This is a genomic window from Hahella sp. CR1, assembly GCF_029813005.1.
Classification (GTDB): Bacteria; Pseudomonadota; Gammaproteobacteria; order Pseudomonadales; family Oleiphilaceae; genus Hahella.
Genome location: NZ_JAPELK010000004.1, coordinates 114,278 through 229,035 on the forward strand (window position 1 = coordinate 114,278; position 114,758 = coordinate 229,035).

Here is a 114,758-nt window from a genome sequence, read left to right on the forward strand (position 1 = left end):
GCAACGCCCGGGATACCTGAGTTTTCAGGTGTTCTTACTTATCGATTTCAGCTCATACAGCATATTTAATGCATCTCGCGGAGAAAGAGAATCCACGTCGAGTTTTTGCAGACGGGTCTCCACCTCGCTAGGCTCGGTTCGAGCGAACAAATCGTCCTGAAGCGATGGCGCAGGAGCCGTCAACGCGGGCTTGGCCCCGCCGCTTTCCAGCTGTTTCAATTGCTTTTGCGCCTGGTTGATAACCTGCGGCGGCACTCCCGCCAGTTGCGCCACCTGTATTCCGTAGCTCTTGCTCGCTGGGCCTTCGTGTACGGTATGCAGGAAGACAATGCTGTCATTGTGCTCCGTAGCGGTCAGGTGCACGTTGGCGACATTTGTGTGTGTCTTGGGTAGCGCAGTCAGTTCGAAGTAGTGTGTGGCGAACAGGGTAAAGGCCTGAATTTCCTGAGCTAAGTGCTCAGCGCAGGCCCAGGCCAGTGAGAGTCCGTCAAAGGTGCTGGTGCCGCGGCCGACTTCATCCATCAAGACCAGACTCTGGCGGGTCGCGTAATGCAGGATGTTGGCGGTTTCAGTCATCTCCACCATAAACGTGGAGCGTCCGCCGGCGATGTCGTCGGAGGAGCCCATACGGGTGAATACGCGATCTATCGGGCCGATGACAACTTGAGCGGCGGGCACAAAGCTGCCGCAGTAAGCCAGGATGACGATGCATGCAGTCTGGCGCATGTAGGTGGACTTACCACCCATGTTAGGGCCGGTAATGATCAGCATGCGATGTTTGTCCTGCAGATCCAGATCGTTGGGGACGAACGGCTCCTGACTGACTTGCTCAACAACTGGATGACGGCCGCCTTCGATATGCAGCATATGCTCGTCTGTCAGCTCCGGGCAGACCAGATTCAGCGTCAGCGCTCTTTCCGCAAAGTTGGACAGCACATCCAGTTCTGATAGGGCGCGAGCGCTGTCCTGAAGGGGAGCGAGCTGTTCTGCGATGGTTTCCAGAATCTGGTCATAAAGCATCTTTTCCCGGCTCAATGCACGGCTCTTGGCGCTAAGCGCTTTATCTTCAAAAGTTTTCAGCTCGGGAGTAATAAAGCGTTCAGCGTTTTTCAGTGTCTGGCGTCGAATGTAATCTGCGGGCGCCTGGTCGGATTGTGTGCGACTCAGCTCGATGAAGTAACCATGAACGCGGTTATAGCCCACTTTTAAAGAGGATAGCTGCGTGCGTTCTTTTTCGCGTTTTTCAATTTCCAGCAGATAGTCGCCTGCGTTTTCGCTGATTCCGCGCAATTCGTCCAGCTCTTCATCGAAACCCTGGCAAAGCACGCCGCCATCGCGAATAACGACAGGAGGGTTTTCTTCTATGGCGCGGGTGAGAAGGTCTGCGATGTCTGGAAACTCACTGATTTGTTTGGCCAGACGATGCAGGTGAGCGTCACTTAGCTCCTCCATCTGCTTTTGCAAATCAGGCAGGAGCGTCAGCGTATCCCGCAAGCGGGCGAGATCACGAGGGCGCGCTGAGCGTAACGCGACTCGAGACAGAATGCGTTCGCTATCGCCAATCTGTTTGAGCGTTTCGTGTAATGCTTCGAACTGATAGCCTTCCAACAGCTCTTTAATTGCGTTTTGACGCTGACGCACCTCTTCCTGGCTGCGCAATGGACGATTCAGCCAACGACGCAACATACGGCTGCCCATGGCGGTGGCGGACTTGTCCATGACCCATGCCAGCGTGTGCCGGGAATCTCCCGCCAGATTAACGTCAATTTCAAGGTTTCTGCGGCTGGCGGCGTCAAGAATGATGGAGTCTTCGCGCCGCTCCCGAATCATTGTGCGAATATGGGGAAGCTGAGAGCGCTGCGTCTCTTGGGCATACTGAAACAGGCAGCCGGCGGCTTCTATGGCGACGCTCATGCCTTCGCAATCGAATCCAGCCAGGTCTTTAGTGCGAAACTGCTGGCATAGCAGGCGCTGGGCCGTTTCCTGTTCAAAGTACCAGGGGGGCTGCTTTTGCACGCCTGTGTAGTTTTCCAATAGCGTCAGAAAAGGGAACTGTTCGCTGACCAGAATCTCAGCGGGTCGCAGGCGTTGCAGTTCACTGGCTAACGCTTCGGCTCCGCGCACTTCCTGGATCAAAAAGCGACCGCCGGCGATATCCAGCGTGGCCAGGCCGAATAAATCCTTATAAGCGCTTATCGCTAATAGTAAGTTGTCCGACTTCTCTTCTAGAAAGGCTTCATCGCTGAGCGTGCCCGGCGTGACGACTCTGACGACCTTGCGTTCTACAGGCCCTTTGCTGGTGGCCGGGTCGCCAACCTGCTCGCAGATGACGACGGATTCGCCAAGACGAACCAAGCGGCCGATATATCCCTCTGCGGCATGGAAGGGAACGCCCGCCATGGGAATGGGCTGTCCGCCGGACTGGCCTCTCTGAGTCAAGGTGATATCCAGCAGCTCCGCGGCGCGGCGGGCGTCTTCGTAGAACAGCTCATAGAAGTCGCCCATTCTATAGAATACGAGCTGATGAGGATGTTTCGCCTTGATGCCAAGATACTGTTGCATCATTGGCGTGTGTTGGGGTTTGATTGCGGATTCAATAGCGGACATGACAGAACAAAAGGATTGTGTAATTTTATGAATGAAGGCGGGATTGTAAGGGAAAGCCATGGCCTTAATAAAGGAGGCCGATCATTGTCCCGGAGCGTAATGCGCGCCCTTCCTGTATTTAAATTGGGGTTGATGGTGACGGAATGAACGATGAGATCAAGAGTCTGGCGGCGCGTTTAGGCGTAATCCTGAGTGAGAGGAGCCTGAAGGTGACGACAGCGGAATCTTGTACCGGCGGTGGAATCGCCTATGCGATTACCTCCGTTGCGGGTAGTTCGAATTGGTTTGAGGAAGGCGTGGTCACATACTCCAATGACGCCAAGCAGTCGCGCTTACAAGTGTCGTCGGAGGCCCTGATGCGATATGGCGCAGTTAGCGAAGAGGTTGTGAAAGAGATGACGCTTGGCGCCTTGCAGCTAGCGCAAGCGCAGCTTGCTATCGCTGTGAGCGGAATAGCGGGCCCTGGAGGCGGAACCGCAGAGAAGCCCGTTGGGCTGGTCTGGGTTGCATGGAGATTTCGGGACCTGGTTGTGGCGCGGAGCTTTCATTTTTCTGGAGACAGGGAGCAGGTGCGGCTGCAATCCGTTGCTGAGGGATTGCGGGGGGCGATAGCGATGCTGGAAAGCAATTTGTAGAAAATTTAAGCGTGACTTTGTCCGTCGGCTTGTGGAATAATGCTGTCAATTTATACAGTAATTCTGGGTTGGAATAACAACTCGTACCGGTTAAATGAAATAAAGGGTGTTTAAGAATGGATGACAATCGTAAGAAGGCGTTGACGGCCGCTTTATCACAAATTGAGCGTCAGTTTGGTAAAGGCGCAGTTATGCGGATGGGCGAGCAGCCGAGAGAAATTATTCCTTCCGTTTCTACTGGCTCGCTTGGACTGGATATCGCACTTGGCATAGGCGGCCTGCCATACGGACGTATTGTCGAGATCTATGGACCTGAGAGTTCCGGTAAAACCACTTTGACTTTGCAGGTGATCGCAGAAGCGCAGCGTCAGGGCAAGACCTGTGCGTTCGTTGATGCTGAGCATGCGCTGGACCCTATTTACGCAGAGAAGCTTGGCGTTAATATCGATCAATTGCTGGTTTCTCAGCCCGATACGGGCGAGCAGGCTCTGGAAATCGCCGATATGCTCGTACGCTCCGGCGCGGTTGACGTCATCATTATCGACTCCGTTGCTGCACTAACGCCGAAAGCGGAGATCGAAGGCGAAATGGGAGATTCCCATGTTGGTCTGCAAGCCCGTTTGATGTCTCAGGCGCTGAGAAAGTTGACCGGCAGCGTTAAGCAAGCGAATTGCTTGATGATCTTCATTAACCAGATTCGTATGAAAATCGGTGTAATGTTCGGATCGCCAGAGACCACTACTGGCGGTAACGCGCTTAAGTTCTATGCTTCCGTCCGTCTTGATATTCGCCGCGTCGGCTCTGTGAAAGAGGGGGAAGAAGTCGTTGGTAACGAGACTCGCGTGAAAGTGGTGAAAAACAAAGTGTCTCCTCCTTTTAGACAGGCGGATTTTCAGATCATGTACGGACGTGGTATTTACCGCACCGGAGAGATTATCGATCTGGGCGTGAAGGAAGGCTTTGTTGATAAGTCTGGCGCATGGTATAGCTACAAAGGCGACAAGATCGGTCAAGGTAAAGCGAACTCCTCAAGATATCTGGAAGAGCACCCTGAGATTGCGATAGAAATCGAAACTGCGATCAGAGATAAATTGATGCCGAAGATGCCAGCCAAAGAGAAAGAAGCGCCCGTCGCTCCAGTTGAGGCTGAATAAGGCCAGATCTTCCTAGAGCGTATTTGCTCAATACAAAATATAAGGGCGGCCTTTTAGCCGCCCTTATTGCGTTTCCTTGTCCATATTCCTTCTCTCTATTTTTCCGTATCGAGTATTGTCCTTGGTCGGATGGGTTGTTGATAGGCGTTAAAGGATCTTCTTGGTCATAATCTTGGAAGGTTCGCTTTCCATCCCGTTTATATCCAGAACCGTGACAGCGAAATAGTGAACGCCTTTTTCCAGGTTGGAAAACGCATACTCAAATTGCTGGTCCCCAACTTCGACGTATTTCCAGTCATTGTCTGATTCATGCTGGTGGTACACGCGGTAGCCTTCTAATTCATATAGCTCGATTTCGCTGCCGTCTTCACGAGTATAAGGTGGTTCCCAGATGATAAACGCACTACGGGCGTAGTTCGTTGATTGCTTCGCTGCGGCGATTTGGGGAGTATTCCCGTCGATACTGGAAGAGTCGCTCCCAGATCCTCCACCACCGCCACACCCGGTTAAGACAGCGCTTGCCAGAGTGAAGCTAAAAATAGCGGTGATGGATCTACAATTTGATTTGGCGCGGTGAAAAATACTTTTTAAGTATGAAAGGGCTTTGACCTCAAAGTTAACTTGATTCAAATCATTCCCCTATTAGTAGAGTTAGAGTTATAAGTTGACGTTATAAACAGATAACGCCCCGCGCTCTTAGTCAGGATTCGTGCCAATAATGACGGGATGTTGGTAATTTGTTTAAAAAACAAAGAGTTATGCTTTTTGTTTATCTCTTTCTGGATTTGGACTATTGTGAAAAGGGTTGCCTTTTTCTTACCAGAACGCCGGTATTTGAAATTATTGTTATAAATTTCAAATAGTTAGATTGTCTGCAATTGGCGACAGTGATTGTAGAATCGAAAATATAACTTGAGCTGTTGTGGAGAGGGAGAACGAATATGAAGTGGGTCGTATTGCTAGCTATCGTGGTCGCGGTCGTGATTTGGGTGGTTAATAGTCGGAAACGAAACCCTGTGAGCGATCCTGAAGTCAAAGAGCTTGACCAGAAGCGTTATTACGTGACGCCACCTAAGCCGGGTGACCTAGAACCCGAGGATAAAAGCGGCACGCAATACTAATTTGGCGGAAGGTTTTAAAACGGTAATGGCCAGCTGCTTTTAGTCAGTGCGGCCATGACGACATAGGCGAACGCCATATAAGCGCCAAGTCCGAACAGGATGCGAGTCCCTTTTGTCTTGCCTCTCTTGAGCGCGAACACGCCTAACGCAATATAAATGATTAACCCCACCACTTTTGCGGTGAGCCATCCATTATAGAAAGGGTATTGCTGGAGCTTGAGTGCGAGTCCTATGGCGCTCAGGAGTAGCACTGTGTCGATAATGTGTGGAAGAATTTTGCTTAACTTACGCTGCAAGAGCGAACTTTCCAGAATCATCCATATAAAGCGCAGGGTAAAGGACGCAAAGGTTAGCGCAACGCAGGTCATATGAATGTGTTTGAGCAGCATGTAGCTCATGACGGGCTCCTTTCACAGCTTCTTTTTATTTCGGTTTGTTTGAACGACGGCCGCCTATTAGAAATTCTTTCCTTAAAAACTTAAAGTGTTAGTCAGCATTTCTTTATCTATTGCGCGTTACGCGCAGCCTTCATTAGGTGGTTTCTGAACGATGAGTGACAACATAAACATCGATGTGACAACGGACGACTTTGATCTTGGAGAAGAAACGCGTCGATTGACGGATGGCGACACCAGTGTCGGCGCGGTTTGCAGTTTTGTCGGCCTAGTGCGTGACTTCAGTGATAAGCCTGATGTGAAAGGACTTTATCTGGAGCACTATCCGGCCATGACGGAAAAGTCACTGCTTAAAATTGCAGAAGAAGCTTCTCAGCGCTGGGATTTGAATGGGGTGAGAGTCATCCATCGAGTGGGCGAGCTTTGGGCGGGAGATCAGATTGTCTTGGTGGTGGCCGCCAGCGCTCATCGTGGTGATGCTTTCGCCGCCTGTGAGTTCATCATGGATTATTTAAAGGTGCAGGCGCCATTCTGGAAGAAGGAACTGACGGCAGAAGGGGAGCACTGGGTGGAGGCCAAGGAAAGCGATCAGGCCAGGGCGGGAGAATGGAGTTCTGAGTCTGAATAACTTCGATAGTTTGAGACGAAACGAGCAGTGGGCGTACTTCTGTTACTGTTCTTGGGACTTGTCCAGATTCGCCAGTTCTTCCAGTGTATTGATGTTATAGAACATCTCCGGGCAGTCGCTGAAGTCGATTTGTTGCAAGGGGCGTGAATCCAGCCAGCGTTTGACGCTACGTCCCTCGCTCTGTAGATAGCGAAGAATATCTTCAAAACTGCTGGCGGGAAGCAGGCAGTGCAGATACTGCAATCGCTCTCCATCCCAGGCGATGTTTATCAGGTTGTCGCGTCTGCCGGTAAACATGCGAAGTGCGTATTCAGGTCTGAGAAGTGGCGTATCGCAGGGGCTGATCAATAGCCACTCTTTACTCATATAGGGGGGGGCGGAGTAGATGCCCGCCAGAGGGCCGGCAAACTCTCCCCAGTCATCGGAAAAGACAAAAGGCGTCATGCGCTGATACTGCGCCTTGTTGCGATTACAACTGATTAAAACCCGTTCGCAGGTTTTGGCGAATGTGGAGTGTATGTGTTGGGCGAGAGGCTGGCCGCGCCAGGATAGCAGCCCTTTGTCATTGCCGCCCGCGCGCTGTCCCTTGCCGCCAGCGAGAATCAGTCCGTCGCAGTCCAGCATGGTCAACGGCTCAGTCATGAAGCCCTTGAGCGACAGGCTTCCTGTGCTTTGCTGAATAAGCCTTCAATACGGGACAAAGCATTATCAACTTCTCTGGAATAATCTCTGCTGGAGGCGCAGTAAGCGAATTGGATGCCGTATCTGAAGCCATGCTCATGTTCGCGGCAGTTAACAATCTGCGCCTGAATGCCATTTTCAGCAATGTAGCGGCCTCGGAAACAAAGTTCAATCTTCTCGCCCAGACGAAATTTCTGACTACTGTGAAACGCCATACCATAGCGGTTAAAGTCTATGCAGTTAACGACGATACGAGTTTTGGAGCGGCTGAACAGGCCTGATAAACAAACCATTGCTGTCATGGCTGTTGTGGTGTGCCGTACTTTGATGCGGCGTTCTGATTGGGAGGGAAAAGTCACTTCCTGCATGATCTTATGCTGAGTCTGTATCTTTTGGGTAATAGCGTTAAGCCCGATGGATTCCCTTTATCGGGCTGCTTATTTTATTAATTGGATTTGGATAATAAATGCTCAGCTTCGTGTTTTGTGAGCTGGCGCAACCCGTGTGGTTGATGGCGAGGGTCTAAACCGCAGTATTCACCAGTCTTCCTGTTCTATTCTCCAGCTCTTCCGGCTGCCCGTCTCGCGCCCCGAGCAGTTTGGGGGTGCGTCGCTCTCGCCTTTTGCGGCGTTCTTGGCCGTCGTAGTCGTTTTCATCGCTGCGCCGACGATCAGGGCGCATGCGGCGATCATGCAGCTCGCCTTCTGTCAGGGGCGCCTGCGCCGGCGTGGACTCGACTTGAGCGGCCTGCTTCAGGGAAGCCGAGCTGGGGGGGGGAGGCCTGTTTCTGGCGTCATTAATGTACATGTCTGGATTTCCTCTAACAGGTTGTCTTTCATTTTTTCAATCATTCCCTATTGTTGTATTAACTCGCCTTGAATTGTTGCGTTTGGCCCTGTTTCCGGCCGGCGTCGCCGTAACCGGAGTTACGCTAAACTTATAACGGCGGGTGTAGGAAAAACTTTAGCTCGCCTGATCAATCGTCAGCGCTTTTGTAGGTCTTCTAGCGTTGGCGGGCGTGGCGGAGAGCATCTTGGATAATTGTGTAAAAGCGGTTTTGTGCTAAAGCCGATTTGGTTAAACTTGACCCTTTTTTGGGAAGTCGCAGGTGAGCCGGCGTGGCGAGCAGCGATCTATACACGCATTTTGACGCCCCGATTTAGCTCGGGCGGAGTCTATGACTAAGAAAAAGCCCCTACCAATCCAATCGCTCTACAAACCCTGTCTGACAAAAGATTTTAAATTCAGCAGCACCCGCGCGCTGGAGCCGCTGGAAGGCATTCTTGGGCAGAATCGCGCCCAGGAGGCGGTGCAGTTCGCCATATCCATGGCGGATGCCGGCTACAACATATACGCCATTGGCCGCAACGGTCTGGGTAAGCGGACGATGATCATGCGCTTCCTGGAGAAAAAACGTTCCGATGCGGTCGCCAGCGACTGGTGCTACGTCAACAACTTTGACGATGTGCGCTCGCCCAAAGTGCTGCGTCTTCCCGCCGGGCTGGGAATGCCGTTAAAGAAAGATTTGGAACAACTGTTGGTGCGCCTGCAAAAGGGCATTCCGCAGGCGTTTGACAATGAGTCTTACTATGAGCGCGCAGAGCAGATTAAAAACGAGCTGAGTCAGAAGCAGGAAAAATCGCTTAGTCGCATCGCCAACGCGGCCAAAAAACAGCAAATCAGCCTGACTGTGACAACGCCTGGCGGTTATCGTCTGGTGGCGACGGACGGCGAGAAACCATACAGCGCGGACACGTTTGCGGAACTCCCGGAAGCTCGCCAACAGGAGTTTGAAGACGCGATCAACAAGCTGGAGAAAAAGCTCCGCACGGTGCTGCGTCGACTCAGCCAGTGGGAACAGGAATATGCGGATAAACAGCAGGCGCTGAATGAAGAGATTGCGCTGGCGGTTTCTCAGCACTTGATCGATAACCTGAAGAAAAAGTATCGCGAGCACACAGAAGTCGTTGAGCATCTGGAACAAATTCAGGCGGATTTGCTGAAAAACGTTGAGATTTTTCTGGACGACGGCGAAGAACAGGCGGCTCTGGCTGCGGCCACCATGGATAACAAACTGCCCAGACGCTACCAGGTGAACGTGATGGTGCATCACGACGCCAATGGCAATGCGCCGATCGTCGTGGAAGACAACCCAAACTACTTCAACCTGTTTGGGGCGGTGGAGAACGTCACTTATAAAGGCACGGTATTTACCGACTTTACCCTGATCCGTCCCGGCGCTCTTCATCGCGCTAATGGCGGCTATCTCCTCATGGACGCCGTCAAAGTACTTGAGCAGCCTTTTGTCTGGGATGCAATCAAGCGCACGCTGCGTTCAGGCAATGTGGTCATGAATGCGCTGGAGAAAGAGATCACGCTGTCCGGTACGATTTCTCTGGAACCGGAGCCAATGCCGCTGGAAGTGAAAATCGTGCTGTTCGGCGACAGAGATACATACCTGTTGCTGCAGCAGTATGATCCAGACTTCGGCGAACTGTTCAAGGTGACGGCGGACTTTGAAAGTGAGATTTCGCGCACCCCTGAAACTCAAATGCACTATGCCCGTTTTATTACCAGCCTGGTGCGCGAAAAGGGGCTGATGCCTTGTGATCGCTACGCGGTGATGAGAATCCTGGAGCATAGCGCTCGCGTCGCGGAAGATCAGAACCGGTTGTCTTTGCACGCGGCGGATATCGCTAATCTGTTGCGTGAGAGTAACTACTGGGCCAACGACGCCAAAGCGAAAATGATCCATTCAGAGCATGTGGACAAAGCGCTGCGCAGCGCGGAATATCGCTCCAGTCGAATTCGTGATCAAGTGTTCGACAGCATCCGCGATGGCACTACACTGATTTCCACAGTTGGAGAGAAAGTGGGCCAAATCAATGCGTTGTCGGTGTTGAGTACGGGCGATCATGAGTTTGGCGTGCCGAGCCGGGTGACTGCGACCACGCATTATGGCGATGGCGAAGTGATCGATATCGAGCGCGACGTTAAGCTGGCCGGCGCTATTCACTCTAAGGGCATGATGATCCTGTCTGCGTATCTGGCTTCTATTTTCGGTAAGAATGGTCCGATCAGAATTTCCGCCAGTATCGCCTTTGAGCAGTCTTACAGCGAAGTCGATGGCGACAGTGCTTCCATGGCGGAGTTTTGCGCGATCATCTCTTCGATTGCCGATGCGCCAATCAGGCAGAACATTGCAATTACCGGCTCGATGAACCAGTTCGGCGATTCTCAACCGGTTGGCGGGGTCAACGAGAAGATTGAAGGCTTCTTCGAAACCTGCTGCATCAAAGGGCTGAGTGGGGAGCAGGGCGTGATTATTCCCGCTTCCAACGAGCACAATCTGATGCTGAACAAGCGTGTGCTGGACGCCTGCAAGGAGAAGAAATTCTTCATTTATTCCGTCAGGAATGTAGGAGAGGCGCTGGAGATTTTGACTGGCCTGCGCGTTGGACAGCCAAACGAAAAAGGCGTCTATAGCCGCAATACGTTATTTGGCATGGTTCAGCAGAAGCTCAAGCAACTGAAAATTGCGGAGAGACGTCACTAGGGCGTCCCTCCGTACTATCCATAGTATCCGTACTACGTACTAAAAGGCGTGCGGCGTCTCTGGCCGCATGCCTCAACTCTGAGCTTTAACTGGCTTCACAACTGTCCCCAAAGGAAGTCGCGCGCCGCAATGGCTGCAAAAACGAGCTTCTGCTTCATGTAAATCTTTTTCACAGGAACGACAGGCCAGACTCAGGTAGTTGTTGCGCAATACGTTGGAAAGTTCTGCGGTAAAAATACCTGTTGGCACGGCGATGATAGCGTAACCCATCACCATGACCATCGCCGCCATGCCTTGGCCAAGGTCTGTCCTTGGAGCGATATCTCCATATCCCACGGTGGTGAGAGTAACGATAGCCCAATAGATACTACGCGGAATGCTGGTGTAACCATTAGCGGGGCCCTCTATCAGATACATCATGCAGCCGAACAATGTGACCAGCACCAGGATGGAAAACAGAAACACCGTAACTTTTTGCCGGCTTTGGCGAATCGCGTGCAACAGCAGGTTGGCCTGAGAAACGTACTTCGCCAGCCGCAGGATACGAAACACCCTCAGAACTCTAAGCACCCTGATGACCAGCAGATAGTGCGCGCCGCCCACGAACAAACTCAAATAGGTGGGGAGGATGGAGAGCAGGTCGACGATGCCATAAAAGCTGAAAATATACCGAATGGGTTTGTCTACACAGTAGATTCGCAGCAGGTACTCAGCTGTGAACAGGATTGTGAAAAGCCACTCAACGGCCACGAACCAGTCGCCGTATTTCATGCGCAGCTCACTGACGCTGTCCAGCATCACGGTCAGCACGCTGATAAGAATGCCGCCGATCAACGCTATGTCAAAGGCTTTGCCGGCCGGGGTGTCAGCGTGAAAAATAATGATATAAAGCTGCCTGCGCAGCTTGTCGTTAATAGACATGTTTTTCTCGAAACTGGTTTAACGGATAACCACGCCGCAGATTCTAATTCATCATTGAGGATGCGCAACCGTTTACTGGTGAGCTGCGACGGTCATCAGGGTTGGGGACTCCATCAGACGGCGAGAATATTTCGATAAGTCAGATTCAATCGCGGACCCACTGGCGTTTTGGTTTTGGGAAGTTGGTGGCGCCAGTGGCGCTGCATGTCTCCTGACATGATCAGCAGCGAATTGTGCATCAGCTCTATCGCCAGGGTTTGGCCGCCTCGTTTGGGCTTGATCTGAAATTTACGTGTTGCGCCAAAAGAAAAAGAAGCAATGATGGGAGTGGGCCCCAGCTCAGGCTCATCATCCGCATGCCAGGAAACGCTGTCCTGGCCATCCCGATACAGGTTACACAGCGCACAGTTGAACTCCGTGGAGGCGTGTTCAGAAGCGATATAACGCAACTGTTGCAGCAGTGGAGAGAATGGAGTGGGACTCAGGCGCAGACCAGAATAAGCATAATGGCAGTGCGCTTCTCCATACCAGGCCTGCAGGCGCGGGATGGGAATAGTGCGGCCTTGGATGCGCAGGCTGTCCTGGCGCCAGGCCAGGTGCTGGGTCAAGTCCTCCATAACAGAGGCTGCGTCAGCGTCCGTCAGTACTGGATGAATGAGGGTGAGCGCGCCATTAACTATCGCAATAGGCTCAATTTGGAGGTCTGGATGCTGGCGTAACTGCATGCGTTCTAGTTAATCCTTACGGGTTGGCGTCGGGGGCCCCAGTTGCCGGGATGTGATTCAAATACACCCGGTAAGACGGCTCCACAATGGGCGCATTCCCCGTGCTTATTTAAACCCCATTTACCGAGGCGATACCAGTCGCGTTCTATCAGTAACTCTCCACAGCTGGCGCACCACGTGCTGCCGCCTTGGCTATCATGAACATTGCCGGTATATGCATAGCGTACGCCGTTTTTCATGGCGATATCCCGGGCGCGAGTGAGCGTTTCCGGGGGTGTGTGGGGGGTGTCCCGCATTTTCCAATCTGGATGGAAGGCGGAGAAATGCATGGGAATGTCTGGGCCGAGGTGTTCCACCACCCATTGGGTCATGTTCTCCAATTCTTGAGAGGAGTCATTTTCATCTGGAATCAGTAACGTGGTGATTTCGAACCAAACTGATGTCTCCTGCTTCAGGTAGATCAGTGTGTCTAAAACCTCCGCCAGGTGCGCACCGCAAATTTTATGGTAGAAGCGTTCCGTGAAGGCTTTCAGGTCAACATTGGCGGCGTCCATGTAGCGATAAAATTCCTTGCGGGGCTCCGGGCACATAAAGCCGGCCGTCACGGCGACAGACTTGACGCCGACCTCATGACAGGCTTGGGCCACATCAATTGCGTATTCGTGAAAAATCACGGGGTCGTTATAAGTGAAGGCGATGCTGCGGCAGCCGTAATGCAGGGCTGACTCGGCTAGTTGTTGCGGCATGGCGGTGGCCGCGAGAGTATCCATTTCTCTGGATTTGCTCATGTCCCAGTTTTGACAGAATTTACAGGCGAGATTGCAACCGGCGGTGCCAAAAGACAGCACGGGCGTGCCCGGCAGAAAGTGATTCAACGGTTTTTTTTCTATAGGGTCGATGCAAAACCCGCTGGAGCGACCGTAGCTGGTGAGCACGATGGCGTCATTCTCTCGCGCTCTCACAAAGCATAAGCCTTGCTGTCCTTCATGTAGTTTGCAGGCGCGAGGGCAGATATCGCACTGAATGCGGCCATCATCCAGTTGATGCCAATAGCGAGTGGGGTGATTTGGGGGCGGTTGGAGTTGGGCCATCATTAAAATCAGGTTAGAAACGCCTGCCTCCGCTTACATTTGTCGGCTATCGGGCGGATAAACGGTTTTACCCGCTTCCACTAACGGCTATGATAATGAGAATACCACAAAGTGGTTCGCCATTTGTTTTGCGCGCGGTCTTATCGTTAAAAATGATGTTAATCAGACTACTGCGAAGCCTTCCGCATTGGATGCTTCTTCTTTCTCTTACTCTCTGCGCCCGTGTTTGGGCGGCGTCTCCTATTGAACTCAAGGGTGACTTAACCCAGGGTGGTCTGGTCGTTGGCCAAATCGCTGCTGATGCTCAGGTCTGGTATGACGACCATAAGCTTGAACTGACGAAAGATGGTCATTTCGTGTTTGGTTTTGAGCGCGATGACGAATTAAGCCATAGCCTGAAGGTCCGTTTGGTGGATGGACAGGAGTGGACGCAGCCCGTCACTATCTCCGCCAGAGATTACGACATACAGTATATCGAGGGCATTCCTAAGAAGATGATGGAGCCCGACCCGAACGATTTGAAGCGCATTCGGGAGGAAAACGCTCAAGTAGCCCGTGCGCGGGGACGTGATTCCCGACTAAACTATTTTTTACAGGGATTTATTTCTCCTGCGAAAGGGCCGATTACGGGAGTGTATGGCAGTCAGCGTTATTTCAACGGCGAGCCGCGTCGTCCGCACTACGGTTTGGATATCGCTGCGCCGCGAGGCGCTTCCGTGATTGCGCCAGCCTCGGGAGAAGTAACGCTCACGCACCCGGATATGTTTTTTTCAGGGGGAACCCTGGTGATCGATCACGGTTATGGCGTGTCTTCCACCTTTATTCATCTGGATAAGATTCTGGTGAAAGTGGGCGACAAAGTGGAACAGGGACAGGAAATCGCCAAAGTCGGTTCTACCGGGCGGGCCACAGGGCCGCATCTGGACTGGCGGATAAACTGGTTTCAGACCAGGCTCGATCCGGCGTTGTTGCTGGCGTCGGAACCTAAAATGATGAGCAACAAGAACCTGCAAGAAAAATAGGTAATTAGCCAAGATGAATGTAATGAACCAGATAGTCTATGTGGTCGAGGACGACGAAGCTGTTCGCGACTCTCTGCTGCTCCTGTTGCGGGCGGAAGGTTACAGTACCAAAGGGTATTCCAGCGCCCAAAGCTTCCTGGAAGAGGAAGTCGCCGATCTGAATGGCTGTCTGGTTCTGGACATCCGTATGCCTGGCATGACAGGCATGGAGCTGCACAAAAAGCTGCTTGAGCTCGGGTGCGCCCTGCCAGTGATATTCGTAACCGGGCATGGCGATGTGGCTATGGCTGTGGAGGCGATGAAGCTGGGAGCTGTGGACTTTGTGCAGAAGCCGTACCGAGAAGAAGATTTGTTGGAGAAGGTGAAAGGCGCTTTGGCGATGGACGCTGAACAGAAAGAAGCGCTGCGTCACAAAGAGAAGTTGCGTCAGAAGATAGAGTCTTTGACTCCGCGCGAGCTGGAAATCATGGAAATGATGATTGAAGGCAACGCTAATAAAGTAATCGCCATTGAACTGAACATCAGCCAGAGAACCGTGGAAATCCACCGCTCCCGTGTCATGCAGAAGATGGGAACGCATTCTCTGGCGCAGTTGGTGCAGATGGTGCTGGCCGCAAGAAGCTGATTTCTGCGGCATCCGCCGCAGCTTTCCCTGGGGTGAAAGTCGCCTCGAGTCTGTAAGGGTTATCGCGTATTAAACGGGATGATACGGCTGTCTATAGTCGCAAGTTCCGGCATTTTTCTCGGTGGAGCATGGCGACGGTAGATAACAAAGCAGTATCCAAGCTATCCAGACAGGACCAGATTCTGCTGGTGGATGATAATCCGGCTAACCTGAAAATCCTTTACGAAACGCTGGATGGCCGCGGCTATAAGCTGTTAGTGGCGGATAGCGGCGAAAAAGCGCTTAGCATCGTTCGTAAATCCCACCCTGACTTGATTCTTCTTGATGTCATGATGCCTGGCATGGATGGCTTCGAGGTGTGTCGCACCTTGAAGCAGGACCCGGCCACTGCATCCTCTTCGATTATTTTTCTTTCTGCGCTGGATGACACGGACTCCAAAGTGATGGGCTTCGATGCCGGCGGCGTGGACTACATTTCCAAACCGTTCCAGGTCAAAGAGGTGATCGCAAGGGTGGAGACCCACCTGAAGATCCATCGCCTGGAGCAGCAACTGGAAGCCCGTAATCGCGAGCTGCAGATTGACAAGGCGAGTATCCTGTCCGCCATGAGCGAGGGTATATATGGGCTGAGTCGTCGTGGTGAAATCATTTTCGCCAACTCGGCGGCGGGACGCATGAATGCGTGCGACGAAGACAGCCTTCTCGGGCGTTCGTTCGTGCAATTGCATTTCAGTCAGGCGGAAAACCCTGAGGGTGAAAATGCATTCGATTTGGATCGGATGACCGAGCGTCTACAGCGCGTATTAAGTAAAAATGAGGCGTTACGCATCGGAAACGCTTTGTTTACGCGTCCAGATGGCTCTGTCTATCCCGTCGCCTTTACGGTTACGCCGACGGCGCGGGACGATCATGCCACTCATGCCGTTGTGGTATTTCATGACACGACGGATGAGATTAAGCAGGCTGAAGAGCTGGAGGCTGCGCGGCAAAGCGCCGAAGCGCAACGTTCCCAGCTCGCGCATATCTCTCGCTTGAGTATGATGGGAGAGATGGCGGCGGGCATCGCTCATGAAGTGAATCAGCCTCTTACCGCCATCGTCAATTACATCCGTGTCGCCAACCGTATTGCTAAGGCGGAGCAGTTGGACAAGGCGCTGATGGACGAAACGCTGAAGAAGATAGAAAGTCAGTGCCTACGCGCCAGTCAGGTTATTCAGCATATTCGCGATTTCGTTAAGAAGCCTTTGCAGGGCAAAGAGATGTTGTCCGCCAACACGCTTGCGAGAGACATCCTCGAGTTGGCGGAAATAGAAGCCAAAGAGCACGGCATTGAGTTGCGCGCGAATATAGAGCCCTCATTACCGGAACTCTACATTGAGCCGGTGCAGGTGCAACAGGTGGCCTTGAATCTGTTACGTAACGGCATGGAGGCGATGGGGCACGCGAATATGCGCGGCGCTGTTAAGTTCAAAGTCGCTCAGGCCAATGGCAAGGGGATTTTGTTCGAAGTGACGGACGAAGGACCTGGCGTCGCAGAAGAGCATCAGAACAACTTGTTCAGCCCTTTCTTCACCACGAAAAAGTCAGGGATGGGGATCGGTCTGACGTTATGTCAGTCCATCATTCATTCTCATGGCGGCGAAATTGGCTTCAGGCCGGGAGAAAGCGGCGGCAGCACTTTTTATTTTACGCTGCCGGTGCGCAACAAGCCGGTGGGCAAGCGGGATCAACCCGCTGAATCAGCTCAGTAACATTGCAGGCAAAGGCCTGACTAACAGCCCTGCGCGTTGACCGGGCCCTACCTTGGAGTTAGGGAAGACAATACGCACAGGGCTGCCGGAAACAACGTACTCCGTCTCCTCATCCTTCCAAACTGAATAACCCACCTCCAGCTCAGTGAAGTTGGGGGTATCTTCCGCAATGTTTAGCTGGAAGTTCTTGCCTGTATTAATGATTTCGTCAACGACCTGATACTGCTCAGGCAGCTTTCCGCTATGGGATTTGATTGCGGCGTCGTCACCGGCGATTAACGCCAGAAGCTGGTCTTTAAGATTGGCGAGTCCCGCTAGGTCGTTTTCACCAAATGGATGCACTTTGCCCAGCTCCACTGTGAAACTCTCTGCGGCGTACTCTGCTGCGCTCCAACCTGAAAATGTCGCGGCCGGTTTGTTTTGCAGCAGGACGGCTTCCACTCCGCTAGCGGCTAGCAGCTTCAGTTGTAGAGTGGGGCACTGTCGGGCTGGCAGGAATGGATAAACGGCGAACTTTTCGATTTGCGAGCCCCGAATTGCTGTGTGCAGGTCGTAGTGCCAACAGGTCTCTCCAGCAGGGACAAAGTCTTGTACCTGTGCGATGAGTTCCGCCGCCCGATTGGGCTCATATCCGGGACCTGTGGTGGCGCTTTCCTTGAAAAGGCGATTGAGATTGATATCAATAAAGCGCTCCTGCGCTCTCATGGCGGGAGGATTTCCGAGGAGAAAAAGACACTCTCTGCGCACAGGATGAACTCCCTCCAATAGCTCGGAAACGATTTCGTTCACGATTTCTATTGGCGCAGTCTCGTTGCCGTGCACGCCTGCGGAAAAGACCAGCTTGGGTCCGACGGGAGAAGAGGGGGCGCAGGTTAGCGCGCCGTGGCCGGTGAGGCGGAACACCACACCGTTATTTTCTACGACTTCCCTTTCTTGCGCCGCTTCCCGCCCCTCAGGGATGTCAGCCAGCGTGGCGGATAAGAAGTCCTTGTGAGGGGCGAATAAAGCGCTCATAGACAAATCAGCTTCCTACAGGTCTCAAGTGGGCCATGAGCTTGTGTTCCAGACGCTTGAAGATATAAATGATGGTGAAGGTCAGGCACAGGTAAATCATGGCGACAAAGGTGAAGGCCTCGAAAGGCGCATAGTACTTGGAATAGATGTAACGGGCGGCGCCAGTGAGGTCGATAATCGTCACTACGCTGGCGATGGCGCTGGCGTGCAACATGAAGATGACTTCGTTGCTATACGCTGGCAGGGCCCGGCGGAAGGCGTTAGGCAGAATGATGCGACGCATGCTTAACCACCAGGACATGCCGTAAGCCTTGGCGGCTTCGATTTCCCCCTGGGGGGTTTGCTGAATGGCGCCGCGAATGATTTCTGTTGTGTACGCAGCGGTGTTCAGAATGAAGGCGAGCAAGGCCGGGTAAAACGCGTTGGCCAGCAAGGGCCAGATGAAAGAGTCTTTCACGCCGGGAAGCGCAGGCAAGCCGTAATAGATCAGGTAAAGCTGAATCAGCAGTGGCGTGCCTCTAAATATATAGGTATAGAGCCAGATAGGTTTGCTTACCCAGGGGTTCTTGCTGGTGCGCAATATGCCTAGTGGAATGGCGATAACCAGGCCAATCAGCAGTGACAGGAAGACCAGTTGCACGGTGACCGTCAAGCCATCCCCGTAGTACTCCAGAGTGCCGACGTTGAAAATTTTATTCTGGTTGAGCCAGGTGGTAAGGGTCTCGATCACTGGGAAGCTCTCCTGGAATCAACATGGTAGTGAGTTTCCAGCTTTTTGAAGAAAAACTCGGAAATGGAAGTCAGCGCCAGGAATATTAAAAGCACAGGAATAAAGAACATGAATGGCGCTTGCAGTGCGGCGGAAGCCTGATGGGCGGCTCGCACCATATCCTCCATGCCAATGACGGAAACCAGCGCAGTGGTTTTCAGCATAACCAGCCAGTTGTTGCCCAGACCGGGAAGGGCGTGACGCATCATCTGCGGAAACATAATACGTTTGAAAATCTGCCAGCGATTCATTCCGTAGGCCAGACCAGCTTCAACTTGGCCGCGTTCGACGGCGAGGAAAGCGCCGCGAAATGTTTCTGACATATAGGCGCCAAAAATAAAACCTATGGTCAACACGCCGGCGACGAAGGCGTTGATGTTGATGTAGGTGTCAATTTCAAACTGGTCGTAAAGCCAGTCTGAAAGGCTGTTCATCATTATCTGGCCGCCATAAAAGATCAGCAGCATCAGAACCAGATCGGGCACGCCCCTGATCACGGTGGTGTAAGCGGTGCCTACTGCTTTGGAAATCGGGTTTCTGGATAGTTTTGCGGTTGCGCCCAACAATCCCAACAGCAAGGCGAGCAATAGAGAGAGTATGGCTACTTCTATGGTAACCAGTGATCCTTTGAGGATAGTGGGGCCGTAACCTTTCAGATCTAACATAAAATCGCCTGATCGATTGATGGTAAGGGGAGGCCGGAGCCTCCCTTAAGATGCTTACTTGCCGTAAACGTCGATTTCGAAGTACTTGTCGTTGATTTTCTTGTACACGCCGTTGCCACGGATTTTCTTGATGGCGGCGTTGAATTTGTTAGCCAGGTCGGTATCGCGCTTACGCACAGCGACGCCAGCGCCTTCGCCGAAGATACGGACGGGTTCAGTGATCATGGGGCCGGCGAATTCGAATTCTTTGCCCGCTTCTTTCTTCAGGAAGCCGCCATCGGCAGCCAGTGCGTCAACGAACAGCAGGTCCAGACGGCCAGCTTTCATATCCAGGTAAGCTTCGTCCTGGCCAGCGTAACGCTTGATGTTGACGACGTCTTTCAGTTCTTCGCTGACATAGGTGTCCTGAATGGTGCCGCGCTGAACGCCAACGGATTTGCCTTTCAGCTGATTCATGTCGGAAGGATCAATGCCCGCGCCTTTCTTGGCTACCCAGCCGGAAGGCGTGTTGTAGTATTTGTCGGTGAACAGAACTTTTTCACGACGCTCTTCGGTGATGGACATGGATGACAGGATGGCGTCGTACTTACGAGCCAGCAGTGCAGGGATGATGCCGTCCCAATCTTGCACTACCCATTCACATTTCGCTTTCATTTCCGCGCACAGCGCATTGCCGATTTCGATATCGAAGCCTTCCAGTTCGCCAGCGGCGTTTTTGGAGGCGAAGGGAGGATAGGTTGCGTCAACGCCGATACGGATTTCTTTCCAGTCTTTAGCTTGGGCTGACGAAAAAGCCAGTACGGACACCAAGGTAATGAGTAACTTTTTCATGAAATTTCCTCAACATTTATTATCAGACTGATGGCTTGGCCACCGTTTTCTAAACCCCATTTTCTGCGAAAGTGCAGCGATGAACCGAAGGACGTCGCGCACGGTTTAATTGGCCCTGTATAGGATTAATACTTCGGAGCCAAAAACTGTCGAACCCGCTCGGAATCCGGGTTGTTGAATACTTTATCAGGAGAGCCTTGCTCCTCGATTTTGCCTTGGTGCAGAAACACCACTTGGCTGGAAACGTCGCGGGCGAAGGCCATCTCGTGGGTCACCACAATCATGGTGCGGCCTTCTTCCGCCAGTGAACGCATGACTTTCAACACCTCGCCGACCAACTCTGGGTCAAGTGCGGAGGTGGGCTCGTCAAACAGCATGACGTCTGGCTCCATCGCCAGCGCTCTGGCGATAGCGGCGCGCTGTTGCTGTCCGCCGGACATTTGTGCGGGATAGTAATTGCGGCGCTCCCAGATACCAACCTTCTGAAGATAGCGTTCTGCGCTTTCCAGGGCTTCTTTTTTGGGGACGCCGAGCACATGAATGGGCGCTTCAACGATGTTTTCCAGCACGGTCATGTGCGACCAGAGGTTGAAACTTTGAAATACCATGGACAGTCGGGACCGCATGCGTTCCACCTGCTTGATGTCCGCAGGCTTCCGTTCTCCATTTCGACTGGTGGTGAAGGTGATTTGTTCGCCGTGAACTTCTATTTCACCTGAGGTAGGGATTTCAAGCAGGTTGATGCATCTTAAAAAAGTACTTTTGCCTGAACCTGACGAACCAATCATTGAGATTACGTCACCTTTTACGGCTCTAAGCGAAACCCCTTTCAAGACTTCCAGGTCATTAAACTTCTTATGTACGTCTGTGACTACCAGGGGGGCTTTTTCAGCCATGTAAACCTCCGGTTGAGAGTGGGCGATGCCGACAAATCGACTTAATAATAGTAGTTAGCTCCGGCTACCACCTATTCTTTGCATGTTGTGAGAATAGAATGTGGCATTTGAGCCTTTCATGCCAGGGTAGTCTCTTAGAAGCTACTCATCTAGGACTTCGCTAAGGGATAGGCGAGTGGCGAGGAAATCATCGAGGTAGGACATACAGATCCCAATAAGTAGCGAGCTGCAGAAGCGTACGCAAATGTGTTGGGAATGTTCTGTAACCATCATATGAGCCAGACCGCTTTAACTTCTATTTGATCCATAGTGCTTGCTCGTGCACAGGATACTTTCTTGTTTTTAGAACTGAGTCTTGTTGTTCTGTCTGTTGTTATTATCACAAATCACGCTTTTTGAACTAGCGGTTCCTCCGTATTCCATCCGAAAAGAATTTTAATGTCAACCAAGCTCTGATTGCGGAAATTACCTATAGATTCGTCGTTAAATTTTTAAATCGCTCTTGTTTTGGAGTTTGTTGATTTCTGTATGTTTTTGTTTTTATGGCATATTTCAGAGCGCCGTCGAGCGCCCGAATATTTTCGTTAAATTGGCGTTTCGACGGTGTAATCGGACAAATGGGGGATTGTTGAAAAGTCAGGATGACTGGAAAAAGTGGTGAAAGAGGAGAATCTACTTCTTTTTTTTCTTTTCGGAGGGCTTGGCGGGGACATAAACGACTCTGCTCAAAGAGAAGCGATCATGCCAGCTCAGTTTCTCTTTGTCCCAAAGAACCCAGAGATATCCCAATCCAAGACAAACGGCGGAGGCGGCGGCGCCAAAGAAGCGCAGCAGGCACTGACTCCAGTTCACCTTGAATCCGTCCGGATTTTGAATACGAATTCGCCAGACCTGCATGCCGAGAGTCTGTCCTATGCGTCGCCAGAAGTAGGCGAAAAAGAAGAAAGTAGCCAGAAACAGGCTGCTGGAAAGCAGTGGGTCGCCGATGTTTTTACCTGCGTCAGCCTCCATCTGCATCGCTTCAGAACCGATAACCATTCCGCGTAGAAGCATATAAATCATGGTGGTCACCATCCATACTGCAATCAGTAAAATGGCGTCATAAAACATGGCTGCGAGGCGGCGCCACAAAGGGGCGGGTTGGAGTTGCGCGGGGTCTTCCGGAAAGCGATTCGATAGCATAAAAATGAGGACTCTCAAGGCGACTGAAAACTGCGGCGGGACTATACCACAGGTGACTTTTTCTGTCCCGGCGCGATCAAATGGAAAGTATGTGGCACAGTGCGGTGACGCCCGTCAGTCTTCCCGCCAGTTGCGGCAGATTGCGGCGAGACATGGCGCTTTGCATTTGCAGCAGTCGATACACGAGGAGCAGGGCGAAAACGAGCGAGCCTGTCATCCACAGTGGAGAGTTTAAGTGGCCCAATGAAATCAAAGCGATATACCCGGCGGCGGTTAATCCCAGGAGAGACAGAAACGCCAATTTGGCGCGGGGTAACCCTAATATAGATGAAAGCGTGCGATCGCCATGGCGCAGATCTTTTTCTATATCCCGAATTTCATTCGCCATTAACACCAGGGAGATTAGGGGGCCGAAGGCGATTGAGTCCAAAAGCAGCGTTTGCGACCAAGCTCCTGTAGCGCTGAATCCCGCGCCAGTAATCAGAAGCGGGCCCATCAATACGAATACCAATATTAACCCCAAGCCTCGGCGTTTCAGGTTAAAGGGCTCAATGGTGTACGCCAGGCAGCCCGTAAAGCCGGCTATGGCCAGTAAGGCGATTGCCGGCCCTCTCATAAACATAATGACGCTTCCTAAAATCGCAGCGAAGGCGAAACACGCCATTCCCAGGGCGAAATTGTGACGAATGGCGTGAATTTGGTCGGAGCTCAGGCGCAGTTCGGGCTGGCGTTGATCGCTCCAGTCATTGATGAGGTTTACTCCGCACTGCGCCAACAATGTAGCGGTGAAAGTCAGTGTAGAGAGTAGTGTTGAGAAGTTGGCGTCAGGGTAAGTGCGGGCGAAAGCGATACTACAGCAGGCGACGGCGATGATCAGGGAGAATGGCCGTAATGCTGAGGCGAATCTGTATTTGTTGGTCGTCGGGGAAGCTGCGGCTGTCATAGCTGTTGGATAATCAAATGGTTACCTGCAAGCATAACCAAAAATTCCTAGAAATTAACTTTTAATAATGCAAAGTCGCTAAAGAAAACGCGGGATCTGACGCTAACTATATTGCCCTCGTTGAAAATGGCTTTACGGGGAGGGCGTAAACAGGTTTGGGGGAGGGCGTTTAAATGCACTTTGCAATGCCGGCGATAAATAATCTGCTTTCTGGTTCTCATCATGGTTCTGGCTCTGAAGCGTCTGAGAAGATGCGTCATGGCAAGGGCGCGGGCGGCAATGTCGCTGCATATGATTTCAGTTACTCCAGCACAGAAGTTTCCTATAGCCAAAGCGGCGGCGGTCGGGATTTTTCCGTTCGAGTTTTTGAAGCCAGGATGTCTGGGCGTCTCGCCAGCTTTGGGGTAAAACCCGCCAATGATTCTTATCAACCACAAGTTCCCACTCCCCAAGATGTCGCTAACAAAGTTCTGGGCTTTGTAGAAAAGAGAATTGAAAACGCCGCCCGTAACGGCGCTTCGCCGGAAGATCTGGAAAGCCTGTTTGCTCAAGCCGCTGAAGGCGTTGATCGCGGATACGCAGAAGCGATGGAGGAATTGGACGCTCGCGGCTTGATCACGGATGAGCTGCAAGAAGATATCGATTCAGGTTATCAGCTGATTCAGGATGGCTTGGCGGGACTGCGTGAGCGTTATCTGTCTTCAGACAGCCCCACTGACCCTCAGCCTCAAACGCAAGAACCTGATGTGGTCTATGTGCCGCCGGGATACGGCGAGCCGGATGTTATCTATGTGCCTGATGGGTATGGCGAGCCAGATGTCATTTACGTTCCAGATGGGTATAACGGCTCTCAGGGCTCAAATTCAGATTCTGACGCCGGCCCTTCTCAGACTGGCGGCGATGCGCCATCGCGTCTTGGCGGTATTGCTGAAGCGTTGTCCGCCAGACGGTCATCTCTTTATGCCGCGAATGTAGGTATAAACGTGCAGACTCAGGATGGCGATAACGTGCGCATTCGCATGGTGGAAGCATCAGGCTCACAAACCTCGCTGAATTATCGTCGCGGCGAAAATGGCGAAGCCATGCAGTTCTCCAGTAACAGCTTCAGAATCGGCTCTTTTGAATTCTCCGTTGACGGCGAGCTGGACGAGGGCGAATTGAATGCGCTGGCGGATATGCTGCAGCAAGTTGAAGGGATTGCAGCCTCTTTCTTCGGCGGCGATATGGACGCAGCCTTTTCCGCAGCAATGGATATGAATGTAGATGGCAGTGAAATCGCCAATTACGCCATCAACATGCGCAGCCTGCAGTATGAGCGTGTGGATACCGCTTATCGCCGTACTGAAGGTGCTGGCGACGCCTTCCAGTCTTTGGCGAAACACCGTGATATGTTGGCGGATTCCCTGAATAAAGCGTCTATGTTCGCTGACCCGGCGCGTCTGGTGCATGAGTTCCTGAGTCAGATGCTGCAAACCCGTCAGGACGAAGCGCCCGCCTATCAGACACAGTACGTGGACTTCGCGAAAGAGTTGCTGGAGCGCATGTCCGCCTAAGCGAAATTCGCCTTTTACTACGGCGCAGTTTAACCAAGCTGCGCCGTTTGCGTTTTAAGCCCCCCACCGTTCATCTCTATATGTAAAATTGCGCATTCCATAATCTACAGGGCCGTTTTTTACCCCGCAGGTTCTATGGTAGAGTACGCAGCTCAGCCTTTTGCGCGCAATTCAGTCATCGCGCGGGTCTCACTATCGAAATCACCCAGAACGGAACAGGTATGAAGAGTTCAGAAATACGCAGCGCCTTTTTAAAGTATTTTCAGCGTAACGGGCACGAAGTTGTCGCCAGTAGTTCGCTGGTTCCGGCGGATGATCCTACATTGCTGTTCACTAACGCCGGTATGAATCAGTTCAAAGACGTGTTTCTGGGCAAGGATAAGCGTAATTATGACCGGGCGACCACTTCGCAAAAGTGCGTGCGCGCAGGCGGCAAGCACAACGACCTGGAGAATGTCGGGTATACCGCTCGTCACCACACATTCTTCGAGATGCTGGGCAACTTCAGCTTTGGCGACTACTTCAAGCGCGAAGCGATCAATTACGCATGGGAATTCTTGACGTCATCGGACTGGCTCAATATCGACAAGAGCAAGTTGACCGTGACGGTTTACGCCTCCGATGATGAATCCTACGATATCTGGGCGAATGAAATTGGCGTGCCGAAAGAGCGCATTATACGCATCGGCGATAACAAGGGCGCGCCCTATGCGTCGGACAACTTCTGGCAGATGGGCGACACCGGCCCCTGCGGCCCATGTACCGAAATTTTCTACGACCACGGACCGCACATCGCGGGAGGGCCTCCTGGCAGCCCGGATGAAGATGGCGACCGCTTCATTGAAATCTGGAACGTGGTTTTCATGCAGTTCAATCGCACCGCTGATGGCGAGATGGATCCGCTTCCCAAGCCGTCTGTGGACACAGGGATGGGCCTTGAGCGCATCTCTGCCTTGATGCAAGGCGTGCACTCCAACTACGAGATTGATCTTTTCCAGGAGTTGTTGGCCGAAGCTTCCAAGGTGCTCGGCGGCGCGTCTACTGAGGAGCCAGCGCTGCGGGTTATCGCTGACCATATTCGTTCCAGCTCGTTCCTGATCGCTGATGGCGTGTTGCCTGAGAATGTAGGTCGTGGTTCTGTGCTACGCCGTATTATTCGCAGGGCTGCTCGTTACGGTAATAAAGTCGGAGCAACCGAACCATTTCTATATAAATTAGTTGGCAAGCTGGTAGATCTGATGGGCGACGCTTATCCAGAGTTAACAGCTTCACAGAGTAAGATTGAAAGGGCCTTGCAAATGGAAGAAGAGCAGTTTGCAAGGACATTGGGCAGAGGCTTGCGCCTTTTGGAGCAAGAGCTCAAGCAGCTTAAAGGAACGACTATTCCCGGTACGACCATTTTTACTCTCTATGATACCTATGGATTTCCTGTAGAGCTGACCAACGACATTGCTCGTGAAAGAGGTTTGTCGATGGATATGGCTGCTTATGAAGAAAAAATGAGTGAGCAGCAAGATATGGGGAAAAGAGGGCATGGGTTTACAGTCGACTATAACGCAGGACTGCAAATTGAGCATTCCACTGAATTCACGGGCTATACCGAGCTTGCTGGCAGCTATAAGGTGCTGGCCTTGTTCGCCGGTGCAGATAAGTCTGACGCCCTGACTGCTGGTCAGCAAGGCGTAGTCGTGTTGGATAAGACGCCGTTTTATGCAGAGTCGGGCGGTCAGGTGGGCGATACCGGCGTGTTGAAAACCGATACCGGTGTTTTTATCGTTAAAGACACCAAAAAAGAAGGTTCGGCGATTGTGCATATTGGCGCGGTCTCTGAAGGTGAGATCAAAGCGGATCAAACCGCAACGGCGGAAGTGGATCGTCACAAGCGTAAAGCCACGGCTCTCAATCACTCTGCTACGCACTTATTACATGCCGCTTTACGTAAAGTATTGGGAGATCATGTCGCACAGAAAGGCTCCTTGGTGGACCCTGAGCGTTTGCGTTTTGACTTTGCGCACTTTGAGCCGATGACGCAGGAGCAGATTCGTCAGGTGGAATCCATCGTTAATGCGCAGATTCGCGCCAATACGCCGGTTTCAACGGAAGTTATGGGAATGGACGCTGCGCGTGAGCGTGGCGCTATGGCGCTGTTCGGTGAGAAGTATGGCGATACCGTGCGTGTTCTGGCGATGGGCGAAAGCGACTTCTCCATCGAACTGTGCGGCGGCACTCACGTCGAGCGCACTGGCGATATCGGTATGTTTGTCGTTACCAGCGAAGCGGGAACAGCCGCTGGCGTGCGTCGTATTGAGGCGTTGACGGGGCAACCGGCGGAGAACTGGGTGCAGTCCGGTGACGCATTGTTGCGTGATATCGCCGCGCTGGTTAAAGGCAATCGCGAAACAGCGGCGGATAAAGTGCGCGCTCTGATTGAACGGTCCCGTCAATTAGAGAAAGAAGTGGATCAGGTTAAAGCCAAACTGGCTAGTTCCGCGGGCAGCGATCTGGCTGCTTCTGCGGTAGAGGTAAAAGGCCTCAAAGTGCTTGCCGCCAAGTTAGATGGCGTTGATCGCAAGGCGTTGATGGATACCGTCGATCAATTGAAAAACAAGTTGGGGCAAGCGGTTGTGCTGCTGGCGTCTGTTGAAGACGGTAAGCCATCCATGATTGCAGGTGTAACTAAGGCAGAGTCAGCCAAAGTGAAGGCTGGAGACTTGGTGAAAATGATCGCTGATCAGATTGGTGGTAAAGGCGGTGGGCGTCCAGATATGGCGCAAGGTGGTGGAGGTGACGTGGATAAGCTTGATGCGGCGTTAGCCTCTGTTAATGCGTGGGTGGAAGAGCAACTGGGTTAATTCCGCGCATTCGAAAGACGAAGGCAGGGAGAAAATGCGGGCGCGCCTAGGCGACGCCCTGAGCAAAGGGAAGTGTGTGACGAAAAAATGTAATTACTAAGACGGAAAGATAGAAACATTATGGCCCTACTGGTTCAAAAGTTCGGAGGCACTTCTGTCGGTAGCGTGGAGCGTATCGAGAAGGTCGCGGACAAAGTAAAAAAGTTTAGAGAAGAAGGTCATGACTTGGTGGTGGTGGTGTCGGCGATGTCCGGCGAAACCAACCGGCTGATCGGGCTGGCTAAGGACATAATGGATGAGCCGACTCCAAGAGAGTTGGACGTTCTGGTCTCCACCGGCGAGCAAGTGACTATAGCGCTGCTTTGTATGGCGCTGCACAAGCGCGGCTGCGAAGCGCGTTCATATACTGGCGGACAGGTCCGCATTCTTACGGATAACGCCCACACTAAGGCCCGCATCCTTGAAATTGACGAAAACAATATTCGCGCTGATCTGGATGCAGGTCGTGTGGTTGTCGTCGCGGGCTTCCAGGGCGAAGACGAGAGCGGCAATATCACCACGCTTGGCCGCGGCGGCTCGGATACCACCGGCGTTGCTCTGGCGGCGGCGTTAAAGGCGGATGAGTGCCAGATTTATACCGACGTGGATGGCGTTTACACCACTGATCCGCGCGTCGTGGACAGCGCGCGCAGACTCGACAGCATTACCTTTGAGGAAATGCTGGAAATGGCAAGCCTGGGCTCCAAAGTTTTGCAAATACGCTCGGTGGAGTTCGCCGGCAAATATAACGTTCCCTTACGTGTCCTTTCATCGTTTGAAGACGGTCCGGGCACGCTGATAACAACAGAGGATGATGAGAATATGGAGCAACCCATAGTATCGGGCATAGCTTTCAACCGCGATGAAGCCAAACTGACTGTATCCGGCGTGCCGGATATCCCTGGCGTGGCGTCAAAGATCCTTAAGCCGATCAGCGACGCTAACATTGAGGTGGATATGATCGTGCAGAACGTGGGTGAGGATAATCACACCGACTTCACTTTCACTGTGCACCGCAATGACTTCAACAAGGCCAAAGCGATCCTTGAGAAGCTCTGTAAGGAGCTTGAGGCCAGAGAGGTGAAGGGGGATAGCAAGATCGCCAAAGTCTCCATCGTCGGCGTTGGCATGCGCTCTCATGCAGGCGTCGCCACCACGATGTTTGAGGCGCTTTCCAAAGAAGGCATCAACATCCAAATGATCTCCACGTCAGAGATCAAAGTTTCTGTCGTGATCGATGAAAAATATCTGGAATTGGCGGTTAGAAGCCTGCACGGCGCTTTCGAATTGAGCGAAAAACCGGCGTAATTTTGGATAAAACATTGGCTTTTGCCTGGAAATAACTAAAATAGGCGACCTGTGTGATGCAGGTCGCACGTAAATATAGAAAAAGATCAACCGGAATCCGCAATTTCTTAACGACGGTTATTAACCGTCCTTTTAAAAATCGGATTCTCGATAATAATAAAAAAGTGCAGTAGGTTGACGAAGGGCTTGTAGAGCGCAGTAAATCTACAAGTAATCGACAATTAGGTCATTTTTTGGAATAGGTCGTTCTTTAAGGAGAATAAGATGCTAATCTTAACCCGCCGTGTAGGCGAAACTCTGATGGTTGGTGATGATGTAACCGTTACCGTTCTGGGGGTGAAGGGTAATCAGGTGCGTATCGGCGTTAATGCGCCGAAAGAAGTAGCTGTACACCGCGAAGAAATTTATCAGCGTATCCAGCGTGAGAAGTCTGCTCAGGCTGGCGAGTCGGACCATCAGGACGATTAATTGACGGTACCACAAACTTTTTTTGAATAAGGACTATCATTCTTAAAATTTTGTGGTACTATACGCCCCGCTTTTGCGGAGAGATGGCCGAGAGGCTGAAGGCGCGCCCCTGCTAAGGGCGTATGGGGGAAACCTCATCGAGGGTTCGAATCCCTCTCTCTCCGCCACTTTAAGTTTTTGATGCGCGCTCGTAGCTCAGCTGGATAGAGTACCTGGCTACGAACCAGGCGGTCGGAGGTTCGAATCCTCCCGAGCGCGCCATTTAAAAACCTTAAGTTGTCAATTTGTTGCGCGCTCGTAGCTCAGCTGGATAGAGTACCTGGCTACGAACCAGGCGGTCGGAGGTTCGAATCCTCCCGAGCGCGCCATCTCTTAACTGTTTTTGCAGTATCTAAAACAGTAGATGTTAGAGAAGCTAATCGCGGCTTCAAAATAAGATGTCTACGAACCAAGTTTCTTAGTTTTCGATCCAGTTCAATTCCTTCTCGTCAATGCCGTTTTTCTTCACCGGCGCATCATTGTTTTTCAAGCTATGGTGTTGAGTTCTCAGTTTTTTTAGGATTTTTCGTCAATAGGGGAAAACCGAAGTTTTACGGTTGCGCACCCCTGGTTTTATCGGTATCTTACGCAAGATTTGCCGCCGAGAAGCGGCCCTGCGTTTGTTCTTTAAGCACATGGAATGCCTCTTCGTTGGCGTCTTCATGCTGGTATATCAAAGACAGGTATCGATCATATGAATGAGCTTTTTCAGCAGGCGGTCACCCTGATGGTAGCGGGAATGGGATTCGTATTCGTATTCCTGGCTATACTGGTCGGCGCAACCAATTTGATGTCGAAAGTCGTCAATCGCCTTGCGCCGGAAATTCAGGTAGTCCCCCCTCCCACCGCAGGCAATCCCACGCCGCCTCCGAATAACAATAACGACACGATGGCTGTTATCGCAGCCGCAATCGCTAAACACCGTTCACGCCACAAGAAGTGAACGCAAGGAAATTCGCGAGAGTAAACGAAAGGCTAATAACCCATGACAACAACGAAAAAACCACTAGGTATTACGGACGTAATATTGCGTGATGCGCATCAGTCGCTGCTGGCCACGCGCATGCGTTTAGACGACATGCTCCCCATTGCCGAGAAGCTTGATCAAGTCGGCTATTGGTCCATTGAGTCCTGGGGCGGGGCGACTTTCGACTCCTGTATCCGCTATCTGGGGGAAGATCCATGGGAACGCATTCGCGAATTGAAAAAAGTGATGCCAAACACGCCTCAGCAAATGTTGTTGCGTGGGCAAAACCTGCTGGGTTATAGACATTACGCTGACGATGTTGTCGAACGCTTTGTAGACCGCGCTGCGGCTAACGGCGTTGACGTATTCCGTGTCTTCGACGCGATGAACGATCCTCGAAACCTCGAGACCGCGATCAAAGCGGTGCTGAAAGTCGGCAAACACGCGCAGGGCACCTTGTCCTACACCGTCAGTCCCGTGCATACCATTGATATGTGGGTGGAGCTGGCCAAGAAAATTGAGAGCATGGGCGCGAACTCTATCGCCATCAAAGACATGGCGGGCCTGTTGAAGCCCTACGTGGCGTTTGAGTTGGTCAGCCGTCTGAAGAAAGAATGCTCCGTGCCTATTCATATGCATTGTCACGCCACTACTGGCATGTCCACGGCTACAGCGCTTAAAGCGGCGGAAGCGGGCATCGACAATGTAGACACCGCCATCTCTTCCATGAGCATGACCTACGGCCATTCTCCCACTGAGGCGCTGGTCGCAATTCTGGAGGAGACAGATCGCGATACAGGTTTGAATATCAATCTTCTGGAAGAAATCGCCGGCTACTTCAGAGAAGTGCGTAAGAAATACGTCAAGTTTGAAGGCAGCCTGAGAGGCGTGGACTCCCGCATCCTGGTGGCGCAGGTTCCTGGCGGTATGCTTACCAACATGGAAAACCAGCTGCGTGAACAGGGCGCTATCGACAAGCTGGACGCTGTGCTGGAAGAGATTCCACGCGTGCGCAAAGACCTCGGTTTTATTCCCCTGGTGACGCCCACGTCGCAAATCGTCGGCACTCAGGCGGTACTGAATGTACTGACGGGCGAGCGCTATAAATCCATCGCCAAAGAAACGGCTGGCGTGTTGAAAGGGGAGTATGGTTCAGCGCCGGCTCCGTTCAATGCTGAACTGCAGGCCAGGGTCTTGGAAGGCGCTCAGCCTATCACCTGTCGCCCCGCCGACCTGATAGAACCTGAAATGGATAAATTGACGGATGAGCTGAAGAAGCTGGCGTCCGAGAAAGGCGTGAAGTTGGCGGCGCAAGCAGTCGACGATGTGCTGACCTATGCGCTGTTCCCGCAAGTGGGCCTGAAATTCCTGGAGAATCGTGGCAACCCTGCGGCGTTTGAGCCGATTCCCAGCGCTGACGACCTCAAGCCTGCCGCCCCCGCAGCCAAAACTACGGCGCCTGCAGGCGGCCCAGAGGTGTACACCATCGTTGTTAACGGTCAGACCTATGTGGCGCAAGTATCAGAAGGCGGCGATATTACTCAGGTCGCGCCTGTCGGAGCGGCTCCGGCCCCTGTTTCCGCAGCGCCGGCACCTGCGCCGACTGGCGGAGGCGAGCCTATTCCTGCGCCATTGGGCGGAACTATCCTGCGTCTGGTCGTACAGGCGGGACAAACCGTTCAGGAAGGCGACGTGCTGCTATACCTGGAAGCGATGAAGATGGAGACGGAAATCCGTGCGCCGAAAGCCGGACATGTCGCCAGCATCGATGTCAAAGTGGGCGATGCGGTCTCGGTCGGCCAGTCTCTGTTGAAACTGGCTTAAGAGGTAGCGTTGTATGAACGGATTGTCCCAGCTGGTATACGGCAGCGGCCTGTATAACCTGGAATGGGGGCAGGCGGTCATGATGGCCATCTGCCTGGGTTTGCTGTTCCTAGCGATACGCAAAGGTTTTGAGCCTTTGCTTCTGCTGCCGATTGGTTTCGGCGGTTTGTTGGCGAATATTCCTGAAGCCGGTCTGGCGATGTCGGCGGTTGAGAACGCGATTCACCTGGGCTCTCCCGAACAGCTGGCCAACTTGGCGGCGGCGTTGAATATTCCTTTTGACGTCACGCAGGCGGTGACGCCGGAGATCCGGCACGAGTTCATCGTGGCCTACAAGGGCGCCCATGCAGCGATGTATCAGGCGGTCTCTTTTGCTGCGCAGGACATGGGCTTCACCAGCGGCATGCTGTATCAGTTCTTCAATGTCGCCATTATGAGCGGCGTGGCGCCTCTGCTTATCTTTATGGGCGTTGGCGCGATGACTGACTTTGGCCCGTTGCTGGCGAATCCGAAGACGCTGATGCTCGGCGCTGCGGCGCAGTTCGGTATTTTCGGTACGGTGCTTGGCGCTGCGGCGCTGGACGCTTCCGGCATGATTCCTTTCTCCATCAAAGAAGCAGCGGCGATTGGCATCATTGGCGGCGCCGACGGCCCGACCTCCATTTATGTAGCGACGCTGTTGGCCCCTCATTTATTGGGCGCTATTGCGGTCGCGGCGTACTCTTACATGGCTTTGGTGCCGTTGATTCAGCCGCCGATCATGAAAGCGCTGACCAACGACGCAGAGCGTAAGATCAAGATGGAGCAGCTGCGTCACGTAACCAAGGCGGAGAAAATCGTTTTCCCGATTATCCTGCTGGTTCTGGTCGCCATGTTCCTGCCAGACGCAGCGCCGCTGTTGGGCATGTTCTGCTTCGGCAACCTGATGCGTGAGTGTGGCGTGGTGGATCGCTTGAGCGATACTTCGCAAAATGCGCTCATCAACATCGTCACCATCATTCTGGGTCTTTCCGTGGGCAGTAAGTTGTCCGCTGACAAGTTCCTGGACGTGCAGACGCTGGGCATCCTGGTGTTGGGCATGCTGGCGTTCTGCGTGGGCACTGCGTCAGGGGTTTTGATGGCGAAGCTGATGAATAAGCTCCCCGGAACCCAGGTCAACCCGCTGATTGGGTCTGCTGGCGTGTCCGCCGTTCCGATGGCTGCGCGAGTGTCCAATAAGGTTGGTCTGGAGGCGAACCCGCAAAACTTCCTGCTGATGCACGCGATGGGGCCGAATGTGGCTGGCGTTATCGGATCAGCGGTAGCGGCGGGCGTTATGATCAAGTTTTTGAGCTGATTTGGCCTCACTGAGTTTCCGGCGCGCCGAATAAAAATAAGACCCGCGCCGGAAAATCTCATGTCGGAATGCTACACTAGCCCGAGATGGCGTATCTCAATCCAGCATAGGGCGAAGCCTAAATGTCGCAGTTGGAAAAGCTAGCGGAACAGATCGAGCAACTGGCCTCACAGTCTAAGTGGGACGAATTGATTGCGTTGGAACCCGCTTTACGTGACGTGGTGCAAGAAACCGTCGCGCAGACCAGCGAAGACGATAAACCTCGACTTATCGCCACACTGACTCGATTACGCAGCATATACGCCAACGCGGTTCAACACGCCGGCTCCAATCGTTCAGAGTCCGCCCAGGAACTCACCAGCGTCCGTCGTAGTTTGAAAGCGGCGCAGTCCTATCTCAACACGTCCAAGTTTTAACCTTCCTGTTCAGCGGCTGTCTATTTTCAATCGCGCTGGCGACAATTTTTTGAACGGTTTTTATTCAGATATCGAAATTCGACTATTTGCGTCATTTATTTGACCACTCCCGGAAAGCGTACTTTAATTCTTGGGAAAGAAAAGGTTACTCCTCGCAATATGGAACCGGGTGACCGAGATGGAGGCTCAGGACATTTCAACAAATGTAGTACTGAGGTTACATGACAAGCAAAGACAGCACTGTCCTCTTGGTCTGCGATGACGATGCGCGTAGACAGGCCATAGAAGTGATACTGGCGTTTCTGGGCGAGCCTGCTCTGGCCACGGATGCGGATAACTGGGTAAAAGCGTGTAAAGACGCCTCATTGAGCGCTATGGACATGGCTGTGGCGTTGATGGACGCCAGCGTGACGCAGGTGGAAGATTTTCTCGTCAAGCTGGAAGAATGGGACCCGGGCCTGCCTGTGCTGATGTTGGGGGAGCGTGACCTGTCTGAAGTTGACGAAGACCTGCGTCGCAAGATCATTGTCCAGCTCGAAGAGCTGCCTCACTACAACAAGTTCATGGATAGTCTGTATCGCGCGCAAGTCTATCGCGAACAGTACGCGGCCAAGAGCGGCCGCGGCAAACAACGGGAAATCCTGTTGTTTCGCAGTCTGGTCGGCACCAGCCGTAGCGTGCAGAAAGTGCGTGAATTAATGTCCCAGGTGGCGGACAAAGAAGTCAGCGTGCTGATCACTGGCGAATCCGGCACTGGTAAAGAAGTGGTCGCGCGTAACCTGCATTACAACTCCCATCGTCGCAACCAGCCTTTTGTTCCTGTTAACTGCGGCGCGATCCCTGCGGAACTTCTGGAAAGTGAACTTTTCGGTCATGAAAAGGGCGCGTTTACTGGCGCTATCACCTCTCGCGTCGGACGCTTTGAACTGGCGCAGGGCGGTACTTTGTTTCTGGATGAAATCGGCGATATGCCGTTGCACATGCAGGTCAAGATTTTAAGAGTACTGCAAGAGCGCACCTATGAACGGGTTGGCAGCAGCAAAACGCTGGAGGCGGATGTGCGTATCATCGCCGCTACCCACAAACATCTTGAGGATATGATCGAGCGGGGCGACTTCCGGGAAGACCTCTACTATCGCCTCAACGTTTTTCCCATCGAAATGCCGCCCTTGCGGGAGAGAGCGGAAGACGTGCCGCTGCTGATCAATGAATTGATCTCCCGCATGGAGAAAGAAAAACGCGGCTCCATCCGTTTTAACTCTGCGGCGATCTTGAGCCTGTGCCGCCATGAATGGCCTGGCAATGTCAGAGAGCTGGCGAATCTGGTGGAGCGGTTGGCGATCATGCACCCCTACGGCGTGATTGGCGTGCAGGAGCTGCCGCTGAAATTCCGTCATGTTGAGGATATCGAGCAGGGCATGGAAGACCTGGATGAGGGCTACTCAGGGGAGCCTGGTCTGGTGGGGCTTAATTCCCCGGCGGTGCTGCCGGTGAATGGACTGGACTTGAAAGAGTATCTCGCCAACTTGGAAAAGAGCCTGATCAAACAGGCCTTGGATGATTCCGGCGGCGTCGTCGCCCGTGCGGCGGAACGTTTGCATATTCGCCGTACCACGTTGGTGGAAAAAGTACGTAAGTACAATCTCAACGCTGACGAGTAGCGCGAACTTCCTTTCCTATAAATTCTGATTTCATTTCCTGTTGAGTCTGGCGTTGTCCGGGCTTTGTCGTTTTAACTTCTGGCGCTTCATGCTTATCAATAAACCAGCCTGGTTAGGAGCATGGACGCCTCACGCAAACCCTGGCGCGAAAGCCGTTGGCTCGTCAATTTTTCGGCGTGGCGCTTAGTCCTTTTGTCCTAACTGCATGAAACTGCGGCGTTAATCAGGGCTGGCACAGAAAATGATTGATTACGGTTAAGACAGGTTTTTCGTCAATGTTCCAGCGATACGGACAAGTGATCGGAGAGGCAATATGAGTGTACCGAAAATTTTGTCGCCGGCGGATCAAGAGCAGCCGGTAGCGGTGATCCACCATTTGGCCCCCAAACATACCGGGTTTGACGACGGCGCTTATGCAGCGTCCGCAGACCCGGGTTTGGACCGGGCGATGAGCATGTTCGGCGCCATCGCAGATCAGATTTCCCAAACCTATCAGGATCTCAGCGGACGGGTAAATCGTCTGGCCAATGAGCTGGACTCCGTCAGCCTGAATCGCCAGAGAGAGCACGAAGACAAAGCGCGCATCGCCAATCGTCTGAAGACTTTATTGCAGGCGTTGCCGGTGGGCATCGTTGTGCTGGATGCGAGAGGTTCCGTGCAGGAGTGCAATCCCGCTGCGGTGGACCTGTTGGGCGAGCCTTTACATGGAGAGCGTTGGGTGGAAATTATCCAGCGCTGCTTTGCGCCCAAGGCGGACGATGGACACGAGGTGTCATTGAAAGACGGTCGTCGCCTGAGCATTCAAACCTGCTCGCTGGAGAACGCTCCGGGCCAGTTGATTGTGTTGTCTGATCTCACTGAAACCCGTGAGTTGCAATCTCGTTTGTCCCGCAGTGAGCGTCTGTCTTCCATGGGCAGAATGGTGGCGTCTCTGGCGCATCAAATTCGCACGCCACTGTCTGCCGCCATGCTGTATGCGGGGCATCTCTCTCAGCCTGAGCTGGACGGCTCCCTGCGGGTGAAATGCGCGCAGAAACTGATGTCCCGGCTTACTCATCTGGAGCAGCAAGTACGCGACATGTTGATTTTCGCCAAAGGCGACGCGCCTCTGGCGCAACGCATTACCTGCGCAGAATTATTCTCTGAAATTCAGGCGGCGGCGGAGCCTGAAGCGCAACGCAAGCAGGTTCCCGTGCAATGGAGCATCGACTGCGGCGAACGGGAAATCCTGTGCAATAAAGACGCTTTGGTCGGCGCAGTATTGAACCTCTTCAATAACGCGCTGGAAGCGGTAAAAGGCGTGGATCAGCCTCAGGTGGAAGTGAATCTGAGCGCTCCGGGGCAGGGATTCATCTGCCTGGAAGTGCGTGATAACGGCGTCGGCTTTGACCCTGAAGACGGTCACCGTCTGCTGGAGGCGTTCTATACCACCAAATCCCACGGCACCGGTCTTGGCCTGGCGGTGGCGCAAGGCGTGGCGCAGGCGCACCACGGGCGCTTTTTCATCACCTCCGGCGGTCCGGGTCTGGGCGCTCGGGCCATTCTGACCTTGCCAGCGCGTCACTCCGCCTGACTCACGAATCTTTGAAGGAGACATGCCATGAATAAACCGACCCTGCTGATAGTGGAAGACGATCTGGAGTTACTGGACGCGCTCACCACTACGCTGGAAATGAACGGGTATGACTATATCGGCGTTGATTCCGCCAGAGAAGCCTTGAGCGTTCTGGAGCAGCGCGCCGTAGATATGATTATCAGCGACGTCAACATGCCGGGCATGAACGGCTTTGAGTTGATGCTGGAAGTACGGCGTCAATATCCCGGCGTCCCGGTCGTGCTGATGACGGCATATGGACAGATCAGCCAGGCGGTGGCGGCCATGCAAAGCGGCGCGGCGGACTATCTGGTCAAACCGTTTGAGCCGCAAACGCTGTTGGACACCATTGAAAAATACATGGGCGGCGCCGGCGGTGACTCCAACGCCGACGAGCCGGTGGCGGTGGACGGCGCCAGCAAGCGCATATTCCAGTTGGCGCAGCGCGTGGCGATGACAGACTCCACTGTGCTGATTTCCGGCGAAAGCGGCACCGGGAAAGAAGTGCTGGCGCGTTATATCCATCGTAAATCCGCCCGTAAGAATGCGCCTTTCGTGGCGATCAACTGCGCGGCCATTCCAGAAAACATGCTGGAAGCGATTTTATTTGGGCATGAGAAGGGCGCTTTTACCGGCGCCTACGCGAGCATGCCGGGCAAATTTGAACAGGCGGACGGCGGCACCATTCTGCTGGATGAAATTTCCGAGATGGACCTGGGCCTGCAAGCCAAACTGTTGCGTGTCTTGCAGGAGCGGGAAGTAGAGCGTATTGGCGGACGCAAGAGCATTCGTCTTGATGTGCGCGTGCTGGCGACCACCAACCGGGACCTGAAAACCTACGTGCAGGAAGGCCGTTTCCGGGAAGACCTCTATTACCGCTTGTCCGTGTTTCCAATTCACTGGCGGCCGCTGCGCGAGCGTCGCGCGGACATCGTGCCTTTGGCGGAGCACCTGCTGGCGAACCATGCGCAGAAAATGAAACTCTCTTTCGTGCGTTTCGACGATGGCGCGCGTCAGGCGCTGTACAACCATGACTGGCCGGGCAACGTGCGCGAACTGGATAACGCCATTCAACGCGCCCTGATTCTGCAGCAAAACGGTCAGATCACCGCCGCGGATGTGTGCCTGGAAGGCGTCAGTATGGACAGCCTGGCCGCGCCCTTTGCGCCGGGGATGGCGATGTCAGAGCCAATGGACGAAATGGAGGACGTGGATGACGTCAGCGGATTGGGGCAGGAGATGCGCATGCGCGAATTTCAGATCATTCTCGACACGCTGAAAAGCGAGGGCGGACGCCGCAATAAAGTGGCGGAGAAGCTGGGCATTTCACCGCGCACGTTGCGCTACAAAATCGCCCGTATGCGTGAGTCCGGCATCGACATCGACGAACAAATGGCGCGGGCTTGCTAACGTCGTGGTCAGCATGGCGAAAGCGCTGAAACTGGTATGTTTTCTGCAGAACTAGTTTAAACGAAACGGCTTTCGACGACATTTTGACAAGACGTTTCGATAGCTTGGGAATGTGGAGGCGGTTATGACAAATCGGGTCGATATCAACAATGTGCTGGCGGATATCCGTAACCTGCGCGCGCAGATGCGGCAGTCAGCGCGCGTCGAGCAGGAACTGTCCGCTGAGCAGTTGAAGCCCACCCGCAAGCCTGAAGAAGTTCCCGAGTTCAGCCAGATGCTCAAGCAGGCGGTGGACAACGTCAACGACCTGCAGAAAACCTCGTCAGACCTCAGAACCGCCTATGAGCAGGGCGACCCGCAAGCGGATCTGACCAAGGTGATGATCGCCTCGCAGAAATCGTCGGTGGCCTTTCAGGCGCTGACCCAGGTGCGCAACAAGGTGGTCCAGGCCTACGAAGACATCATGAAAATGCCTATCTGATCGGCTCAGTCATTCTAATAAAGCAGTAAACAAGTATCGAGGTGGACAATGGCTAGCGTTCCCGCACAGGTCGACGCCCAGGGCGGACAGAATAACGACGTGGATCTGGTGGAAAACCGCAGCGATATGATGCTGGGGTTCAATCGTTTATCCCTGCTGCGTCAATTGGTGTTGATGGTGGGCGTCGCCGCCAGCATCGCGATGGGAGCGGCCATCATCCTGTGGGCCAATGAACCCGCTTATCAGCCGCTGTATCCGGACATGAGCGTGTACGACAGCTCGGAAGTCTCGGACATCCTCAATCAGAGCAATATTCACTTCAAAGTAGAACCCAAGTCCGGCGCCCTGTTGGTGGCTGCGGAAGATGTGAGCGTCGCCAGAATGCGTCTGGCCGCCGCAGGCGTGACCCAGGACAGAACCATGGGTTACGAGCTGCTCGACAAAGATCAGGGACTCGGCACCAGTCAGTTCATGGAGTCCACCCGCTATCGTCGTGGTCTGGAAGGTGAGTTATCACGCACTATCTCCAGTCTGCGTAATGTGAAAAGCGCCAGGGTTCATTTGGCGATACCCAAACAAAGCGTGTTTGTGCGCGACAAGCGAAAACCATCCGCCTCCGTTCTGGTGGAGCTGACCGGGTCGCGCAGTCTGCATCAGGATCAGGTGGAAGCCATCGTTAATCTGGTGGCCGGCAGCGTGCCGGAGATGGACCAGCGAGACGTCACGGTGGTGGACCAGCGAGGTAATCTGCTGTCACAGAACAATTTGACCGAAGACGACTTGAGAACCTCCCGTGAATTCCAGTATGCGCGCCGTATGGAAGAAGTGCTGACCGGTCGGGTGAACAGTATTCTGGAGCCGATATTGGGGCCAGGACGCTTCCGCGCGGAAGTTTCTGCGGACGTGGATTTCACTGCCGTGGAGCAGGCGCAGGAAACCTTCAATCCAGACCCTCAGGCTGTGCGCAGCGAGCAGGAGATTGGCGAGCAGCGTATCGCCGGCAGCAATCAGGGAGTTCCCGGCGCTCTATCCAATCAGCCTCCAGGCGTGGCCAGCGTGCCGGAGCAGGCGGGCGTCGCTGGCGCCGCCGCCAATGCAACCGCCAATAGTCAGGCCACGGATATCCGCAAACAGACTGTGCGTAACTACGAAGTGGACCGCACCGTCAGCTACACTAAACAGCATCAGGGTAAAGTCCAGCGTCTCACCGTGGCGGTAGTCGTGGACGACTTGCGTCGGGTCGGTACTGACGGAAAAGTTACTACTGAGGCCTGGCCGGAAGCGGAGCTGCAACGACTGACCGTCCTGGTGCGGGATGCGGTGGGTTACTCCGCCGCTCGTGGCGACAGCGTCAACGTCATCAATACGCCTTTCATGGCGGAGGAAGTCGAGATTGGCGACTATGAAGCGCCGCTGTGGGAGCAGCCCTGGATACGTGAACTGATCAAATGGGGCGTGGCCTTCCTGATCGTCTTGATACTGGTGTTTGGAGTCATTCGCCCAACCTTCAAGAACCTCTCCAGTGGCGGCTCTGACGCCAAGAATCTGGCGCTGGCCGGCGATGAAGATGGGTTGGCTGAGCTGGAAAGTCTGGGCTCTGGCGTAGGTGAGGGAGAAAGTGTAGGCTTAAACGCAGCGGGCGATTTTTTATTGCCCGGCTCCTCTGAGGGATATGAGAAAAAGATTAACGCGCTCAAAGGACTGATTGCTGAAGATCCGGGTCGAGTGGCCCAGGTTGTTCGCCAATGGGTAATGGCTGATGAGTGACGAGAAAGGTGAGAAAAAACCGGTACGCAAAGTCTCCCGCGTGGAATCGGCGGCGATTTTGCTCATGTCTCTCGGCGAAGCGGACGCCGCTCAGATTCTAAAACACATGGGCCCCAAGGAAGTGCAGCGTGTGGGCGCGCAAATGGCGCAATTGCAGAACGTGACTCAGGATGTTGTCGAACACGTCACCACTGAATTTCTTGAAGCCGTCGGCGGCCAGACCGGTCTGGGCATCGGCGCCGACGACTATATTCGCACTATGCTCACCCAGGCCTTGGGTGAGGACAAAGCCGCCAGCCTGATCGACCGTATCCTTCTGGGCGGCAACACGACTGGCCTGGATACGCTAAAGTGGATGGAAGCGCGGGCGGTATCAGACATCATTCGCTACGAACACCCCCAGATCCAAGCCATCGTCATCTCCTATCTTGATCCTGACCAGTCCGCGGAAGTGCTATCCAATTTCGATGAAAAAGTGCGTCTGGACATCATCATGCGGGTGGCGGCTCTGGAAACGATTCAACCCCAGGCGCTGCAGGAGCTTAACAATATTCTGGAGAAGCAGTTCTCCGGCGGCTCTTCAGCGCAAACCAGCAGGATCGGCGGCGTCAAACGCGCTGCGGATATCATGAACTTTATGGACTCCAGCCTCGAGGCGCCGTTGATGGAATCCATCAAGGATGTGGACGCTGACCTGGGCAGTCAGATCGAAGATCTCATGTTTGTGTTCGACAACCTCAAGGATGTGGACGATCGCGGCATTCAATCCCTGTTGCGTGAGGTGTCGTCCGATAACCTGATTCTGGCGTTGAAAGGCGCGGAAGAGGATTTGCAGGAAAAGATCTTCCGCAATATGTCGAAACGGGCGGCGGAGCTGCTGCGCGACGATCTGGAGGCGCGGGGCCCCGTTCGCATCAGCGAGGTGGAAGCGGCGCAGAAAGAAATTCTCACTATCGCGCGGCGCATGGCCGAAGCCGGCGAAATCATGCTGGGCGGCGGCGGCGAAGAAATGCTGTAAGCCCGTCGCCTGTGCAACGCCACACTAACAGAGCCAGCCGATGAAAGACCAACCCGAAACCATCCCCAAGGAAAAACTGACGGCCTACGAGCGTTGGGAATTACCGGTTATGGGGGAACAGCAGGAAACGCCCAAGATCAAACCGCCTACGGCGGCGGAACTGGAGAACATTCGTCAGAGCGCTTATCAGGAAGGACTTGAACAAGGCAAAGAAGAAGGCTTTCAGAAAGGCTTTGAACAAGGCCATGCTGAAGGTAAACGCAAAGGCGAGCAACAAGGCCTGGAGCAGGGTCGCAAGACCGGCGAAAGCGAGGCGGTGAAGTCCAAGAGCGCCGCCATCGACCAAGCCTTGAGCCACTTCGAAGAGCTGGCGACGGAACTGGAAGCGCCGATTCGCAAACATCAGGATGAGGTGGAAGAGGCGCTGCTCAATCTGGTGCTGGCGATCTCCCGGGCGGTGGTGTTCCGTGAATTGAAAGTGGACCGCTCGCAAATTCTGCGCGTGCTGCAGGAGGCCCTGGCGGCGCTGCCCAACACAGAAGAGCTGGTCACCATCTATCTGCATCCGCAGGACCTGGCGTTCGCCAAAGAACACTTGCCGCCGGAAAGAGGAACCCGTTATCAGGCGGACCCCGCTTTGATGGAAGGCGGGTGCCGTGTGGAGACCCGTCATACGTTGCTGGACTTCACCGTTGAAAAACGATTCCAGACCACCGTGCAGCAAATGCTGTCCCGTCATAGCGACGATGTTTCTTTGCAGGAAACCAAAGACTTCACTGATCAGATGGGAGAGATGAGCGACTTGCACCGGGACTTGCTGGAGAAAAACGCGGAAGCGCCGCCGCCAGTCCCCGAAGCGCATACTGAACCGTCTAAGACCGAGGAGATAGAGGCCGACAAGCTGCATCACGCGCCGTCAGAGGCCCAGGAAACGCCGGAGGGCGACGATGAGTCTGGTTGAGCGGCTACGCAACTACGAGCGTTTCGTGCCGGCTCAGGCGCGTCCTGAGCTGAATGGTCGCCTGACCCGCGTGGTGGGACTCACCCTGGAGGCGGTCGGCTGTCCGATGACTTTGGGAGAACGCTGCCTGATCGAAGTGCGCGGCGGTCGCATGGTCGAGGCGGAAGTCGTTGGCTTCTCCGATGAACGGGTCTACCTGATGCCGCTGGCGGCGGTGGAAGGCCTGCAACCCGGCGCCAAAGTGAAGCCGATGTCCGGAGTGGGGCGTATTGGCGTGGGCGCCTGTCTGTTGGGGCGCGTGCTGGATGGCGCTGGCGAGCCACTGGATGGTCGCGGCCCTTTGCAGGCGGAGCATCACGTTGAATTGTTCGGTGCGCCGATCAACCCTTTGCACCGTGCGCCGATCCGGGAAAAACTCGATGTCGGCATTCGCGCCATCAACTCACTGCTAACCGTAGGAATTGGTCAGCGCCTGGGATTGTTCGCAGGCAGCGGCGTGGGCAAGAGTATGCTGCTCGGCATGATGACCCGCTTCACGACGGCGGACATCATTGTGGTGGGGCTGGTGGGAGAGCGTGGCCGTGAGGTGAAAGAATTCATTGAAGATATTCTTGGCGAAGAAGGGCTGCGTCGCGCGGTGGTCGTGGCGTCACCCGCCGACGACTCGCCATTGATGCGCTTGCGCGCAGCGGTTCTGACTACGCGCATCGCCGAGTATTTTCGCGACTTGGGCAAGAACGTGCTGTTGCTGATGGACAGTCTGACGCGCTACGCCCAGGCGCAACGGGAAATCGCCCTGGCGGTGGGCGAGCCTCCCGCCACCAAAGGTTATCCCCCTTCCGTGTTCGCCAAACTGCCGCAACTGGTGGAGCGGGCGGGCAACGGCAAACCCGGCGGCGGTTCCATCACCGCGTTCTACACGGTGCTGACGGAAGGCGATGACCAACAGGACCCCATCGCCGACGCCGCGCGTGCGATTCTGGACGGCCATATCGTACTGAACCGACGTCTGGCGGAGGAGGGGCATTATCCCGCCATTGATATCGAGGCTTCCATCAGCCGGGTCATGCCTCAGGTGACGACGCCGGACTACTTGCAAAGGGCGCAGCGCTTCAAGCAGTTATACGCCCGCTACCAGCAGACGCGGGACCTGATCAGCGTCGGCGCCTACGTGCCCGGCTCCGATAAAGAAACCGATTATGCGATCGAAAGATTTCCCCACATGCGCAAATTTTTACAGCAAAGTCTGCGGGAACGCGCTACGCTGAATGATAGCGCACAAGGGTTGAATCAATTGTTCACCCCGGCTCCGGCGCAAGGCGCCGCGCCCAGAGCCCCGGCGAAACCATAAGGTTACTCCACTTTAGTTCAGGTGCTTTAACGTGGCGGAGAAAAAGAAGTCGCAAAGGTTGTCGCTGGTGCTTGATCTGGCGGAGCGGGACGAGGAAAACGAGCGCAAGAAAATGGGCGAGATCCGACGCAGAGTGGAGCAGGCGGAAGGCAAGCTGGAGCAACTGGTCGCCTATCAGCGTGATTATCAGGATGAATTAAGGGGTACTCAAAACGGCGTACGTTCAGTGCGTCATATCCAAACCTATCATGTCTTCATCAGCAGGCTGGGCTCGGCTATCGAGCAGCAGCAACAGCAGTTATTGCTGTTGAAACAGCAGTTGTCGCAACAAACGGACGTGTGGCGGGCGGCGTATCAGAAAAAAAATAACATGCAGGACTTTATTGATCGCTGCAAAAAAGAGGAAGCCTATTACGAGGACAAGAAGCAACAGCGCAACCTGGACGATGCTGTCGGTCGACGCGCCTATCACAACAGACATTAAGATACGGTAGAAAAAGTTTTTTGGTTTTAGCGAGTTAGCTGAAACAGGCGGAAAATGTGCCTGAAAGTCAGTTTTTGGCTGTGGATAAATAGTGGCCAAGTGAATGAAAACTGGAAATTTAGTAAAAATCAGCTATTGATGAATTAGTAAGAATATGAGTATTGAAATTCACTGCGTACTATTCGTAATATCCTGAATTTCAAATAAAAAGAACACAGAATGGATCTAACCGATCCTGATGGTTTGATTAGGGGAGCGCCAACAGAAGGAGGCAATATGTCTATAACGACAAGCCGCTCTGACGATAATGCCGAACTGACTATTCGCATTAAAGGGCGATTTGATTTCAGTTCCCACCAGGAATTCAGGGATGCTTACGAAAACCCTGAGGGACCGTTCGAGCAGTACAAGATCGATATGACGGAGACGACGTATCTGGATAGCTCCGCCTTGGGGATGCTGTTGTTATTGCGGGATTATGCAGGCGGCGACAACGCTAAAATCTGCATCACGAACTGCAACAATGATGTCAGGAAGATATTGACGATTTCCAATTTTGAACAATTGTTTGTTATTCAATAAAGCGCCCGCAGTTTTCGGGCGCCTGAAACGGACTTTCCGCCATTTATGCGCCTTTCGGGTATTGCTATGAAACAATCCCTGGACTCAGAAATGGCCTCGTCCGTTCTCGGGTCCCAGAAAACGCTGAAAATTCTCATCGCCGACGACAATCAGTCGGATCGCATGATCCTGCAGAATATCGTCAAAAAGCAGGGACATGATACGGCGACGGCGGTGGATGGCGTCGACGCTATCGAGAAATTCTCCGAGTTCCGGCCGGACATTGTCCTGCTGGATGCCTTGATGCCCCGCATGGACGGCTTTGAGGCGGCGCGGAAAATCAAGTTGCTGGCCGGCGAAGACTTGATTCCCATTATTTTTCTCACCTCTCTCAGCGACGCGGAATCGCTCGCCAAATGCCTTGAGGCGGGCGGCGACGACTTTCTGTCAAAACCCTATAACCGCATTATCCTGCAAGCCAAGATCAACGCTTTCAACCGCATGCGGATCATGCATAAAACCCTGTTGCGGCAACGGGACCAGATCGCGGAACACAACGACCATATGGTGCGTGAGCAGCAGGTCGCCAAAACCGTGTTCGACAACGTGGCCCATGTGGGCTGCCTCGGCGCCAACAACATCAAACATTTGCTTTCGCCTCTGGCGGTTTTTAACGGCGACGTGTTGTTAGCCTGTCAGAAACCGTCCGGCGGCATGCACGTGCTGTTGGGAGATTTCACCGGCCATGGCTTGCCCGCGGCGATCGGCGCCATGCCGCTGGCGGAGATCTTCTATGGCATGACCAGCAAAGGCTATGCGCTGGGAGATATCCTCCGGGAAGTGAATCAGAAGCTGCGTAAAATCCTGCCGGTGGGCTTTTTCTGCTGCGCCTGTATGGCGGAGCTGAACTTCGAGCAGGAAGAAATCGAGATCTGGATCGGCGGTTTGCCGGATTGTTACCTGGTGCAGGGCGATCAGTTGCTCAAGGTCGCCTCCAACCGTTTACCCCTTGGCATTCTCAAAGGCGAAGCCTTCGACGCGCGCACCTATCGTTTTGAAATGAAGCATGGCGATCGGGTGTATTTGTGGTCGGACGGCATTGTCGAAGCGACCAACGCGAAGGGGGAGATGTTTGGCGAAAAACGTCTGCAGCAAGTCTTTGAGGATAATCTGCAGGAGCCGAACCTGTTTGAAAAAATCCGCCGCTCCGTGGTCGATTTCATGGGAGAGGGCGGTCCCAGCGACGATCTGACGCTGGTGGAGCTGACCATGATGCCGGAGAAGGAGCTGGGGATAGAGAACAACTATCTCACCAATACCGGCCTCAAAGGTCCGCAGCACTGGCGCATGGCCTATGAACTGTGCAGCGATTCCCTGGCGGTGTTTGACCCGGTGCCGCTGCTGTTGCAAATCGTCATGGAAGTGCCCGGCCTGCGCACGCGCAATGGCGAGATGTTCACCATTCTCAGCGAACTCTACACCAATGCTCTGGAGCATGGCGTGCTGGGCCTGCACTCCAAGCTCAAGGCCAGCCCGGATGGATTTGCGGAGTACTACCGTCTGCGCGAGGAGCGTATTCGTCAGCTGGATGGTCATTTCGTGAAGGTGGACGTGCGTCATAAAGGCGCGCTCGCCGGTGGCGTATTGACGATTCGCGTGGAAGACAGTGGAAAAGGCTTTGATTATCAGAAACTCGACGGTAAATTACCGGGTCCGACCTGTTATAGTGGTCGTGGCACAGCCCTGCTGCTCTCCATGTGCAGCCGCGTGGAGTACTTCGGTCAGGGCAACATCGTTGAAGTGGATTATGAGTGGCAAGCTTGAATATGAGTTCGAACGATCTGTCTCACCTTGATATGGGCGCCCTGGCGGAACTGCGGGAAGTAATGGAAGACGACTTTCAGATATTGGTGGAGACCTTTATCGGAGATACAATCGAACGTATGCGCGCCATTCGCGCGACGCTGGACTGCAATGACCCGGACGCATTCAGTCGCGGCTGTCACAGCATCAAAGGCAGCGCTACCAATCTGGGCTTGCCGGCGCTGTCCGAACTGTGTCGGCAAGGCGAGTTGATCGGCAAGTTCAAGCAAATGGAGAAAGCGCGGGAAGTGTTTGACTCCATCGAGCAGGAATTTGAAGTCGTACAGTCTTTATTACGGGAACAGGTGTAGCAGGCGCTGCATCGTCCCCGCCGGCGGTGTGAGTCGGTTGTTTGCGTTGAAATATCCCGCGTTTATTTTTTCCTCCTCTCTATCTTCTCTAAAAGGCTTTGATCCCGCTCTGGCGTAACTTGGCCTGATCTGTGCATTTATCCCTCAAAACAATGGTTTTGCCGCTTTCGCGACAGCGATTGCCGCGTTGGCGCTGGTGAGACCCGTTGCATCCGCAGGTAAGTTGTAACTTGGATTTGAGGACAGTAAATGGACAGCTCAGTGGCATTTATTGATATACCCAAAGTCGCGCCGAAATCGACTCCGAAGCCGTCAGGCAATCAGAGGGATGAGGCTAACGCTATGAATGATAAGGATGATCGCTTCTCTGAGGTGCTGGATCGGGAAGTCGCGGACAAGACAGACAAAGTGGATAAGAAAGACGTCAAAGCGGAAAAAGGCGATGAGAAAAAAGCGCCTGATGACGATAAGACATCGGAGGATGCAGTGGCTGTCGCCCAAGCAGCGCTGACGGATATAGATCAGACCGCGCCGCAGAGCGGAGTGAAATTGCCGTCAGGAGAGCAAACCTCAGTGGAAGGCGATGAAGAATCCATCAAGGCGATGGCCTTGGCTGAATTGTCGGGGGATAAAGAGGAAGGGGCGGATCCTACCGGACAAAATGCGCTGACGCCTCTGGCGCGGGCGGTGCACGACGCCGTTGATGGCGTTGATGGAGTCGAGGGCGATGAAGAGAAGGTGGGGGACAAAAAGGGCGGCGAACTGATCAAACTGACACAGGCGCTTGCCGCAAACGGCAATGGCGGCGAACAGGAAGCTGGCGCCGATGGCGAGACGCTGGACGCCGCGCTGCTGAAGCTGGCGGAGTCGCAGAGCGCGGCCAAGCCCAATGCCTTGCACGGAGTCGCCGCCAATATCCGAGCGGAATTCAAAGTCGATGCGGCCGCGCCGCCTTATGTCACTACACTGCAGCAACCGGTGCAGGGAGACGATTGGGGCGAGGGCATGGCGCAGAAAGTGGTCTGGTTCGTGGGACAGAAGATTCAATCCGCCAGCGTGCATCTGAATCCGCCGGAGTTGGGCCCCATCGAAATGAAAATTCATGTGCAGAAAGACCAGGCCCATGTACAGATTCAAAGCCCTCACGCCATCGTACGCGACATGGCGGAAGGCACGGCGCACCGGCTTCGGGAATTGCTGGCGGAGCAAGGCTTGCAGTTATCCCAGTTTGACGTCTCCAGTCAGCAGCAACAGACGGGAACCGGTAGCGGTCAGGAATCCGGCGGCGCCGATGGCGGACTGTTTGCCGGCGAAGGGGATGAAGACGGCGCAACTGTGGCGGGAATTGAGCAGGCGCTGGCCACGGATCGCATGGTGGATTATTACGTCTGATGGTTTTTCACTGAAAAATCAAAGGAATGAACTACACTTATCGACAAGGAGGCGGCGGCTTCCCCAGTGACCTGTTTATCTGTCGATGGTGGAAACTAAGTTATGGCGAAAGACAATAGTGGAGAAGGCGGCGAGGAGTCCGGCAAATCAGGCGGCATGAGCAAGAAGCTGCTCATTATCATCGTACTGATTCTGGTGATCGCCATTGGGGCCAGTGTGGGAGTGACCATGATGCTGCTCAAGTCTTCTCCCGATGAGGGCGGTGGAGATACTCCTGCTGAGGGCGGCGAACCTGCCGCGCCGGTGAAGGCGGAGGCTATCTATTACGACATGCGTCCGCCGCTGGTGGTCACTTTCGACTACAAAGGCAAACAACGATTCCTGCAGGCGAGCATCAGTCTGCTGACGCGTAACCAAGGCGTGCTGGACGGGGTGGAGTTGCACATGCCGGTGATTCGCAACCGCCTGATCAACCTGTACAGCGGCAAGGATTTCGAGGGCGTACAGACGGACCAGGGCCGGCAGGATCTGCTGTCGGAGTCGAAGGAAGTCATCAATACCGCCTTGAAGGAACAGGGCGTGAATGGAGAAATTGAGCAGGTGCTGTTCACCAATTTCGTGTTGCAGTAACCGCGGGCGCGATGTATCGAATCGCTGAGCTGAAACGCTGTCAGACCTGCAGGCGGGGCTTGTTATAGGCCCGTCTCAGGTGATAGAACTAGATGCATAACATTTCCTGTTAGACCCTGGGTCAAGGTGTAGGGCTGTGCAAGATTTATTATCTCAAGACGAAATTGATGCGCTCTTACATGGCGTGGACGATGGCGACGTCGACACCGAGGAGGATGTCGATGCGGCGGGGGTGCGCAGTTACGACCTGACCAGCCAGGACCGCATTGTCCGCGGTCGCATGCCGACCCTGGAGATGATCAACGAACGCTTCGCCCGCTATACCCGCATCAGTCTTTTCAACCTGTTGCGCCGCAATGCGGACGTGGCCTCCGGCGGCGTTCAGATCCTGAAGTTCGGGGAATATATTCATACGCTTTACGTGCCCACCAGTCTTAATCTGGTGAAGATTCGCCCCTTGCGCGGCACCGGCCTGTTTATCCTGGACGCCAAGCTGGTGTTCAAGCTGGTGGACAACTTTTTCGGCGGCGACGGCCGTCACGCCAAGATCGAAGGACGGGAATTCACGCCGACGGAAATCCGTATCGTACAGATGGTGCTGGAGCAGGTGTTCCATGACATGAAGGAAGCCTGGAATGCGGTGATGAAGGTGGACTTCGAATACGTCAACTCAGAAGTTAACCCGGCCATGGCGAACATCGTCAGTCCCAGCGAAGTGGTGGTGGTGAGCACTTTCCACATTGAACTGGACGGCGGCGGCGGAGACATGCACGTGGCCATGCCGTACTCCATGATCGAGCCCATTCGCGAAGTGCTCGACGCGGGCGTACAGAGCGACGTCGACGATGTCGACGAACGCTGGATCAGCGCTTTACAGCAGGACATCCTGGAAGCCAGGGTGCCGCTTAATGCCGCCGTGGTCAGACAAAAGATTTCTTTGCGCTCTCTGTCGAGGCTGAAGCCCGGAGACGTGATTCCGGTGGAGATGCCGGAAACCATTACGGTGACAGCGAACGGCGTGCCGATATTCATCGCCAAGGTAGGGCAGTGCAACGGCAATCTGGCGCTCAAGATTGTAGATAAGATTAAGCGGTCGGCGGCGACGCCGACGAAGGAGGCGCAATGGCTGAAGACGACGACAATAAAGAAAACGATTTAGACGATACGAAGTCTGAAGAAGAAGCGCTGGCGGACGAGTGGGCTGCTGCGCTGGGTGAACAGGAAGCGACTGAAGCTGAAGGCGACAGAGAGGATGAATGGGCCGCCGCGATGGCGGAGGCTGAGAGTGCGGAGGCGAAAGGAAAAGCCGCTGATGACGACATCCGCGCCGCGTCGTTCGAAACCTTTGACGAGACGCTCCCAACCAGCGCGCCGGGGGCGCCGGATCTGGATGTGATTCTGGATATTCCGGTCACCATTTCCATGGAAGTCGGCAATACCCAGATCGCCATTCGCAACCTGCTGCAGCTCAACCAGGGGTCGGTGATCGAGCTGGACCGTCTGGCCGGGGAGCCTTTGGACGTGTTGGTCAACGGCACATTGATCGCCCATGGCGAGGTGGTGATGGTCAACGAAAAATTCGGCATTCGTCTGACGGACGTCATCAGTCCTTCCGAACGCATCAAGAAGCTGCGGGGGTAGGGTTGAAACGTACTGGACTTAACTTAACTGCGCTAGGCGTCGCCATGACCACGACCCTGTGGTTGTGGGCGCCGGGACTGGCGCGGGCGGCGGAGGAAGCCGCCGCCAAGAAACCGGTGGCGGGCGTGGAGGCGGGACAGCTGCTGCAAGTCGGCGGCGCGCTGGTGCTGGTGCTGGCGCTGATCGGCGGAGCCGCCTGGATGATGCGCCGCTTCACCGGTCTGGCCCCGCAACAACATCAACATCTGAAAATGCTGGCGGTGTTGCCCGTGGGGACCCGTGAGCGCATCGCGTTATTGCAGGTCGGCGATCGTCAAATAATCGTCGGCATTACTCAACATCAAATCACCAACCTGCTCACATTGGACGAGCCGCTAGAACTGTCGCCACATAGCGGCGAGTTTGCACGGAAGTTGCAGAGCCTTTTGCGTCGTACTGAAAACGAAGCAAAAGGCGAAGCGAATGGCGCGCAATAGGGTCCTGCGGTTAACTTACCTGATCTTGTTTTTGATGCTTCCTGGAGTCGCCTGGTCGGCCCAGGACGCTATCTTGCCAGCAGTCAAGCTGGTGACCAACCCGGACGGCACGCAGGAATATTCCGTCACCCTGCAAATTCTCGCGCTGATGACGGCGCTGACCTTTATCCCCGCTTTCCTGATGATGATGACGTCTTTCACCCGCATCATCATTGTTTTCTCCATCCTGCGTCAGGCGCTGGGGCTGCAACAAGCGCCTTCCAACCAGATTCTGGTGGGCATCGCACTGTTCCTGACTTTTTTCATCATGGGGCCGACGTTTAAGCAGGCCAATGAAATGGCGCTGCAGCCTTATCTCGCCGAGAAACTGACAGCGCAGGAAGCGGTGGCCAAGGCCAGCGAACCTTTCCGCGAGTTCATGCTGCGTCAGACCCGCGAGAGCGATCTGGGTTTGTTTATTCGACTGGCGGGGGATGAGAACAAATACGCTAACCCGGAAGAAGTGCCGTTCACGATTCTGATGCCGGCGTTTGTCACTAGTGAGCTGAAAACCGCATTTCAGATCGGCTTTCTGATTTTTATTCCCTTTCTGATTATCGACATGGTGGTGGCCAGCGTTTTGATGGCCATGGGGATGATGATGCTATCGCCGATCATCATCTCGCTGCCGTTCAAAATCATGCTGTTCGTACTGGTGGATGGATGGGCCCTGATCATGGGCACTCTGGCCGCCAGTTTCGGGGTTTAGCCCGGTCAACCGAGGAGAACGCTTATGACGCCTGAAGTGGTGCTGGATATTTTTCGCGAGGCCTTATGGTTGATCGTCACGCTGGTGACGCTGATCGTGGCGCCGAGTCTGGTGGTCGGTCTGATCGTCAGCGTTTTTCAGGCGGCGACGCAGATTAACGAACAGACCCTGAGCTTCCTGCCTCGTCTGCTGGTGACCTTGATCGTGATCATTATCGCCGGCCCCTGGATGCTGACGCAGTTGATGGAGTACACCGACATGCTCATCACCAGCATCCCTGACGTCATCGGTTAGGGAGCCGTACGGTGTTTGAGTGGACGGACGAACAGATCGGCGCCTGGATGGGCATGCATCTGTGGCCATTGTTTCGCATCTCCAGCTTCATGATGACGACGCCGATTCTGGGCACGCAAATCGTGCCTGCCCGCGTACGGCTGACGCTGGCGCTGCTGATGACGATTCTGATCGTGCCCTCGTTGCCGCCAGTCCCGGAAGTAGACCCGCTATCCGTCAGCTCGGTGGCGATCATTATTCAGCAAGTGCTGATCGGGCTGGCCATGGGCTTCGCCGTGCTGCTGCTGTTCCAGTTGTTCGTAGTGACCGGTCAAATGGTGGCGATGAACATGGGATTGGGCTTCGCGTCCATGGTGGACCCGACCAACGGCATCACCGTGACCGCATTGAGCCAGTTTTATCTGATGTTGGTGACCCTGTTGTTTCTCGCCATGGGCGGCCATTTGGTGATGTTCGAGGCGGTGGTGGAAAGCTTCCGCTTTTTACCCATCTCGGCGCAGGAGGTGGACGCATGGTCCTGGTGGTATCTGGCCTCGCGCATCAGTTGGATGTTCGCCAGCGCGTTGATGATCGCCTTGCCGGCGGTGACCGCGCTGCTGATCGTGAATATTTCCTTTGGCGTAATGACCCGGGCGGCGCCGCAAATGAATATTTTTTCCATCGGCTTTCCGATGACGGTGCTGTTTGGTCTGGTGGTGTTCTGGATCAGCATTGGCGGCATCATGCCCCAGTTCACCGTGTTGAGTGAGAACACCTTTGATTTCATGCAGGTCATGCTGCAGCCGACGCCGCCCTGATAAGGCGGCGCTGGCCCAGGACAGAAGACGATTGCGCAGGACGCCTGAACCCGAAGTAAAACGAGTGTGACGGACGATGGCCGACAACGACACCAGTCAGGAAAAAACCGAAGAACCCACCCCCCGAAAGATTGAGAAAGCCCGGGAGGAGGGACAGATTCCCCGTTCCCGCGAGCTGAACACCACGGCGGTGTTGCTGGCGGGAGCGGTTGGTCTTCTGGTGTTTGGAACGACTATCGCCAAGGCGCTGGAAGGTGTCTTTCGCGCCAGCTTTACGTTAACCCGGGAAGAAGTGTTTGATGCCCATCAGCCGATGATTCATCTCGGCATGGCGGCGTTGGATATGGCGATCGCTCTGGCGCCCTTCATGCTGGTGCTGCTGGTTGCGTCTCTGCTGGGGCCTATTGCGTTAGGCGGCTGGATGATGAGCGGCAAAGCGGCGGCGCCGAAATTCAGTCGCATCAACCCGCTGGAAGGCCTGAAGCGGATGTTTTCGCTGAAGTCCCTGATGGAGTTGATCAAAGGCATCGCCAAGACGCTGGTGGTGGGCGGTGTGGCGCTCATAATTCTGAATCACTCCATACCGGATCTGTTGGCGATGGGAGCGGAGGATACGACAGTGAGCATGGCCCATGCCTGCAAGTTGCTGGCGTGGAGTTTCCTGTTTCTGGCCAGCTCCATGATCCTGATCGCCATGGTGGACGTGCCTTTTCAGATCTACGACCACCAGAAGAATCTGCGTATGACCATGCAAGAGATCAAGGACGAATACAAGGACACGGAAGGCAAGCCGGAAGTGAAGCGACGGGTGCGGGAAGTGCAATACGAGATGAGCCGCCGTCGCATGCTGCAGGATGTGCCCAAGGCGGATGTGGTCATCACCAACCCGACTCACTACTCCGTGGCGCTGAAGTATGACGCCAAGAAAATGGCGGCCCCCATCGTGCTGGCCAAAGGCGCAGATCACATGGCCATGAAAATCCGTGAAATCGCCAGGGCGCACAAGGTTGAGCTGGTCTCGGCGCCGCCTTTGACCCGCTCCATCTACCACCACTCGGAAGTGGGGGACGAAATTCCTTCCGGTCTGTATCTCGCCGTAGCGCAGGTGCTGGCGTATGTCTTTCAACTGCGTCGTTATCGCGGCGGCTACGGTAAGAAGCCCCAGGGCATGCCTGACTTCAAGATACCTTCCCATCTGCGCCGGGATCAGTGAGTTGCGTTAACCGCTGTCCGGCGTCGCTTTTCCATAGAGCGGCACAGTTCCTGCAGACACACTAGGGAAACGGTTTTTTCCGTCAACCTTTTGTCGTTTGGAGTGTTATGGAACGAGCTGCCGCGATCAACAACCTGAAGGCCCTGACCCACGGCAACCTGGGTATCCCGGTGCTTCTGATGGTGTTGTTGGGCATGATGACGTTGCCGGTGCCGCCGTTCCTGCTCGACGTCTTCTTTACCTTCAATATCGCCTTATCGCTAGTCATTCTGCTGGTGTGCGTGTACGCCATGCGTCCCATGGAGTTCGCCATATTCCCGACTGTGCTGCTGGTGGCGACCTTATTGCGTCTGGCTCTGAACGTCGCTTCCACACGTGTGGTGCTGCTGGAAGGTCATGAAGGCGGCGATGCGGCGGGTAAAGTTATCCAGTCTTTCGGTGAAGTGCTGATCGGCGGCAACTACGCCGTTGGTCTGGTGGTGTTCGCCATTCTGATGATTATCAACTTCGTGGTGGTCACCAAAGGCGCGGGACGCGTCTCTGAAGTGAGCGCACGCTTTACCTTGGACGCCATGCCTGGCAAGCAGATGGCGATCGATGCGGATCTGAATGCAGGCATTATCAACCAGGACGAAGCCAAAGCGCGTCGGGCGGAAGTGTCTCAAGAGGCTGATTTCTACGGGTCCATGGACGGCGCCAGTAAATTCGTTCGCGGCGACGCCGTCGCAGGTCTGCTGATTCTGGCTATCAACCTGATCGGCGGTCTCGCCATCGGCATCATGCAGCACGATCTGGAGTTTAACGACGCCGTTCAGAAATATGCGCTGCTGACGATCGGTGACGGTCTGGTGGCGCAGATTCCTTCACTGCTGCTCAGCACCGCGGCGGCCATCATGGTCACCCGCGTCAGCACTCAGCAGGATATGTCCAGCCAGGTCATCAACCAGTTGTTTGGCTCCCCCCGGGCGCTGGCCATTGTCGCCGTCGTTATGTTCATCATGGGCGTAATTCCAGGCATGCCGCACATGGCGTTTCTGGGGTTGGCGTCGGTGTTTGGCGCGGCGGCGTATTTCATGTGGAAACGCCAGCAGCAGTCGGAAGTGGTGGACGAAGGCGTCACGCCTGCGCCCAGACGCCCAGGCGCGCCGCCGCAACCCGGCGGCGGACCCGCACTGGCGCCTGGCGAGAGCGCGCCGGCGGTGCGTGGACCCGAGACCAAAGAACTGGGCTGGGACGACGTGGCCAGCGTGGATATCGTTGGTCTGGAAGTGGGTTACCGCCTGATTCCACTGGTGGACAAGTCGCAAGGCGGACAGTTGCTGGCCCGTATCAAGGGCGTGCGTAAAAAACTGTCGCAGGAACTGGGCTTTCTCATGCCCTCCGTGCACATCCGCGACAACCTGGATTTAATGCCGAACTTTTACCGCATCACCCTGATGGGGGTCACTATCGCGGAAGCGGAAATTCATCCGGATCGGGAAATGGCCATCAATCCCGGTCAGGTCTTCGGCAAGCTGGACGGCATTCAGACCAAAGACCCGGCTTTTGGCCTGGAGGCGGTGTGGATTGATCCGTCCCAGAAAGAACAGGCGCAGACGCTGGGCTACACCGTGGTGGATTCCAGCACCGTCGTGGCGACGCACCTGAATCAGGTGCTCAGCCGTCACGCCTATGAACTAATCGGCCATGAAGAAGTGCAACAGTGGCTGGAGCAGCTGGGCAAGAAGGCGGCGAAACTGGCGGAAGAGCTGGTTCCCAACACCGTTTCGCTCAGCACCCTGTTGAAGGTGCTGCAGAATCTGTTGCAGGAAGATGTGCCGGTGCGGGATATGCGCAGCATTGCGGAGGCCATCGTCAACTTTACGCCGAAGACTCAGGACGCCGGTATTTTGACGGCGGCGGTGAGGGCGTCGCTGCGTCGTCTGATCGTCCAGAACATAGTAGGGGCGGAGCCTGAGCTGCCTGTTATCACTCTGGACCCAGGGTTGGAACAATTACTGCTTAAATCTATGCAACAAGCGCAACAGGCCGGCGGCATGGATGACATCGGTCTGATTTTGGAGCCGAGCATGATGGAAAAACTGCAACGCTCGCTGGCGGAAGCAGCGCAGCGTCAGGAAATGCTCGGTAAAGCGGCGGTCTTGCTGGTGTCCAACAGCCTGCGTCCGGTTCTGGCGCGGTTCATCAGACTCAGCGTGGAGCGCATGCATGTCCTGGCTTATCAGGAAGTGCCGGACAACAAACAAATCACCATCGTGGCGACAATCAGTGGGTAATCCCGTGCGGGCTCGTGGAGCCGGGAGACTAACATTATGAAAGTGAAACGTTTTTTTGCAGCGTCAATGCAACAGGCTTTAAAGGATATCCGTGAAGATCTCGGCGCGGACGCCGTCATTCTGTCCACCAGTAAAACGGGGGATGGCGTGGAGGTGATCTGTGCGCTGGATTATAACGAGGACGATCAGCGCAGCAGCATGCCTGAGCAGGAAGGCCCACGCCCGACGCCCTCTGCGGTGGCCCGGGAGACGGCGGATCGCCACCGTCGCCTGGAGGATGAAATGTCGCGGGTGCGCGACCGGCTGGAAACGCTGAAAAGCAACGCCAGGCCCAAAGCGGAGCCTGCGCCGGCTTTTGCCGCTGCAGAACCGGCGGCGACGGCTTCCCGGCAAATCGGCGCCGGAGAGCCGGAAACCTCACGTATGCTGGCGGAAATGCGCGAAGAGATCATGCAGCTTAAAAGCATCATGCGTCAGCCTGTCGCCGCCGCGCATCCGGAAGAAAATCCCGGCCATCGCGAGCTGATCGAGCGCATGCAGGAAATGGGTATCTTCCGTGAGCTGCAAAACGCGCTCACCGCCAAGGCGGACCCGCGTAAAGGCGCGCAAGAACAATGGCGCAACCTGATGGCGCGTCTGGCGCATGGTTTGAAGGCGGAAAATGAAGAACTGATTCATCAGCGCGGAGTCTGCGCGCTGCTGGGGCCGACCGGCTCCGGCAAAACCACCACCCTCGCCAAACTGGCGGCGCGTTTCGTGGTTCACTACGGCGCCGAAAAACTGGCGCTGGTCACCACCGATCGTTTCCGGGTGGCCAGTCAGCAGCAATTGCAGTCCTTTGGACGCTTGCTGAATGTGCCGGTGTACGTGGTGGATGAAGAGAACAGCCTGGACGATCTGCTTGACCGTCTCGCCAACAAACGTCTGGTGCTGGTGGACACCGCCGGATTGACGCCCCAGGACCCGAATTGGGAGCGTCAGCAGAAAGACCTGAAAGTGACTCGTCACCGCATCAGAAATTATCTTGTATTGTCGGCAGTTAACCAACCGCAGGTCATGAAATCCACCTATCATTACTATAAGATGTTGGGGCTTTCCGGCTGTATCATGACCAAACTGGATGAAGCGTTCAGTCTGGGTGAAGTGTTGAGCATGGCCATCCTGAACCGGCTTCCGGTCGCCTATGTCACCGACGGACAGAAAATACCCGATGACATTCATCCGGCGAAAGCGCATGCCCTGGTGGCGCGCGCGGACGCTTTGTGGCGGCGGACCCGGCGGGAGACCGAACAAACTAATAACACCAGTCGCTTCGCTGCGGAACTGGTGGTCTAAACTATTGAGTGCGGGGTCAACGCCGCGCCGTCTAATAACAGGAGATATCTACCGGTATGAGTAAAGTACATCCGGTTCAAGTTATTGCAGTCACCGGAGGAAAGGGGGGTGTCGGCAAGAGCAATGTTTCCATAAATCTGTCCCTCGCGTTAGCGGACCTGGGACGTCGCGTCGTGCTGCTGGATGCGGACCTCGGACTGGCGAATATTGATGTGTTGCTCGGCGTCACCGCCTCGCGCAATATCGGGGATGTGCTGGCGGGGGATTGCACCCTGCGGGAAGTCATGATCGAAGGGCCGGGGGGGATAAAGATCGTCCCGGCGTCATCCGGCACCCAGCATCTTACTCATCTGTCTCCTCTTGAACATGCGGGTCTGATCAACGCCTTCAGCGACATCAGCGACGACCTGGACGTGCTGGTGATCGACACGGCGGCGGGTATCTCCGAACAAGTGCTTTCCTTCGTGCGCGCGGCCCAGGAAGCCCTGGTGGTGGTGTGCGACGAGCCCACCTCCATTACTGACGCCTATGCCGTCATCAAACTGCTCAACAAGAACCACGATATGTACCGTTTTCGGGTGCTCGCCAACATGGTTCGCTCCGAGCAGGAAGGGCGGCATTTGTTCGGTAAATTATCCAAGGTCACCGAACGCTTTTTGGAAGTTGCGCTACAATATGTAGGAAGCATTCCATTCGACGAAGCCGTACGCAAATCGGTGCAACGGCAACGTCCTGTGTACGAAGCCTATCCGCGCGCCAAAGCGTCGTTGGCGTACCGCCAGCTGGCGCAAAAAGTGGACAACTGGCCTTTGCCGACGGCGCCGAGAGGCAATTTGGAATTCTTTGTGGAGCGTCTGGTGCACAGTTAGACACGTGCCGGACGGAATGCGAGGGCTCGCCCGGCGGCTATATCCCGGGCGCTTGCGATAAGGCGTGATGGCTGCGCCGGACATATCCTCAAACACCCATGAGAACGTTTTTGTTGAAATCATCCGGTTTATTGCAGGCCTTGCGCGCAAATTCATGTCATTGGCGAACACTTATATGATGTATAGCGAGACGCGGGCGGAGCGCGCCGACACTTTGGTCAGGCAATACGCGCCTCTGGTCAAGCGCATCGCGCATCACCTGATCGCCCGTCTGCCCGCCAGCGTGCAGGTGGATGATTTGATTCAGGCGGGCATGATCGGACTGCTGGAAGCCGCGCAGAAATATGACGCCAGCAAAGGCGCCAAATTCGAAACCTATGCAGGCATCCGCATTCGCGGCGCCATGGTGGACGAAATTCGTAAAGGCGATTGGGTGCCGCGCTCCGTGCACCGCAACGCCCGCAATATCGCGGACGCGATACACACTATTGAAGCCCGCACCGGCCGAGACGCGTCGGATGCGGAAGTGGCGGCAGAGCTGGGCATACCCCTGGAGCAATACCACGCCAGCCTGCGCGACGCCAGTTCGGGGAAGCTGTTCAGCCTGGAAGAGCTGGGCGTTCACGGGGAGGGCGGCTCTGACGACGAAACGTTAACCACCGACAATCCCCTCAGCGACATCGAACAAAACGCCTTTCTGGAAAAATTGAGCGCCGCGATAGACGGTTTGCCGGAACGGGAGAAGCTGGTGCTGTCTCTCTACTATGACGAAGAACTCAACCTCAAGGAAATCGGCCAGGTGCTCTCAGTCAGCGAGTCCCGGGTCAGTCAGATTCATTCCCAGGCGACCTTGCGACTGCGATCCCGTCTCTCAGACTGGAAAAACAGCTAAATCAAGCCATTGCCTGCGCAGGTTAATGTTTTTTCGAAATCAGCATCCTGCGGTCATGTTTTCTAAAACAACTTGTATCAAAAAACTGGATAGTACGGCGCGACCAGCTAGACTTACTCAGTAGAGTAATGAAATCAAAGGGTTTCCAGCGTCGCCATTGTGGAGGTTACATTGGACAAGAACATGAAAATCCTCGTTGTAGATGACTTTTCAACAATGAGGCGGATTATTAAAAACCTGCTTCGGGATTTGGGCTTCACCAATACCGATGAAGCGGATGACGGGTCCACCGCGCTGCCGATGTTAAAAACCGGGAAGTTTGATTTTCTGGTCACTGACTGGAATATGCCCGGAATGACGGGAATCGAATTACTCCAGGCTGTTCGCGCTGATGATAGTCTGAAAAACCTGCCGGTGCTCATGGTGACGGCGGAAGCCAAACGGGATCAGATTGTCGCAGCGGCGCAGGCGGGTGTTAACGGGTATGTGGTGAAGCCGTTTACTGCGGCCGTGCTGAAGGAAAAGATAGAGAAAATCTTCGAGCGGATCGACTCATAATAAAACCGCAGGAATTACTATGACCAATGAACAGCAGCCACCATCCTCCTCCCAAGAGGAAATTGAGACGCGCTTGAGCGAGCAGGCGGCGAGCTTGATGGAGCACGTTAGTAAGGGGGACTTTGGCGAAGCGTTGCGGGTAATTTCCGACCTTAATGACACTCGGGACCGTACGCTGTACCACGAAGTGGGCAAGTTGACCCGTTCGTTGCACGAAGCCATACGCAATTTCAATATCGACATGGGCAATGTGAGGATGAATCAGGAGGAGGAGCTGTCGAAAATCGCTGACGCCTCTGATCGCCTTTCCTATGTGGTCGATATGACCAACAAAGCCGCCAACAAGACCATGGATATGGTGGAAGCGAGCATGCCTGTGGCGATAGAGATGAAGCAGGAGGCCCATGAGCTGAAGGAAGCCTGGGGACGACTGCGCCGTCGGGAAATGGACCCCTCTGAGTTCCGTGAGCTGTATAAGCGCATTGATAAGTTTTTGGTGGATCTGGCCGCTAACAGCGACAAGGTGTACACCAATCTGTCGGAAATATTATTGGCTCAGGACTTTCAGGATCTCACGGGACAGGTCATCAACAAGGTTACCGGTCTGGTCAAGGAAGTAGAAGTGAATCTGGTCAAGCTGGTCGCCATGGCGGGCAAGGTTGACCGCATAACAGGCATTCAGCATGAGATGAAAGCCGAAGAAGAGTCTATTACAAAAGGGCACGGCCCGCAGATCCAGACCGAAGGACGCTCAGATGTCGTCGCCAGCCAGGACGACGTGGACGACCTTCTTTCCAGCCTTGGTTTCTGAGGAGCACATGAATGGGGTTTGAAGCGGACGAAGAAATCCTGCAGGACTTTCTAGTCGAAGCGGGAGAAATTCTTGAACAGCTCTCAGAGCAGTTGGTGGAACTGGAGCAGAACCCGGACGACCGCGATCTGCTGAACGCCATTTTCCGTGGGTTCCACACCGTCAAAGGCGGCGCCGGTTTCCTTCAGTTGGACGCCCTGGTGGAATGCTGCCACGTGGCGGAAAACGTCTTTGACCTGTTGCGAAACGGCCAGCTCGGCGTCGACTCCGAATTGATGGATGTCGTGCTGCAGACGCTGGACGCCGTCAACGAAATGTTTTCCCAGGTGAAAATGCGGGAAGAACTGACCCCCGCCGCGCCCGAACTCATGGCTGCCCTGGAGCGACTGGCCAGCGGCGAGTCCGCTGCTGTGGCGGAAGAGGCTGACGAGCCCGCCGAAGAAGCCGTGGAAGAGCACGAAGAAGACGCGGCTGAAGAAGTTGAAGAGCCTGTGGCGTCGGCGGAAGGCGATATCACCGACGACGAATTCGAGAATCTGCTCAACGCCCTGGACGATGAAGACGGCGGCGAGAAAGCGGAGGCGTCGGAGTCGAAAGGCGAAGGCGATGAAATCACCGAAGACGAGTTCGAGAAACTGTTGGATCAACTGCATGGTCCCGGTAAGTTTGGAGGTCCCCAGGAAGGCAAACCCGCCAAGGCTGCTCCCGAACCCGCTCCGGTTCCTCAGGAAGAAGCGGCTGAAGCCGTGTCCGCCGGCGATGGTGATGAAATCACCGACGATGAATTTGAAGCCTTGCTGGATGAACTGCACGGCAAAGGCAAGTTTGACGGCGCCGTCTCTGACGGGACTGAGCAGAAGAAAGCCCCCGCTGCGGATAAGAAAGGCAAACCTGCGGCAAAAGCCGAGCCTGAAAAGCCTGCAAAGAAAGTAGAGAAAAAAGAGGAAGCCGCCGCTGGCGACTCGGAACTGATTACCGACGACGAATTCGAAAAACTGCTGGACGAGTTACACGGCTCCGGCAAGGGACCTAGTCCTACCGGCGGCGCCAAGCCCGCCGCGGCGAAACCGGCGGAAAAGGCGGCTGTGAAAAAAGAGCCCGCCAAGAAGGAGCCGGTCAAGAAAGAACCGCCCAAAGTCGTCAAGCCCGCGCCAGCTCCAGCCCGCGCCGAGCCGGACGAAGAACGGCGTCAGCCTGCGGCGAGCGCCGCCGCTGGAAAAGACGCCCAGGCCAGCATCGCGACGGAAACCACGGTGCGGGTGGACACCAAACGCCTCGACGACATCATGAACATGGTCGGCGAACTAGTGCTGGTGCGTAACCGTCTTAAGCGTTTAGGCGAAGAGTTCGCCGACGAGAACATGAGCAAAGCCGTGTCCAATCTGGACGTGGTTACCAGCGACTTGCAATCCGCCGTCATGCAGACGCGGATGCAGCCCATCAAGAAAGTATTTGGCCGTTTCCCCCGCGTGGTGAGGGATCTGGCGCGCAACCTGCGCAAAGAAGTCAATCTGGTGTTGCGTGGGGAAGACACCGACCTGGATAAGAACCTGGTCGAAGCTCTGTCCGACCCACTGGTCCACTTGGTGCGTAACGCAGTGGACCACGGTATCGAATCTCCCGAAGCGCGCGAGCAAAAAGGCAAACCGCGGGTAGGGCGCGTGGTGCTGGCGGCGGAGCAGGAAGGCGATCATATTCTGCTGTCCATCGAAGACGACGGCGCGGGTATGGACCCGGTGGTGTTGCGTCAGAAAGCAGTGGAAAAAGGCATCTACGACGTGGACGCCGCGGAGCGTCTCACCGACAACGAGGCGTATAACCTGATATTCGCGCCGGGCTTCTCCACCAAGACGGAAATATCCGATGTGTCCGGGCGTGGCGTCGGGATGGATGTGGTCAAAACCAAGATCACCCAGTTGAACGGCACTATCCATATTGAATCAGAGTTGGGGCGCGGTTCGCGCATTGTAATCAAAGTGCCGTTGACCCTCGCCATCATGCCGACCTTGATGGTGATGCTGGGAGATCAGGCGTTCGCTTTCCCATTGGTGAGCGTGGTGGAAATATTCCACCTTGACCTGACCCAGACTAATATCGTTGATGGGCAGGAATGTATTGTGGTGCGCGAGAATGTGTTCCCGCTGTTCCACATCAAACGCTGGCTGGTGAAAGGCGCGCAATTCGAACCTACGGAAGAGAATGGTCATGTGGTGATTGTCTCTGTCGGCACCAAGCGCGTGGGCTTTGTGGTCGATCAGCTGGTCGGCCAGGAAGAGGTGGTCATTAAACCCTTGGGCAAAATGCTGCACGGCACGCCGGGAATGGCCGGCGCCACTATCACCGGAGACGGGCGCATTGCGCTGATACTGGACATTCCCAGCATGCTTGGACGCTACGCCAAGTCCAGCAAAGTATACGGTCGGCCGACGTTCAGGAAGAGTCAGTTGGTGGCGGACTCGGATGAAACGGAGCCCGCGGCTTCCGCAGGCTGAGCGCCTGTCATAAGGCGCAGCGGCGGAGTGATTTCCAAAAACGGGAGACCGATGAATGGCCTTAAAGGTCCTGGTAGTAGATGATTCGGGATTTTTCAGACGTCGCCTTTGCGAGATCCTGAACTCCATCAGCGATGTCGATGTCGTCGGCACGGCCAGCAATGGCCGCGAAGGCGTGGACATGGCGCTTAAACTGAAGCCCGACGTCATCACCATGGACTACGAGATGCCGGTCATGGACGGCATTACTGCGGTTAGGGAAATCATGCGGACTCAGCCCACGCCGGTCTTGATGTTTTCCTCTCTTACCTACGAAGGCGCACGAGTGACCTTTGACGCCCTGGAAGCCGGCGCGGTGGATTTTCTACCGAAGAGCTTCGAGGCGATGTCCGGCGACGCCTCCAAGATCAAACGCCTGCTGCACGACCGCATTAAAGAAGTTTCGCGAGCCAAATATCGTATGTCCGGGGCCTCCGCTCCAGCGCCGGAACCGGCCAAACCTGCGCCGCCGACGCCTGTACGCGAGCCGCCCAAGCCCGCCGCGCCGACGCCGCGCGCCGTGGAACCACGCGCCAAGGCGCCGCCGGCCAAACCGGAACCGAAGGTAGAGCCAAAACCGGAAGTGAAGGTGGCGAAAACCCGACGCACGCCGCGTCAGGACTATAAAGTGGTGCTGATCGGCACTTCCACTGGCGGTCCGGTGGCGCTGCAAAAAATTCTCACCCGCTTACCGGGCGCGTTCCCTGCGCCGCTGGTGCTGGTGCAGCATATGCCGGCCTCTTTCACGCCGGCGTTTGCTGAACGTCTGAATCGTCTGTCGCAACTGTCCGTCAAACAGGCGGAGAACGGCGAGATCCTCAAGCCCGGATGGGCCTACATCGCCCCCGGAGGCAAACAGACTTTGATTGAACGCGTTGGTGCTCAGGCTCGGGTCAAAATTCTCGACGGCGACGAGCGCTTGCACTACAAACCCTGCGTGGACGTCACTTTCGGCTCCTGCGCCAAGATGTTTCCCGGCAAAGTACTGGGCGTCATCTTGACCGGCATGGGCGCGGACGGCCGCGAAGGTTGTCGCATGCTGAAAGAGAGTGGTTCTGTGGTCTGGTCTCAGGATGAAGCGACCAGTGTGATTTACGGTATGCCGATGGCGGTGGCCACCGCCGGTCTGTCGGATGAAGTCTTAGCCCTGGATGAATTTGCGCCGCGGTTGATTGACGGTGTCGGATAATGGACTTACTCAGCATCGTGGGCGTCCTGATCGCCCTGGTGGCGATCATCGGCGGCAACCTGATCGAAGGCGGCGATGTTTCCTCCTTACTGAATCTGCCGGCGGCGCTGATCGTCATTGGCGGCACGTTCGGCGCTATCGTGCTGCAGCACTCCGGCAAGGTGTTGAAGCGTTCCTTTAAGCAGTTTCTCTGGGTTTTTCTCCCTCCCTATCTTAGCTTTGAAGACGACATCCAGAAGGTCATCTCCTGGAGCATGGTGGCGCGCAAGGAAGGGCTGTTGGGATTGGAGTCCGTAGCGGAAAAAGAGCGCGATCCGTTTTCCCGCAAAGGGCTGCAACTGCTGGTGGACGGCGCTGAGCCGGAATCCATCCGCAGCATCATGGAACTGGAGCTTAACAGCCGCGAGCAGCGTGATCTGGACGCCAGCAAAGTCTATGAAGCTATGGGCGGCTACGCGCCTACATTGGGGATTCTCGGCGCCGTGCTTGGGTTGATTCAGGTCATGAGCCATTTGGAGGACCCTTCCATGTTAGGGCCCGGCATCGCCACGGCCTTTGTCGCCACTATCTACGGGGTCGCGCTGGCCAACCTGTTCTACTTTCCCATCGCCAATAAATTGAAAGGCATTGTGCACGAGCAATCGCTGCTGCGGGAAATGATGATCGAAGGCATCGTCGCTATCGCCGAAGGAGAGAATCCCAAAGCAATAGAATTGAAGCTGAAAGGGTTTCTGTAATGAAGCCTGTTGTTACCCCTTCATGTCGATAAGCGGGAGTCGCCAGTTATGAGAAAGCGCCGCCGCAACCGGGAAGAATCCCATAACCACGAACGCTGGCTGGTGTCCTATGCGGACTTCATCACCCTGCTGTTCGCGTTTTTCGTGGTGATGTATTCGGTTTCCTCCGTCAACGAGGGCAAGTACAAAGTCCTGTCTGAAACGTTGGAAGGGGTGTTCAACGCCACGCAACGCAGCCTTAACCCTATTCAGGTTGGACAGCAGACAGCGGCGCCTCCGCAAAGTGAATCGCCTGCGATACAGCCTTTCGACAGTCCGGAAAGCCAGCCCGGCGAAACCACGGAAGAGCAGGAAGGGGAGCGCTTGCGGGAAATCGCCAATCGGTTTAACTACCGGCTAAAAGGGTTGATTGGACAAGGCATGGTGTCCATCAACGAGAATGACAACTGGATCGAGCTGTCCCTGCGTAACAATCTGCTGTTCAACAGTGGCGACGCCGTGCCGGTGGACGCTGCGTTCAATCTGATCGACGGCATCGCCGGCATCCTCAAAGACTACCCCAACGCCATTCTGGTGGAGGGCTTCACTGACAACGTGCCTATTCGCAGCTCGATTTATCCTTCCAACTGGGAGCTTTCCTCGGCGCGTTCTGCGGCGGTGGCGCGCTTGCTGATTATCGGCGGCGTTGACCCAAGACGTCTGGCGGCGGTGGGATACGGCGAATATCAGCCGGTCGCCCGTAACGATACCACCGAGGGGCGGCAAAGAAACCGTCGAGTGGTTTTGTTGGTGGCCAAGGACGCCAAAGTGCGTCTCACCATGCGGCGCTGACCAGGTCAGGGCAGACGCGCAGTTTTCCCGCCAATTGACGGTTTATCCTGCTGAAACAGGCCGCGAGATCCCGGCGTTGGCATATATCGTGCTGTCCCACCATGGCGAAACAGGGAGAGACGGATTGCGGCGCTGATTTGCCGACGTTGCGCATAAGGATTGTCATTAATGTCCGTCACTGTGAGCTTCTATACTGTCATTAGGAACTCTGTTGCGACATGACGAATATGCGCCGCAGAGACGCTGTGACGCGCTGTCGTCACCTATCTGAACATCAACGCGGGGAGTATCGACCGTGCGAATCTGGACCGTCGCGAATCAAAAAGGAGGCGTGGGTAAAACCACCACCGCCGTCGCCCTCGGCGGGATTCTGGCGCAACAAGGCAAGCGGGTGCTGTTGCTGGACCTTGATCCGCACGGCTCGCTGACGTCTTATTTTAAATATGACCCGGACAGTATCCGCGGCAGCGTATACGACTTATTCATGCATGAGGGCAAAGTGCCGGCGGATTTGCCGCGCACTCTGATCCGCGACACCAGCCACCCCAATCTTAAGCTGTTGCCGGCGTCTACGGCGCAAGCCACGCTGGAGCGGAAAATGGTGGGTGTGGAAGGCATGGGATTAATCATTTCCAAGGCGCTGGCGCACTTGTGGGACGACTTCGATTACGCCTTTCTGGATAACACGCCGGTGCTTGGCGTATTGCTCATCAATGCGCTGGCGGCCTGCCAGCATATTCTGATTCCGGTGCAGACGGAATTTCTGGCGCTGAAGGGGCTGGAACGCATGCTGCACACCCTTGGCATGGTGATGAAGAGTCAGAAGAATCCGCTTTCCTATACTGTCATTCCCACGATGTTCGACCGTCGCACGCAGGCGTCGGTGCAGACCTTCCGCACGCTGCGACATCAGTATGGCGATGTGGTCTGGCGCTATGCGATTCCCGTGGACACCAAATTCCGCGACGCCAGCCGGGCGGGCGTGATTCCTTCCATGTACGACGCCGCCACCCATGGCGTGCGCGGCTATGAAAAACTGTTGCATGACCTGTTGGAAGCCAACGTGGGGTTCAATCCGCCGACTCAGGCCCAGGCGGGCGGCGCGGCTTAACTAAAGGGCGGCGGAGGTCGCCGCAGGCATTAAAGGATATTTGTTGAGTAATGGCAGATAAGCAGTTCGCCGATCCTGATAACTACGATAAGGCAGTCCTCGATTACATTGACGACCTGCTGCGCCCCCCTGCGCCTGAGCCGAAGCCGGCGCCAGACAAGGATAACGAGCCTTCTGACGTTGATTTGTCGGCGCAGGAGGACAAGTCCGTCACTACGGCTGCGTCTGCGGCGGAGTCTGACCTCAAAGAGGCCTCAAACCAGACCGGTGTGCGTAAGCAACCCTCGACCACAGTGAATGACCCACAGCAGGCTCAGTCACAACCCACAAAACCGCAACCAACGAAATCGCCGCCGGAGATGCCTGAGACCGAACGCGCTATAGCCGCACCGCGTCATAAAGCGGTTTCGCCAGGGAAGGAGGTGGACATGAACACGGCGGAGAAAGAAAGCGCCTCGACGCATTCCGCAGCGGAGGCGTTACTGGAACAAGGGCGCATGACTCTGGCGCGCCAACGTATGCTCGCCCGGCAGGCGGAGCAGGCGCGTCTGGCTTTGCAGGAACCGCCCAGGCTGGTGATGCCGATGCCCAAGGTGGCTCCGCCGTCGCCAGCGCCAGTGGAGACGGAAAAAAAACCGTCGGTGGCGGAGCGAAGCGCGGCGTTACGGGAGAAGTTAAAGCAATGGCGTGTCTCGGAATCGACAGAAGAAGAGCCGGAACCGCAGTCGCTGGCGCGTCAAAAAGTTGAAGCGAGGCGTCAAGAACGTGACGCGCCGACGGCGGTGGAGCCGGAAGTAGCGCAGCAGGAGGAGGTTGACGTTGAGGCTGGCTCCGGCGGCGCGCCGGATGGATGGGCCGCTAACGGCAGGCCGGTGTGGGCGCAGGAGCGTTTCGAGTGCCTTCTGTTTAACGTGGCGGGTCTGAAATTGGCGGTGCCGCTGATTTCTCTTGGCGGCGTGCATGCGATGGATCATGAAACCACGCCGCTGTTCGGTATGCCCTCCTGGTTCGTCGGGCTGATACCTGTAGCAGGAATGAATGTGAGAGTTGTGGATACAGCGCAATGGGTCATGCCTGACCGCTATAAGTCGCAATACCGCGAAAATATCCGCTACATCATTCGCTTGCATGATTCTGAGTGGGGGCTTGGCTGCGATTTCATCGCGGAAGCATTTACTCTGGACCCGGATCAAGTGCGCTGGCGCAGCGAACGTTCTAAGCGTCCATGGCTGGCCGGCACAGTGGTGACGCATATGTGTGCGCTGCTGGATGTGGATGGACTGGAGCAACAATTGAATCAGTCGTCCGCCAAAGCTGGCAAAAAAAGCTGACGCGGAGCCGACGACGGACCTGGGGCGGTTGGCAAAATCGGCTGGCATAGATCCTGCGTTGTTCTATATTAATTAAGTACAAACGCTAGAAATTTGACGCTCAGCGTCGGGAGAAAGAGGTTAAACGCTATGGCATCCTATTCAGGGCAGGGCCAAAGTTCAGAAGATCCGATTCTGCAATACGTGACCTTCAAGTTGGATCATGAAACTTACGGCATCAATGTTATGCAGATCCAGGAGGTGTTGCGCTATACGGAAATCGCCCCGGTGCCTGGCGCGCCGGACTACGTTCTCGGCATCATCAATCTGCGCGGCAATGTCGTCACGGTCATCGACACCCGCAAGCGGTTTGGCTTGTCGGAAGCGGAGGTGAGCGATCACACCCGGATTGTGGTGATAGAGGTGGATAATCAAGTCGTGGGCATTCTGGTGGACTCTGTGGCGGAAGTGGTTTATCTGCGGCAGTCGGAAATGGAAACCGCTCCAAATGTCGGCAACGAGGAAAGCGCCAAGTTCATTCAAGGCGTCTGCAACAAGAATGGAGAACTGATTATTCTGGTTGAATTCGAAAAAATGATGTCAGAAGAAGAGTGGTCCGAGGTGGCGTCCTTGTGATCAGTCTCACCCAATAAGCTGGCGCGGGAGGATAAGTTATGAATCCGCAATTCATGAGTTGGGAGCTGCTTGTGTCCCTGTGTTTCGGGCTGGTCGTCGCCATTGCCTGTTTCACTCTCTGTCGGATGCAGGCCAAGCGCATTGTACGTCTGGAAATCGAGGTCGGGCAGATGCGGGATAAGCTCAATATGCTCTCCGACAGTGGCATTGGCGTGGGCCGAAAGGTGGTTTCCATTGATCAGCGTCTGAAAGCCGCTGAACTCAAGCAAAAAGAACTGCAAACCATGGATGTGCAAAAGGTGTCTTACAATGAAGCGGCCCGCCTGTTGTCGTTGGGCGCGGAAGTGGAGGATTTGGTGAAAGCCTGCGGCCTGACCAGGGCGGAGGCGGATCTGATTAAAGCGCTGCATTCCAGCCAGACTGGAGCGCAGAGACCGGCTCGGCATTGACCCGAACCGATTCCGCCTGACCGGAGGGCGGACGAACAGGTTTATCTATTAAAACGCAAACCCGGCTGTGGCGCTGTCGCCGCAGCCGGGTTTGTCGTTATAGAGTCTCTTTGGTTTCTTTTTCTTGTTTCAATAACGCCACCGCCAGTTTGACGTCCTCGGACAGTGAGCTGTCCTCGCCTTTCTTATGCACCGGCAACACCATGAAATGAACGCTGCCGTCTGCGTTGGTCACACTGGTGGCGATGATGGCGTCGCCCTCAGTCGCTGCGCCGTAGTAATCTGCGATAATATCCGACGGCTTCTCCGTCAGACCGCCAAGCCGTTCTGCTTCTGTATTGTCGAAAAGAAGAATCTCGCCGGACTGGGAAAGCTTCTGCAGCAGCCTTTCTGTTTGCGGATCGAACGGGAAATTACTGGTGTCGACATAGCGTAACCCTTCCGCTTCGATAAAGTCGTACAGCTCTGCGCTAAGCGATGTGGACGCCTGCGATACCCAGGGGCCTGTGTCCTGAACCGGCTCTTCCACCTCGGGAGCCGCTTCGGCCTCCGCCTGTTGCGTGGCTTCCTCCATAAATTCGGGAGACACGCTCGTCAGCGTTGCGTCCTGGTTGTCCGCCTGGATTTCCGTCGCCGTGGTTTGCGGTGCGGAGTTCGCGTCAGCGTCGTCGCCGCTTGTGTGGTAGAGAAAAACGCCCGCCGCCAGACATAAGGGCGCGCCCCATAAAACCAATTTTTTTACTGACATAATGATCACCTTCTACTTGTCATGTCCGCTGGAAGTGGCTCCCCTTGGGGGAGCCGTCAGCCTGATGGGGTCCGTTAGTGGTACAGGCCGTCCTTCCATGAGATAGACACGACGCGATTGGCTTTGGTCCACTCGCTGTAGTCGTGGTAGCCCTTCCAGCTGAAATTGGAGTGGAAAGAGCACCAGTCGCGAGCGAAGTGGTAATGAGTCTTCTGCCAGTTCGCTTCCAGCTTCAAGCGCGTGTAGTCGACGCCGTCGTTCAAATCGTATTTGCGGTACAGCACCACCGCTTCCGGTTTGAAGTCTGACGTCATCACTGTCGGCAATTCGCTGGTCGGGATGAGGTTGTTGATGCCACAGCCCCAGAACAGATAAGTCCATGCGTAAAGCAGGTTATCTTTCGGCGGCGTGCGGTGTTTGATGGTCTGGCTGACGATATTCCAGGTCACGCCTTCGTTGCCCTGGTCAAAATCGGTCACCGTCTTGAACTCGTCCTGATTGTAGGTAATCCGTGTGCTCCAGGAGACGCCGCCATTAATGCTTGGCGATTCCTCGTTAAGCGTAAAGCCCAGGTTGAAGTCCGTTGATTCGCTCACCTGAGCGCTGGAGATAGTGTTGGAGGGAGCGTGACTCAGGTGGCGCAGTCTGGAGCCGTCCTGATATCCCACTTTTAGCTGGAACGCCGTCGGCACCGTATAACGGTAGTCCGCGCTGGTTCCTGACTCATACAGAGTCTGACGGGAAGGCACGTTGGTCATATCGAACCCCGAGCCTCCGTTGAGCACCAGTTTTACTTCCTTGATCCCTTCAGGATAGTGCGACTGGTTCCAGGCGTTTTGTACGGTGTAAACGAGCCGGATACGTTTGCTCCTGGCGTCGCTGTCATCCAATTCGTACAAAGTGCTGGTGTAAGATTGAATAGTGTCTCCCGCATGGGCGAGGCCGGCTGTGAGACACAGTCCGGTTAACACTTTTGCATACAGCTTTGCGGTTCTCATACTTATTTTACCTCGCGTCAGCTTTTACTATTTTTGTTGTTGGCCTATGCAGATTGAATTAAGAAAAATCAAAAAGAACAGGCTTCTGTATCGTATAAGTAGGTTTTTTGACCTGCAATTGGCTCATGATAAGTTGTCATGTTGAGCCCTGATGATGGCGCGAAAAGATAACCCTTAAACTAACCGCCAAAGGCGAAATAAGCGCGGAAACGACGTTTTTGAGAGAAGGGAATAAGGCTCTACGCCATGTGTGGCATGGTATTTGGCCGCTTAACTATTGCGTGAAGAGAAAGGGCGGCGTGAGTGCGCCGCCCCTGAAGAAAGCTGAACGTTATTTGGTCTCTTCTGGCGCCGTGTTGGGTGTGGCGGCGGTATCCGCTTTTTTCGCACGAGGAGTTTTGGCGCTACTTGGTTTTTTGGGCGCTGCTGCTTTAGCAGGTTTGCTCGCAGAGGTCTTGGCCGCGCCGGCTTTGGTCGCTGGAGTTTTACGCGCAGGACTTTTAGCGGGCGTTTTCTTGGCGGCTGGCTTTTTGGCTGTGGTGGTCGCTGCTGTTGAACCCGTTTTCTTGGCGGTGGTTTTTGCCGCCGCGGGTTTGCTGGCGGGCGCTTTTTTCGCCGCTGGCTTGCGGGTGGCGGTTTTGGTTGTAGAGGCTTTTTTCGCGGTGGACGTTTTCGCTGGCGCTTTTGCCGTCAACGCCGCAACCGGCGCGGGTTTTTTGAGTGAGGCCAGGCCCAGACGGTCCATGAACTGTTCCTGCAGCGCATTGATTTCGTTGACCACTTTCTGATATTCAGCCTGGATTTTCTTGAGTTCTTTTTCTCGCAGCTCTTCCAGTTCTTTAATCAGTTTCATCACCGGCTCTTTAATCTGCTTTTGAATTTCTTCCGCTTGCTTATAGAAATCCGCAAGAATCGCCTGTATCTGCTCAGTGGCTTTATGCAGTTCTTTGGAAACCACATCTCCTAACTTTTCGATGTTCTTTTTGACGATGCCCTTCTCTTTTTTTGCCATTGTGTTACTCCAGTGTGATAAGCCAAGCGTTATATATTTTTCGTTGAAACCGGCAGGCAGTCGATGCATCCGGAATCCCTTTCGCGACAGGTTATTTCTCTATCGTTCAGCACAAGAAATAACCTGATAATGTCCTGCAACTATTATGGGAAATATTTGAATATTCAACCTAATTCCGGGACTAATCGCTGTTTTTTTGACCTTTAACGACGCTCATAACAAATTTCTCTATCTCGGTGATGATAAAGACGCTGGAGCCCACGAGGGCGATGGCGAGCCAATCCGACAGCGATAAGGCGGTGGAACTGAACAGGCGTTGCATCGGCGGCGCATAGGTGAAAAGCAGTTGGAAAAGAAGCAGGATGGTGACGGAGTAGAGCGCCATCCGGTTGCTGGTTAGCTGGCGCCAGGAGGTGATGTTTTCCATGAGCATACGTGTATTGAAAAGATAAAAAATTTCAAACATCACCAGCGTATTCACCGCCACCGTACGCGCGTGTTCCAGAGATGCGCCGGCGGATTGGGTCCATCCAAACAGACCGAAAGATCCGAGCACCATAATCAATGACACACTGAGCACCCGCCATAACAGCAGCGGGTCGAGCAGCGACTCGCCGGGCCGTCGGGGAGGGCGCGCCATGATATTGCGCTCCGCCGGTTCGAAAGACAGCGCCAACGCCAGGGTCACGGCGGTGATCATGTTGATCCAGAGAATCTGCACTGGCGTAATTGGCATGGCGACGCCGAGCACGACGGCGGCGAGTATCATCAAGGCTTCGCCGCAACTGGTAGGCAACACAAAGACAATTGCCTTTTTGAAGTTGTCGAAGATGCGGCGGCCTTCCTCCACGGCGGCGGTGATCGTGGAGAAGTTGTCGTCCAGCAGAATAATCTGAGCGGCCTCCTTGGCGACCTCGGTGCCCTGACGTCCCATGGCGACACCGATGCCCGCCCGCTTCAGCGCAGGCGCATCGTTGACCCCATCGCCAGTCATGGCCACGATTTCTCCCGACTGTTGCAACGCTTCCACCAGCCGCAATTTGTGCAATGGCGTGGTGCGGGCGAAGATGTTGCAACGCTGCGCCGCCGCTTTCAACGCTTCGTCATCCAGGTTGTCGATGTCTGCGCCAGTGATGACGCCATCACCGACTGGAAGACGAATGGATTCAGCGATGGCCTGCGCGGTTTTAGGGTTATCGCCAGTGATCATTTTGACCACGATGCCCGCCTGCAAGGTTTTCTCCAGCGCAGGAGCGGTCTCCTCCCGTGGTGGATCGATCATCGCGACGGCGCCGAGAAACTGGATGTGCGCCAGCGGTAATTGGGTAGGCAGTGCGGCAATGGCGTCCGGCGTCGCGATGTAAGCGAAGGCCAGCAGGCGTTGTCCTTGCGCAGCGCGTTGATTGAAGCGCATGTTCCAGCGCTGAGTTTCTTCTTCGGACAGCGTTGTCGAACAGAGTTGCAGAACTCTTTCCGGGGCGCCTTTAATGCAGATGAAGTGGCTGCCGTTACTATCGTGGTGGAGCGTCGCCATGAACAGGTTGTCGGCGCTAAACGGCAGCACATCCAGCCTGGGGTGGTCTTTGCGGGCTTGCGCGCTGTCCCAGCCGGCTTTGGCGGCGAAGGTCACCAGAGCCGCCTCAGTAGGGTCTCCCTGAGGCGTCCAGATATCATCCTGTTTATGAATGTCGGCGTCGTTACAGAGCAACGCCGTCAGACTCAGTCGCGCCAGTTCGGGGTGACTCTGCGCGCTGACCAGACGCTCATCGAAGGTGATTTCTCCATGTGGATCGTAGCCGGCCCCGGAAACATCCATGCTGTTTTCGCCGGCATCGAGACTGACCACTGTCATTTCATTCTTCGTCAGAGTGCCGGTCTTATCGGTGCAGATAACGGTTACGGCCCCCAGTGTCTCCACCGCAGGCATCCGTCGTACGATCGCGTTGCGCTTCGCCATCATCTGGACGCCGAGGGCCAGTGTGATCGTGAGGATCGCAGGGAGACCTTCCGGGATCGCCGCGACGGCCAATCCCACCGCCGCCAGGAACATGTCCGCTGCGCTGTAGTCGCGTAACCAGTACCCCGTCATGAAACACACGATAGAAAGCAAAAGAATCCACCAGGATAGTTTTGCGCTGAATTCCGCCATCTGTTTCAGCAATGGCGTTTCAATTGCGTTGACTTGGCGTAGCAGAGCGCTGATCTTGCCGAACTCTGTTATTTCCCCAGTGGCGACTACCACGCCATGTCCCTGGCCGCGAGTCACCAGGGAACCCGCATACGCCATGCAGGTGCGACCGGCCAGTTCCGTATCCGGCGGGGTAGGCTGCGTTTGTTTGCTAACCGCTTCCGACTCGCCTGTTAGCACGGCTTCACTGATATGCAGATCGCTGGTCTGGATGAGGCGCATGTCGGCGGGAGCGCGATCGCCAGCTTGCAGGAGCACGATGTCGCCAGGAACCAGGACGCTGGCCGGGAGAGATTGCAGACGCCCGTCCCGGCGCACACTGACGGTAAAGGTCACCATGCGCCTGATAGCCTGTAAGGCCTTTTCGGCGCGACCTTCTTGTAGGTAGCCTATCAGCCCATTAATGATCACCACCATCAAGATCACACTGGCGTCCAGCCAATGACGCATGATCAGGGTAATGGCGGCGGACAGCAGCAGGACGTAAATGAGCGGGTTGTTGAACTGGCGCAGCAGCCTTTGCCAGGCGCTTTCCCCTGACTGTTCCGCGATGATGTTTTCGCCATGACGGCGCAATCGCTCTTCCGCCTCGCTGGAGCTAAGGCCGTCTGTACTGGTCTTCATGGCGGCCAGTGTTTTCTCGATGGGCGATGCATGCCAGCAGTCCGGTGGCGTCACATGCGGGAGGCCGGAAATGATCTCGCCTGGAGCAGGCGAGGGGCGTTGAGGAATATGAAGTCCGTTCACAGTATCGCCTTAATCAGTCAATGCGTAGAGATCAAAATTTGCGCCGAGACAGAGCGAACAATTTTTTTCATCGATCGCTGGAGTAGCTTATACAGGCTGATAGCCATGTATGACGGCGTTGTGTCAGTCACTATGCATAGAGCGGGCTGGCGAATACCTGTCAGGGATCAAATTTTCCCATAAGTATGGGATTGTTACCTTTGTCATCCTTCCCTACAATTGGCGGCGAAATCACTTCGTCAGCGAGGAAACCATGCGCCAGGAAACGTCCGCTCTGATCGACGAGATATATCAATTGACCTTGGATATGAGCAAGTATTCTCCCGAGTTGGAGAAAGATAAAGCCGAACTGGAGTCGAAGCAGGAAGAGGTTCGGATTTTATGGGAGCAGCTTGCAGAGTTGGTTTGCGCCGAGCACGTTTGATCCACGTCGGCTGAATTAAATCATCTCAGGTTGAAAAATTAGGGCGGTGAAGACCGCCCTCAAAACGCTATGGTTACATGACCTAACGTAATGTGGCTTTAGCGGTTGTCAGAACAGTTTGTCAGTTTGACCCCCGTTGCAGGGTATTTCACACATAAACCCTGAGAGCGCCAACTAGGGAAATCCCCAGTTGCACTTGAGCAGCTCAGTGGTTTAAGCCGCTACCGCCTTTTACATCATTCATCTTGTTGTGTATAGCTGGTCCCGCCCAAATTGAACATGCCGATGTCTTTACAGCCGTTGTTCGGGAAAAAGAAGAACCCCATGCGCTCTTTGCGGCCATCGTCGAAGCTGAAGTCAGCCTGATATCCTGTCAGGCGGTAAACACCTGAATGCTGTGTGTCGCTTTTGGCGACCATCGTCTGACTGACGCCGCCAGCGGATTTATTCAGTTCGAAGCGACCATTACGATGCAAGGTGATGTCCCTCGCGATAAACACTTGGCTACTAAGTCCGCTGACGCTCTGCGCGCCAAATGTTCCTAACATTTTCCAGGTTCCTTCCAGGGTTTCGTCAGCGTCGGCGGGGAAGACGGGATAAATATCTTCCGGCTTGATTTCCCGGGGCTTCCCGTTCGGGAGTTGAAACAGGTATCCCGTCCCTTGCGCTCGCCAATGCCCCCAGTCTTGCTTCCGAGCCTGTTTGCAGGCGGGTATGTCGAGATCTGTGATCGCCGCGTCCATGTCCCGATACAGCTCGCCGTTTTTGAATAAAGTGTAAGGCTGAAAATGGATCAACATCATGCTGCCGTTGTAGCGGTGCTCACGGACGGCGAAGATTTTTTCTACGTCGCTGCTATCAGGGCCGGCGTCAGTAGAAATGCAGGACAAAGCGCTTTGTGAAAGCAGGACGGGATGCGCAGACTGTGGCTGTATTGTTTGATTATATCCGGGTGAATTGGTTGGCGGTTGTTTATGAGAGGCGTCTGTAATGGCCGCGTACAGTTCAGGGTGCATTCGCACTGGATTGAAACGATCGTCCTGAAGCACGTCTGAGTATGTATCACAGAGTAAGTCTTGATGCTCAGTCAGCTTTGCGCGCAATTTCTCCTCTACCTGCAACAGACTGCCGTCAATGGCTGGAGTGCGCTGTTTCAGGCTGTTTACGGATGCTTCAATCAGGTCCGCCTGATTTCGCTTACGCCAGGATTGGTAATGCGACGAGTTGGCCTTGACACCACAAAGGCGGCGCAGAATGTCCATGGTTAGCACGGGGGTATAAAGCGTCATCACGGTTTTCACGCTGGGAGGCGTCGACGCAAAAGCAGAATAGGCCCCAGGCGGGCTGCTCAGAAACAGAAGCACGCCGAGCAGCATCGAAAAAGGAGCGGATTCGGCGTGGCCCCTGATGTTAATTCTTGTCGAAGTCATTGAACCTGACTGGAGCATCATCAAGTAGTGGGCTGGTAAAGCTAACTAATTGAAGGGCAATAGATAAACTAGGGTTTCTCCCAGGTGTTTTCCTTTTGATTAAATCGTTTACCGTAATGCCTCGCATCAAAGCTCTGGCGTGTCGGCGAATGTAATTGAGGTGAGCTGTTTTTGTTGTCGCTGCGTTTCGATTGCAACTCTTCGCCGGGTTAGCGTCAGCCTAATGAGGAGAATTTAAATGAGAGTTCCTGGAATTCTATATTCCATTTTTTTACCGTTGTTGTGTCTTTGGGGGCATACCGCTAAAGCGTCCGGTGATGCACTGGATGATATCGCCGGCTCAATGAACTCCGCGTTTGAAATGGCGCTGAGTGAGACTGACAATACGGCTTCAGCCTCTGGCGGCGATAATGGGGCTGTGCCTGAAAAGGGCGCTTTCTTCACCCCATCAAAAGAAGTCAGTGCTGAGATTAAAGAAAAAATGATCACAGAAATGCTGAAAAAAGTTCCCGCCGATAAAGAGGCTGAACTGCGTGCGGCATTCGCCGAGATCGACATCATGCAGTTGATGGGCGATGCGGTGAAGAAAGACGGTTATCAGGCTAATGATCTGGCTCTGGCCATGGCGGCCTGGGTCACCACATCCTTTAGCATTCTCAACGATCAGGAAACCAACGACGCTGAAGATCGAGCAGTATGGAAGCAGTTTCGACAGGTAATTGCGACAAATCCTTCACTTGCCGGACTATCCGATCGGGATAAGCAAGTTACGGCGGAGACGCTGTACTGGTATTCCGCATTCGCCGCCAACGACTATCAGCAAGCCAAAGCGGGGACACCCGGGTGGAAGCTGGATGAGGTCAAAGACTATGTGAAACGTGATCTCAAAGCGCGCAAAATTCATCCCGAGCTGGTTACGATTTCCGCTGAAGGCGGTTTGGTTGCTCGTAAGTAATTTCGCCGTGCAGGGACGCACAGCCTTCTGTTCTTTTACTCATAGCCCAAAGATAACCGGACTAGATCCTGTACGTTACGAGCCCCCAATTTGCTCGCCATGTTGGCGCGATGCAGTTCCACGGTTTTCACGCTAATGCCAAGGATATCTGCAATGGTTTTATTCAGTTTTCCGGCGCACACATGGGTCAACACCTGGCGTTCCCTGGGGGATAAGCGCCCCAGTTTTTCCTTGGCCGCCTGTGGGTTGCGCAATGCGGACCCGGGTTCTGAAATAGCGCTTTTCACGGTTTCCACCAGAATGGAATTTTCGAAAGGCTTTTCCAGAAAGTTCGCTGCGCCCATGCGCATGGCGCTGACGGCTAAAGTGACGTCTGCGTGTCCGGTTATGAGAACGACGGGAATGGAAATACGACGTGCGCGTAGTTCCTCCATCAGCTCCAATCCATTAATGTCAGGCATGCGTAGATCGGTCACGACACATTTGTCGCTCAATGGAATGCCTGCGTTTTCCAGTTGCTGAAGTCTCGCCAAAAGGCCTGTGGCCCGGTTGAAGTCTTCTACCTGCAAGCCGGCCGCCTCCAGCATCCAGACGGTGGAGCGGCGGAAGTCTTCGTTATCGTCTACTAATAAAATTTGTGCTGCGTTCATGCTTGTCTCTTCGAAAAGATGTATCCACAAAAATAATCTGCAGGGCCGCGTTTCTAGCGACTTGCCGTCACTTAGTCAGGAGGGCGTACAGGCGTCTTAGTTGCGGCTAAAGGCAAAGTGAAAGAGAAAACAGAGCCGCCATCGGGGTTATCGTTAAACTCCAGCGTTCCGTGATGAAGCTCGATAAAGGACTTGCTGATAGCGAGACCTGCACCCATGCCATCAGGTTTGGTCGTGAAGAAGGGAGTGAACAGGCGATTGCGGAAATGTTGGGGAATGCCGCAGCCTTTATCTGTCACGCTGACTTTAACCCGGTCCTGGGAAATGACTTGGGCGTCCACAATGAGTTCACGTTCTTGGATTGGCGTGTCGCGCATGGCGTCCAGCGCGTTGCGAATCAAATTTCCCAGGGTTTGCTCGATCATGATTCTATCCACGCAGACATTAGGTAGGTCCGTCGCTATCAGCAGGCGGGTCTTTACTTGGCGTCGATGAGTTTCGAGTTGAAGAAGCTCCAGCACGCCGCTGGCCAACTGACGCAAAGAAATTTCATCTGCGCGCGGCTCTCTCGACGTTACGAATTTACGTATGCGGGCAACCACGGCCGCCGCCTGATGAGCCTGCCGAATAGCAAGCTGCACGGCTTCTTCCGGCTTATCGACGCCAGTATGCTTTTCAAGCAGTAGCTTGGCGGCGTTAAGGTAATTGAGAATTGCGCCGATGGGCTGATTCAGTTCATGGGTCAAGGCTGTCGCCATCTCGCCAATCGACATACTTTTGGAGGCTTGCTGCAACTGGGCGTGCATGTCTTCAGGTCTTAGCAGCAGTAGCGACGGCTCTTCCACTTTCTGTACTGATAACAATAATCTCACGCCTTCGGCATCATGAAACGGCGCGCTATTTAGCGTATAAAAAACGCCGGTTTCCGGGTAATGCGCTTGCAGCGAAAACGCGTCGCCTTTTAAGTGCGCCTCTTTGCTTTCAACAGGTTGAAACAGCTGCAGGAATGAGTCGCGATGCGACGTCAGACGAGATTGCGTTTTTTTGTCGCCACTAAACTCACGTAGAAACAACGTGTTGCAGGCGATAAATTCACCTTGGCGAGAATGCACGGCGGCAGGATAGGGGAGGGCGTTCAAGAGTGGATATTTTGCACCGCCATGGGAGGCGTTGGCGGCTTTGGATTCCTTGTACGCAATGATGTCAGGCTGATACGCATTGGCTGCAAGCCTGTTTTTTAACATAAGCATCTTTCTGTCCTCCCTGCACTGTCAGATACCTGGATTAAACCTCGCATTCCCTAATTCTGATGAGCGAGAATGCCGCTTAATCCGAACGTCAAACTGGCGGTTATCCTAAATGCCTTGCGCGACGAGGCGCAATCATATATTCGGACTATTACCATTTGGTTATCTCTTGTGTTTGCAATAAAAATCTACTCATTGAGCCTTTATTTTCATATGGTTACTGTGTTTGGATGAATCTTGTGTGACGCTCTTGACCTGATCTTAAAACTGTATGAATATACAGAGGCTAATTTTAGGAGGCGACAAAATGGCCGTAGTGACCCTGTATATGAGTGACAGAGACCCATCACAACAGATGTTTAAATCCAAGAAAGAAGCTGACGATCATGACAAAAAGCTTGAGCTCGCCGAAGGCGTGTCTCATTTCCTGGCGCAACGCCTGACTTCTTTGAATGAAGGTTTGGCGGAAGAAATTGGCATGCTGGTCGCTAATCACAAGGAAGCGTTCGCAACAGCGTTCAAAGGCAAGGTTGACGTCTTGTTTGAAGAGTCGCCAGAGCCTGCTCCCAGCGCAGAAGAAGAGACTAAAGAGAGCGCCAAGGTTAAAGACAGCGGCAAAGTGCGGGCGATAGCCGGCAAGGGCTGATGAGAAGGGACGTAGTCAGCGTCCCTTGGATGTAAACAGTCTAAAGCTGAATGTTTTGCGTCACCACCGCCGGTGTTTGTTGCATGATGATGTCGCCTGCGCGAATGGAGGCTGTCACCACGCTTTGGCGGCGCAAGACTTCATAGTCGTCAGGTCCGTCCAGCAGGATGAAGTTGGCGGGTTTGCCGACTTCTACGCCGTAACGGTCCTGAATGTTCAGCACTTTGGCGCTGTTATGACTGATCAGGTCCAGCGCATTGCGGTAGTCGTCATAGCCCATCATATGGCATATGTGCAGCGCGAAGTCCAAAGTGCGCAGCAGATTGCCATTGCCCAGGGAGTACCATGGGTCCTGAATGGAGTCTTGGCCGAGGCCGACATTGAGACCCGCTTCTAACAGCTCCTTCACTCGAGTGACGCCGCGACGTTTGGGAAAGTTGTCGAACCTGCCTTGCAAATGAATGCTTTCTGTTGGGCAAGATACAAAGTTTATCTGTGACATTTTCAGCAGGCGAAACAGGCGACTGCAATAGGCGTTATCGTATGAGTGCATCGCCGTGGTATGGCTGGCGGTTACCCGGTGGCCCATATCGCGCTTCAAAGCTTCCGCCGCCAGTACTTCCAGGAACCTGGAGCCGGGATCGTCTATTTCATCGCAGTGCACGTCGACAAGGCGGTCGTATTTTTCCGCCAGATCCATAAGGATTTTGACTGACTCCACGCCATAGTCGCGGGTGAACTCGAAATGAGGAATGCCGCCAACCACATCGACGCCCATCTCGACGGCTTTTTCCATCAATTGAACGCCATTGGGATAGGAAAGAATGCCTTCCTGTGGAAACGCCACCAGCTGCAGCTCAATCCAGGGCGCTACTTCCTGTTTGATCTCAAGCAGGGCTTCCAGCGCCGTCAATGTTGGATCGGTGACATCTACATGAGAGCGTACGGCCTGCACGCCGTATTGGGTCAGCATTTTCAGGGTGCGGCGCGTACGCTGCTTAACGTCTTCATGGGTCACCATGGCTTTGCGCTCAGACCAGCGCTCTATGCCCTCAAATAATGTGCCGCTCATGTTCCAACTAGGCTCGCCCGCGGTGCCTGTCGCGTCCAGATGGATATGGGGCTCTACAAAGGGGGCGCTGACAAGACGCTCGCCAGCGTCCAGCAAAATTTCCACGTCCGACTGCGGAAGCTCCGCCATGGGCAATATGGCGCTGATCTGGCCCTGGTTAATCTGAATGGCGTATAAACCGTCCTGGCCGCGTAAACGGACGTTGGTGACGTATTTCATTGAGGGACTCACCTGATTATTTATTCTGAAGCGGACATTTTCCGTAAATGACCTGCAACTGTCGACAGCTTCCAGCAATATCAGGTGTTAGCAATATCAAATGACAGGCGTGAGAGGTTGTAATGATGGGACGTCTGAGAGGGACAAAAAAAGGGCCCTGATGCAGGGCCCAATGGGGTATAGAGTTAGACGGCTTCCCTTTGATTGCTGTCGGAGGTGATCTGAGCATGTCTGCCCACCGTCGACAACAGCGCCTGGAGGGTGGCGGTGGTGGTGTCTTCCGCCAAAGCGGCGGCGCTGAATGGCGCGCCGTTGATCATGACTTTGATGCAGGCGAGGGCGTTGGCGTCGGTGCCCTCGCCAAGCGCGAATTCATCGTAAGCCTCTACGGCGATGCTGATGCGGTAGCGACTCTCCAACGCGGCGGCCACCGCCTCCACGCCGCCATGACCTTGGCCGCGGATGCCAGAGATAATGGCGTCGTCGCCGAATTCAATTTGCACCTGTACGGCTTCGTCAGTTCTATGCATATCGTAGGTGCGCAACCGCCATCCTTTGGGCGTGCTCAGATAGCGTTCCTCAAACAAGCGGTGAATGGTGCGGGAGTCAATTTCACCGCCTTCGGACTCCGCTTCATGCTGCACGACTTTGGCGAATTCGATCTGCAACCAGCGCGGCAGACTGATGTTGTAATCGCGCTCCAGCACATGAGCGACGCCGCCTTTGCCGGACTGGCTGTTAATGCGAACCACTTCTTCGTAGCGTCTGCCCAGGTCGAAAGGATCGATAGGCAGGTACGCGACGTTCCAGATGTCGTCCTCTTTACGTTTATGCAGACACTTGCGAATCGCATCCTGGTGGCTGCCTGAGAACGCGGTGAAGACCAGATCGCCGGCGTAAGGATGGCGCGGGTGTGTGCTGATCTCAGTGCAAGCTTCGACGGTATCGATAATCTCGGACATATCGGACAGATCCAGCATGGGATCAATGCCCTGGGAATACAGGTTCATGGCCATGGTGACCAGATCCATGTTGCCGGTGCGCTCACCGTTGCCCAGCAGGGTTCCCTCGACTCTGTCAGCGCCAGCCATTACCGCCAGTTCAGCCGCCGCTACGCCGCAGCCACGGTCGTTGTGAGTGTGTACGCTGACAATAACGTGTTCCCGTTGATGGATGTTGTCGCACATCCATTCGATCTGGTCGGCGAATACGTTAGGCGTCGCCATCTCAACCGTCGCGGGAAGGTTGATGATGACTTTGCGGCCGTTTTCCGGGCGCCATACAGCGTTCACGGCGTTGACGACTTCGACGGCGAAATCCAGCTCTGTGCCAGTAAAGCTCTCCGGTGAGTACTCAAAACTCCACTGGGTTTCTGGATGCTTTTCAGCATGCGCCAGCACTTCCTGGGCTCCGCGTACCGCAATGGCTTTGATGCCTTCGCGGTCTAACCCGAATACCTGTTCGCGCTGTACGGTGGAGGTGGAGTTATAAACATGAACGATCGCTTGTTTGACGCCCTGCAGCGCTTCATAAGTACGTGCGATCAGCTCGGGACGCGCCTGAGTCAGCACCTGAATAGTGACGTCGTCCGGAATGCGATTTTCTTCAATCAGCTTGCGGCAGAAATCAAAGTCAGGCTGGCTGGCAGCGGGGAAGCCGATTTCGATTTCCTTAAACCCACATTTCACCAGGAGGTCGAACAGTCGCTGCTTTTGACTAACGTTCATTGGCTTGATCAAAGCCTGGTTGCCGTCGCGCAGGTCAACTGCGCACCAGATGGGCGCTTGTTCGATAACCTGATCCGGCCAGCGGCGGTCCGCCTTACGGATAGGAGTGAATGGACGATATTTGCGGTGGTCGAAAGCCATGGAAATCAGCCTCGTAAGTCTTCCTGTTCGAATTGAGCGGGCGTTAGTGTGTCCCGCATCCATTTAGGTTTTGAGCGCAATGGCTCTGGTTCGCTTGAGCTTGTGGCCCGTTATGCCGCCTCGCCTTGTGAGCCAGGCCGGCTGACGTCTCGTAATAAGGTGAGTGCGCCTTAAAGAGATGTGCAGTCAGGAAAGCAATAATACCGAGAATGGCGCGCAATGAGTTTGCGTTGTTGATTTGATTTTAATAAAAATTGATAGATAATTTTAAAAATAAACATTTTTGTGAAATTAAATATCCAAATGAAAGAGAAGCTTGTCAAAATCGATCGAATTGATCGCAAAATCTTGGAATGTCTGCAAAAGGATGGCGGGTTATCCAACCAGGAATTAGCGGAAAAAGTGGGATTATCGCCGTCGCCTTGTCTGCGTCGCGTGCGTGCTCTTGAAGAGGCGGGCATTATTCTGCGTCGGGTGACTTTATTGGAGCGCAAGAAGCTGGGGCTGTCTTTGACGGTGATTATCCAGATCAGCATGGATCGCCATACGCCGGAACGCTTTGAAGAGTTTGAAAATCAGGTTAAAGAGTCCCCGGAAGTTCAGGAATGCTATTTGATAACCGGGCAGGAGGCCGACTACATGCTGAAGGTGGTGGTGCCGGACATGGATGCATACCAGGTGTTCCTTTTGAACAAGATCACCCGTATTCCTGGGGTAAGCGGAGTGCACTCCAGCTTTGTGCTGCGCAGGGTGGTGGATAACACGGAATTGCCGCTGGGCTATTTATAGAACCTCCGTTTAAGATTCGCTCACGAAAAAGTTTCTCGGCTAATACGCATGGCTTATTAATCATTCTGTTTTACACTAATAGTTAGCTAGCTAATTAATTTGAATCCTCTAACAAGCGGAATATCATGAGCGAGTTATTTTCCTTCACATTGGCGCGTCTGAACCGACGCTGGCGCAAATTGCTGGATGATCGGCTCAGTGATTTGGGGCTGACTCAATCACGCTGGGTGACGCTGCTTTATCTGCAAAGGCTGGGCGGCGACCTGACTCAGAAAGAGTTGGCGAACGCTCTGTCCATTGAATCGCCGACACTGGTGCGGCTGCTGCACGGCCTGGAAGAGTCCGGTTTGGTGACCCGCACCGGGTGTGGGCAGGATGGACGGGCCAAGCGCATTCGCCTGACTCCTGCGGCGGAAGGCTATCTTGAAACGGTGAATGAACGCGCCGCCGCATTGCGGAGCGAGATGCTTGCCGGCGTTTCGCCGCAGGATCTCGAACTGTGCCTGCAGGTTTTTGCACGGATAGAAAAGAATGCATCGGAAATAAACTGACCGCCGCGCAGGCGCATCCATGCGCCTGATTATTACCATGCCAATATCTTCGCCATGTTAATAGCGCTTGCAAGGGGATTCCGAAGACTGATTACGGAGCATTTACATGTCTGATACGTTGTTGCAGGCTCTCTTTGATCGTCATGGACCCGCCTATCGCTGGCTGGCCATGCTCACTGTCATGATGGGGACGGTCTCCGCCGTATTGACGTCGACTATCGTCAATGTGGCCTTGCCGGACATCATGAACCACTTTTCCATAGGTCAGGGCGTCGCCCACTGGCTTTCCACCGGCTTTCTCGCCGCCATGACTACAACCATGCTGACCACCGCCTGGCTGACGCAACGCTTTGGACTGCGTCACGCGTTGGGTTTCGCCATGTTGCTGTTCGCGGGCGCTTCTGTGCTGGGCGGCTTGGGGTCGAATGCGGAGGCTGTGATCCTGGCGCGGGTGCTACAGGGCGCCGCCGCAGGTATGTTGCAGCCGATTGCGATGCATGTGTTGTTCAGGGTATTTCCCCGCAATGAGCGTGGACGCGCTATTGGCATATATGGCATGGGCGTGATTCTGGCTCCAGCCTTGGGGCCGGTGTTGGGCGGCGTCATCGTGGATCAGCTCGACTGGCGTTATATCTTCTTTGCGCCGTTGCCTATTACCATGGCGGGATTTCTGATGGCGCTACGCTACATGCCTCACAGGGAGCCGGAGGTTGAGCAGCACGGCTTTGATTGGACCAGCTTCTTTTATCTCTGCCTGTTTATCGGGTGCGCGCTGGATGGACTGACCCGGTTGCAACACGGCCTCGTGCAACCCCTCTGGCAGTCTGTGGGAGCCCTGCTGGCGGTGTGCTCGCTCATTTTGTTCGTACGGCGGCAGCGACATAGCCGAAGCCCTTTGCTGGAGCTTGCGTTGCTGCGCGTCCCAAGCTTTCGCAGCGCATTTCTGGTGGCGTTAGGGCTGGGCATGGCCCTGTTCGGCTCTACCTACATCATTCCTCTTTTTGTTCAAACTGCGTTGAACTATAGCGCGACGGAGGCGGGCATGATGATGGCGCCGGCCGGCATTGCGCTGGGCATACTGTTTCCCTTCAGCGGACGGGCGGCGGATAAAGGCGCGCCTCATCGGCTGGTGATCGCGGGGCTGGCTTTGTTTGCCGGAGCCAGTCTGCTGTGGGTGTTTATTGGCCTTGCGCCGTCGTTTTTCTATCTGGCTGCGCTGGTGTTGGTGGGACGTGTTGGACTGGCGTTGATGATGCCGGCGCTCAGCACCGGCGGTTTGGTGGAAGTCAGCGATGCGCAGCTGGGGCAGGCGTCGGGGATGATTAACTTCGCCAGACAATTTGGCGGCGCGATGGGCATCAATATCCTGGCGGTCATGCTGGAATGGGGAAGTGAAGCGGGCGATGGGCGTCACGTCGCATCCATGCTGAGCTACACCGAAGCCTTTGTTCTGCTGGGCGTTATCGCCATCGCGGCTTTGTGGCCGGCGGCGCGCATCGGAAAGACAGACGCCTCGGTGCAAGCCGCGCCGGAAAGCGCCTGAACAGGCCTAGGCGCCGATCAAGGCCTGCCCGCACACTCTTATGGTCGCGCCAGTGATTCCATAGGCCCCAGGCGTGGCGAGAAATGCGATCAGCGCCGCGACGTCTTCGGGTTGACCGCCTTGTGACAATGAGTTCAGGCGGCGACCGGCTTCCCGCATCATGAGGGGCATTTGCGCCGTCATATCGGTTTCAATAAAAGCGGGCGCGACGGCGTTTACTGTTACCCCTTTGGAGGCCAGCCGAGGCGCCAGCGCCGCCACGTAACCAATCAGCGCCGCTTTACTGGCCGCATAGTTGGTCTGCCCAAAATTGCCTGCGACGCCGCTGATAGATGACAGGCAGATAATGCGCCCCATACCCCGTAACGCTTTTGCGTTCAGCAGAGCGTCGTTGATGGCGACGACAGCCCGAAAATTAACATCCAGCACGCTGCGCCAAGTCTCTTCCGACATCTTCGCCAGGGTTTTGTCTCGAGTGATTCCGGCGTTGTGCACGATAATGTCGATACCGCCATATTGCTCCAGAAAGTATTGCGCCAAGGTTTGCGGAGCATCCGGGACGGTAATGTCCATGGGCAGTGGAACGCCGTTAATATCAGCGGCGAAGCTTGTCAGGACCCTGCTGGCGGAAGGGAGGTCCAGACACACCACCGTTGCGCCTTCCTCTGCGAGCCGGCGTGCGGTCGCCGCGCCGATGCCTCGGGACGCGCCTGTCACCAGGGCGACTTTGTTCTGCAGTGGTCGGTAGGGTGTTGACAGCGCCTGAGAAGACAGCGCTTTCACCGCGGCGCTAAGCCTGATCGCCTGACCGTCCACGTAGGCGCTATTTGGGGAACAGAAAAACGCGAGCGGCCCTGTCAGGCGATCTTCCTGACCAGGCTCCAGATAAAGCAAATTGGCGGTGGCCCCGCGCTTACCCAACTCTTTGCCTAGAGAGCGGGTGAATCCTTCTACCGCTTTGGCGCATGCCGCCGCCACTGGGTCGTCCATTTGCTCGGGCGTTGACGCCAACAAAAGTGCGCGTCCGTGGCGGGGAAATTGCGCCATCAGGGGATGGAAGAAACGGTATAGCGCATCCAGATCCTCACTGCTGCGGCAGCCGGTGGCGTCGAATAGGGCGATGATCGGCGCCGCTTCGCTTGTCTGCATATCCTCGTATATCTGCGCGCCAAGTGCCTGTAGTCGGGCGCGTACGATATCCAGGGCTCCACTTTCGGTGACGCCGCCGATCAGCGCAGTAGCGCCTTGCAGGGGACTGTCGGGGATCGCCTGCGTGGAGCGCTGAAGAGCAACCGGTGCGGGCAGTCCCAGTTTCTTTAGCAGTTTGTAAGCGCCTGGATGAGTGGCGAGCGTGAGCAGTAGATCGGACATGACGATTTCCTTTTTCGTAATGACGGAGTGGGCGACTCTTATTCTGCGTAGATTTAAAAGTGGCGGCGAAAACGCTCTTTTCTTCACAGAAAATCGGCGTACGGCGGCTAAAGCCTATATTCTTCGCCGCAACAAGGCTAGGATATAACTCCTTTTCATGTCAGTAAGGGCAGTGCATTGAATCAGGAGCAGAAACTTGAGTCTGTCGCGACCAGAACGCCACAGGGACGCAAGGCGGTTATCTCGCGGGAAGATGTAATTTCAGCTGCATTGAAGCTGGCCGGGCCGCATCGCAGCGTGTCCACGTTAAGTCTGCGTGAAGTCGCCCGGGAAGCGGGCATTGCGCCCAACAGTTTTTACCGGCATTTCAGAGATATTGATGAATTGGCGGTGGCGCTGATAGAACGCGCCGGAACCTCTCTCAGGAAAATCATTGGTGAAGCCCGCAATCGCGCGCGCTCGGACACCAGTGTGGTGCGCTCTTCCGTCGAGGCCTTTGTCGAGCAGCTGAGCGCCGATGAAAAGTTTCTGCATATCTTGCTTAGGGAAGGCAACGTCGGTTCCGACGCATTTAAATACGCGGTAGAACGCCAACTGTGCTTCTTTGAAGAAGAGCTTTGCGTAGATTTAGTGCGCCTCGCTAAATCCAAAGGCACGGGCATCATGCAACCGGAGCTGGTGTCCAAGGCGGTCACCCGGTTGGTGTTCGCGGTGGCCGCCACCGCACTGGATCTCCCTATCGAAAAGCATGCCGAGATCAGCGATCAACTGGAGCGTATGATCCGAATGATTATCGTTGGCTCGCAAGTCCTGGCGGAAATCGAACCAAATCCCGCCGTCGTCGCCACGGAATTGGCCAGCGTGAGGGCGTCTCTGGAGCGTCCTGAACTCTGAGTGGGGGCGCTTAATGCGCTTCCGCTGTCCTCAGTTCCAGCTTTAACCAATCCTGCCCGTCCCGGCGTCCGTCGTCGATAGCGTTGAAATAGCGTTTGTAGAACGTCAGTAGTTTGTCCGGGGAGGGAACGGGGCCGCCGTCTTCATGTTCTATGCGCATCGCGGTGGTGACCAGTTTTCTGATGTCCGGCGCTTGTCTGCGAATAACCTCCAATAGCCACCTCATTTCCGCAAATGCGTTGCCAAGACCCTTGGGTCGTTGCAGGCGCCGATACAGAATGATCGTCAGCACGTCTTCTTCCTGGCGATAGGTGATTTCGGCATGTTGAAAACAAGCGGTTTCGCCAATGGGGCGGGTTCCAGGCAAGAGGGAGTATGGGCGTGTAGGGATGCCCTCGCGGGCCAGTATATTCGAGAGCGGATACATATCGTCACCTTCGGCGGTTCAGGTTAACCCTGTTATTGTTGTTGGGTAACCGTTGCGCTACGAAGGTTGCGGCGATTAATTCGACGTCTCACTGATACGTGGTGCTGAGACGCAGTCAGGGGCGATTTTTATATTTATTAACTTATCTATCTACTTATTCATGCACGTCTGTGGGGCGAAGTTGGGCATATTGGGCCCTAGTCCACCGTAGGGACTGAATCCCTCCTGTCTGATATCGCATTTGGGTGGGCAATGGTCGCTTTTCATGGCGGTTTTCATCGCGATTTTGCGGTATTCCTGGCTCGCCACCACATGGCCTTTGCTGAGCAGTATTTCGCTGTGCAGCTCGTACAGCCGGGCGCCCAGCTCATGCTGGTGATAGCGTTCTGTCAAAATCTCCGCACAGTTCAGGGCGTGAAGAGCATCTTCAGTGCGACCGAGCTGATAATACATCTCCGCCAGTATGCGCCAATCATGGCTGGCGTCGCGCTCATCGGAACAGTGATCGATGGCGGACAGAATGGCTTTGACGCCTTTATCCGTCTCTCCCAGTGACTTCAGCGCCAACGCCAGCATGCGATAGGTTTTACATTTGCACTTGGCGTCCTGTAGAAACGGCTCTGCGAGCAGAAGCAGCTGTTTGGCCTGTTTGAAGTGCTGATCCTGAATCAGCCGCTCCGCCGCCGCCAACAATTCCGGCAATGCCTGATCGCTGCCGGATTTAGCGAGATGGATAGCGTACTGCACCGGGTCGCGATCACGAATCCACTCCGCCGCCATGGCGTGACGTTCGCGGCGAACCTGTTCCGGCATGGACTGGTAGACGGCTTCCCGCAACAGATTGTGAGTGAAGAACCAGCGTTCGCCATGGGGATGCAGAACACCCAGGCTAAGTAGCGTCGCGAAACGCTCCAGGGGGCCGTTCATCAGCTCTTCCAACTGCGGTTGCGTAAACCCATCCTGGCTGACGGAAATCAGCTCCAGCGCGCACTTGAGTCGGGCGGACAAGCGCTCGGTTTTGGCGGCGATAATATTGGTGATGCTAAAGGGCAATTCGTCGCCCAAATGCTCGTGATTGAGTAAATCGATTAAGAATGACGGATGCCCCTGCGCCTTTAAAACACAGTGCTCCCGCCACTCCTCGCTGGCTGCGCCATGGCCGTGCGCCAGCTCTCTCGCCTGAGGTTGCGTGAGAGGGAACAGCCGGATGGTTTTGACGTCATGCTGGTCGAAGCCGGCGATGAAATCTGTGTAGCTGCTGGTGATCAGCAAGAGCGGACAGTAAGGCGTCAGGTTCGCCAAAGCCTCTAGAGTGAGGCGCATGTCCTCGTCAAGCTGATGTATCTCTTCTATCACCACGACCAGCTCCCGTTGCCCCAGCAGCGCAATCAACAGGGTCTCAAGGGCCTGTTGGCAACTCTTCTGGAACAGGTAAGGCGACATGCTCGCCACCATCCAGTCGTTGGGATGCGGGTCGTTGCGTTTGACTCCGAACAGGTGATAGATGAACGGATACCAATGGCTATCGATACAGAAGTTGACCAACAGGTTCAGCAGCTTGTTTTCGTCCACCTCCTGTAAGTTCGCCAGTCGGCGGATCAACTCTGCGCCTGGATGCAGCTTGGACTTGTCATCACAGGTGTTGCGCAGAATGACGCGGCTGAGATTCTGTTTGGCGGCGTCTTCCACGAAGGCCAACGCCAAGTGGGTTTTGCCGATGCCCGCCACGCCGCTGATATTGCACCAGGCGCCTTCGCCCTCTGCTTTTAGCTGGGTCAGCAGGGACTGGAAATACGCCCGTTCCTGATCACGACCGATAGTATGCAACACTGGCGGCGCGGATTCGGTCAGCGCATACCATGGTCCGGGCGCGTAGGCTGGATTGGATTTATAGACAAAGCTGTATTCCAGGCGACTGCAATGAAACAACTCGCTGTGCACCAGGACCACGCCGGACAATTGCTGCTTGGCGAAGCGCTCAATGCCAAGGCGTTCGCTCATCGGCAGGCGCGCCTGACAGTGCAGGGCGCCGTGATGGCTGAATTCGGCCTGGATGGGCTTCACCAACGCGACGATATCGGGATGGCGTCGGGCGATGGCGCGGATGACCCGCATCGCATAAGCGGTTGGTTTCTGGTGGGCGTTTGCGGCGCCCAGCAGTAGCACATGGAATGACGGTGAAGAATAGTGCACGGCGACGTCCAGCTCATCCATCATGGGAGCGAGACTTCTGAGGTCCAACTCGCCCGCCAGACATAACCCAAGCACTTTCCTGTGAATGGGGGTGGCTACGGGATCAATACTCTCACGCTGAACCACCGCTGGCGCTTCTGTAGGGGAGGCGGGCGTCTCTGGCTCAGAGGCGTCTTCCATCACGATCAGCTCTTCCACTGGCACGTTGTAGAAGCGTGACAGGTTATGAGCCGTGCGCAGCAATACATAGCGCTGCAATTCCGCCCGTTTCAGGGAAGAAACGGATACGTAAAGTCTCTGCTGTTGGCATTCGTCAGCGACCTGTTCCTGACTCAGTCCCAGGCCTTGTCTAAGCTCCAACAAGCGGTTTCGATGCAAACGGACCCTGCCGGGTCTGCAACTCTGGCGCATATTGTTATCCTTTACTACGTTGAGCGCTGACGACTGCTGTTCGGTCTCTCTCCGAATCACCTCAAACGCTTCCTGTTTTTGTGAGCTTGAAATTCCCATACATCATTGTTTTTCAGGGACTTTTATCCTGGCTTCCGAGCTTTTTATGAATACGCTTTCATTCGGAAGTTATCAGGGTAAGCGACACGAGAACAACAAAAACGTCATTGACTTTTCAGCTGTTCTCTTTCAATAAAAACTATCAATATTTTTCAGAGTTGCGCCTCGAAATGCGCCTGTATGAGGCGCTGATAACGCTTAGCTTTCCGCTATTTTTTTCTATCTGTTTTACAGAAGGCGGAATGTGGCTGTTCCAGTGTAAAGCGACGCGAGTAATAGAGTTCCAGACATCAACGTCGCACAGAGATCGTATGAATGCGCTCCCTGTTATAGTTCGAAACAACAGACCTTCTTTGTGTAACGAAACCTAACAGTACATCAAGTTACTTAGGATACAAAAGGCGAAAAATACGTTTTTATACGAAGTCGGCCTTACATTCCGTTACAAAGCCATAGGATTATCCCTCAGAGAGATTATTTAAATGCTTAATTTGGCCTATGCAAATAGTCCACTGGTTAGGCCTGTTAAGCCTATCGTACTAACCATTTATCTATACGGCCCAGAAACTTCGCGGGGTTACACGTTACTTAAGAAATATATTAATAATATGGCGGTAATGTTTTTTCTTATTCAATTACAAAAAGTTAAAAGCATGCCGGTTTTAATTGAAGTTTGGTTTCGCCGATATGTTCTCTAACTCTGACCGGCAGTCATTTATATCTTTGCGCGCGTATATCCGATTAAGTTCATTATGTCAGGTTCACTTTTTATTGATTAAATGAACCGTCAGTGTCAGATCGGTTCAGTTCAAGGGTTCAGATGCATCTGCGCCGAATCTGACGCTTATCTGAAACTGGTTCAAAAGGCCGTGTGACCGACCATCGTTTCCATCAACCCCCCGTCAACAAAAGGAATGGGAACGATGGAAATAAAATACGATGAGACCAATCAGTTAGTTAGTCAGGCCAGAAGCGGTTGCCCGAATTCATTGGATATGCTTTTTCGTGAACAGCGTCCCAAATTGCACAGATTTATTCGTAACCGGGTATCGCGCCAGGAGGATATCGAAGATCTGGTGCAGGATACGTTCCTTTGGGCGCAACAAGGGCTCAGTTCTTTTGAAGGCAAATCCCGCTTCTCCACCTGGATTTTGGGCATCGCCAACAATCTGATCCGCAATCACTACAACCGCTCTCCTGAGTACAAATATGACTTTGTTTCCGATGATGTGCTGGATCAGGCTCACAATGAATCCGACACGCCGGAGGCCAGTCTGCAGCAGGAGCATCGCATCAAGCAGCTGGAGTACAGCATCCGCATGCTGCCGAAAGACGTTCAGCAGATTGTTGAGTGGGTGGCGATTGAAAACTACCCCTATCAACGTGTCGCAGATGAACTGGGCATTACTGTTCCCAGTGTGAAAAGCCGTCTGTTCCGGGCGCGCACGTCGCTGAAGGAGTCAGTCATGCCGCTGATGTAAGCGCTACGTCAAGGGCGCAGAGTGATCCTGCGATCATGGGCGCGGGATCACTCCGTAAGACTTAACTCAATTTCTTGACTGCTTTTTCATAATCTTTCTGCACGCCATCCTTGAAGTCGTAAAGGAACTGGCGGAATGTGCTCAAGGCTTCCTTTTTCAGATCGTCTGCTGTCGCAGATGAGCCTTCCTGCGGTCCCTGAGCCATTTTTTCGCATGCGACAAAGAATTCATCCCGCGCCTTTTCGGCCTTTTCCATATGTTCTTTTAGCGCGTGAGGCTGACAGGTTGCGAATAGCTCATCCACCTGTTTTCGCACCTTGCTGGAGGGATTCGCCATATTGGTCAACATGGTGTCCATGTGTCCATCAAACTTTTTCGTGAGCTCTTCCCAGCCATCGCCCGTGCGAGGCGTTTCCGCTATGGTCTTACGGCTTACCAGGCCGTCAAACTGGGTTTTGAAGTAATTGAGGTTGTCTTTACCAATGAACTCTTTGATGGGGCGTTCGTGGGTTGCGGCGACGCTGCCGCCTACCTCCAGAGTTACCGTGTCTGTAGGAATCGTCGCTTTACCGCCGACCTTCAGCTCGCCACCGACCAGCACCCTCCCGAAACTCATGCCGCCGTCTTTCAGTTCAAAGTAGGCTGAAACTGTGGCGGCTCCAGAACCCGTCGCTGCGCCTGAAGCTGATTCCGCCGCGTTGGAAAGTATCTCCGTGACTTCCGCGTCTTCTAATCCTGGCGCCTTTTTACTGGCGAGCTCTTTGATTTTCTCAATAGCATCCGGGCTTACGCTGCCCTTGATGGTGATTTTTATGTCGTGAAAAGCGCCGTTGTAGTTGATATTTGCGTTATTGCGCATTTTACGACGGGTATGCTCAATGGTGGCTGTCGCAGTTGAGGCGATGTCCAGGGTGAGGGTGGTTTTGTGGCTTCTTTCCTTAGGCTGGCTGTACTCCAGCGCACGAATTTGCGCGAAGTCGTTTTTGCTGAACTTCATTTGCGGCGTTTCAAGGTGTTTGCTGATGGTTTCAAACGCCATGATTGCTTCCGGCGCCTCTTCACGCGCCTTCGCCAGCGTGGTTTCTGGCGCTTCTCCCGCTTCCTCTCGATAGGTTTTGACGAACTCGTTGAAAATATTGGCGTGGCGAACGGTCAAGCCTTCCACCAGAGACGCTCTGCCTTTTACGCCGACTTCTTTCTCCATCTCTCTTTTGATTGCAGATTCAAGATGCTTGGGGCCCATGCCAACTACTTTGCGCAGATTATGCTCTACGCGCCCGAAGCCTTTGGTCAACGTATCATGTGAGCGTGTGTTCCCTTCGTACTGCAGTAATTTGTCAAAGTTTTCCAGGGCCATATCTTTGAGCTGGTCGCGAACCAGATCGATCGCAGGCCGCTCCTCGGAGCTTGCAATAGAACTGGTTTCGCTGATGACGGAAGAGCTGCCCTGGCTGGCGGTGTAAAAGGATTCTCCGCTTACAACGGTTGGACTGCGATTGACGATTACTTCGTTGTCGCTCAGCGCATCCATCGAGTTCAGCGACTCCGAACTGGCTCTGCCGGAAAGGCTGCCCGGGGAAGGGGGCTCCTGCATCGCCGTATGAAAGCTTTCTTCGGAGGCGGCGGAAGGGCTGCGATTCAGAGACCTTCCGAATAATTCGAGATTTTCTGCGGTGAGAGGCAGAGCGTTGACCGGGTTTTGAGTGTGAGTTTCTTCTGAGGTTGTGGAAGCGTTTTCAATATGGGATATGTGTTCTTTAAGCGCGCCAAGTCGCTCAAAAAAGTCATCCTGGGCGCGATGTTCAAACTTTTCCGTACGGGATTTGAGTAGATCCTCGTCTTCCATCATCTTTTTGGTTAGCGAGGTCTCTCCTTTGACATGAATATGAGTATGTTTGTGTTCATAACTGACTTTCACATCCGCGGCCTTGAATCCAAGCTTACCGAAACCGCCGTAGGAAAGAGAATTGACTTTGTAAGCCGCAGAGGCGGGTATGCTGCGCGGTTCCGGCAGGGCGAGCTCGACTGATCCGTTACGCCAGTCTCGCAACTCGTCTAAATTGGACGCGCCTTCGCCGTGAGCTCTCAGGAAGTCCTGCAATTTCAGCTTCATTTGATCGCTTTGAGTGAGAATATCGCTATCGCTGGCCACGGCTTTCTTGAGCGCTTTGGCTGACTTCGCCGCCCCAGGAGAACTCAGAGTGAGATCCAGCACGCTGTTAGTGAAGTGATCGACAAAGTCGCTGACGTTATCGAACCCTCTGCCTGAGGTGCGGGACAGATTGACTGTCGCCCCGACGGATGGACCCGCCTCGATGATTGGCAGCTTGATTTCAAATCCGAACTTGCCTGCATCGGTTCTCTCCCGCAGCACGCCAAGCGCTTGTGAGGTTTGCGCTGTCTCTTTGTGACTGAGGTTGACTGTTGCTTTGAGCGGCGTGTGCAGAATATTCACGCCCAGATCCATTTCCACCGCCAGATTGTTGCTGGCGCCGGAATTGTTGAGGTATTTCAGTTTATCCAGCACCTCTTCTTTTATTTTTTCGCGCTCCTGCTGGACGATGCGGTTGGCGACATGTTTGGCGAGAGGCTTGGTGACCTCGGCGGTTTCTACGCTGAACCTGGAGGGTATGAGTTGGTTGACCTCCTTTAACGCGAAGTTCATCTGATTCAACGCCTCCAGATGATCCGTGGCGGTCTGGATTTCCCGGGGAGGGTTGAACTTCTCGTTAAAGACCCTGAGTTGCGACTCATCAAGTTTACTGGTCAAGATGTCCTGTAACGCTTGCGTGAGTTTGCCGATTTCTTTGGGCGTGGAGAGATCCAGACCTGGGTCTGGCGTTTTGCCCATGAATTCTTGCAGATTAAGCTTTTCGAAAAGGTTCTTAACAATGGCTTCATTGCCGGCGGAGGACTTTGGTTGCTCCAGTACTTCTGCGAGATTTTTTCGCTCCAGGTCCTGAATGATAATTTCGCTGTAGCGTTCTATTTTGGCCTGCGGGTAGCCGGTCAGTTTTAGGTCATGATTTTCCGCCCAGGCCTTGAACTTCTCCGGCGTCGTTAGCGTCGGCGCAGATTCGGGAGACGCGGGGCGGATGTTGTTTTCCCCGAGCCGCCCTGGGACTGAGTGAGTATTTTGCGATGATATCTGCTCAGGTACGACATTTTGGGGGACGGATGCGGAGGGACGGTTGACTTCCATTTCCTGCTCCTTTAACCCTGAATCCACTGATTGTTGACCTGAGAGTCATCGCCAACCTGCTTGCGCGGGGGCGTTGGTTCAGGGCCTTTTTCCGCGAAGGCTTTCACCGTTTCAATATGTTGGAGGAGGCGTTGGCTCAACACACCGGGAAGCGCAATAACGCTGAACGGATACTTGTCCATCAACCAGAGCCAGCCGGAATCGTTGTCCAGAGAGAGGGTTCCTCCCTCCGTTCCCTGCCAGAACAAATTTGCGCCCAGCAACATTTTCAATAGGGCGTTCTGCTTTTGTAGCGTCTCAGGTTCTTCGCTGTCGTCTGGGAGTTTGAACAGAGGGGAAAAAATGATCAGATGCTCGTCCGCCGCATGCCACTGCAGATTCACAACCAGGGTGTCGTTGACTTCCAGGGAGAGGTAACCGTGTTCGTCCAGTTGCAGTGAATCTTCTAACTGCAGCTGTTTCGCCAGGTCGGCGATCAGAGTATCGATATTCATAAAAGCGGCCTTTCGCAAGTAATGCCGGACCGCTGTTGCATCAAATACCTGCGGACCCGACCTGTCGTGGGTTAGATATTCCGTTTGGAGTTACAACTGCTTCCGCAAGGTGAGTAACCACTGCGCCGGTGAAGTTGCGCAGAGATCAGGAAAAAGTGGTCGTGTAAAAATTTTCGCAACCGTTCGCAATTAGCCGTTACCAATCCGATAGACCTAAGGCATCAGGCGAAACGGGACGGAACTATGAGCACGACACTCAACAAACTGATTGCAGAGTTTGCGAAGAAATACGGCATGCCGGATCTGGAGCAGACTCCGGAAGGCCATTTTGAATGGTATGTGGACGCCAATCCTGTGCGGTTTTTTGAGTCCGCCGGCAAGATCTACGTCGCCGCCCAGGTGCGCAAGCTACCGGATGAAAAGCGAGAGCGCGGCGAGTGCGTCAGAACCGCATTGAAGGCGGCGCTGGCCAATGCCGACTCCCATCGTGAATCCCTCTATATCGACGTCAATCAGGATGCGTTGTGTCTGTATCGCTGTATGGCGTCGAAAGAATTGTCCCTGTTCGATTTTGAAAAACTGCTGGAGTCTTTCATGCACGCATTGGATTGCATGACTGAGATCACTGGCGCTATTGGCGGCTACGCTCGCCGAGATATTCCTGTACTGGCCCCGCATACCCGGTTCTGAATGGAATGACTTCGGAATAATCAGGCGCATGGATGCGCCTGCGCGGCGGCCAGCCGCGGGAGACAAGGCCTGTCGTTGTAGACAAATAAAAGGAAGCTATTTGTCTTCCTGAAAAACAGTAGCTAAAGACATTGATGGAAGTAAGGCATGAAATTTAAAGGCTTAATCGCTCTGTTGCTGACATTGGTTTGCTCCGGCGCATTCGCCGCCGAACCCCGCTGGAACAATTCGCCTTATGAGTTGTACGCCAACGGTGAATCGCTGACGGATGTATTGAAGAACTTCGCCGCCAGTTACGGTATTCCGGTAACGGTTAGCTCCCGCATCGCGGGGACGGTTAATGGCAGCTTCAAAGGGGAGTCGCCGCGTCAGTTCCTGGACATCTTGGGCAAGTCCTTTGAGTTTGAGTGGTACTACGACGGCTCGACGCTGCACTTTTTCCGCGGCGATGAGATCGTCAGCCGCATCATCACGCTGACCAACATCAAAACGTCGCAACTACGCAGTGCGGTGGAGAAAGTCGGCATCTGGGACGAACGCTTCAGTTGGAAGGAAATGCCGGACAAAGGCATGGTCTATATCTCCGGCCCGTCCTCCATGGTGGACCTGATTCAGGAAACCGCCTCCGTGCTGGAAAGCCAGGTGGTGACCATGCCCCGTCGCGATCAGTACTCCATGCAGATGTTCCGCCTGCGCTACGCCACGGCGGCGGATCGCGTGCAAAGCTATCGCGGTAAAGAGGTGGTGGTTCCCGGTATGGCTTCAGTGCTGCGGGGCGCGTTGGCCGCAGGGCAGGGTAAAAGCGGAGAAACCAGCATTGGCGGGCCTGTTGGCGTTCTGGAAGGTAAGAGAACATCCAGTCCGGTGACTTCGGATATGCCCGGAACCGGCGAGCGCGCCTGGGTGGAGGCGGATGGCCGCACTAACTCCATCATCGTGTACGACCGTCTGGAGCGCATGCCCATGTACAAGGCGCTGGTGCGCAATCTGGATCAGCCCTCTGAACAGGTGGAAGTGAATGTCTCCATTATCAGCGTCAGCGCCACCAACCTGAAAGAGCTGGGAGTGAGCTGGCAGGCCCGCGATCGGAAGCTGGGTGAATTCGGCTACGGCGGCATCGACAAGCAGACTCCTGCGCCGGGCAAAAACCAACTGGCGATCCTGGGTGGCGCCGACGCGACCTTCTCCACGGTCTTGGATTCCGGCCTGGATTACTTCATCGCCAAGGTGAACGCTTTGGTGGAGGACGGCGATGCGCAGGTGGTGTCGAGGCCATCGGTAGTCACCAGCGAGCATTTGGAGGCGGTTCTGGACGATAGCACTACCTTCCATGTGCGCGTGCAGGGGAATGAACAGGTCGATCTGTTTCCTGTCACGGTGGGCTCGGTCCTGCGTGTGACGCCGCATATTCAGCGTGGCGAGGAACAGAAAGGCATCAACCTGGAAGTCACTATCGAAGACGGTCAGCAAACCGGCGAAGAAGTGGATCGCATTCCCGTTATCAAGACCAGCAGCATCAATACGCAAACCGTGGTGGGGCTGGGGCAGAGTCTGCTGATCGGCGGCTTCTTCCAGGATTATGAGAGCGAGTCCGTCGGCGGCGTGCCGTTGCTCAAGGATATCCCGCTGTTGGGCATGCTGTTTCGCACTACGAACCATAACCGCAAGAAGATGGTCAAGCTGTTCCTGATGACGCCGAAGGTCATTGATATCCCTACCGGCGGACTGGCTTCTAACGGTCGCAAGATCTACGGCTACGCCTTCCAGGTGGGCAGCTCCAACAAAGAGGGTGCGGTGGCGATTCGTGAGTACTTCGACTCGCGTGGTTTCCCTACTCAGATGGAAGTCGAGAAAAACGGAGAAAAGCCAATTTATTCCGTCGCCATCGGAAACTATTCCCGCTGCGATGACACTCAAAGAGTAGCGAAGGCGTTCCCTGATGCACTAAAAGGCGACGCAAACATGATCAACAGCTGCCATCCGCTGACCCGTTAACGCAACGGGTCAGCGGAGCGGCGAAATGAATGAGCGATTCAACGGTTAAGTGACTGCAAGCAGTGAACTGACCGGCAACAGGTAAATAACTGGTAAGAGCGCGTATGTCTGACTGGAAGCTGAAAATTCTCTCCGGAGCTCACGCAGGAAGCGAACTGGATCTGGTCGTCGGCAAGTATGTGTGTGGCGGCGACGATAACGATGATCTGGTGTTTCAGGAGCCTAACCTGCTCGCGGCGCACTTTTCACTGCAAGTCGAAGAACAGCAAATACGCCTGACTCTGCTGCAGGAGGGTAGCCGCTTGTTACTGAATGGCGAAGTGTCCGAGCAACGAGATTTGGTGGTGGAAGAAGTGACTCCGGTCGCTGTCGATGACTTCCAGTTCGCCGTCGCCAACGGTCCGGCGGAATGGCCGCAACCGGTGGTCCCCGCAGCGCCAGCGGCGCAGCCTAAGCCCGCGTCTGGCGCAGCTGCTGCGGATGCTCCCGCCAGTGCGCCAACAACGCCGCTGCCCAGCCGCAGCTGGTCGGAAACCTTCAATCGCATGAAGGTGGGGCTGGGCGTGATGGGCGCCTGCGCCGGTCTGCTGATGATGCTGGCGGTAGGCTCCATGTCCAATGCGGAGAAATCCAAAGAAGGCGTTGTCGCCGCTGACCGCGCCAACCTGCAAAGCGAGTTATCGCAAACACTGGGATTGCCCAATGTGAAAGTGCTCGCGCTTGCGGATGGGATGAGCTGGTTGGTGGAAGGCTACGTGAACGACGCCGGAGAGTTAAATCGCCTGGCGCGCTGGCTGGAGTCTAAAAATCTGCAGGCCACGCTCAAGGTGAAAGTGACCGATGAGCTGATTAAAGGCGCCGAAATTGCGCTGACCGCCCTTGGATACTCCAACGTGTCTGTGTTCAAGGGGGACCGCCCCGGCTTTCTGGTGCTGAAAGGCAATGTGGACGATGACGTCGCGTGGAAAAAGAACCGCGGTCGTCTGCAGGTGGATGTGCCTGGCGTGATCGGGTTCGAAGATATGGTCACTGCGGACACCAAGATGGCGCTGGCGCCGTTGCCCAATCTGGTGGTGAAAGGCATTTACATGGGCAAAACCCCGTTCTTCGTACTCAGCAACGGGGAGAAGTACTTCGTCGGCAGCCAGCTTAATTACGGCTATCGGGTGGAGGAAATCACCCCCCATATGTTGCAGCTCCGCAGAGGAGACAAACTGATCCAATATCGATTAGGAGTGGACTAGGCATGTTAAATCCGATGTTAAGAAATCAACCCGTAGACACCGAAATCAATGCGGAAAATATCAGTAAGGACTCCGGCGGAGTCATGCTGAGAAACGTGATCAACGAGTTAACCAATGCGTCCGCCAGCGTGCGGCGCAAACTGAATTCCGGTCTGAATCAGGACGACTTCAAACGGCACAATGCTTTTAAGGAAAGCATTGATCGCGCCATCGTCGTGCTGGAGCAGACCTGGTCCAAACTTCAGCGTTAGGCGACTGATCCGCCACGTGTTGAAGACGGCCTGAAAACTAAGGAAGGCCAATTGTTTATTAATTTTTAAGAGGAACTGAATATGGCAGACGTAAGTAGCTTGGGTGGAATGACCTTGGACGGCGCAGGTGGAATTGACGTTCCATCAAGTCCAGATGCAATGCTGGACATGATGAAAGGCATGTACGAAGAAGCGGAAAAGAACGCTCTGAAAAGAGAACTGATGTCGCTGATTCACAAGCTGATCATGGACGCCATCAAGAAAATCGGTCAGGCGGCTTAATAGCCACTCGATTGCTCGGGCCCGGCTTTATTTTGGGCCCGGTTATCCCCGCCGCAGGCTTTCTGGTGAGAGCGGCGGCGGGAATATCAGGAACACTGAGAGGATTTGCTTATGTTATATCCTGAAAATCTCATCAAGCGGGTGTCGGAAATCGGCGTCCTGGCTTGTGAGCAGGGCAGGTTACAGGACGCTGAAGTGATTTTCGGCGGCGTGGCGGCGATCGCCGACGATGTAACCAGTCATACTGCCGCAGGGCTGGGTATGGCGGCGACCAAGATCGCCGGCGGCGACTTTGAAAGCGGCGTCAAGCTGTTGTCCGATAATCTGGCCGCGCTGGATTATGAAAACATGGACGCGCTGGCGTTGCTGGTATTCGCCATGAAACGGTCTGGACGCGAGCGGGATGCGGAAGACCTGATACCTCGCCTGACCTCCAATCCTGACTTCAAAGGCTCCCTGGCGGAAGAAATTCTGCTGGCGGCTGAGGGGTAAGCAATGGACGCAGCAATAGCCGCCGTCGCGCCGGATCAGGCGCTTCAGAAAGACTTTGCGCAGCCGGTCAGCTCCGGCGCCAACGCTCATGAAATCGCCCGCTTTACTGAGGTGATGGAAGCGGGGCGCCCGCACGCGGCAAGCAATGTGCAGGTGGTGCATCAAACCTATGCGACGCAGAACGCGGAAAAACCGTTCATCAGCTTAGGCGACACCATTCTGAACAAGCTGCAGGCCATGGGGAAAGGCTATCAGGAGCGTATTCATGCGTTGGAGCAACGTATGAATCAGCCTGTCAGCTCGCCGGCGGAAGCCAACAAGCTGTTCTTTGAAGTCAGTCAGATTTCCATTCAACAGCAGATGGCGTTGGCGGTGACCAGTAAGGTCAACAAGAATGCGGAAAGCCTGTTAAGAGCGCAATAGACTGAAGGGTATGCTATGAAAAAGCGACAGATTTGGCGGTCCGGACTGTGTTTGCTGTTACTGCTGCTGGGCGGTTGTAAAACCGAGCTGTACAGCGGTTTGAGCCAGCAGGAAGGCAATGAGATGTATGCGATTCTCCGTTCCACGGGCTTTAACGTGGAGATGGAAGTGCTCGGCGCCGGTAAAGACCAGAACGTGCGTCTGAAGCTGCCCGAGCAGCAGGTGGCTCGCGCCATCAGCGTGTTGCAGAGACAGGGTTATCCTAAGCAGCATTTCGCCACCATGGGGGATATTTTTGCTAAAGACGGCCTGATTTCTTCGCCCACTGAAGAGAAAGCGCGCTTCATCTACGCCATTTCCCAGGAGTTGTCGCACACATTGTCGAACATCGACGGCGTGTTGGTGGCGAGGGTGCATGTGGTGATGCAGGAGGGGGATAAGTTCGACAAGAATCCCAAGCCCAGCACCGCCTCGGTATTTATCAAATACGTCGAGGATGCGCCGATCGAAACCCTGACGCCGAAGATTAAAGCGCTGGTCTCCAACAGTATTCTCGGCCTGGAATATGACCAAGTCTCCGTCGCTTTGTTTCCATCGAGCCTGAAGCGGATTACGTCTCCTGAGGAAGTCTCCAATGGCGGCATGATGTATCTGTGGGCGGGTATCGGCGCGCTGCTGGTGCTGCTGCTTGTCGGCGCCTTGTACTACGCGGTGAGAGCGGGTTGGATTCCACGTAAAATCCAGACTCCGGCCATCCAGAAACTGGCATGATCGACCTTATTCCCACCTCGGCCCGCTACCGTAACCTGATGTTGCGACAGGTCCACGATTTTTATCGCTACCCGGCGGACTATCTGGATTCCAGCTGGCTGAGCGACGACCCGCATTGGGAAGCGATTGAGCGACTGTGGCGGCGACCGGACAGCCGCAAGATTATGTCCGACTATATTCTGCAGCGTTGCGGGCTGGCTAAAACCATGGATTGCGACTTCGCCGCCTCTTATCAGAGACTGCCACTGCTGGCGGGGGAGGCATTGCAACGCATGATCATGCTTGGGGGCGCTTTAGCCTACTCGGCGCGCATCCCGAAACGCGCGGAAGCGGTGGCGACGCCGACGGAACTGCATCGCTTCGCGGTGTCGAAAGCGCCGTTTCTGGCCAGAAATGCGCCGACCTTTTGTATTGATCTCGGGATTGCGGACTGGATGGATCAGGAAGCAGTGTCCCAGGGGCTGCGCTCCGCAGGCCTGAATATGCTGGCCTGCGCGCTGAACGGCGCTCCCCAATCCGTCGTCAAACGCCTGGCGTTGAAATTGCCTCATGCTATTAGCGACATGTGCGACGCGGCATTCATGCGACAGGCTGCGCCGGAGCAGATCCAGGAAGCGCAACGCCTCATGCTTAAACTCTACCGGGAGATTGACCCATCATGCTTTCTGTTATTCGATTGAACGACTCCCAGGCTGACTTTGGCCCCGCAGGCGTACTCAAGTCAGAGGATTATCGCCAGCTAAGAGATGCTGAGCAGACCATACTTGAGGCGCGGCATTCGGCTGACATGATTATGCAGCAGGCGCGGGAAGCCTATGAGGAAGAGAAAAAGCGAGGCTTCGAGGAAGGCCTGCGCGAAGCGCGTCATAAACAAGTGGAGCTGATGCTCGCCAACGCCGCGCAAATCATTCACTCCTATCAGGAAATCGAGCAGACGCTGACCAATCTGGTGATTGAATCCGTGCGCAAGATCCTCAACGAATTCGACAAAGAAGAGCTTGCCTATCAGGTCGTGCGTAAAGCGCTCTATCACATTGGCGAAGGCGCACAGGTGACGGTCAAGATCGCCACCGACGTGGCGGCGCCGGTGCGCGCCAAGATCAAGGAGGCGCTGGAGTTCTATCCAGGCCTGGAAAAATTTGAAGTCATCGCAGACCCCAATCTGGGCGACGGCGATTGTCAGATCGAAAGCAACTTCGGCGTCATCCGCGCCAATGTGGACGACCAAATGGAAGCTCTGACTCAGGCGATGAACAGTCGGATATTGGAAAGTCAGACTTGCTGATTTTTACTACAAATTTATTTTTAGTAAATTGTACCTTTATTTGAAAGTGTCTAATGTTAAATAGACATAGTTGACGACTTCAATCGAGAGGTAGAGCTGATGTGGCCCTTCAAGTAATACACATTGATAGCGTTCCTGATAACTTGCTGGTTAACCTTGAAAGGAGAGATGTGGCTTTATGGCTATACGGAATAAAAATAGAGCCAGAAAATATAAAATCATATATAGCTTTTCTTGGTCTCCCTTGGAGGATGATATTCTCTGAGTCGCTAAGTCAAGAGTTGATAAAAGCGGTTGAGGCCGCGTCACAATCTAGCGACTCTATGTCTCGACGGCGGGGGCATATACAAATAATAGATAGTGACCCTTCTAGAATCGAGCTGCCCCAACGCTGTTTGCCTTTCTATCTATTGAATGGTAGAGATTTAGAAAAAGATAGGTTGGACTTTAGCGGAAGTCTGCGACGTCTTAATATGATGAATGAATTGAGACGGTCAGGAGTCAGAGATGTCTTGATATTATCTGGGAGTGAAAGCATTCCTTTAGGTTTAAGTGAACTTTGGGGTGATGGGTTCCGAGCGCATCTTACAATCTCTGCTACAGAAATAGAAGGACTGGCTAGCGAGTTAGAGAGCTTTGCTGAGCTAAATGCAGTGAATTTTGTTCAGCAAAAAATACAGCACATTGTTAATGATGTTATTAATAGATACAGCACAACCTATCCTGATGAACGGATCATGGTCCGTTTTAGGGATGCAAATGGGATATTTCATAATATTGACGTGACAGAAGCTGATGATCCTGAGCGTCCTGTTTTTAGTCAGTACCAGTTCATACAAGAGAGAGATCTATCTCCACTAATTCCTCAAGACCTGTCGGAAAAGGATTTTATTGACTTTTTTCGTAGTTCAGAAACTTCATGGCGGCCATATGCAGCAGGGCTTCCTTGGTTACGTGACTTAACGAGCGGGAAGAATCTCTTTGAGTGTCTTAAAAGGTTGAATACAGCAGGCGCAGAGGAGAATTGTATTGCATATATAGCCTCGGAGCCTGGCGCGGGAGGAACGACAGTTGCCCGTATGCTAGCTTGGAATTGTGCCAGAGAAGGCTTTCCTACATTAATTGCTAAAACGTTACCATTACCTCCTGATGCTTTATCTATTGTGAATTTTTTAAATAGAGTTTACCTTTTATTTGACGATCAAGTTGATGGCTCTCAGGCTTCCTCTGATGACTTATCAGAAAAGGCTAGAAGAAATGAGTCTGCTTCACGTAGATATGAAACTCCAATATTGCTGGTTTTTGATAGCTTGCATTGGCAGTCGAGAGATGGTGAACTAACTCGCTTTAGAAATGAGCTAGAAAAGTCAGGTAGACCAGTTTGTATGCTTATAGTTAAAAGTGTACCCATTGGGCTGATTTTTCATAATTCGTCAATATTTAAAAAGGTTACTGAGTTAAACCATTCGTTGAGCTTGGATGAAGCCCAAGATCTCGGACGACATCTCAATAAATTTTTGCGTCATTATGGAAAGGAAAGGAAAGACTGGCAATGGATGCAATTTCATAAAGAACACACGGTTAGATATCTGGACGGTGTTTCAGCATTTTGGGTAGTTCTTTCATTTTGGATACAAGGACAATATGATTTGTCTGAGTCTATTCAGCAATGGATGTATAATAATTTTAAGAAAGTTGATTTGGATTTAAGTTTAAGGAAATCGATATTATACATCGCTGCGTTAAGCACCGAGAGGTTGCCCCTTCCTGAAGAGCTTCTACCTGAATCTAAAAATAAATGGCCAACGGGGCATTTGTTGGAGGATTTTCGTTCTGAGCTAACATCTTTAGGTTTGGTTTTCCTTAGATCTGAAGGGAAAAAATACTGGGCTTTAGCTCATGACGTATTAGGGCGATTTTTGTTTAATGCTATTTTTTATGATAACACTATGAAGGCCAAGTTGGGGCTTGGGCCTGCTAAGGAAGCTGAGCATCTTCGCCTTCATATACTTGAGGAAATATCTAAAAACCATTCCCTTGGAGACTATGACTTGCGTCCAATTGCGGATGAGTTTGCCACTACTATTTTTAAAATTGATCCTGATCATGGAAGGGGTAGCTTTACATTATATTGGAGGGAAGTATTGTCGGCTCTTGACCATATGCCCCAATCGTTAAGAGATGCTAGTAGAGTTTTTCGACACCATGTTGCAGTTTCTAGGCGGCGAATTGCTAAACTTAATGGGAACGTTTATGAAGTTTCCCAGGAGGAAAAAGTTAAACTGCTAGAGCGGGCCGTTGAAGATATAAATTATGCTTTGGATTGTATTGAGTATAAGCCAGGATCTGAACCAGATGTTAACTTGCTTAATTCATTGGCAAATGCATATTTTGATCTAGCCAAACTAGAGTATGATGGAAAAGGCAGTAAGGAAAAGATAGTTGAGCTCAGAGGGCTTGCTAATGAGGCAACGAGGAAAGCCTATGAGGCTAGCCCAACTAGCCCTTTTGTTGTAGAGACCTACGTAAAAAGCTTATTAGCAGAAGCTCAGGGGACTAATACTGAAAGAGCTGTAGGGTATTGTGTAGAGGTACTAGGCATACTTTTTTCGGCTATATCTTCGACAGATAGCGATTATCGTAACCCGCAATTAGGTGCCCTGGCTGATGAGGCCATTGATATGTTGTTTAAAAATAGCAATGTTATTGAGTTTTCTGGTGAGCCAAATAAGCCAATAGAAGTACTTTTTAAGACATGGGTTGAGTTAACAAAAGATAGTGATTTTTCTGATGGTCTTGTGCTTGGCGATGTGCCAAAAGATAGAAGAGAGAGAGCTATTGAAATACTTAGTCATCCTGCTGGAATGGGCAACATGAAGGTGATTAGATTAAGTTATGATTTGATATGCATTGACCAACCAGGATCTTTTCAAAAGCAATTGGAGCTTGTTGAGCAGCTACAAGGCATTGGTTACCGTATTACCCCTCAGTTGCAGCTAGAATATGCTATACTTTTGTTTTTGAATAACAGACCTTTAGAAGGTGATAAAATTTTTTCAAACTTGAGAAGTATGTGGAAGGAAAGTGAATATTTTGTTCAAGTTCCTAGCCGCTTACATTGGTTGAAACAAGATGGGCTCTCTAAGAGAAAGGTGGTTCATGCTACTTCAGGTTCCGACTATGCGAATAAAGCAATGGCGCGGGTATCTGAGTTTCAAAATATACTTGTTCCTTTAAGACCTGAGGAGTTTAGCTATAGAGAGATTAGACCAGGAATGAAATTTACATGTTATGTCTCATTTGGGCATAATGGCCCATTTTTAAGGCCCGCTACTACTAATGCAGGGAAAGATGGGTGATATGTAAATGCATCCTGACTCGGTTGCCTCATATGGTGATTCGATTGGTATTACTATAAAGCCTAAAACAGTTATAGTTGAAGGCACGTCTGATGTGGAGTTGCTCAATTTTGCGGCGAAATTAGAGTTTAATTCGAGTGGTACTGATTTACTTGGTGAAGAGTTAGCTATAGTGGCTGCAGGAACAGGGGATCGTGGGGGTGTAAGCGGAGTGGTCAGAGAATTAATATGTTTTAGAGGATTGGCTCGAACTTCTTTAAGAAGTGATGGGGTTCCTAAATATAGATTTATGGGGCTGTTTGATAATGACCATGCTGGTAGGCAAGCAGTTAAATCTATTTGCAGAATTGATAGTGGAGTTGTCGAATATAAAGATGTTATCCGTCTTTTTCCTGTTATGCCACTGCAAGCTAATCTTGACCCAACAACAGTGAAAAACTCCTTCGAAAGAGCTAACGAAAAGTATCGTGCGTTAGATTGGGAGTTAGAAGACCTTATCCCTGCTAGTATTTTGAGCGCTTTTTTTGACGAGTATCCCAGCGCATGCATGCGTTCTATAGAGAAGCTTGGTTTTACTCATCGCGACTATACTAGGGATGGGAAGGCCTTGCTTCACCGCTATATAAAAGAATATGCAGTTATAAAAGATTTGGAATTAGTTGTGTCTTTGCTTAAATTTATTAGGAATATTATGAATGTAAGATGAGATTTTGTGTGGGTAAACGGATTTTTTTGTAATAATGAAAAATAATTTAAGCGTTTCTGCACTTACTGACTATCCCTGCTGCAATAATCATAAATATCCGCACATGTTCCGAGCGTACAGGGTTGTATAACCTGCCGGCGATTGCGCCTGCGTTGTTTTCCACTTAATGCAATGGTTTGTTATGGAAATCAGGATTGATGATCTAAGCGGCCCTGAAGTGGCTGAGTTGTTACAGGAACATCTTCGGGGAATGGCGGAGAATTCGCCGCCGGAGAGCATACATGCGTTGGATCTGTCGGGTCTCAAAAAGCCCGAGATCACCTTCTGGACTGTCTGGGACGGCGCTGAGTTGATGGGGTGCGGCGCACTCAAAGAGCTGGACGCTGGGCACGGTGAGTTGAAGTCCATGCGCACGGCGACCGCGCACCTTCGCAAAGGCGTCGCTTCGCATTTATTGCGTCATATTCTGGAAGAAGCGCGTCAGCGTAATTACCGTCGCCTAAGCCTGGAAACCGGCTCCATGGCGGCCTTTCAACCCGCCCACCAGCTCTACGCAAACTATGGTTTTACTTTGTGCGGCCCATTTGCGGACTACATCGAAGACCCCAATAGTCTGTTCATGACTATCGAGTTGTAGGCGAAGCCGAGCCGTTGTAATAGCGGCTCGTTCTCTACCTGAGCGGCGGACGATGATGTTCGCCTCTCACATGAGCCATTAAGGCGTTTCCAATAAGTGCTGAGCCAGATCTGCGATCAGCCGGTAAGAATCTTTGGAATAGCCGCCGCTGGTCATAATGACCGTTGGAATCTTGTGTGTGGCCAGCATGTCCAGAACGAAATGGTCCCGCGCTTTCACCCCGTTATAATCAACGCTCAGGCCACCGAGTTTGTCGCCTTTCAATATATCCGTCCCTGCATTGTAAAAGGCCAGCTTGGGCAGTTTGACATGGGCAAAGAGGCGGGGGAGTTCTTCTCTTAGGATATCCAGGTAGCCCTCGGTTTCCGTGCCGGCTCGCAAGGGAAGCATAAACGGAAACCTATCAGGATCGCCGGGATGTAGCCCCGGATACGTCTGAAAGTTATACATATCAAAGTTGTGGACCATTGCGTCGGAGGCGATGTAGCTTTCGAATCCGTTACCCCGGTGCGCGTCCAGATCGATCATCAGCACCTCGTCGGCGCTGCCCAGGCGCTTTTCCGCTCGCAGCAATTGGATCGCCAGCGCCGCATCCGAGAAGAAACAAAAGCCCTCGCCATGATCTCTGAAGGCATGGTGGAAGCCGCCTCCCAAGTTGAAAACAATAGTCTGGTCATCAATGGCTGTGCGAGCGGCGGCGAGGGTTCCCGCCACGGCGTATTTGGCGGGAATGAGCAGGCCCTTTTGTAATAGCGAGGCGGGCAGCCATTTCACCAGTGAACTTTCCACCACTCGGCTGATGGCGGCTGAGTGACTCAGGGACGCAAGATATTCGTGAGAGTGCGCAAGCTCCAGTGTTTCCAGTGAAACCGGCGCGTCGATCTGGAGCCGGTATTTGGCGAGCTCGTCCCCGAAGCGTTGCAGCAGGACGCCCCAGGCCCGACTGTATTTTTTGACGTCAAATGGATGCAGCGCCGCTATGCCCGGGAGGTGGAAATCGTAGTGCGGCGAATAAGCGAGCAGTGCATTCACGAGTAAAAGGAGCATTCTTGTTGGTCTTGGGCGCTCATTCTACCGCCCAGACAGCCAAGCGTCGCTCATTCTTCTTTCATATATTTTTCCAGCAAATACTCGCCCATTTCCTCGCGTGTTTGCGCCAGGGCGTTCCAGAGTGTTTCAGAATCCTGGCTGCGTTCATCGTAGAATTTGTGTGAGATGACCAAATACCAATCGGAGACCAGGAAGGGCTCCGGCAGCGTGGTGATGGCGTCGCTGAGCCCCATGTTTCTCGCCAGCGTGCGGCCGATGGCCTGGTCGATGACGTAGCCGTCGAGTCGGTTGCGGGTGAGCAGTTCAAAGCCGGTTTCCGGCGTCGGGTTGCTGGGCGCCAGAATTCCCATTACCTCCAGTTTTTGATAGGCGACGTAGCCTACCGGCGCGGAGACGCCGTATTTAACGCCCTGGAAGATCCCATCGGTGTACTGGAGCTTGCTGTTATTGGGGACGAAGATGGGATAGATGGAGCTCCACAGGCGTCGGCTGGCGTCCAGCTCCCCATTGATGTATGGATAGACGCCCCAGGCTTCCCTTTCTTTTAGCCATATTGCTGCGAAGAGCGCATCCAGGCGGTTTTCTTCCAGATCGCGAATGCAGCGCTTCCAGGGGCGTCGATAAAACTTATACAGCAAGCCGACTCGTTCGGCGGCGTTATGGATCAGCTCAGGTAGAACGCCAGCCCGGTCGCGCAAGGCGTCCGCATCGGAAAGAGAATAGGGAGGCATGGGATCTGATTCATAACAGATCCGGATTGGCGGCGGCTCCGCCAGTGCGGTTGGCGTCCACAATCCTTGTAACAGCAGCAGACCAATAGCCAGGACGGTGGACTTGGGCATGACGCAGCTACATCAGTGAGGTTGGTAAATTAAGTTTAGAAGGAATCCTGCAAAGCGCCCAATGGATAGGGCGCTAAAATGTGCATTCAGCGGTTTTAGGGGGCCTCTGAAAAACTGCCTGCGGCGTTTTTTCGCCGGCTTTTCCTTGCGCTGGCGGCCTCGGCAACGTTTTTCAGAGGTTTCTTAGCTATTGTGGAAATCAGCGTCGCTGTTTCTGCTGATCGAGGCTGTCCACCCACTGCAGCACCGCCGCAACGGCTTCGAACAGATCAGGAGGCACGTAGTCGTTGACCTGAGCCCGTTTCCACAGACCACGGGCGAGCGGCACGTTTTCCATCATGGGAATGCCTTCTTCTTCTGCGATCTTGCGGATGACTTTTGCCATTTGATCCGCGCCTTTCACGATGACTTTGGGCACGTCCTCCACGCCTTTTTCATAATAAATGCCGACCGCCAAGTGGGTGGGGTTGGTGACGATGGCGGAGCACTTCTTCACCTGAGCTGGGACGGAGGTGTTCATCATTTCCCGGTGAATCTGTTTGCGCTTGCCCTTGATTTCCGGGCTGCCCTCCATCTGTTTGTACTCCCGCTTGACCTCGTCCTTACTCATTTTCTGCTGTTTGATAAACTGTTGCTTCTGAATGAAGAAATCCGCCGCTGCGAGAGCGATGAAAGTAATGGCGGAATACAGAATGAGCTGCTTCAGTAGCGTCCCGACAAAGTTTGGGATGCACTCGACTTCACAGTAGTGCAGCCGGGCGGAGTCATTGAGGTTTTCCTTGATCAGCATATAGACCAGATAGGACAACACACCCACTTTGATCAGCGATTTGATGAACTCGATCAGGTTTTTGACGGAGAAGATTTTCTTGAAGCCTTCAACCGGATTGAGCTTCTTGAGGTCAGGCTTCAGTGACTCTACGGCGAACAACGCGCCTACTTGCAGAAAGTTGGCCAGAATTGCGGAGACCATGACCACACCGATGGGCATTAGCGTCAGATAAATCAGCTCATGCAGCACATTGTCGACCACCATGGGCAGCGCCTCCAGAAATGGCCTGTCCATGTATTGCGCGGGCAGTTCGATCAGAATGCTCAAGTGCGAGAGATAGGTGTCGGAGGTGGCCAGCAACAACAGAAACATCGCGCAGATAGTGGCGGTGGACACCACGTCTTTACTATGGGCGACCTGGCCTTTTTTACGGGCGTCGCGGAGCTTTTTGGGGGTGGGCTTTTCGGTCTTTTCATCGCTCATGCGTCATGACCCCCATAGCACGTTGAGCTGCTTGAACAGGTCAAAGGTGCGCAGATAGCGCTCGTCGAAAATGCGCATCAACACGCCCACATAGAAAGTGAGCATCACCATGCACACCAGGCTTTTTACCGGCATGGACAGGAAGAAAACGTTTAGCTGGGGGGCGAAGCGGCTGACCAGGCCGAGGCCGAACTCCGCCAGAAACATACAGGCGATCAGTGGGGCGGCGAACAACACGACGATACTCATGAAGTAATCCAGCTGGGCGAAGAAAAAGCCCGCTGCCGACAGCTCGATCCTTGGGAAAAATGAGAAGATCGGCCAGGCGTGATAGCTGGCGTAAATAGCGCCCATCAGGGTGAGGAAGTTGCCTCCCAGGAAAAACAGGGTGGTGAAGGTCTGTACGAACAGAATGCCGACAGGGGAGGCTTGAGAACCAGTCAGCGGGTTCATGGCGCTGGCCATGGTGGAGCCGCGCTGGTTGTCGATAAAGAACCCCACCGCCTCCAGCGCCCAGAACGGCAGCGCCGCCAGCCAGCCCAGGCAGAATCCAATGATCATTTCCTTGAAAATAATAAGCGCATACATCAGCGGCGCCATGGTTTCCGGCTTGTAGCCTTCGTCCACCACGGGGAACAGAAACAGGGACAGACTGAGCACCACGCCGTTGCGGATCAATGTGCCGCCGAAGAAGCTTTTGCTCAGGAACGGCATGACTGACATGGCCGCCAGCAGACGCGGCACGGTGAACATGAACAGCGTCAGCGTGTCGCTCATCAAATGGGTCATCATGAGGGGCCGATCAACTCGATGTGGTCAAGGATGTTCATGGAAAAGTGGTAGATTTCAATGCCCAGCCAGCGCGCGGTGAGCATGATGGTGATAGATACCGCGATCAGCTTGATGGCGAAGGAGAGGGTCTGATCCTGAATCTGGGTCAACGACTGCACCAGACTCACCAGCGTGCCCACCACCGCTGCGACGATGACGGTGGGCATTGACAGCACCAGCACCAACATCAGCAGCTGACTGGCGTAATGAATGACTTCCGCTTCGCTCATTGGTAACTCAACACCAGGCCATGGGTTAATCGGGTCCAGCCGTCCAGAAGCACGAACAGGAGTAATTTAAAGGGCAGCGAGATCGTCATCGGCGACACCATCATCATCCCCATGGCCAGCAGGATGTTGGAGACGATCAAGTCGATGGCGATAAAGGGCAGATACAGCAGAAAGCCGATTTCAAAGGCGGATTTCAACTCGCTGATGGTGAATGAAGGCACCAGCACCAGCATGCTGTTGGTGTCCAGGCGCGCTGCGTACTCTTTGGGCCACAGGGTCGCCGCACTTTCCATGAAGAAGCCGCGCTCCTTTTCCGAAGAGTGTTTGGTCAGAAAGTCGGACATGGGCTCGATGGCGCTGTTAGCCAGTTCCTTGAGCGACTCCGCATGGCTCAGGTCAAAGCCTTTTTCTTTCACGGTGTCCGCAATCTGATAGCCCACCGGCGCCATGATGTAGATCGACAACACAATGGCCAGCCCGTACAACGCCATGTTCGGTGGAATCTGCTGTATGCCGAGAGCGTTGCGCAGCAGACTGAACACCACGGCGAGCTT

109 protein-coding genes and 3 tRNA genes (1 of these 112 cut by a window edge) are annotated in these 114,758 nt (G+C 54.1%); 75 read left to right on the plus strand and 37 right to left on the minus strand.

Annotated features, from left to right (window positions below; translation table 11 throughout):
* Positions 1-24 precede the first annotated feature (24 nt).
* A complete protein-coding gene (gene mutS / locus ONV78_RS11125; protein WP_279503193.1) occupies positions 25-2,607 on the minus strand; it encodes a DNA mismatch repair protein MutS in 2,583 nt (860 codons plus the stop codon).
* Between the two features lie 143 nt (positions 2,608-2,750).
* Here mutS and ONV78_RS11130 point away from each other — a divergent pair, with 143 nt between their 5' ends.
* The gene (locus tag ONV78_RS11130; protein ID WP_279503194.1) at positions 2,751-3,242 is read left to right on the plus strand and encodes a CinA family protein; all 492 of its coding nucleotides are present in this window, start codon (positions 2,751-2,753) and stop codon (positions 3,240-3,242) included.
* Between the two features lie 116 nt (positions 3,243-3,358).
* On the plus strand, positions 3,359-4,396 hold the full coding sequence (recA, locus tag ONV78_RS11135) for a recombinase RecA (RefSeq protein WP_216734990.1): 1,038 nt from the start codon (positions 3,359-3,361) through the stop codon (positions 4,394-4,396).
* Positions 4,397-4,543: 147 nt separating this feature from the next.
* Here the strand turns inward: recA and ONV78_RS11140 are convergent, their stop codons facing one another.
* On the minus strand, positions 4,544-5,026 hold the full coding sequence (locus ONV78_RS11140; RefSeq protein ID WP_216734989.1) for a fibronectin type III domain-containing protein: 483 nt from the start codon (positions 5,024-5,026) through the stop codon (positions 4,544-4,546).
* Between the two features lie 311 nt (positions 5,027-5,337).
* Here ONV78_RS11140 and ONV78_RS11145 point away from each other — a divergent pair, with 311 nt between their 5' ends.
* Positions 5,338-5,517 (plus strand): hypothetical protein, encoded by a 180-nt coding sequence (locus ONV78_RS11145; protein WP_216734988.1) that lies wholly within the window; start codon positions 5,338-5,340, stop codon positions 5,515-5,517.
* Positions 5,518-5,531: 14 nt separating this feature from the next.
* Here ONV78_RS11145 and ONV78_RS11150 read toward each other — a convergent pair whose 3' ends face one another.
* Complete coding sequence (locus ONV78_RS11150; protein WP_279503195.1) at positions 5,532-5,915, minus strand: SirB2 family protein; 384 nt, start codon at positions 5,913-5,915, stop codon at positions 5,532-5,534.
* Between the two features lie 151 nt (positions 5,916-6,066).
* Here ONV78_RS11150 and moaE point away from each other — a divergent pair, with 151 nt between their 5' ends.
* Positions 6,067-6,540, plus strand: coding sequence for a molybdopterin synthase catalytic subunit MoaE (gene moaE, locus ONV78_RS11155; RefSeq protein WP_216734986.1), 474 nt, complete (start codon positions 6,067-6,069; stop codon positions 6,538-6,540).
* Between the two features lie 42 nt (positions 6,541-6,582).
* Here the strand turns inward: moaE and mobA are convergent, their stop codons facing one another.
* The 3 genes from mobA to ONV78_RS11170 all read right to left on the minus strand — a co-directional run bounded on the left by mobA (position 6,583) and on the right by ONV78_RS11170 (position 8,028).
* A complete protein-coding gene (gene mobA, locus ONV78_RS11160) occupies positions 6,583-7,182 on the minus strand; it encodes a molybdenum cofactor guanylyltransferase MobA (protein WP_279503196.1) in 600 nt (199 codons plus the stop codon).
* Entirely contained in the window at positions 7,179-7,589 is a 411-nt protein-coding gene (locus ONV78_RS11165; RefSeq protein WP_279503197.1) for a PilZ domain-containing protein, read from the minus strand. Before ONV78_RS11165 ends, mobA begins: the two co-directional genes overlap by 4 nt.
* A 154-nt stretch (positions 7,590-7,743) precedes the next feature.
* The gene (locus tag ONV78_RS11170) at positions 7,744-8,028 is read right to left on the minus strand and encodes a hypothetical protein (RefSeq protein WP_279503198.1); all 285 of its coding nucleotides are present in this window, start codon (positions 8,026-8,028) and stop codon (positions 7,744-7,746) included.
* 370 nt (positions 8,029-8,398) lie between these two features.
* On the opposite strand from ONV78_RS11170, the gene ONV78_RS11175 reads away from it, so the two are divergent.
* Positions 8,399-10,777 (plus strand): ATP-binding protein, encoded by a 2,379-nt coding sequence (locus ONV78_RS11175; protein WP_216734982.1) that lies wholly within the window; start codon positions 8,399-8,401, stop codon positions 10,775-10,777.
* Positions 10,778-10,849: 72 nt separating this feature from the next.
* On the opposite strand, the gene ONV78_RS11180 is transcribed toward ONV78_RS11175, so the two are convergent.
* From ONV78_RS11180 to amrS, 3 genes are all read right to left on the minus strand, one after another.
* Positions 10,850-11,698 carry an ion transporter gene (locus ONV78_RS11180; protein ID WP_216734981.1) on the minus strand — a complete coding sequence of 283 codons (849 nt, stop codon included), beginning with the start codon at positions 11,696-11,698 and terminating at the stop codon, positions 10,850-10,852.
* A gap of 113 nt (positions 11,699-11,811) precedes the next feature.
* Entirely contained in the window at positions 11,812-12,423 is a 612-nt protein-coding gene (locus ONV78_RS11185; RefSeq protein ID WP_279503199.1) for an alpha-ketoglutarate-dependent dioxygenase AlkB, read from the minus strand.
* A 5-nt stretch (positions 12,424-12,428) separates the two neighbouring features.
* Positions 12,429-13,517 carry an AmmeMemoRadiSam system radical SAM enzyme gene (gene amrS, locus ONV78_RS11190; protein WP_279503200.1) on the minus strand — a complete coding sequence of 363 codons (1,089 nt, stop codon included), beginning with the start codon at positions 13,515-13,517 and terminating at the stop codon, positions 12,429-12,431.
* Between the two features lie 188 nt (positions 13,518-13,705).
* Here amrS and ONV78_RS11195 point away from each other — a divergent pair, with 188 nt between their 5' ends.
* The 3 genes from ONV78_RS11195 to ONV78_RS11205 all read left to right on the plus strand — a co-directional run bounded on the left by ONV78_RS11195 (position 13,706) and on the right by ONV78_RS11205 (position 16,912).
* Positions 13,706-14,536, plus strand: a complete 831-nt coding sequence (locus tag ONV78_RS11195) for a M23 family metallopeptidase (RefSeq protein ID WP_279503201.1) — start codon at positions 13,706-13,708, stop codon at positions 14,534-14,536.
* 22 nt (positions 14,537-14,558) lie between these two features.
* A complete protein-coding gene (locus ONV78_RS11200; protein ID WP_241567000.1) occupies positions 14,559-15,161 on the plus strand; it encodes a response regulator in 603 nt (200 codons plus the stop codon).
* Positions 15,162-15,289: 128 nt separating this feature from the next.
* Positions 15,290-16,912 carry a response regulator gene (locus ONV78_RS11205; protein ID WP_216734977.1) on the plus strand — a complete coding sequence of 541 codons (1,623 nt, stop codon included), beginning with the start codon at positions 15,290-15,292 and terminating at the stop codon, positions 16,910-16,912.
* Here ONV78_RS11205 and astE read toward each other — a convergent pair.
* From astE to ONV78_RS11240, 7 genes are all read right to left on the minus strand, one after another.
* Positions 16,901-17,926, minus strand: a complete 1,026-nt coding sequence (gene astE, locus ONV78_RS11210) for a succinylglutamate desuccinylase (RefSeq protein ID WP_279503202.1) — start codon at positions 17,924-17,926, stop codon at positions 16,901-16,903. The two genes, ONV78_RS11205 and astE, sit on opposite strands and share 12 nt — an antisense overlap.
* A gap of 7 nt (positions 17,927-17,933) precedes the next feature.
* Positions 17,934-18,656, minus strand: a complete 723-nt coding sequence (locus ONV78_RS11215; RefSeq protein ID WP_279503203.1) for an ABC transporter permease — start codon at positions 18,654-18,656, stop codon at positions 17,934-17,936.
* Positions 18,653-19,360 (minus strand): ABC transporter permease, encoded by a 708-nt coding sequence (locus ONV78_RS11220; protein ID WP_216734974.1) that lies wholly within the window; start codon positions 19,358-19,360, stop codon positions 18,653-18,655. Before ONV78_RS11220 ends, ONV78_RS11215 begins: the two co-directional genes overlap by 4 nt.
* Before the next feature lie 54 nt (positions 19,361-19,414).
* A complete protein-coding gene (locus tag ONV78_RS11225) occupies positions 19,415-20,191 on the minus strand; it encodes an ABC transporter substrate-binding protein (RefSeq protein ID WP_279503204.1) in 777 nt (258 codons plus the stop codon).
* A gap of 125 nt (positions 20,192-20,316) precedes the next feature.
* A complete protein-coding gene (locus ONV78_RS11230; RefSeq protein WP_216734972.1) occupies positions 20,317-21,087 on the minus strand; it encodes an ABC transporter ATP-binding protein in 771 nt (256 codons plus the stop codon).
* A gap of 672 nt (positions 21,088-21,759) precedes the next feature.
* On the minus strand, positions 21,760-22,269 hold the full coding sequence (locus ONV78_RS11235; protein ID WP_216734971.1) for an RDD family protein: 510 nt from the start codon (positions 22,267-22,269) through the stop codon (positions 21,760-21,762).
* A gap of 76 nt (positions 22,270-22,345) precedes the next feature.
* Positions 22,346-23,212 carry a prenyltransferase gene (locus ONV78_RS11240; protein ID WP_279503205.1) on the minus strand — a complete coding sequence of 289 codons (867 nt, stop codon included), beginning with the start codon at positions 23,210-23,212 and terminating at the stop codon, positions 22,346-22,348.
* A gap of 173 nt (positions 23,213-23,385) precedes the next feature.
* Here ONV78_RS11240 and ONV78_RS11245 point away from each other — a divergent pair, with 173 nt between their 5' ends.
* The 42 genes from ONV78_RS11245 to motD all read left to right on the plus strand — a co-directional run bounded on the left by ONV78_RS11245 (position 23,386) and on the right by motD (position 66,696).
* Complete coding sequence (locus ONV78_RS11245; RefSeq protein ID WP_279503206.1) at positions 23,386-24,765, plus strand: DUF5610 domain-containing protein; 1,380 nt, start codon at positions 23,386-23,388, stop codon at positions 24,763-24,765.
* Positions 24,766-24,986: 221 nt separating this feature from the next.
* Positions 24,987-27,617, plus strand: coding sequence for an alanine--tRNA ligase (gene alaS, locus ONV78_RS11250; RefSeq protein ID WP_279503207.1), 2,631 nt, complete (start codon positions 24,987-24,989; stop codon positions 27,615-27,617).
* 120 nt (positions 27,618-27,737) lie between these two features.
* The gene (locus tag ONV78_RS11255; RefSeq protein WP_216734967.1) at positions 27,738-28,964 is read left to right on the plus strand and encodes an aspartate kinase; all 1,227 of its coding nucleotides are present in this window, start codon (positions 27,738-27,740) and stop codon (positions 28,962-28,964) included.
* Between the two features lie 264 nt (positions 28,965-29,228).
* On the plus strand, positions 29,229-29,432 hold the full coding sequence (gene csrA, locus ONV78_RS11260; protein ID WP_011398946.1) for a carbon storage regulator CsrA: 204 nt from the start codon (positions 29,229-29,231) through the stop codon (positions 29,430-29,432).
* 77 nt (positions 29,433-29,509) lie between these two features.
* Positions 29,510-29,599, plus strand: a tRNA-Ser gene (locus tag ONV78_RS11265).
* A gap of 17 nt (positions 29,600-29,616) precedes the next feature.
* Positions 29,617-29,693: transfer RNA gene (locus ONV78_RS11270), tRNA-Arg, on the plus strand.
* A 30-nt stretch (positions 29,694-29,723) separates the two neighbouring features.
* A tRNA-Arg gene (locus ONV78_RS11275) sits at positions 29,724-29,800 on the plus strand.
* Positions 29,801-30,165: 365 nt separating this feature from the next.
* On the plus strand, positions 30,166-30,414 hold the full coding sequence (locus tag ONV78_RS11280) for an OadG family transporter subunit (protein WP_127969085.1): 249 nt from the start codon (positions 30,166-30,168) through the stop codon (positions 30,412-30,414).
* A gap of 42 nt (positions 30,415-30,456) precedes the next feature.
* Complete coding sequence (gene oadA / locus ONV78_RS11285) at positions 30,457-32,262, plus strand: sodium-extruding oxaloacetate decarboxylase subunit alpha (RefSeq protein ID WP_279503208.1); 1,806 nt, start codon at positions 30,457-30,459, stop codon at positions 32,260-32,262.
* A 13-nt stretch (positions 32,263-32,275) separates the two neighbouring features.
* Positions 32,276-33,598 carry a sodium ion-translocating decarboxylase subunit beta gene (locus ONV78_RS11290; protein ID WP_279503209.1) on the plus strand — a complete coding sequence of 441 codons (1,323 nt, stop codon included), beginning with the start codon at positions 32,276-32,278 and terminating at the stop codon, positions 33,596-33,598.
* A 122-nt stretch (positions 33,599-33,720) separates the two neighbouring features.
* Positions 33,721-34,014 (plus strand): flagellar protein FliT, encoded by a 294-nt coding sequence (locus ONV78_RS11295; protein WP_279503210.1) that lies wholly within the window; start codon positions 33,721-33,723, stop codon positions 34,012-34,014.
* A 221-nt stretch (positions 34,015-34,235) separates the two neighbouring features.
* Entirely contained in the window at positions 34,236-35,675 is a 1,440-nt protein-coding gene (locus tag ONV78_RS11300; protein ID WP_279503211.1) for a sigma-54 dependent transcriptional regulator, read from the plus strand.
* A 313-nt stretch (positions 35,676-35,988) separates the two neighbouring features.
* The gene (locus tag ONV78_RS11305; RefSeq protein WP_216734962.1) at positions 35,989-37,248 is read left to right on the plus strand and encodes an ATP-binding protein; all 1,260 of its coding nucleotides are present in this window, start codon (positions 35,989-35,991) and stop codon (positions 37,246-37,248) included.
* Between the two features lie 27 nt (positions 37,249-37,275).
* The gene (locus ONV78_RS11310) at positions 37,276-38,679 is read left to right on the plus strand and encodes a sigma-54 dependent transcriptional regulator (RefSeq protein WP_216734961.1); all 1,404 of its coding nucleotides are present in this window, start codon (positions 37,276-37,278) and stop codon (positions 38,677-38,679) included.
* 124 nt (positions 38,680-38,803) lie between these two features.
* Positions 38,804-39,160 carry a flagellar hook-basal body complex protein FliE gene (fliE, locus tag ONV78_RS11315; protein ID WP_127969092.1) on the plus strand — a complete coding sequence of 119 codons (357 nt, stop codon included), beginning with the start codon at positions 38,804-38,806 and terminating at the stop codon, positions 39,158-39,160.
* A 48-nt stretch (positions 39,161-39,208) separates the two neighbouring features.
* Positions 39,209-40,927, plus strand: a complete 1,719-nt coding sequence (gene fliF / locus ONV78_RS11320; protein ID WP_279503212.1) for a flagellar basal-body MS-ring/collar protein FliF — start codon at positions 39,209-39,211, stop codon at positions 40,925-40,927.
* On the plus strand, positions 40,920-41,945 hold the full coding sequence (fliG, locus tag ONV78_RS11325) for a flagellar motor switch protein FliG (RefSeq protein ID WP_127969094.1): 1,026 nt from the start codon (positions 40,920-40,922) through the stop codon (positions 41,943-41,945). The genes fliF and fliG overlap by 8 nt, the downstream gene beginning before the upstream one ends.
* 40 nt (positions 41,946-41,985) lie before the next feature.
* Positions 41,986-42,906 carry a flagellar assembly protein FliH gene (locus ONV78_RS11330; RefSeq protein ID WP_279503213.1) on the plus strand — a complete coding sequence of 307 codons (921 nt, stop codon included), beginning with the start codon at positions 41,986-41,988 and terminating at the stop codon, positions 42,904-42,906.
* Positions 42,893-44,257, plus strand: coding sequence for a flagellar protein export ATPase FliI (fliI, locus tag ONV78_RS11335; RefSeq protein WP_127969096.1), 1,365 nt, complete (start codon positions 42,893-42,895; stop codon positions 44,255-44,257). Before ONV78_RS11330 ends, fliI begins: the two co-directional genes overlap by 14 nt.
* Positions 44,258-44,288: 31 nt before the next feature.
* The gene (gene fliJ / locus ONV78_RS11340) at positions 44,289-44,741 is read left to right on the plus strand and encodes a flagellar export protein FliJ (RefSeq protein WP_216734957.1); all 453 of its coding nucleotides are present in this window, start codon (positions 44,289-44,291) and stop codon (positions 44,739-44,741) included.
* A 276-nt stretch (positions 44,742-45,017) separates the two neighbouring features.
* The gene (locus ONV78_RS11345) at positions 45,018-45,323 is read left to right on the plus strand and encodes an STAS domain-containing protein (RefSeq protein WP_011398930.1); all 306 of its coding nucleotides are present in this window, start codon (positions 45,018-45,020) and stop codon (positions 45,321-45,323) included.
* A gap of 66 nt (positions 45,324-45,389) precedes the next feature.
* Positions 45,390-47,126 (plus strand): SpoIIE family protein phosphatase, encoded by a 1,737-nt coding sequence (locus ONV78_RS11350; protein ID WP_279503214.1) that lies wholly within the window; start codon positions 45,390-45,392, stop codon positions 47,124-47,126.
* 2 nt (positions 47,127-47,128) lie between these two features.
* A complete protein-coding gene (locus ONV78_RS11355; RefSeq protein ID WP_279503215.1) occupies positions 47,129-47,476 on the plus strand; it encodes an Hpt domain-containing protein in 348 nt (115 codons plus the stop codon).
* Between the two features lie 342 nt (positions 47,477-47,818).
* On the plus strand, positions 47,819-48,868 hold the full coding sequence (locus ONV78_RS11360; protein WP_279503216.1) for a flagellar hook-length control protein FliK: 1,050 nt from the start codon (positions 47,819-47,821) through the stop codon (positions 48,866-48,868).
* A 102-nt stretch (positions 48,869-48,970) separates the two neighbouring features.
* Positions 48,971-49,498, plus strand: coding sequence for a flagellar basal body-associated FliL family protein (locus tag ONV78_RS11365; protein ID WP_279503217.1), 528 nt, complete (start codon positions 48,971-48,973; stop codon positions 49,496-49,498).
* Positions 49,499-49,634: 136 nt separating this feature from the next.
* Positions 49,635-50,657 (plus strand): flagellar motor switch protein FliM, encoded by a 1,023-nt coding sequence (fliM, locus tag ONV78_RS11370; protein ID WP_216734952.1) that lies wholly within the window; start codon positions 49,635-49,637, stop codon positions 50,655-50,657.
* Positions 50,621-51,139: a flagellar motor switch protein FliN gene (gene fliN, locus ONV78_RS11375; protein ID WP_216734951.1), complete on the plus strand. Its 519-nt coding sequence runs from the start codon at positions 50,621-50,623 to the stop codon at positions 51,137-51,139. The genes fliM and fliN overlap by 37 nt, the downstream gene beginning before the upstream one ends.
* A gap of 44 nt (positions 51,140-51,183) precedes the next feature.
* Positions 51,184-51,615, plus strand: coding sequence for a flagellar biosynthetic protein FliO (gene fliO / locus ONV78_RS11380; RefSeq protein WP_279503218.1), 432 nt, complete (start codon positions 51,184-51,186; stop codon positions 51,613-51,615).
* Positions 51,602-52,363: a flagellar type III secretion system pore protein FliP gene (gene fliP, locus ONV78_RS11385; RefSeq protein WP_279503219.1), complete on the plus strand. Its 762-nt coding sequence runs from the start codon at positions 51,602-51,604 to the stop codon at positions 52,361-52,363. Before fliO ends, fliP begins: the two co-directional genes overlap by 14 nt.
* 24 nt (positions 52,364-52,387) lie before the next feature.
* Positions 52,388-52,657 carry a flagellar biosynthesis protein FliQ gene (gene fliQ / locus ONV78_RS11390; RefSeq protein ID WP_216734948.1) on the plus strand — a complete coding sequence of 90 codons (270 nt, stop codon included), beginning with the start codon at positions 52,388-52,390 and terminating at the stop codon, positions 52,655-52,657.
* Between the two features lie 11 nt (positions 52,658-52,668).
* On the plus strand, positions 52,669-53,454 hold the full coding sequence (gene fliR, locus ONV78_RS11395) for a flagellar biosynthetic protein FliR (RefSeq protein ID WP_216734947.1): 786 nt from the start codon (positions 52,669-52,671) through the stop codon (positions 53,452-53,454).
* Positions 53,455-53,530: 76 nt separating this feature from the next.
* Positions 53,531-54,667: a flagellar biosynthesis protein FlhB gene (flhB, locus tag ONV78_RS11400; protein WP_279503220.1), complete on the plus strand. Its 1,137-nt coding sequence runs from the start codon at positions 53,531-53,533 to the stop codon at positions 54,665-54,667.
* Between the two features lie 107 nt (positions 54,668-54,774).
* Positions 54,775-56,943, plus strand: coding sequence for a flagellar biosynthesis protein FlhA (gene flhA / locus ONV78_RS11405; RefSeq protein WP_279503221.1), 2,169 nt, complete (start codon positions 54,775-54,777; stop codon positions 56,941-56,943).
* 36 nt (positions 56,944-56,979) lie between these two features.
* The gene (gene flhF / locus ONV78_RS11410) at positions 56,980-58,278 is read left to right on the plus strand and encodes a flagellar biosynthesis protein FlhF (RefSeq protein ID WP_279503222.1); all 1,299 of its coding nucleotides are present in this window, start codon (positions 56,980-56,982) and stop codon (positions 58,276-58,278) included.
* Positions 58,279-58,334: 56 nt separating this feature from the next.
* Positions 58,335-59,147 (plus strand): MinD/ParA family protein, encoded by an 813-nt coding sequence (locus ONV78_RS11415; protein ID WP_127969110.1) that lies wholly within the window; start codon positions 58,335-58,337, stop codon positions 59,145-59,147.
* A gap of 175 nt (positions 59,148-59,322) precedes the next feature.
* Positions 59,323-60,039, plus strand: a complete 717-nt coding sequence (locus ONV78_RS11420) for an RNA polymerase sigma factor FliA (protein WP_216734943.1) — start codon at positions 59,323-59,325, stop codon at positions 60,037-60,039.
* A 171-nt stretch (positions 60,040-60,210) separates the two neighbouring features.
* Entirely contained in the window at positions 60,211-60,597 is a 387-nt protein-coding gene (gene cheY / locus ONV78_RS11425) for a chemotaxis response regulator CheY (protein WP_127969112.1), read from the plus strand.
* Between the two features lie 19 nt (positions 60,598-60,616).
* Positions 60,617-61,408 (plus strand): protein phosphatase CheZ, encoded by a 792-nt coding sequence (locus tag ONV78_RS11430; RefSeq protein WP_216734942.1) that lies wholly within the window; start codon positions 60,617-60,619, stop codon positions 61,406-61,408.
* Between the two features lie 11 nt (positions 61,409-61,419).
* Positions 61,420-63,900 (plus strand): chemotaxis protein CheA, encoded by a 2,481-nt coding sequence (locus tag ONV78_RS11435; RefSeq protein ID WP_279503224.1) that lies wholly within the window; start codon positions 61,420-61,422, stop codon positions 63,898-63,900.
* Between the two features lie 55 nt (positions 63,901-63,955).
* Positions 63,956-65,128 carry a chemotaxis response regulator protein-glutamate methylesterase gene (locus ONV78_RS11440; protein WP_279503225.1) on the plus strand — a complete coding sequence of 391 codons (1,173 nt, stop codon included), beginning with the start codon at positions 63,956-63,958 and terminating at the stop codon, positions 65,126-65,128.
* Positions 65,128-65,865, plus strand: coding sequence for a flagellar motor protein (locus tag ONV78_RS11445; RefSeq protein ID WP_279503226.1), 738 nt, complete (start codon positions 65,128-65,130; stop codon positions 65,863-65,865). Before ONV78_RS11440 ends, ONV78_RS11445 begins: the two co-directional genes overlap by 1 nt.
* Positions 65,866-65,913: 48 nt before the next feature.
* Positions 65,914-66,696 (plus strand): flagellar motor protein MotD, encoded by a 783-nt coding sequence (gene motD / locus ONV78_RS11450; protein ID WP_216734938.1) that lies wholly within the window; start codon positions 65,914-65,916, stop codon positions 66,694-66,696.
* Here the strand turns inward: motD and ONV78_RS11455 are convergent.
* On the minus strand, positions 66,680-66,862 hold the full coding sequence (locus ONV78_RS11455; RefSeq protein ID WP_279503227.1) for a hypothetical protein: 183 nt from the start codon (positions 66,860-66,862) through the stop codon (positions 66,680-66,682). The genes motD and ONV78_RS11455 overlap by 17 nt on opposite strands.
* 129 nt (positions 66,863-66,991) lie before the next feature.
* Here ONV78_RS11455 and ONV78_RS11460 point away from each other — a divergent pair, with 129 nt between their 5' ends.
* The 4 genes from ONV78_RS11460 to ONV78_RS11475 all read left to right on the plus strand — a co-directional run bounded on the left by ONV78_RS11460 (position 66,992) and on the right by ONV78_RS11475 (position 70,202).
* Positions 66,992-67,807: a ParA family protein gene (locus ONV78_RS11460; protein ID WP_279503228.1), complete on the plus strand. Its 816-nt coding sequence runs from the start codon at positions 66,992-66,994 to the stop codon at positions 67,805-67,807.
* A 50-nt stretch (positions 67,808-67,857) separates the two neighbouring features.
* Positions 67,858-69,138 (plus strand): chemotaxis protein CheW, encoded by a 1,281-nt coding sequence (locus ONV78_RS11465; protein ID WP_279503229.1) that lies wholly within the window; start codon positions 67,858-67,860, stop codon positions 69,136-69,138.
* A 129-nt stretch (positions 69,139-69,267) separates the two neighbouring features.
* On the plus strand, positions 69,268-69,753 hold the full coding sequence (locus tag ONV78_RS11470) for a chemotaxis protein CheW (protein ID WP_011398905.1): 486 nt from the start codon (positions 69,268-69,270) through the stop codon (positions 69,751-69,753).
* A gap of 38 nt (positions 69,754-69,791) precedes the next feature.
* A complete protein-coding gene (locus ONV78_RS11475; RefSeq protein WP_279503230.1) occupies positions 69,792-70,202 on the plus strand; it encodes a DUF2802 domain-containing protein in 411 nt (136 codons plus the stop codon).
* A gap of 97 nt (positions 70,203-70,299) precedes the next feature.
* On the opposite strand, the gene ONV78_RS11480 is transcribed toward ONV78_RS11475, so the two are convergent.
* The 4 genes from ONV78_RS11480 to ONV78_RS11495 all read right to left on the minus strand — a co-directional run bounded on the left by ONV78_RS11480 (position 70,300) and on the right by ONV78_RS11495 (position 75,895).
* A complete protein-coding gene (locus tag ONV78_RS11480) occupies positions 70,300-70,950 on the minus strand; it encodes a hypothetical protein (protein WP_279503231.1) in 651 nt (216 codons plus the stop codon).
* Positions 70,951-71,024: 74 nt separating this feature from the next.
* Entirely contained in the window at positions 71,025-71,948 is a 924-nt protein-coding gene (locus ONV78_RS11485) for a leukocidin family pore-forming toxin (RefSeq protein ID WP_127969121.1), read from the minus strand.
* A gap of 331 nt (positions 71,949-72,279) precedes the next feature.
* Positions 72,280-72,960: a hypothetical protein gene (locus ONV78_RS11490; protein ID WP_279503232.1), complete on the minus strand. Its 681-nt coding sequence runs from the start codon at positions 72,958-72,960 to the stop codon at positions 72,280-72,282.
* 181 nt (positions 72,961-73,141) lie between these two features.
* A complete protein-coding gene (locus ONV78_RS11495) occupies positions 73,142-75,895 on the minus strand; it encodes an HAD-IC family P-type ATPase (RefSeq protein WP_279503233.1) in 2,754 nt (917 codons plus the stop codon).
* Positions 75,896-76,004: 109 nt separating this feature from the next.
* Here ONV78_RS11495 and ONV78_RS11500 point away from each other — a divergent pair, with 109 nt between their 5' ends.
* A complete protein-coding gene (locus tag ONV78_RS11500) occupies positions 76,005-76,319 on the plus strand; it encodes a hypothetical protein (RefSeq protein WP_127969123.1) in 315 nt (104 codons plus the stop codon).
* Between the two features lie 236 nt (positions 76,320-76,555).
* On the opposite strand, the gene ONV78_RS11505 is transcribed toward ONV78_RS11500, so the two are convergent.
* Positions 76,556-77,749, minus strand: a complete 1,194-nt coding sequence (locus tag ONV78_RS11505; protein ID WP_279503234.1) for a hypothetical protein — start codon at positions 77,747-77,749, stop codon at positions 76,556-76,558.
* 238 nt (positions 77,750-77,987) lie between these two features.
* Here ONV78_RS11505 and ONV78_RS11510 point away from each other — a divergent pair, with 238 nt between their 5' ends.
* On the plus strand, positions 77,988-78,704 hold the full coding sequence (locus ONV78_RS11510) for a DUF6683 family protein (protein ID WP_279503235.1): 717 nt from the start codon (positions 77,988-77,990) through the stop codon (positions 78,702-78,704).
* Between the two features lie 35 nt (positions 78,705-78,739).
* Here ONV78_RS11510 and ONV78_RS11515 read toward each other — a convergent pair whose 3' ends face one another.
* Together ONV78_RS11515 and ONV78_RS11520 are read right to left on the minus strand one after the other, a co-directional pair.
* The gene (locus ONV78_RS11515) at positions 78,740-79,354 is read right to left on the minus strand and encodes a response regulator (RefSeq protein WP_279503236.1); all 615 of its coding nucleotides are present in this window, start codon (positions 79,352-79,354) and stop codon (positions 78,740-78,742) included.
* A 71-nt stretch (positions 79,355-79,425) separates the two neighbouring features.
* A complete protein-coding gene (locus ONV78_RS11520; protein ID WP_279503237.1) occupies positions 79,426-80,604 on the minus strand; it encodes an ATP-binding protein in 1,179 nt (392 codons plus the stop codon).
* Between the two features lie 304 nt (positions 80,605-80,908).
* On the opposite strand from ONV78_RS11520, the gene ONV78_RS11525 reads away from it, so the two are divergent.
* Positions 80,909-81,247 carry a YebG family protein gene (locus ONV78_RS11525; RefSeq protein WP_279503239.1) on the plus strand — a complete coding sequence of 113 codons (339 nt, stop codon included), beginning with the start codon at positions 80,909-80,911 and terminating at the stop codon, positions 81,245-81,247.
* 40 nt (positions 81,248-81,287) lie between these two features.
* Here the strand turns inward: ONV78_RS11525 and codA are convergent, their stop codons facing one another.
* Together codA and leuA are read right to left on the minus strand one after the other, a co-directional pair.
* Positions 81,288-82,538, minus strand: coding sequence for a cytosine deaminase (gene codA, locus ONV78_RS11530; RefSeq protein WP_216734926.1), 1,251 nt, complete (start codon positions 82,536-82,538; stop codon positions 81,288-81,290).
* Positions 82,539-82,723: 185 nt separating this feature from the next.
* Positions 82,724-84,406, minus strand: a complete 1,683-nt coding sequence (gene leuA / locus ONV78_RS11535) for a 2-isopropylmalate synthase (protein WP_279503240.1) — start codon at positions 84,404-84,406, stop codon at positions 82,724-82,726.
* A 303-nt stretch (positions 84,407-84,709) separates the two neighbouring features.
* Here leuA and ONV78_RS11540 point away from each other — a divergent pair, with 303 nt between their 5' ends.
* From ONV78_RS11540 to ONV78_RS11550, 3 genes are all read left to right on the plus strand, one after another.
* On the plus strand, positions 84,710-85,195 hold the full coding sequence (locus ONV78_RS11540) for an Lrp/AsnC family transcriptional regulator (RefSeq protein ID WP_011398889.1): 486 nt from the start codon (positions 84,710-84,712) through the stop codon (positions 85,193-85,195).
* Positions 85,196-85,320: 125 nt separating this feature from the next.
* The gene (slyA, locus tag ONV78_RS11545; RefSeq protein ID WP_216734923.1) at positions 85,321-85,746 is read left to right on the plus strand and encodes a transcriptional regulator SlyA; all 426 of its coding nucleotides are present in this window, start codon (positions 85,321-85,323) and stop codon (positions 85,744-85,746) included.
* Positions 85,747-85,852: 106 nt separating this feature from the next.
* The gene (locus tag ONV78_RS11550; protein WP_279503241.1) at positions 85,853-87,289 is read left to right on the plus strand and encodes a DHA2 family efflux MFS transporter permease subunit; all 1,437 of its coding nucleotides are present in this window, start codon (positions 85,853-85,855) and stop codon (positions 87,287-87,289) included.
* Between the two features lie 6 nt (positions 87,290-87,295).
* Here ONV78_RS11550 and ONV78_RS11555 read toward each other — a convergent pair whose 3' ends face one another.
* Entirely contained in the window at positions 87,296-88,660 is a 1,365-nt protein-coding gene (locus tag ONV78_RS11555) for a 3-oxoacyl-ACP reductase (RefSeq protein ID WP_279503242.1), read from the minus strand.
* Between the two features lie 177 nt (positions 88,661-88,837).
* Between ONV78_RS11555 and fabR the strand changes: the two genes are divergently transcribed.
* A complete protein-coding gene (gene fabR, locus ONV78_RS11560) occupies positions 88,838-89,554 on the plus strand; it encodes an HTH-type transcriptional repressor FabR (RefSeq protein WP_216734920.1) in 717 nt (238 codons plus the stop codon).
* Between the two features lie 10 nt (positions 89,555-89,564).
* Here fabR and ONV78_RS11565 read toward each other — a convergent pair whose 3' ends face one another.
* Together ONV78_RS11565 and ONV78_RS11570 are read right to left on the minus strand one after the other, a co-directional pair.
* Positions 89,565-89,981 (minus strand): hypothetical protein, encoded by a 417-nt coding sequence (locus ONV78_RS11565; RefSeq protein ID WP_216734919.1) that lies wholly within the window; start codon positions 89,979-89,981, stop codon positions 89,565-89,567.
* 150 nt (positions 89,982-90,131) lie between these two features.
* Positions 90,132-92,585 (minus strand): AAA family ATPase, encoded by a 2,454-nt coding sequence (locus ONV78_RS11570; RefSeq protein WP_279503243.1) that lies wholly within the window; start codon positions 92,583-92,585, stop codon positions 90,132-90,134.
* 1,022 nt (positions 92,586-93,607) lie between these two features.
* Here ONV78_RS11570 and ONV78_RS11575 point away from each other — a divergent pair.
* The gene (locus ONV78_RS11575; RefSeq protein WP_279503244.1) at positions 93,608-94,165 is read left to right on the plus strand and encodes a sigma-70 family RNA polymerase sigma factor; all 558 of its coding nucleotides are present in this window, start codon (positions 93,608-93,610) and stop codon (positions 94,163-94,165) included.
* Positions 94,166-94,226: 61 nt separating this feature from the next.
* Here the strand turns inward: ONV78_RS11575 and ONV78_RS11580 are convergent, their stop codons facing one another.
* Complete coding sequence (locus tag ONV78_RS11580) at positions 94,227-97,367, minus strand: hypothetical protein (RefSeq protein WP_279503245.1); 3,141 nt, start codon at positions 97,365-97,367, stop codon at positions 94,227-94,229.
* 11 nt (positions 97,368-97,378) lie between these two features.
* A complete protein-coding gene (locus ONV78_RS11585) occupies positions 97,379-97,861 on the minus strand; it encodes a type III secretion system chaperone (protein ID WP_279503246.1) in 483 nt (160 codons plus the stop codon).
* Between the two features lie 243 nt (positions 97,862-98,104).
* Here ONV78_RS11585 and ONV78_RS11590 point away from each other — a divergent pair, with 243 nt between their 5' ends.
* The 13 genes from ONV78_RS11590 to ONV78_RS11650 all read left to right on the plus strand — a co-directional run bounded on the left by ONV78_RS11590 (position 98,105) and on the right by ONV78_RS11650 (position 109,996).
* Positions 98,105-98,551 (plus strand): CesT family type III secretion system chaperone, encoded by a 447-nt coding sequence (locus ONV78_RS11590; RefSeq protein ID WP_216734914.1) that lies wholly within the window; start codon positions 98,105-98,107, stop codon positions 98,549-98,551.
* Between the two features lie 147 nt (positions 98,552-98,698).
* A complete protein-coding gene (gene sctC / locus ONV78_RS11595; RefSeq protein WP_216734913.1) occupies positions 98,699-100,546 on the plus strand; it encodes a type III secretion system outer membrane ring subunit SctC in 1,848 nt (615 codons plus the stop codon).
* A gap of 104 nt (positions 100,547-100,650) precedes the next feature.
* Positions 100,651-101,790, plus strand: a complete 1,140-nt coding sequence (sctD, locus tag ONV78_RS11600; protein ID WP_216734912.1) for a type III secretion system inner membrane ring subunit SctD — start codon at positions 100,651-100,653, stop codon at positions 101,788-101,790.
* A gap of 2 nt (positions 101,791-101,792) precedes the next feature.
* Positions 101,793-102,041, plus strand: coding sequence for a hypothetical protein (locus ONV78_RS11605; protein WP_011398874.1), 249 nt, complete (start codon positions 101,793-101,795; stop codon positions 102,039-102,041).
* Positions 102,042-102,122: 81 nt separating this feature from the next.
* Complete coding sequence (locus ONV78_RS11610) at positions 102,123-102,323, plus strand: hypothetical protein (RefSeq protein ID WP_279503247.1); 201 nt, start codon at positions 102,123-102,125, stop codon at positions 102,321-102,323.
* Positions 102,324-102,434: 111 nt separating this feature from the next.
* Positions 102,435-102,815 carry a hypothetical protein gene (locus ONV78_RS11615; RefSeq protein WP_279503248.1) on the plus strand — a complete coding sequence of 127 codons (381 nt, stop codon included), beginning with the start codon at positions 102,435-102,437 and terminating at the stop codon, positions 102,813-102,815.
* A 3-nt stretch (positions 102,816-102,818) separates the two neighbouring features.
* Positions 102,819-103,238 carry a hypothetical protein gene (locus ONV78_RS11620; RefSeq protein ID WP_279503249.1) on the plus strand — a complete coding sequence of 140 codons (420 nt, stop codon included), beginning with the start codon at positions 102,819-102,821 and terminating at the stop codon, positions 103,236-103,238.
* 15 nt (positions 103,239-103,253) lie between these two features.
* Positions 103,254-104,009, plus strand: coding sequence for a type III secretion inner membrane ring lipoprotein SctJ (gene sctJ, locus ONV78_RS11625; RefSeq protein ID WP_279503250.1), 756 nt, complete (start codon positions 103,254-103,256; stop codon positions 104,007-104,009).
* Positions 104,006-104,689, plus strand: a complete 684-nt coding sequence (locus ONV78_RS11630) for a SctK family type III secretion system sorting platform protein (RefSeq protein ID WP_279503251.1) — start codon at positions 104,006-104,008, stop codon at positions 104,687-104,689. The genes sctJ and ONV78_RS11630 overlap by 4 nt, the downstream gene beginning before the upstream one ends.
* A complete protein-coding gene (locus ONV78_RS11635; protein WP_279503252.1) occupies positions 104,668-105,294 on the plus strand; it encodes an HrpE/YscL family type III secretion apparatus protein in 627 nt (208 codons plus the stop codon). The genes ONV78_RS11630 and ONV78_RS11635 overlap by 22 nt, the downstream gene beginning before the upstream one ends.
* A gap of 101 nt (positions 105,295-105,395) precedes the next feature.
* On the plus strand, positions 105,396-108,653 hold the full coding sequence (locus ONV78_RS11640; protein ID WP_279503253.1) for a hypothetical protein: 3,258 nt from the start codon (positions 105,396-105,398) through the stop codon (positions 108,651-108,653).
* Positions 108,654-108,660: 7 nt separating this feature from the next.
* Positions 108,661-109,359, plus strand: a complete 699-nt coding sequence (locus tag ONV78_RS11645; RefSeq protein WP_279503254.1) for a hypothetical protein — start codon at positions 108,661-108,663, stop codon at positions 109,357-109,359.
* 181 nt (positions 109,360-109,540) lie between these two features.
* On the plus strand, positions 109,541-109,996 hold the full coding sequence (locus tag ONV78_RS11650) for a GNAT family N-acetyltransferase (RefSeq protein ID WP_279503255.1): 456 nt from the start codon (positions 109,541-109,543) through the stop codon (positions 109,994-109,996).
* A 78-nt stretch (positions 109,997-110,074) separates the two neighbouring features.
* On the opposite strand, the gene ONV78_RS11655 is transcribed toward ONV78_RS11650, so the two are convergent.
* The 6 genes from ONV78_RS11655 to sctR all read right to left on the minus strand — a co-directional run.
* A complete protein-coding gene (locus tag ONV78_RS11655) occupies positions 110,075-111,043 on the minus strand; it encodes a histone deacetylase (protein WP_279503256.1) in 969 nt (322 codons plus the stop codon).
* 50 nt (positions 111,044-111,093) lie between these two features.
* A complete protein-coding gene (locus ONV78_RS11660) occupies positions 111,094-111,888 on the minus strand; it encodes a transporter substrate-binding domain-containing protein (RefSeq protein ID WP_279503257.1) in 795 nt (264 codons plus the stop codon).
* A gap of 199 nt (positions 111,889-112,087) precedes the next feature.
* Positions 112,088-113,143, minus strand: a complete 1,056-nt coding sequence (sctU, locus tag ONV78_RS11665) for a type III secretion system export apparatus subunit SctU (protein ID WP_216734902.1) — start codon at positions 113,141-113,143, stop codon at positions 112,088-112,090.
* A gap of 3 nt (positions 113,144-113,146) precedes the next feature.
* On the minus strand, positions 113,147-113,935 hold the full coding sequence (gene sctT, locus ONV78_RS11670) for a type III secretion system export apparatus subunit SctT (protein ID WP_216734901.1): 789 nt from the start codon (positions 113,933-113,935) through the stop codon (positions 113,147-113,149).
* Positions 113,932-114,204: a type III secretion system export apparatus subunit SctS gene (gene sctS / locus ONV78_RS11675; RefSeq protein ID WP_011398858.1), complete on the minus strand. Its 273-nt coding sequence runs from the start codon at positions 114,202-114,204 to the stop codon at positions 113,932-113,934. Before sctS ends, sctT begins: the two co-directional genes overlap by 4 nt.
* Positions 114,201-114,758, minus strand: partial view of a type III secretion system export apparatus subunit SctR gene (gene sctR, locus ONV78_RS11680; RefSeq protein WP_216734900.1) — the 3' portion only. 90 nt of this gene lie beyond the right edge of the window; 558 of the gene's 648 nt are visible here — the last part of the coding sequence; its start codon lies off the right edge, out of view; its stop codon occupies positions 114,201-114,203. The genes sctS and sctR overlap by 4 nt, the downstream gene beginning before the upstream one ends.

Excerpts from the sequence above, each read along its gene's own strand:
- ONV78_RS11345 (WP_011398930.1), top strand. The coding sequence starts at position 45,018 with ATGTCTATAACGACAAGCCGCTCTGACGATAATGCCGAACTGACTATT.
- fliG (WP_127969094.1), top strand. The coding sequence starts at position 40,920 with ATGAGTGACGAGAAAGGTGAGAAAAAACCGGTACGCAAAGTCTCCCGC.
- ONV78_RS11630 (WP_279503251.1), top strand. The coding sequence starts at position 104,006 with ATGATCGACCTTATTCCCACCTCGGCCCGCTACCGTAACCTGATGTTG.
- ONV78_RS11550 (WP_279503241.1), top strand. The coding sequence starts at position 85,853 with ATGTCTGATACGTTGTTGCAGGCTCTCTTTGATCGTCATGGACCCGCC.
- ONV78_RS11130 (WP_279503194.1), top strand. The coding sequence starts at position 2,751 with ATGAACGATGAGATCAAGAGTCTGGCGGCGCGTTTAGGCGTAATCCTG.
- ONV78_RS11420 (WP_216734943.1), top strand. The coding sequence starts at position 59,323 with ATGATGTATAGCGAGACGCGGGCGGAGCGCGCCGACACTTTGGTCAGG.
- ONV78_RS11465 (WP_279503229.1), top strand. The coding sequence starts at position 67,858 with ATGGCAGATAAGCAGTTCGCCGATCCTGATAACTACGATAAGGCAGTC.
- ONV78_RS11310 (WP_216734961.1), top strand. The coding sequence starts at position 37,276 with ATGAATAAACCGACCCTGCTGATAGTGGAAGACGATCTGGAGTTACTG.
- ONV78_RS11445 (WP_279503226.1), top strand. The coding sequence starts at position 65,128 with ATGGACTTACTCAGCATCGTGGGCGTCCTGATCGCCCTGGTGGCGATC.
- ONV78_RS11430 (WP_216734942.1), top strand. The coding sequence starts at position 60,617 with ATGACCAATGAACAGCAGCCACCATCCTCCTCCCAAGAGGAAATTGAG.
- sctU (WP_216734902.1), bottom strand. The coding sequence starts at position 113,143 with ATGAGCGATGAAAAGACCGAAAAGCCCACCCCCAAAAAGCTCCGCGAC.
- ONV78_RS11655 (WP_279503256.1), bottom strand. The coding sequence starts at position 111,043 with ATGCTCCTTTTACTCGTGAATGCACTGCTCGCTTATTCGCCGCACTAC.
- ONV78_RS11165 (WP_279503197.1), bottom strand. The coding sequence starts at position 7,589 with ATGCAGGAAGTGACTTTTCCCTCCCAATCAGAACGCCGCATCAAAGTA.
- ONV78_RS11415 (WP_127969110.1), top strand. The coding sequence starts at position 58,335 with ATGAGTAAAGTACATCCGGTTCAAGTTATTGCAGTCACCGGAGGAAAG.
- ONV78_RS11510 (WP_279503235.1), top strand. The coding sequence starts at position 77,988 with ATGAGAGTTCCTGGAATTCTATATTCCATTTTTTTACCGTTGTTGTGT.
- ONV78_RS11540 (WP_011398889.1), top strand. The coding sequence starts at position 84,710 with ATGAAAGAGAAGCTTGTCAAAATCGATCGAATTGATCGCAAAATCTTG.
- ONV78_RS11565 (WP_216734919.1), bottom strand. The coding sequence starts at position 89,981 with ATGTATCCGCTCTCGAATATACTGGCCCGCGAGGGCATCCCTACACGC.
- ONV78_RS11235 (WP_216734971.1), bottom strand. The coding sequence starts at position 22,269 with ATGCTATCGAATCGCTTTCCGGAAGACCCCGCGCAACTCCAACCCGCC.
- motD (WP_216734938.1), top strand. The coding sequence starts at position 65,914 with ATGAGAAAGCGCCGCCGCAACCGGGAAGAATCCCATAACCACGAACGC.
- ONV78_RS11555 (WP_279503242.1), bottom strand. The coding sequence starts at position 88,660 with ATGTCCGATCTACTGCTCACGCTCGCCACTCATCCAGGCGCTTACAAA.
- alaS (WP_279503207.1), top strand. The coding sequence starts at position 24,987 with ATGAAGAGTTCAGAAATACGCAGCGCCTTTTTAAAGTATTTTCAGCGT.
- amrS (WP_279503200.1), bottom strand. The coding sequence starts at position 13,517 with ATGATGGCCCAACTCCAACCGCCCCCAAATCACCCCACTCGCTATTGG.
- fliO (WP_279503218.1), top strand. The coding sequence starts at position 51,184 with ATGACCACGACCCTGTGGTTGTGGGCGCCGGGACTGGCGCGGGCGGCG.
- fliF (WP_279503212.1), top strand. The coding sequence starts at position 39,209 with ATGGCTAGCGTTCCCGCACAGGTCGACGCCCAGGGCGGACAGAATAAC.
- ONV78_RS11610 (WP_279503247.1), top strand. The coding sequence starts at position 102,123 with ATGGCAGACGTAAGTAGCTTGGGTGGAATGACCTTGGACGGCGCAGGT.
- ONV78_RS11245 (WP_279503206.1), top strand. The coding sequence starts at position 23,386 with ATGCACTTTGCAATGCCGGCGATAAATAATCTGCTTTCTGGTTCTCAT.
- ONV78_RS11280 (WP_127969085.1), top strand. The coding sequence starts at position 30,166 with ATGAATGAGCTTTTTCAGCAGGCGGTCACCCTGATGGTAGCGGGAATG.
- ONV78_RS11455 (WP_279503227.1), bottom strand. The coding sequence starts at position 66,862 with ATGACAATCCTTATGCGCAACGTCGGCAAATCAGCGCCGCAATCCGTC.
- flhA (WP_279503221.1), top strand. The coding sequence starts at position 54,775 with ATGGAACGAGCTGCCGCGATCAACAACCTGAAGGCCCTGACCCACGGC.
- slyA (WP_216734923.1), top strand. The coding sequence starts at position 85,321 with ATGAGCGAGTTATTTTCCTTCACATTGGCGCGTCTGAACCGACGCTGG.
- mobA (WP_279503196.1), bottom strand. The coding sequence starts at position 7,182 with ATGACTGAGCCGTTGACCATGCTGGACTGCGACGGACTGATTCTCGCT.
- fliN (WP_216734951.1), top strand. The coding sequence starts at position 50,621 with ATGGCTGAAGACGACGACAATAAAGAAAACGATTTAGACGATACGAAG.
- mutS (WP_279503193.1), bottom strand. The coding sequence starts at position 2,607 with ATGTCCGCTATTGAATCCGCAATCAAACCCCAACACACGCCAATGATG.
- flhF (WP_279503222.1), top strand. The coding sequence starts at position 56,980 with ATGAAAGTGAAACGTTTTTTTGCAGCGTCAATGCAACAGGCTTTAAAG.
- ONV78_RS11485 (WP_127969121.1), bottom strand. The coding sequence starts at position 71,948 with ATGAGAACCGCAAAGCTGTATGCAAAAGTGTTAACCGGACTGTGTCTC.
- ONV78_RS11305 (WP_216734962.1), top strand. The coding sequence starts at position 35,989 with ATGAGTGTACCGAAAATTTTGTCGCCGGCGGATCAAGAGCAGCCGGTA.
- ONV78_RS11205 (WP_216734977.1), top strand. The coding sequence starts at position 15,290 with ATGGCGACGGTAGATAACAAAGCAGTATCCAAGCTATCCAGACAGGAC.
- ONV78_RS11505 (WP_279503234.1), bottom strand. The coding sequence starts at position 77,749 with ATGACTTCGACAAGAATTAACATCAGGGGCCACGCCGAATCCGCTCCT.
- ONV78_RS11330 (WP_279503213.1), top strand. The coding sequence starts at position 41,986 with ATGAAAGACCAACCCGAAACCATCCCCAAGGAAAAACTGACGGCCTAC.
- ONV78_RS11525 (WP_279503239.1), top strand. The coding sequence starts at position 80,909 with ATGGCCGTAGTGACCCTGTATATGAGTGACAGAGACCCATCACAACAG.
- ONV78_RS11365 (WP_279503217.1), top strand. The coding sequence starts at position 48,971 with ATGGCGAAAGACAATAGTGGAGAAGGCGGCGAGGAGTCCGGCAAATCA.
- ONV78_RS11290 (WP_279503209.1), top strand. The coding sequence starts at position 32,276 with ATGAACGGATTGTCCCAGCTGGTATACGGCAGCGGCCTGTATAACCTG.
- ONV78_RS11170 (WP_279503198.1), bottom strand. The coding sequence starts at position 8,028 with ATGTACATTAATGACGCCAGAAACAGGCCTCCCCCCCCCAGCTCGGCT.
- ONV78_RS11645 (WP_279503254.1), top strand. The coding sequence starts at position 108,661 with ATGCATCCTGACTCGGTTGCCTCATATGGTGATTCGATTGGTATTACT.
- ONV78_RS11200 (WP_241567000.1), top strand. The coding sequence starts at position 14,559 with ATGAACCAGATAGTCTATGTGGTCGAGGACGACGAAGCTGTTCGCGAC.
- sctJ (WP_279503250.1), top strand. The coding sequence starts at position 103,254 with ATGAAAAAGCGACAGATTTGGCGGTCCGGACTGTGTTTGCTGTTACTG.
- fliE (WP_127969092.1), top strand. The coding sequence starts at position 38,804 with ATGACAAATCGGGTCGATATCAACAATGTGCTGGCGGATATCCGTAAC.
- fliP (WP_279503219.1), top strand. The coding sequence starts at position 51,602 with ATGGCGCGCAATAGGGTCCTGCGGTTAACTTACCTGATCTTGTTTTTG.
- ONV78_RS11570 (WP_279503243.1), bottom strand. The coding sequence starts at position 92,585 with ATGCGCCAGAGTTGCAGACCCGGCAGGGTCCGTTTGCATCGAAACCGC.
- ONV78_RS11185 (WP_279503199.1), bottom strand. The coding sequence starts at position 12,423 with ATGCAGTTACGCCAGCATCCAGACCTCCAAATTGAGCCTATTGCGATA.
- sctS (WP_011398858.1), bottom strand. The coding sequence starts at position 114,204 with ATGAGCGAAGCGGAAGTCATTCATTACGCCAGTCAGCTGCTGATGTTG.
- ONV78_RS11440 (WP_279503225.1), top strand. The coding sequence starts at position 63,956 with ATGGCCTTAAAGGTCCTGGTAGTAGATGATTCGGGATTTTTCAGACGT.
- fliI (WP_127969096.1), top strand. The coding sequence starts at position 42,893 with ATGAGTCTGGTTGAGCGGCTACGCAACTACGAGCGTTTCGTGCCGGCT.
- ONV78_RS11650 (WP_279503255.1), top strand. The coding sequence starts at position 109,541 with ATGGAAATCAGGATTGATGATCTAAGCGGCCCTGAAGTGGCTGAGTTG.
- ONV78_RS11470 (WP_011398905.1), top strand. The coding sequence starts at position 69,268 with ATGGCATCCTATTCAGGGCAGGGCCAAAGTTCAGAAGATCCGATTCTG.
- ONV78_RS11300 (WP_279503211.1), top strand. The coding sequence starts at position 34,236 with ATGACAAGCAAAGACAGCACTGTCCTCTTGGTCTGCGATGACGATGCG.
- ONV78_RS11475 (WP_279503230.1), top strand. The coding sequence starts at position 69,792 with ATGAATCCGCAATTCATGAGTTGGGAGCTGCTTGTGTCCCTGTGTTTC.
- ONV78_RS11500 (WP_127969123.1), top strand. The coding sequence starts at position 76,005 with ATGACGGCGTTGTGTCAGTCACTATGCATAGAGCGGGCTGGCGAATAC.
- recA (WP_216734990.1), top strand. The coding sequence starts at position 3,359 with ATGGATGACAATCGTAAGAAGGCGTTGACGGCCGCTTTATCACAAATT.
- ONV78_RS11585 (WP_279503246.1), bottom strand. The coding sequence starts at position 97,861 with ATGAATATCGATACTCTGATCGCCGACCTGGCGAAACAGCTGCAGTTA.
- astE (WP_279503202.1), bottom strand. The coding sequence starts at position 17,926 with ATGAGCGCTTTATTCGCCCCTCACAAGGACTTCTTATCCGCCACGCTG.
- ONV78_RS11490 (WP_279503232.1), bottom strand. The coding sequence starts at position 72,960 with ATGGCAAAAAAAGAGAAGGGCATCGTCAAAAAGAACATCGAAAAGTTA.
- sctD (WP_216734912.1), top strand. The coding sequence starts at position 100,651 with ATGTCTGACTGGAAGCTGAAAATTCTCTCCGGAGCTCACGCAGGAAGC.
- ONV78_RS11175 (WP_216734982.1), top strand. The coding sequence starts at position 8,399 with ATGACTAAGAAAAAGCCCCTACCAATCCAATCGCTCTACAAACCCTGT.
- ONV78_RS11145 (WP_216734988.1), top strand. The coding sequence starts at position 5,338 with ATGAAGTGGGTCGTATTGCTAGCTATCGTGGTCGCGGTCGTGATTTGG.
- moaE (WP_216734986.1), top strand. The coding sequence starts at position 6,067 with ATGAGTGACAACATAAACATCGATGTGACAACGGACGACTTTGATCTT.
- ONV78_RS11515 (WP_279503236.1), bottom strand. The coding sequence starts at position 79,354 with ATGAACGCAGCACAAATTTTATTAGTAGACGATAACGAAGACTTCCGC.
- ONV78_RS11150 (WP_279503195.1), bottom strand. The coding sequence starts at position 5,915 with ATGAGCTACATGCTGCTCAAACACATTCATATGACCTGCGTTGCGCTA.
- sctT (WP_216734901.1), bottom strand. The coding sequence starts at position 113,935 with ATGATGACCCATTTGATGAGCGACACGCTGACGCTGTTCATGTTCACC.
- codA (WP_216734926.1), bottom strand. The coding sequence starts at position 82,538 with ATGAAATACGTCACCAACGTCCGTTTACGCGGCCAGGACGGTTTATAC.
- oadA (WP_279503208.1), top strand. The coding sequence starts at position 30,457 with ATGACAACAACGAAAAAACCACTAGGTATTACGGACGTAATATTGCGT.
- ONV78_RS11195 (WP_279503201.1), top strand. The coding sequence starts at position 13,706 with ATGCTTCTTCTTTCTCTTACTCTCTGCGCCCGTGTTTGGGCGGCGTCT.
- ONV78_RS11360 (WP_279503216.1), top strand. The coding sequence starts at position 47,819 with ATGAATGATAAGGATGATCGCTTCTCTGAGGTGCTGGATCGGGAAGTC.
- ONV78_RS11220 (WP_216734974.1), bottom strand. The coding sequence starts at position 19,360 with ATGTTAGATCTGAAAGGTTACGGCCCCACTATCCTCAAAGGATCACTG.
- flhB (WP_279503220.1), top strand. The coding sequence starts at position 53,531 with ATGGCCGACAACGACACCAGTCAGGAAAAAACCGAAGAACCCACCCCC.
- ONV78_RS11590 (WP_216734914.1), top strand. The coding sequence starts at position 98,105 with ATGAGCACGACACTCAACAAACTGATTGCAGAGTTTGCGAAGAAATAC.
- ONV78_RS11605 (WP_011398874.1), top strand. The coding sequence starts at position 101,793 with ATGTTAAATCCGATGTTAAGAAATCAACCCGTAGACACCGAAATCAAT.
- ONV78_RS11295 (WP_279503210.1), top strand. The coding sequence starts at position 33,721 with ATGTCGCAGTTGGAAAAGCTAGCGGAACAGATCGAGCAACTGGCCTCA.
- ONV78_RS11350 (WP_279503214.1), top strand. The coding sequence starts at position 45,390 with ATGAAACAATCCCTGGACTCAGAAATGGCCTCGTCCGTTCTCGGGTCC.
- ONV78_RS11615 (WP_279503248.1), top strand. The coding sequence starts at position 102,435 with ATGTTATATCCTGAAAATCTCATCAAGCGGGTGTCGGAAATCGGCGTC.
- leuA (WP_279503240.1), bottom strand. The coding sequence starts at position 84,406 with ATGGCTTTCGACCACCGCAAATATCGTCCATTCACTCCTATCCGTAAG.
- ONV78_RS11520 (WP_279503237.1), bottom strand. The coding sequence starts at position 80,604 with ATGCTTATGTTAAAAAACAGGCTTGCAGCCAATGCGTATCAGCCTGAC.
- ONV78_RS11575 (WP_279503244.1), top strand. The coding sequence starts at position 93,608 with ATGGAAATAAAATACGATGAGACCAATCAGTTAGTTAGTCAGGCCAGA.
- ONV78_RS11230 (WP_216734972.1), bottom strand. The coding sequence starts at position 21,087 with ATGGCTGAAAAAGCCCCCCTGGTAGTCACAGACGTACATAAGAAGTTT.
- ONV78_RS11225 (WP_279503204.1), bottom strand. The coding sequence starts at position 20,191 with ATGAAAAAGTTACTCATTACCTTGGTGTCCGTACTGGCTTTTTCGTCA.
- ONV78_RS11180 (WP_216734981.1), bottom strand. The coding sequence starts at position 11,698 with ATGTCTATTAACGACAAGCTGCGCAGGCAGCTTTATATCATTATTTTT.
- csrA (WP_011398946.1), top strand. The coding sequence starts at position 29,229 with ATGCTAATCTTAACCCGCCGTGTAGGCGAAACTCTGATGGTTGGTGAT.
- ONV78_RS11480 (WP_279503231.1), bottom strand. The coding sequence starts at position 70,950 with ATGTCAGTAAAAAAATTGGTTTTATGGGGCGCGCCCTTATGTCTGGCG.
- sctC (WP_216734913.1), top strand. The coding sequence starts at position 98,699 with ATGAAATTTAAAGGCTTAATCGCTCTGTTGCTGACATTGGTTTGCTCC.
- ONV78_RS11255 (WP_216734967.1), top strand. The coding sequence starts at position 27,738 with ATGGCCCTACTGGTTCAAAAGTTCGGAGGCACTTCTGTCGGTAGCGTG.
- ONV78_RS11240 (WP_279503205.1), bottom strand. The coding sequence starts at position 23,212 with ATGACAGCCGCAGCTTCCCCGACGACCAACAAATACAGATTCGCCTCA.
- ONV78_RS11580 (WP_279503245.1), bottom strand. The coding sequence starts at position 97,367 with ATGGAAGTCAACCGTCCCTCCGCATCCGTCCCCCAAAATGTCGTACCT.
- fliQ (WP_216734948.1), top strand. The coding sequence starts at position 52,388 with ATGACGCCTGAAGTGGTGCTGGATATTTTTCGCGAGGCCTTATGGTTG.
- ONV78_RS11660 (WP_279503257.1), bottom strand. The coding sequence starts at position 111,888 with ATGCCCAAGTCCACCGTCCTGGCTATTGGTCTGCTGCTGTTACAAGGA.
- ONV78_RS11635 (WP_279503252.1), top strand. The coding sequence starts at position 104,668 with ATGCTTTCTGTTATTCGATTGAACGACTCCCAGGCTGACTTTGGCCCC.
- ONV78_RS11435 (WP_279503224.1), top strand. The coding sequence starts at position 61,420 with ATGGGGTTTGAAGCGGACGAAGAAATCCTGCAGGACTTTCTAGTCGAA.
- ONV78_RS11355 (WP_279503215.1), top strand. The coding sequence starts at position 47,129 with ATGAGTTCGAACGATCTGTCTCACCTTGATATGGGCGCCCTGGCGGAA.
- ONV78_RS11620 (WP_279503249.1), top strand. The coding sequence starts at position 102,819 with ATGGACGCAGCAATAGCCGCCGTCGCGCCGGATCAGGCGCTTCAGAAA.